The 112,821-nt window shown below is 71.2% G+C and carries 107 protein-coding genes and 1 pseudogene (2 of these 108 only partly in view); 60 read left to right on the top strand and 48 right to left on the bottom strand.

The window, feature by feature from the left end:
• The 3 genes in view from ACTWQA_RS13520 to ACTWQA_RS13510 are tightly spaced (each overlapping or abutting the next) and all read left to right on the top strand, a layout consistent with a single transcriptional unit that may run on beyond the window.
• A protein-coding gene (locus ACTWQA_RS13520) for an extracellular solute-binding protein (RefSeq protein ID WP_443159567.1) crosses the window boundary here: on the top strand, positions 1-169 show its 3' end. Its footprint begins 1,163 nt before the window's first position; 169 of the gene's 1,332 nt are visible here — the last part of the coding sequence; the start codon falls outside the window, past its left edge; it ends in the stop codon at positions 167-169.
• On the top strand, positions 169-1,092 hold the full coding sequence (locus ACTWQA_RS13515; RefSeq protein WP_443159576.1) for a carbohydrate ABC transporter permease: 924 nt from the start codon (positions 169-171) through the stop codon (positions 1,090-1,092). The genes ACTWQA_RS13520 and ACTWQA_RS13515 overlap by 1 nt, the downstream gene beginning before the upstream one ends.
• The gene (locus ACTWQA_RS13510) at positions 1,089-1,922 is read left to right on the top strand and encodes a carbohydrate ABC transporter permease (RefSeq protein ID WP_327580555.1); all 834 of its coding nucleotides are present in this window, start codon (positions 1,089-1,091) and stop codon (positions 1,920-1,922) included. Before ACTWQA_RS13515 ends, ACTWQA_RS13510 begins: the two co-directional genes overlap by 4 nt.
• An 83-nt stretch (positions 1,923-2,005) precedes the next feature.
• On the opposite strand, the gene ACTWQA_RS13505 is transcribed toward ACTWQA_RS13510, so the two are convergent.
• Entirely contained in the window at positions 2,006-2,236 is a 231-nt protein-coding gene (locus ACTWQA_RS13505; RefSeq protein WP_443159566.1) for a hypothetical protein, read from the bottom strand.
• A gap of 200 nt (positions 2,237-2,436) precedes the next feature.
• On the opposite strand from ACTWQA_RS13505, the gene ACTWQA_RS13500 reads away from it, so the two are divergent.
• The 4 genes from ACTWQA_RS13500 to ACTWQA_RS13485 all read left to right on the top strand — a co-directional run bounded on the left by ACTWQA_RS13500 (position 2,437) and on the right by ACTWQA_RS13485 (position 6,203).
• Positions 2,437-3,282: a sulfotransferase family protein gene (locus ACTWQA_RS13500; RefSeq protein WP_443159565.1), complete on the top strand. Its 846-nt coding sequence runs from the start codon at positions 2,437-2,439 to the stop codon at positions 3,280-3,282.
• Positions 3,279-4,460, top strand: coding sequence for a glycosyltransferase family 4 protein (locus ACTWQA_RS13495; RefSeq protein WP_443159564.1), 1,182 nt, complete (start codon positions 3,279-3,281; stop codon positions 4,458-4,460). The genes ACTWQA_RS13500 and ACTWQA_RS13495 overlap by 4 nt, the downstream gene beginning before the upstream one ends.
• A gap of 166 nt (positions 4,461-4,626) precedes the next feature.
• Entirely contained in the window at positions 4,627-5,475 is an 849-nt protein-coding gene (locus ACTWQA_RS13490) for a D-alanyl-D-alanine carboxypeptidase family protein (RefSeq protein WP_443159563.1), read from the top strand.
• 140 nt (positions 5,476-5,615) lie between these two features.
• Positions 5,616-6,203, top strand: a complete 588-nt coding sequence (locus tag ACTWQA_RS13485) for a WD40/YVTN/BNR-like repeat-containing protein (protein ID WP_443159562.1) — start codon at positions 5,616-5,618, stop codon at positions 6,201-6,203.
• Here the strand turns inward: ACTWQA_RS13485 and ACTWQA_RS13480 are convergent.
• Entirely contained in the window at positions 6,169-6,798 is a 630-nt protein-coding gene (locus tag ACTWQA_RS13480; protein ID WP_443159561.1) for an alpha-ketoglutarate-dependent dioxygenase AlkB, read from the bottom strand. The two genes, ACTWQA_RS13485 and ACTWQA_RS13480, sit on opposite strands and share 35 nt — an antisense overlap.
• A gap of 171 nt (positions 6,799-6,969) precedes the next feature.
• On the opposite strand from ACTWQA_RS13480, the gene ACTWQA_RS13475 reads away from it, so the two are divergent.
• Entirely contained in the window at positions 6,970-7,737 is a 768-nt protein-coding gene (locus tag ACTWQA_RS13475; protein ID WP_443159560.1) for a VOC family protein, read from the top strand.
• A 49-nt stretch (positions 7,738-7,786) separates the two neighbouring features.
• Here ACTWQA_RS13475 and ACTWQA_RS13470 read toward each other — a convergent pair whose 3' ends face one another.
• Positions 7,787-8,749: a hypothetical protein gene (locus ACTWQA_RS13470; protein ID WP_443159559.1), complete on the bottom strand. Its 963-nt coding sequence runs from the start codon at positions 8,747-8,749 to the stop codon at positions 7,787-7,789.
• A 5-nt stretch (positions 8,750-8,754) separates the two neighbouring features.
• Positions 8,755-9,759 (bottom strand): TolB family protein, encoded by a 1,005-nt coding sequence (locus tag ACTWQA_RS13465; protein ID WP_443159558.1) that lies wholly within the window; start codon positions 9,757-9,759, stop codon positions 8,755-8,757.
• 176 nt (positions 9,760-9,935) lie between these two features.
• Between ACTWQA_RS13465 and ACTWQA_RS13460 the strand changes: the two genes are divergently transcribed.
• Positions 9,936-10,637, top strand: a complete 702-nt coding sequence (locus ACTWQA_RS13460; RefSeq protein WP_443159557.1) for a hypothetical protein — start codon at positions 9,936-9,938, stop codon at positions 10,635-10,637.
• 129 nt (positions 10,638-10,766) lie between these two features.
• On the opposite strand, the gene ACTWQA_RS13455 is transcribed toward ACTWQA_RS13460, so the two are convergent.
• Together ACTWQA_RS13455 and ACTWQA_RS13450 are read right to left on the bottom strand one after the other, a co-directional pair.
• Positions 10,767-11,129 carry a DUF2203 domain-containing protein gene (locus ACTWQA_RS13455; protein WP_443159556.1) on the bottom strand — a complete coding sequence of 121 codons (363 nt, stop codon included), beginning with the start codon at positions 11,127-11,129 and terminating at the stop codon, positions 10,767-10,769.
• Positions 11,130-11,138: 9 nt separating this feature from the next.
• Positions 11,139-11,819: a GntR family transcriptional regulator gene (locus tag ACTWQA_RS13450; RefSeq protein WP_443159555.1), complete on the bottom strand. Its 681-nt coding sequence runs from the start codon at positions 11,817-11,819 to the stop codon at positions 11,139-11,141.
• A 94-nt stretch (positions 11,820-11,913) separates the two neighbouring features.
• Here ACTWQA_RS13450 and ACTWQA_RS13445 point away from each other — a divergent pair, with 94 nt between their 5' ends.
• Both ACTWQA_RS13445 and ACTWQA_RS13440 read left to right on the top strand, forming a co-directional pair.
• Complete coding sequence (locus tag ACTWQA_RS13445; protein ID WP_443159554.1) at positions 11,914-12,078, top strand: hypothetical protein; 165 nt, start codon at positions 11,914-11,916, stop codon at positions 12,076-12,078.
• Positions 12,030-13,247 (top strand): MFS transporter, encoded by a 1,218-nt coding sequence (locus tag ACTWQA_RS13440; protein WP_443159553.1) that lies wholly within the window; start codon positions 12,030-12,032, stop codon positions 13,245-13,247. The genes ACTWQA_RS13445 and ACTWQA_RS13440 overlap by 49 nt, the downstream gene beginning before the upstream one ends.
• A gap of 91 nt (positions 13,248-13,338) precedes the next feature.
• Here ACTWQA_RS13440 and ACTWQA_RS13435 read toward each other — a convergent pair whose 3' ends face one another.
• A complete protein-coding gene (locus ACTWQA_RS13435) occupies positions 13,339-14,658 on the bottom strand; it encodes an MFS transporter (RefSeq protein WP_443159552.1) in 1,320 nt (439 codons plus the stop codon).
• Between the two features lie 256 nt (positions 14,659-14,914).
• On the opposite strand from ACTWQA_RS13435, the gene ACTWQA_RS13430 reads away from it, so the two are divergent.
• From ACTWQA_RS13430 to ACTWQA_RS13415, 4 genes are all read left to right on the top strand, one after another.
• Positions 14,915-15,622 carry a sirohydrochlorin chelatase gene (locus tag ACTWQA_RS13430; RefSeq protein WP_305923551.1) on the top strand — a complete coding sequence of 236 codons (708 nt, stop codon included), beginning with the start codon at positions 14,915-14,917 and terminating at the stop codon, positions 15,620-15,622.
• Between the two features lie 43 nt (positions 15,623-15,665).
• Positions 15,666-16,214, top strand: coding sequence for a GNAT family N-acetyltransferase (locus tag ACTWQA_RS13425; RefSeq protein ID WP_443159551.1), 549 nt, complete (start codon positions 15,666-15,668; stop codon positions 16,212-16,214).
• Between the two features lie 74 nt (positions 16,215-16,288).
• On the top strand, positions 16,289-16,744 hold the full coding sequence (locus ACTWQA_RS13420) for a hypothetical protein (protein ID WP_443159550.1): 456 nt from the start codon (positions 16,289-16,291) through the stop codon (positions 16,742-16,744).
• Positions 16,745-16,848: 104 nt separating this feature from the next.
• A complete protein-coding gene (locus ACTWQA_RS13415) occupies positions 16,849-17,103 on the top strand; it encodes a hypothetical protein (protein ID WP_305923548.1) in 255 nt (84 codons plus the stop codon).
• 88 nt (positions 17,104-17,191) lie between these two features.
• Here ACTWQA_RS13415 and ACTWQA_RS13410 read toward each other — a convergent pair whose 3' ends face one another.
• The 7 genes from ACTWQA_RS13410 to ACTWQA_RS13380 are packed head-to-tail and all read right to left on the bottom strand — an operon-like array spanning position 17,192 to position 27,674.
• Positions 17,192-20,320, bottom strand: coding sequence for a tetratricopeptide repeat protein (locus ACTWQA_RS13410; protein WP_443159549.1), 3,129 nt, complete (start codon positions 20,318-20,320; stop codon positions 17,192-17,194).
• A gap of 45 nt (positions 20,321-20,365) precedes the next feature.
• The gene (locus tag ACTWQA_RS13405; protein WP_443159548.1) at positions 20,366-22,144 is read right to left on the bottom strand and encodes a GH39 family glycosyl hydrolase; all 1,779 of its coding nucleotides are present in this window, start codon (positions 22,142-22,144) and stop codon (positions 20,366-20,368) included.
• 13 nt (positions 22,145-22,157) lie between these two features.
• Positions 22,158-23,654, bottom strand: a complete 1,497-nt coding sequence (locus ACTWQA_RS13400) for a glucoamylase family protein (RefSeq protein ID WP_443159547.1) — start codon at positions 23,652-23,654, stop codon at positions 22,158-22,160.
• A gap of 12 nt (positions 23,655-23,666) precedes the next feature.
• A complete protein-coding gene (locus ACTWQA_RS13395; protein ID WP_443159546.1) occupies positions 23,667-24,488 on the bottom strand; it encodes a carbohydrate ABC transporter permease in 822 nt (273 codons plus the stop codon).
• Positions 24,485-25,408 (bottom strand): carbohydrate ABC transporter permease, encoded by a 924-nt coding sequence (locus tag ACTWQA_RS13390; protein WP_443159545.1) that lies wholly within the window; start codon positions 25,406-25,408, stop codon positions 24,485-24,487. Before ACTWQA_RS13390 ends, ACTWQA_RS13395 begins: the two co-directional genes overlap by 4 nt.
• Entirely contained in the window at positions 25,405-26,682 is a 1,278-nt protein-coding gene (locus tag ACTWQA_RS13385) for a sugar ABC transporter substrate-binding protein (protein ID WP_443159544.1), read from the bottom strand. The genes ACTWQA_RS13390 and ACTWQA_RS13385 overlap by 4 nt, the downstream gene beginning before the upstream one ends.
• Entirely contained in the window at positions 26,679-27,674 is a 996-nt protein-coding gene (locus ACTWQA_RS13380; protein ID WP_443159543.1) for a LacI family DNA-binding transcriptional regulator, read from the bottom strand. The genes ACTWQA_RS13385 and ACTWQA_RS13380 overlap by 4 nt, the downstream gene beginning before the upstream one ends.
• Before the next feature lie 142 nt (positions 27,675-27,816).
• Here ACTWQA_RS13380 and ACTWQA_RS13375 point away from each other — a divergent pair, with 142 nt between their 5' ends.
• Positions 27,817-28,221, top strand: coding sequence for a nitroreductase family deazaflavin-dependent oxidoreductase (locus ACTWQA_RS13375; protein WP_305923539.1), 405 nt, complete (start codon positions 27,817-27,819; stop codon positions 28,219-28,221).
• A 42-nt stretch (positions 28,222-28,263) separates the two neighbouring features.
• Here ACTWQA_RS13375 and ACTWQA_RS13370 read toward each other — a convergent pair whose 3' ends face one another.
• Positions 28,264-31,575, bottom strand: a complete 3,312-nt coding sequence (locus ACTWQA_RS13370) for a S8 family serine peptidase (RefSeq protein ID WP_443159542.1) — start codon at positions 31,573-31,575, stop codon at positions 28,264-28,266.
• Positions 31,576-31,666: 91 nt separating this feature from the next.
• Between ACTWQA_RS13370 and ACTWQA_RS13365 the strand changes: the two genes are divergently transcribed.
• Entirely contained in the window at positions 31,667-32,674 is a 1,008-nt protein-coding gene (locus tag ACTWQA_RS13365) for a TrmB family transcriptional regulator (protein WP_443159541.1), read from the top strand.
• A 12-nt stretch (positions 32,675-32,686) separates the two neighbouring features.
• Here the strand turns inward: ACTWQA_RS13365 and glgA are convergent, their stop codons facing one another.
• The gene (gene glgA / locus ACTWQA_RS13360; RefSeq protein WP_327580529.1) at positions 32,687-33,859 is read right to left on the bottom strand and encodes a glycogen synthase; all 1,173 of its coding nucleotides are present in this window, start codon (positions 33,857-33,859) and stop codon (positions 32,687-32,689) included.
• A 160-nt stretch (positions 33,860-34,019) separates the two neighbouring features.
• Here glgA and glgC point away from each other — a divergent pair, with 160 nt between their 5' ends.
• Complete coding sequence (gene glgC, locus ACTWQA_RS13355; protein ID WP_305923535.1) at positions 34,020-35,255, top strand: glucose-1-phosphate adenylyltransferase; 1,236 nt, start codon at positions 34,020-34,022, stop codon at positions 35,253-35,255.
• A 63-nt stretch (positions 35,256-35,318) separates the two neighbouring features.
• On the opposite strand, the gene ACTWQA_RS13350 is transcribed toward glgC, so the two are convergent.
• Positions 35,319-35,597: a hypothetical protein gene (locus ACTWQA_RS13350; RefSeq protein ID WP_443159540.1), complete on the bottom strand. Its 279-nt coding sequence runs from the start codon at positions 35,595-35,597 to the stop codon at positions 35,319-35,321.
• Between the two features lie 232 nt (positions 35,598-35,829).
• Between ACTWQA_RS13350 and ACTWQA_RS13345 the strand changes: the two genes are divergently transcribed.
• On the top strand, positions 35,830-37,308 hold the full coding sequence (locus ACTWQA_RS13345) for an Nramp family divalent metal transporter (RefSeq protein WP_443159539.1): 1,479 nt from the start codon (positions 35,830-35,832) through the stop codon (positions 37,306-37,308).
• 2 nt (positions 37,309-37,310) lie between these two features.
• Here the strand turns inward: ACTWQA_RS13345 and ACTWQA_RS13340 are convergent, their stop codons facing one another.
• Positions 37,311-39,392 (bottom strand): alpha/beta hydrolase-fold protein, encoded by a 2,082-nt coding sequence (locus tag ACTWQA_RS13340; RefSeq protein ID WP_443159538.1) that lies wholly within the window; start codon positions 39,390-39,392, stop codon positions 37,311-37,313.
• 108 nt (positions 39,393-39,500) lie between these two features.
• On the opposite strand from ACTWQA_RS13340, the gene ACTWQA_RS13335 reads away from it, so the two are divergent.
• Together ACTWQA_RS13335 and ACTWQA_RS13330 are read left to right on the top strand one after the other, a co-directional pair.
• A complete protein-coding gene (locus ACTWQA_RS13335) occupies positions 39,501-39,647 on the top strand; it encodes a hypothetical protein (RefSeq protein WP_443159537.1) in 147 nt (48 codons plus the stop codon).
• A gap of 22 nt (positions 39,648-39,669) precedes the next feature.
• Entirely contained in the window at positions 39,670-40,812 is a 1,143-nt protein-coding gene (locus ACTWQA_RS13330) for an MFS transporter (protein WP_443159536.1), read from the top strand.
• A gap of 50 nt (positions 40,813-40,862) precedes the next feature.
• Here the strand turns inward: ACTWQA_RS13330 and ACTWQA_RS13325 are convergent, their stop codons facing one another.
• Positions 40,863-41,051, bottom strand: a complete 189-nt coding sequence (locus ACTWQA_RS13325; RefSeq protein ID WP_443159535.1) for a hypothetical protein — start codon at positions 41,049-41,051, stop codon at positions 40,863-40,865.
• Positions 41,052-41,063: 12 nt separating this feature from the next.
• Positions 41,064-42,575, bottom strand: coding sequence for an IclR family transcriptional regulator domain-containing protein (locus ACTWQA_RS13320; protein ID WP_443159534.1), 1,512 nt, complete (start codon positions 42,573-42,575; stop codon positions 41,064-41,066).
• Positions 42,576-42,685: 110 nt separating this feature from the next.
• On the opposite strand from ACTWQA_RS13320, the gene ACTWQA_RS13315 reads away from it, so the two are divergent.
• From ACTWQA_RS13315 to ACTWQA_RS13280, 8 genes are all read left to right on the top strand, one after another.
• A complete protein-coding gene (locus tag ACTWQA_RS13315) occupies positions 42,686-43,465 on the top strand; it encodes a CoA transferase subunit A (RefSeq protein WP_327580520.1) in 780 nt (259 codons plus the stop codon).
• Positions 43,462-44,091, top strand: a complete 630-nt coding sequence (locus ACTWQA_RS13310; RefSeq protein ID WP_443159533.1) for a CoA transferase subunit B — start codon at positions 43,462-43,464, stop codon at positions 44,089-44,091. The genes ACTWQA_RS13315 and ACTWQA_RS13310 overlap by 4 nt, the downstream gene beginning before the upstream one ends.
• Positions 44,088-45,233, top strand: coding sequence for a thiolase family protein (locus ACTWQA_RS13305; protein WP_327580518.1), 1,146 nt, complete (start codon positions 44,088-44,090; stop codon positions 45,231-45,233). The genes ACTWQA_RS13310 and ACTWQA_RS13305 overlap by 4 nt, the downstream gene beginning before the upstream one ends.
• Before the next feature lie 5 nt (positions 45,234-45,238).
• Positions 45,239-45,991 (top strand): protocatechuate 3,4-dioxygenase subunit beta, encoded by a 753-nt coding sequence (gene pcaH, locus ACTWQA_RS13300; RefSeq protein ID WP_327580517.1) that lies wholly within the window; start codon positions 45,239-45,241, stop codon positions 45,989-45,991.
• Positions 45,988-46,512, top strand: coding sequence for a protocatechuate 3,4-dioxygenase subunit alpha (pcaG, locus tag ACTWQA_RS13295; protein WP_443159532.1), 525 nt, complete (start codon positions 45,988-45,990; stop codon positions 46,510-46,512). The genes pcaH and pcaG overlap by 4 nt, the downstream gene beginning before the upstream one ends.
• A complete protein-coding gene (locus ACTWQA_RS13290) occupies positions 46,499-47,821 on the top strand; it encodes a lyase family protein (RefSeq protein ID WP_443159531.1) in 1,323 nt (440 codons plus the stop codon). Before pcaG ends, ACTWQA_RS13290 begins: the two co-directional genes overlap by 14 nt.
• A gap of 2 nt (positions 47,822-47,823) precedes the next feature.
• Positions 47,824-48,942: a bifunctional 3-oxoadipate enol-lactonase/4-carboxymuconolactone decarboxylase PcaDC gene (gene pcaDC / locus ACTWQA_RS13285; protein WP_443159575.1), complete on the top strand. Its 1,119-nt coding sequence runs from the start codon at positions 47,824-47,826 to the stop codon at positions 48,940-48,942.
• 205 nt (positions 48,943-49,147) lie between these two features.
• Positions 49,148-51,319 carry a SpoIIE family protein phosphatase gene (locus ACTWQA_RS13280; RefSeq protein ID WP_443159530.1) on the top strand — a complete coding sequence of 724 codons (2,172 nt, stop codon included), beginning with the start codon at positions 49,148-49,150 and terminating at the stop codon, positions 51,317-51,319.
• Here ACTWQA_RS13280 and ACTWQA_RS13275 read toward each other — a convergent pair.
• The 5 genes from ACTWQA_RS13275 to ACTWQA_RS13255 all read right to left on the bottom strand — a co-directional run bounded on the left by ACTWQA_RS13275 (position 51,218) and on the right by ACTWQA_RS13255 (position 57,122).
• Positions 51,218-51,628, bottom strand: coding sequence for a hypothetical protein (locus tag ACTWQA_RS13275; protein ID WP_443159529.1), 411 nt, complete (start codon positions 51,626-51,628; stop codon positions 51,218-51,220). The two genes, ACTWQA_RS13280 and ACTWQA_RS13275, sit on opposite strands and share 102 nt — an antisense overlap.
• Before the next feature lie 94 nt (positions 51,629-51,722).
• Positions 51,723-52,904 (bottom strand): MFS transporter, encoded by a 1,182-nt coding sequence (locus tag ACTWQA_RS13270; protein WP_443159528.1) that lies wholly within the window; start codon positions 52,902-52,904, stop codon positions 51,723-51,725.
• 108 nt (positions 52,905-53,012) lie between these two features.
• Positions 53,013-53,564, bottom strand: a complete 552-nt coding sequence (locus tag ACTWQA_RS13265) for a Chromate resistance protein ChrB (protein ID WP_443159527.1) — start codon at positions 53,562-53,564, stop codon at positions 53,013-53,015.
• 20 nt (positions 53,565-53,584) lie between these two features.
• Positions 53,585-55,363 (bottom strand): 3-oxosteroid 1-dehydrogenase, encoded by a 1,779-nt coding sequence (kstD, locus tag ACTWQA_RS13260; protein WP_443159526.1) that lies wholly within the window; start codon positions 55,361-55,363, stop codon positions 53,585-53,587.
• Between the two features lie 133 nt (positions 55,364-55,496).
• Entirely contained in the window at positions 55,497-57,122 is a 1,626-nt protein-coding gene (locus tag ACTWQA_RS13255) for an FAD-binding oxidoreductase (protein WP_443159525.1), read from the bottom strand.
• A 206-nt stretch (positions 57,123-57,328) separates the two neighbouring features.
• On the opposite strand from ACTWQA_RS13255, the gene ACTWQA_RS13250 reads away from it, so the two are divergent.
• Complete coding sequence (locus ACTWQA_RS13250) at positions 57,329-57,823, top strand: isocitrate lyase/phosphoenolpyruvate mutase family protein (RefSeq protein ID WP_443159524.1); 495 nt, start codon at positions 57,329-57,331, stop codon at positions 57,821-57,823.
• Positions 57,824-57,913: 90 nt separating this feature from the next.
• Here the strand turns inward: ACTWQA_RS13250 and ACTWQA_RS13245 are convergent, their stop codons facing one another.
• From ACTWQA_RS13245 to ACTWQA_RS13235, 3 genes are all read right to left on the bottom strand, one after another.
• Complete coding sequence (locus ACTWQA_RS13245; protein ID WP_443159523.1) at positions 57,914-58,342, bottom strand: MarR family winged helix-turn-helix transcriptional regulator; 429 nt, start codon at positions 58,340-58,342, stop codon at positions 57,914-57,916.
• Between the two features lie 35 nt (positions 58,343-58,377).
• Positions 58,378-58,764 carry a VOC family protein gene (locus ACTWQA_RS13240; RefSeq protein WP_443159522.1) on the bottom strand — a complete coding sequence of 129 codons (387 nt, stop codon included), beginning with the start codon at positions 58,762-58,764 and terminating at the stop codon, positions 58,378-58,380.
• A gap of 84 nt (positions 58,765-58,848) precedes the next feature.
• Positions 58,849-60,054, bottom strand: a complete 1,206-nt coding sequence (locus ACTWQA_RS13235) for a CBM35 domain-containing protein (RefSeq protein ID WP_443159521.1) — start codon at positions 60,052-60,054, stop codon at positions 58,849-58,851.
• A 475-nt stretch (positions 60,055-60,529) separates the two neighbouring features.
• Here ACTWQA_RS13235 and ACTWQA_RS13230 point away from each other — a divergent pair, with 475 nt between their 5' ends.
• Both ACTWQA_RS13230 and ACTWQA_RS13225 read left to right on the top strand, forming a co-directional pair.
• A complete protein-coding gene (locus tag ACTWQA_RS13230; RefSeq protein WP_443159520.1) occupies positions 60,530-61,696 on the top strand; it encodes an ROK family transcriptional regulator in 1,167 nt (388 codons plus the stop codon).
• A gap of 1 nt (position 61,697) precedes the next feature.
• Positions 61,698-63,599, top strand: a complete 1,902-nt coding sequence (locus ACTWQA_RS13225) for a glycoside hydrolase family 36 protein (protein WP_443159519.1) — start codon at positions 61,698-61,700, stop codon at positions 63,597-63,599.
• Here the strand turns inward: ACTWQA_RS13225 and ACTWQA_RS13220 are convergent.
• From ACTWQA_RS13220 to ACTWQA_RS13200, 5 genes are all read right to left on the bottom strand, one after another.
• Positions 63,569-64,390 carry a hypothetical protein gene (locus ACTWQA_RS13220; RefSeq protein WP_443159518.1) on the bottom strand — a complete coding sequence of 274 codons (822 nt, stop codon included), beginning with the start codon at positions 64,388-64,390 and terminating at the stop codon, positions 63,569-63,571. The two genes, ACTWQA_RS13225 and ACTWQA_RS13220, sit on opposite strands and share 31 nt — an antisense overlap.
• Entirely contained in the window at positions 64,387-64,785 is a 399-nt protein-coding gene (locus ACTWQA_RS13215) for a hypothetical protein (protein WP_443159517.1), read from the bottom strand. Before ACTWQA_RS13215 ends, ACTWQA_RS13220 begins: the two co-directional genes overlap by 4 nt.
• The gene (locus tag ACTWQA_RS13210) at positions 64,761-64,883 is read right to left on the bottom strand and encodes a hypothetical protein (protein WP_443159516.1); all 123 of its coding nucleotides are present in this window, start codon (positions 64,881-64,883) and stop codon (positions 64,761-64,763) included. The genes ACTWQA_RS13215 and ACTWQA_RS13210 overlap by 25 nt, the downstream gene beginning before the upstream one ends.
• A gap of 9 nt (positions 64,884-64,892) precedes the next feature.
• Positions 64,893-66,113 carry a hypothetical protein gene (locus ACTWQA_RS13205; RefSeq protein WP_443159515.1) on the bottom strand — a complete coding sequence of 407 codons (1,221 nt, stop codon included), beginning with the start codon at positions 66,111-66,113 and terminating at the stop codon, positions 64,893-64,895.
• 112 nt (positions 66,114-66,225) lie between these two features.
• Positions 66,226-67,968, bottom strand: coding sequence for a glycoside hydrolase family 97 catalytic domain-containing protein (locus tag ACTWQA_RS13200; protein WP_443159514.1), 1,743 nt, complete (start codon positions 67,966-67,968; stop codon positions 66,226-66,228).
• A 178-nt stretch (positions 67,969-68,146) separates the two neighbouring features.
• Between ACTWQA_RS13200 and ACTWQA_RS13195 the strand changes: the two genes are divergently transcribed.
• The 8 genes from ACTWQA_RS13195 (at position 68,147) to ACTWQA_RS13160 (ending at position 76,287) form a co-directional block, all read left to right on the top strand.
• Positions 68,147-69,454 (top strand): alpha-L-fucosidase, encoded by a 1,308-nt coding sequence (locus ACTWQA_RS13195; RefSeq protein ID WP_443159513.1) that lies wholly within the window; start codon positions 68,147-68,149, stop codon positions 69,452-69,454.
• A gap of 24 nt (positions 69,455-69,478) precedes the next feature.
• On the top strand, positions 69,479-70,897 hold the full coding sequence (locus ACTWQA_RS13190) for an ABC transporter substrate-binding protein (protein ID WP_443159512.1): 1,419 nt from the start codon (positions 69,479-69,481) through the stop codon (positions 70,895-70,897).
• Positions 70,894-71,784, top strand: a complete 891-nt coding sequence (locus ACTWQA_RS13185) for a carbohydrate ABC transporter permease (RefSeq protein ID WP_443159511.1) — start codon at positions 70,894-70,896, stop codon at positions 71,782-71,784. The genes ACTWQA_RS13190 and ACTWQA_RS13185 overlap by 4 nt, the downstream gene beginning before the upstream one ends.
• A gap of 8 nt (positions 71,785-71,792) precedes the next feature.
• Positions 71,793-72,695: a carbohydrate ABC transporter permease gene (locus ACTWQA_RS13180; RefSeq protein ID WP_443159510.1), complete on the top strand. Its 903-nt coding sequence runs from the start codon at positions 71,793-71,795 to the stop codon at positions 72,693-72,695.
• A 5-nt stretch (positions 72,696-72,700) separates the two neighbouring features.
• Positions 72,701-72,997, top strand: coding sequence for a cupin domain-containing protein (locus ACTWQA_RS13175; RefSeq protein WP_443159509.1), 297 nt, complete (start codon positions 72,701-72,703; stop codon positions 72,995-72,997).
• The gene (locus ACTWQA_RS13170) at positions 72,994-73,878 is read left to right on the top strand and encodes an aldo/keto reductase (protein WP_443159508.1); all 885 of its coding nucleotides are present in this window, start codon (positions 72,994-72,996) and stop codon (positions 73,876-73,878) included. Before ACTWQA_RS13175 ends, ACTWQA_RS13170 begins: the two co-directional genes overlap by 4 nt.
• 80 nt (positions 73,879-73,958) lie before the next feature.
• Positions 73,959-74,441 (top strand): hypothetical protein, encoded by a 483-nt coding sequence (locus ACTWQA_RS13165; protein WP_443159507.1) that lies wholly within the window; start codon positions 73,959-73,961, stop codon positions 74,439-74,441.
• 94 nt (positions 74,442-74,535) lie between these two features.
• Positions 74,536-76,287, top strand: coding sequence for a cytochrome c oxidase assembly protein (locus ACTWQA_RS13160; protein ID WP_443159506.1), 1,752 nt, complete (start codon positions 74,536-74,538; stop codon positions 76,285-76,287).
• A 183-nt stretch (positions 76,288-76,470) separates the two neighbouring features.
• On the opposite strand, the pseudogene ACTWQA_RS13155 reads toward ACTWQA_RS13160, so the two are convergent.
• A pseudogene (locus ACTWQA_RS13155) lies at positions 76,471-76,521 on the bottom strand (hypothetical protein); the annotation flags it as partial.
• A 416-nt stretch (positions 76,522-76,937) separates the two neighbouring features.
• Here ACTWQA_RS13155 and ACTWQA_RS13150 point away from each other — a divergent pair.
• On the top strand, positions 76,938-77,759 hold the full coding sequence (locus ACTWQA_RS13150; RefSeq protein ID WP_443159505.1) for an SAM-dependent methyltransferase: 822 nt from the start codon (positions 76,938-76,940) through the stop codon (positions 77,757-77,759).
• A 127-nt stretch (positions 77,760-77,886) separates the two neighbouring features.
• Here ACTWQA_RS13150 and ACTWQA_RS13145 read toward each other — a convergent pair whose 3' ends face one another.
• Together ACTWQA_RS13145 and ACTWQA_RS13140 are read right to left on the bottom strand one after the other, a co-directional pair.
• On the bottom strand, positions 77,887-79,620 hold the full coding sequence (locus ACTWQA_RS13145) for a sigma-70 family RNA polymerase sigma factor (protein WP_443159504.1): 1,734 nt from the start codon (positions 79,618-79,620) through the stop codon (positions 77,887-77,889).
• Positions 79,621-79,787: 167 nt separating this feature from the next.
• Positions 79,788-81,239, bottom strand: coding sequence for a hypothetical protein (locus ACTWQA_RS13140; RefSeq protein WP_443159503.1), 1,452 nt, complete (start codon positions 81,237-81,239; stop codon positions 79,788-79,790).
• A gap of 223 nt (positions 81,240-81,462) precedes the next feature.
• Here ACTWQA_RS13140 and ACTWQA_RS13135 point away from each other — a divergent pair, with 223 nt between their 5' ends.
• Together ACTWQA_RS13135 and ACTWQA_RS13130 are read left to right on the top strand one after the other, a co-directional pair.
• Complete coding sequence (locus ACTWQA_RS13135) at positions 81,463-81,918, top strand: hypothetical protein (protein WP_443159502.1); 456 nt, start codon at positions 81,463-81,465, stop codon at positions 81,916-81,918.
• Entirely contained in the window at positions 81,915-83,474 is a 1,560-nt protein-coding gene (locus tag ACTWQA_RS13130) for a multicopper oxidase family protein (protein ID WP_443159501.1), read from the top strand. Before ACTWQA_RS13135 ends, ACTWQA_RS13130 begins: the two co-directional genes overlap by 4 nt.
• 14 nt (positions 83,475-83,488) lie before the next feature.
• On the opposite strand, the gene ACTWQA_RS13125 is transcribed toward ACTWQA_RS13130, so the two are convergent.
• Positions 83,489-84,427 (bottom strand): sulfite exporter TauE/SafE family protein, encoded by a 939-nt coding sequence (locus ACTWQA_RS13125; RefSeq protein WP_443159500.1) that lies wholly within the window; start codon positions 84,425-84,427, stop codon positions 83,489-83,491.
• Between the two features lie 162 nt (positions 84,428-84,589).
• Between ACTWQA_RS13125 and ACTWQA_RS13120 the strand changes: the two genes are divergently transcribed.
• Together ACTWQA_RS13120 and ACTWQA_RS13115 are read left to right on the top strand one after the other, a co-directional pair.
• Complete coding sequence (locus ACTWQA_RS13120) at positions 84,590-85,951, top strand: sensor histidine kinase (RefSeq protein ID WP_443159499.1); 1,362 nt, start codon at positions 84,590-84,592, stop codon at positions 85,949-85,951.
• Between the two features lie 197 nt (positions 85,952-86,148).
• The gene (locus ACTWQA_RS13115; protein WP_443159498.1) at positions 86,149-87,816 is read left to right on the top strand and encodes an HAL/PAL/TAL family ammonia-lyase; all 1,668 of its coding nucleotides are present in this window, start codon (positions 86,149-86,151) and stop codon (positions 87,814-87,816) included.
• Positions 87,817-87,878: 62 nt separating this feature from the next.
• On the opposite strand, the gene ACTWQA_RS13110 is transcribed toward ACTWQA_RS13115, so the two are convergent.
• Genes ACTWQA_RS13110 through ACTWQA_RS13100 form a run of 3 tightly spaced genes read right to left on the bottom strand, consistent with a single transcriptional unit; the run spans position 87,879 to position 90,947 of the window.
• Complete coding sequence (locus ACTWQA_RS13110; RefSeq protein ID WP_443159497.1) at positions 87,879-88,706, bottom strand: carbohydrate ABC transporter permease; 828 nt, start codon at positions 88,704-88,706, stop codon at positions 87,879-87,881.
• The gene (locus tag ACTWQA_RS13105) at positions 88,706-89,659 is read right to left on the bottom strand and encodes a carbohydrate ABC transporter permease (protein WP_443159496.1); all 954 of its coding nucleotides are present in this window, start codon (positions 89,657-89,659) and stop codon (positions 88,706-88,708) included. The genes ACTWQA_RS13110 and ACTWQA_RS13105 overlap by 1 nt, the downstream gene beginning before the upstream one ends.
• A 7-nt stretch (positions 89,660-89,666) precedes the next feature.
• Positions 89,667-90,947, bottom strand: a complete 1,281-nt coding sequence (locus ACTWQA_RS13100; RefSeq protein ID WP_443159495.1) for an ABC transporter substrate-binding protein — start codon at positions 90,945-90,947, stop codon at positions 89,667-89,669.
• A 145-nt stretch (positions 90,948-91,092) separates the two neighbouring features.
• Between ACTWQA_RS13100 and ACTWQA_RS13095 the strand changes: the two genes are divergently transcribed.
• Positions 91,093-92,136, top strand: coding sequence for a LacI family DNA-binding transcriptional regulator (locus tag ACTWQA_RS13095; protein WP_443159494.1), 1,044 nt, complete (start codon positions 91,093-91,095; stop codon positions 92,134-92,136).
• Positions 92,137-92,244: 108 nt separating this feature from the next.
• The gene (locus tag ACTWQA_RS13090; protein WP_305923480.1) at positions 92,245-92,859 is read left to right on the top strand and encodes a helix-turn-helix domain-containing protein; all 615 of its coding nucleotides are present in this window, start codon (positions 92,245-92,247) and stop codon (positions 92,857-92,859) included.
• A gap of 105 nt (positions 92,860-92,964) precedes the next feature.
• On the opposite strand, the gene ACTWQA_RS13085 is transcribed toward ACTWQA_RS13090, so the two are convergent.
• From ACTWQA_RS13085 to ACTWQA_RS13075, 3 genes are all read right to left on the bottom strand, one after another.
• Entirely contained in the window at positions 92,965-93,780 is an 816-nt protein-coding gene (locus tag ACTWQA_RS13085; protein WP_443159493.1) for an IclR family transcriptional regulator, read from the bottom strand.
• A 135-nt stretch (positions 93,781-93,915) separates the two neighbouring features.
• Complete coding sequence (locus tag ACTWQA_RS13080; protein ID WP_443159492.1) at positions 93,916-95,286, bottom strand: MFS transporter; 1,371 nt, start codon at positions 95,284-95,286, stop codon at positions 93,916-93,918.
• A gap of 178 nt (positions 95,287-95,464) precedes the next feature.
• Positions 95,465-96,274, bottom strand: a complete 810-nt coding sequence (locus tag ACTWQA_RS13075) for an SAM-dependent methyltransferase (protein ID WP_443159491.1) — start codon at positions 96,272-96,274, stop codon at positions 95,465-95,467.
• 184 nt (positions 96,275-96,458) lie between these two features.
• Between ACTWQA_RS13075 and ACTWQA_RS13070 the strand changes: the two genes are divergently transcribed.
• Positions 96,459-97,286: a dioxygenase family protein gene (locus tag ACTWQA_RS13070; RefSeq protein WP_443159490.1), complete on the top strand. Its 828-nt coding sequence runs from the start codon at positions 96,459-96,461 to the stop codon at positions 97,284-97,286.
• A gap of 103 nt (positions 97,287-97,389) precedes the next feature.
• Here the strand turns inward: ACTWQA_RS13070 and ACTWQA_RS13065 are convergent, their stop codons facing one another.
• Genes ACTWQA_RS13065 through ACTWQA_RS13055 form a run of 3 tightly spaced genes read right to left on the bottom strand, consistent with a single transcriptional unit; the run spans position 97,390 to position 100,090 of the window.
• A complete protein-coding gene (locus ACTWQA_RS13065) occupies positions 97,390-98,109 on the bottom strand; it encodes a maleylpyruvate isomerase family mycothiol-dependent enzyme (RefSeq protein WP_443159489.1) in 720 nt (239 codons plus the stop codon).
• Complete coding sequence (locus ACTWQA_RS13060; RefSeq protein WP_443159488.1) at positions 98,109-98,945, bottom strand: fumarylacetoacetate hydrolase family protein; 837 nt, start codon at positions 98,943-98,945, stop codon at positions 98,109-98,111. Before ACTWQA_RS13060 ends, ACTWQA_RS13065 begins: the two co-directional genes overlap by 1 nt.
• Positions 98,942-100,090 (bottom strand): cupin domain-containing protein, encoded by a 1,149-nt coding sequence (locus ACTWQA_RS13055; RefSeq protein WP_443159487.1) that lies wholly within the window; start codon positions 100,088-100,090, stop codon positions 98,942-98,944. Before ACTWQA_RS13055 ends, ACTWQA_RS13060 begins: the two co-directional genes overlap by 4 nt.
• Positions 100,091-100,196: 106 nt before the next feature.
• Between ACTWQA_RS13055 and ACTWQA_RS13050 the strand changes: the two genes are divergently transcribed.
• The gene (locus ACTWQA_RS13050; RefSeq protein WP_443159486.1) at positions 100,197-100,973 is read left to right on the top strand and encodes an IclR family transcriptional regulator; all 777 of its coding nucleotides are present in this window, start codon (positions 100,197-100,199) and stop codon (positions 100,971-100,973) included.
• A 40-nt stretch (positions 100,974-101,013) separates the two neighbouring features.
• Here the strand turns inward: ACTWQA_RS13050 and ACTWQA_RS13045 are convergent, their stop codons facing one another.
• Positions 101,014-101,865 (bottom strand): glutamate ABC transporter substrate-binding protein, encoded by an 852-nt coding sequence (locus ACTWQA_RS13045; RefSeq protein WP_443159485.1) that lies wholly within the window; start codon positions 101,863-101,865, stop codon positions 101,014-101,016.
• Positions 101,866-102,119: 254 nt separating this feature from the next.
• Between ACTWQA_RS13045 and ACTWQA_RS13040 the strand changes: the two genes are divergently transcribed.
• The 11 genes from ACTWQA_RS13040 (at position 102,120) to ACTWQA_RS12990 (ending at position 111,925) form a co-directional block, all read left to right on the top strand.
• Positions 102,120-102,467 carry an NADH-quinone oxidoreductase subunit A gene (locus tag ACTWQA_RS13040; RefSeq protein ID WP_443159484.1) on the top strand — a complete coding sequence of 116 codons (348 nt, stop codon included), beginning with the start codon at positions 102,120-102,122 and terminating at the stop codon, positions 102,465-102,467.
• Positions 102,458-103,543 carry a hypothetical protein gene (locus tag ACTWQA_RS13035; RefSeq protein WP_443159483.1) on the top strand — a complete coding sequence of 362 codons (1,086 nt, stop codon included), beginning with the start codon at positions 102,458-102,460 and terminating at the stop codon, positions 103,541-103,543. Before ACTWQA_RS13040 ends, ACTWQA_RS13035 begins: the two co-directional genes overlap by 10 nt.
• The gene (locus ACTWQA_RS13030; RefSeq protein WP_443159482.1) at positions 103,536-104,411 is read left to right on the top strand and encodes a complex I subunit 1 family protein; all 876 of its coding nucleotides are present in this window, start codon (positions 103,536-103,538) and stop codon (positions 104,409-104,411) included. The genes ACTWQA_RS13035 and ACTWQA_RS13030 overlap by 8 nt, the downstream gene beginning before the upstream one ends.
• Positions 104,411-104,920, top strand: coding sequence for an NADH-quinone oxidoreductase subunit J family protein (locus tag ACTWQA_RS13025; RefSeq protein WP_443159481.1), 510 nt, complete (start codon positions 104,411-104,413; stop codon positions 104,918-104,920). The genes ACTWQA_RS13030 and ACTWQA_RS13025 overlap by 1 nt, the downstream gene beginning before the upstream one ends.
• The gene (gene nuoK / locus ACTWQA_RS13020) at positions 104,917-105,222 is read left to right on the top strand and encodes an NADH-quinone oxidoreductase subunit NuoK (protein ID WP_305923466.1); all 306 of its coding nucleotides are present in this window, start codon (positions 104,917-104,919) and stop codon (positions 105,220-105,222) included. Before ACTWQA_RS13025 ends, nuoK begins: the two co-directional genes overlap by 4 nt.
• The gene (locus tag ACTWQA_RS13015; RefSeq protein WP_443159480.1) at positions 105,219-107,012 is read left to right on the top strand and encodes an NADH-quinone oxidoreductase subunit 5 family protein; all 1,794 of its coding nucleotides are present in this window, start codon (positions 105,219-105,221) and stop codon (positions 107,010-107,012) included. Before nuoK ends, ACTWQA_RS13015 begins: the two co-directional genes overlap by 4 nt.
• Positions 107,009-108,472, top strand: coding sequence for a complex I subunit 4 family protein (locus ACTWQA_RS13010; RefSeq protein WP_443159479.1), 1,464 nt, complete (start codon positions 107,009-107,011; stop codon positions 108,470-108,472). The genes ACTWQA_RS13015 and ACTWQA_RS13010 overlap by 4 nt, the downstream gene beginning before the upstream one ends.
• Positions 108,469-109,845, top strand: a complete 1,377-nt coding sequence (locus ACTWQA_RS13005) for an NADH-quinone oxidoreductase subunit N (RefSeq protein ID WP_443159478.1) — start codon at positions 108,469-108,471, stop codon at positions 109,843-109,845. Before ACTWQA_RS13010 ends, ACTWQA_RS13005 begins: the two co-directional genes overlap by 4 nt.
• Before the next feature lie 89 nt (positions 109,846-109,934).
• Positions 109,935-110,333, top strand: a complete 399-nt coding sequence (locus ACTWQA_RS13000) for a VOC family protein (RefSeq protein WP_305923462.1) — start codon at positions 109,935-109,937, stop codon at positions 110,331-110,333.
• 18 nt (positions 110,334-110,351) lie between these two features.
• Positions 110,352-110,690, top strand: coding sequence for a YciI family protein (locus tag ACTWQA_RS12995; protein ID WP_443159477.1), 339 nt, complete (start codon positions 110,352-110,354; stop codon positions 110,688-110,690).
• An 8-nt stretch (positions 110,691-110,698) separates the two neighbouring features.
• A complete protein-coding gene (locus ACTWQA_RS12990) occupies positions 110,699-111,925 on the top strand; it encodes an RNA polymerase sigma factor (RefSeq protein WP_443159476.1) in 1,227 nt (408 codons plus the stop codon).
• Between the two features lie 10 nt (positions 111,926-111,935).
• Here ACTWQA_RS12990 and sigJ read toward each other — a convergent pair whose 3' ends face one another.
• A protein-coding gene (gene sigJ, locus ACTWQA_RS12985; protein ID WP_443159475.1) for an RNA polymerase sigma factor SigJ crosses the window boundary here: on the bottom strand, positions 111,936-112,821 show its 3' portion. Its footprint extends 2 nt past the window's final position; only the last 886 of its 888 coding nucleotides appear in the window; only part of the start codon is in view: it crosses the right edge, with 1 base visible at position 112,821; it ends in the stop codon at positions 111,936-111,938.

Below are 112,821 nucleotides of genomic sequence, written 5' to 3'. Positions count from 1 at the left end.
CCAGGTGTGGTTCGCCGGGTCGGCGTCGCGGATGTGGATCGAGTTCGGGGAGGCGTTCTCCCCGGTGATCAGCGGTGAACGCACGCCGGAAGATGGCCTGGCCGCGGCCAAGGCCTCGCTGAACCGGCTCCTGTCGGCCCCGAACCCCTTCCCCGACCAGGAGCGATGATGACCACCACCGTCGCCGCCCCCGCCGCCGCGACCCCTGCCGCCACCGAGGCCAAGGTCCGGCGCAGCTGGACCCAGCACGGGTTGCTGTTCGTCGCGCCCTTCCTGCTCATCTACGTGGCCTTCCTGGTCTGGCCGACCGTGCAGGGCCTGCGGATGAGCATGTCGAGCGTCAACATCGCCGGCACCAACGACAACCTCGTCGGGTTCGACAACTACGCCGAGGCGTTCGCCGACCCGCGCATGTGGCGCTCGCTCTGGAACACGGTGGTCTTCACCGTGCTGAGCACGGTCCCGCTGGTGCTGCTCGGTCTCGGGTTCGCGTTGCTGGTGCACCATCTGCGGTTCGTGCAGTGGCTCTGGCGGCTGTCGTTCTTCGGGCCGTTCCTGCTGCCGTCGGCCGTGGTGTCGATCCTCTGGCTGCAGATGATCTACCCGCCCGACTACGGCCTGATCAACGGCACGCTCGGCACCGAGTTCACCTGGCTGACCGACCCGTCGACCGCCATGTTCTCGGTGGTGCTGACCACGGTCTGGTGGACGGTCGGCTTCAACTTCCTGCTCTACCTGGCCGCCCTGCAGTCCATCCCCCAGCACCTGTACGAGGCCGCCGCCATCGACGGCGCCTCCGCCTGGGACAAGATGCGCTCCATCACGCTGCCGCTGCTCGGCCGCACGACCGCGCTGATCGTGGTACTGCAGCTGCTCGCGTCGTTGAAGGTCTTCGACCAGATCTATCTCATGACCGGCGGCGGCCCCGAGGACTCCACCAGGCCGATCATCGAGTACGCCTACGACATGGGCTTCACCGGTTACCGCATCGGTTACGCCTCGGCCGTGTCGTACATCCTGTTCGCCATCATCGTCATCGTCTCCTTGGCACAGCTGCGGCTGTTCCGCAAGCGCGCGGAGGGCTCGTCATGACCAAGCGGTTCAGCATCAGCCAGCTCATCCTGCTGGTGGTGGCGCTGGCGCTGGCGATCATCTGGCTGGCGCCCATCGCCTGGGCCGTCGCCGTCTCGCTCAAGCCCGAGTCCGAGACCACGAAGATCCCGCTGGAGTGGATCGGCAGCGCGATCACCCTGGACTCCTACCAGCTGGTCCTGGGCACCGGCGGCATCGTCAAGTGGGCGATCAACTCCACCGTGACCGCGGTGATCACTACGTTCCTGACCGTGTTGTTCTCCGCGATGGCGGCCTACGGGTTCGCGCGGACGCAGTTCCGCGGCCAGCGGGCGCTGCTGGCGGTCATCCTGGCCGGGATCATGGTGCCGCCGCAGGTGCTGATCGCGCCGTTGTTCGCGGAGATGGTCGCGCTCGGGCTGGTCGACACGTGGTGGGCGATCATCCTGCCGCAGGTGGCCGCGCCGCTGATCGTGTACGTCCTGTACAAGTTCTTCCAGGACGTGCCGCCGGAGCTGGAGCAGGCCGCGTTCGTGGACGGGGCGGGGCGCTGGCGGGTGTTCTTCACGATCGTGCTGCCGCTGTCGCGGCCCGTGCTGGCCGCGGTGTCGATCTTCACGTTCATCACCACATGGAACAACTTCCTGTGGCCGTTCCTGGTCTCCACCGACCCGAACACGATGACGCTGCCGGTGGGGCTGGCCAACGTCGTACAGGGCACCTTCGGCCTGCGGTACGCGCAGATCATGGCGTCCGTCGTGCTGGCCGGGCTGCCGCTGCTCGTGGTGTTCGTGCTGTTCCAGCGGCAGATCGTCCGCGGCGTCGCGCACACCGGCCTGGCCGGCCAGTGACGTCCGTCAGCGATCTCGCCGCGGTGGGCGCACGCCGTTGAGCAGGCGAGGAACGGCGACGCCGTGATGCGGCGGCGGGCGGGTCAGGACCGCGGCAGGCGTTCGTACGCCACCGCGTTGAGCACGTCGAAGCGCTGGTCGCGGATCGTGGTGCGGCCACGCTCGGCCGCCGCCCGCAGGCCGTCCAGGTCGCGGACCACGCCGTCGGGGAACAGCGCGTTGGGCAGCTCGTGGTGCACGGCGTCCGGGTGGATGAAGAGGTCGGCGCTCTCTCCCCGGGACACCGCCTCGTGGTAGCGGACGGCGAGGTCCACGTTGGGGTGCTGCTGGAGGTGTGGAGCGCCTGGCCGACCCGCGCGACGCCCGGATCCGCCGGGTGCACCTGACCCAGCGGGGCCGAGAGGCCGTGGCGGCGGCGCGGCGGTGCGCCACCGCGAGGTAAGACCACCGCGCTGACCACGGAACTGAATTCTTGCCAGGCAATTGCCAGGAAGTGACGGTAGTCTCGCTCGGCATGAACTGGCAGCGCAAGGTGAACAAAGCGCTGGTCAGGTTCACCGGATTCCAGATCGAACGGGCCGGGAAAGAGCCGTCGGCCCCTCCCGTTCCCGACGTCCGACCGCCCGCGGATCCGCTGACCGACCGGCTGCTCGAAGCCCCCGTGTTCCTCCTGTCCCCCGTGCGGTCCGGCTCGACGCTCCTGCGGTCGATACTGAACGCCCACTCGGCGCTGCACGCTCCTCATGAGTTGCACGTACGACGCCTGAAGGTGAGTTTCGAGACGAGCCTGGCGTCGAAGGCGATGGCGGCGCTCGGCCACAACCAGGCCGATCTGGAGCATCTGCTGTGGGACCGCGTCCTGCACCGGGAGCTGGTCCGCAGCGGCAAACAGCACGTCGTGGACAAGACACCCGCGAATGCCTTCGTCTACCAGCGCATCGCGACGTGCTGGCCCGACGCCCGCTTCATCTTCCTGCTGCGCCACCCCGCCTCGATCGCCACGTCCTGGCACGAGGCCAGCCCCGACAAGCGCACGGCCGACGAGGCCGCGCTGGACGCGCTGCGGTACATGAAGGCCGTGCAGCGGGCCAGGAAGGCGCTGCCCGGCCTGACCGTCAAGTACGAGGAGCTCAGCGCCGAGCCGGAGCGCGTCACCCGGGAGATCTGCGCGTTCCTGGGCCTGGAGTGGGAGCCGGAGATGCTCTCCTACGGCAAGCAGAGCGTGATCCAGAAAGGGCTCGGCGACTGGCGCGACAAGATCCGATCCGGCACCGTCCAGCCCGCCCGCGAACTGCCCGCCGAGCACGAGATCCCGGACGCGCTCAAGCCGATTTCCCGTACCTGGGGGTACATCTCGTGAAGATCCGCTATCTCATGCTGCACGCGTACGGCATGGGCGGCACCATTCGCACGATCGTCAACCAGGCGAACGCGATGGCCGCGGCGGGACACGAGGTGGAGCTGGTCAGCGTGGTACGCCGGCGCGACAGGCCGCGGTTCGCGCTGGACCCGCGGATCACGATCACCACGCTGGTGGACCAGCGTGGTGGGCGCCGGCCCGACTCCATCGGGCGCAGGGCCTGGCGCCGGGTACGCGGCAAGGTCGTGCCACGGGGCGAGTTCGCGGCCGACTACTTCACCGAGCGGGTGGAATGGGCGGCCATGGACTACTGCGCCAAGCTGCGCGACGGCATCCTGGTCACCACCCGGCCGGCGCTGAACCTGATCTCCGCCCGCCGTACCCCCAAGAGCGTCATCAGGGTCGCCCAGGAGCACATGAACCTGTCGGCCTACCCCGACACCATCCGCAGGGAGATCGCCCGCCACTACGGGCGGTTCGACGCGATCACCGTGCTGACGGGGACGAACCGGCTCGAATACCAGCGGCTGCTCCCCGCGACGCCGATCGTGCAGATCCCGAACGCCGTGCACAGGGTCGATCAGAAACGTTCCCGCCAGGCCAATCCCGTCGTGGTCGCGGCCGGCCAGCTGGTGCCGCAGAAGGGGTTCGACCTGCTCATCGCGGCCTTCGCCCAAGTGGTGGCCGAGCATCCGGACTGGCGGCTGCGCATCTTCGGCACCGGGCCGCGCAAGAGCCAGCTGAGCGGGCTCGTCGAGCAGTACGGTCTGCGCGAGCACGTGGCGCTGCCCGGGCGTACCGACCGGCTGGAACGGGAGCTGACCGAGGCCTCCGTGTACGCGCTGAGCTCGCGGTTCGAGGGGCTGCCCATGGTGATGATCGAGGCCATGACGCACGCGCTGCCGGTGGTGGCGTTCGACTGCCCGACCGGGCCCCGGGACGTGCTGAGCGACGGCGTGGACGGGGTGCTGGTGCCACCCCGGGACGTGGACGCGCTGGCCGAGGCGCTGAAGCGAGTCCTCGCGGATCGTCAGCTGCGGGTGCGAATGGGGAAAGAGGCGGCGAAAACGTCTCGGGCGTACGCGCCGGAACTCGTGATGCCCTTGTGGGAGGATTTGTTCTCTGAGCTGATGCAGGGCGAGCGCGTGACGGACAGTTTCTGGAGCGGCAGCAGGTAGAGCGCGGTTTCTTTAGACATTCCCCGAAAGATCTACCTATCGGAATCCGCGAGGCTATCGGCCTTCTTGGGCGTTTTATCCCTTAATTTCGCTTATATCGGCAAAAGCACCTTCAAGGGCGGTGCAGTCTGGGTCAATGCGTACCCGGAATGCCATCCTGGCTGCCTTGGCAGGCATTGTCGCCCTGGTCACAGGGCTCGCCGCGCCCGCACACGCGAGCGCGTCGCCGCTCCTTCCCGTCACCGCCGTCGACGCCCCCACGGTGTACGGCCGCGCCGCCTACCTGCTCGACGCCTCCTCCGGCGAGGTGTTGTTCGAGGACAACAGCGCCGAGCGCATGCCGATCGCCAGCCTCACCAAGACGATGACGGCCTATGTCGTGCTGAAGACCGCCAAGCCGACGGACGTGGTCGAGATCGCTCCCGCCGACGTCACCTACGCCGAGGACGGCGGCGGCACCACCGCGGACCTGCGCGCCGGCGACCGCCTCACGGTGGACGAGCTCCTGTACGGCCTGATGCTGCCCTCCGGAGCCGACGCCGCGCACGCCCTGGCCCGCACCTACGGCCCCGGCGTCGGCGGCTTCGTCGCCAAGATGAACGCGACCGCCCGCGGGCTCGGCATGACCGACACCCGGTACGTCAACGCCGACGGCCTCCCCATGCCGGGCGGCGACGGCTACTCCACCGCGCGCGACCAGGCCCTGCTGGCCGCCAAGGCGCTGGAGCTCCCGCTGATCAAGGAGACGGCCGGCACCCGGTACCACTCGCTGGACGCCAACGGTGAGCACCGCTCGTACAGCTGGCGCAACACCAACCGGCTCCTGCGGACGGCGCCGGACGCGATCGGGCTGAAGACCGGGTTCACCCGGGCGGCCGGGTTCTGCCTGGCGTTCGCGAGTGAGCAGGACGGGCGGCGCCTGGTGGGCGTACTGCTCGGGGAGTCCGACTCCAGCCGCCGCTTCGCCACGGCCGAGGAGTTGCTGACCTGGGGCGCGAGCCGCCAGTCCGCCTGACGCCCGGCGAGCCGCGACGTGGTCTGGGCCTCCGGTTCGGGCGGCACGGTGCTGAGGACCGTGGACGGCGGCCGGACCTGGCAGAACGTGTCGCCGCCCTGCAGTTCCGCGACATCGAGGCGTTCGACGCGCGCCGGGCCGTGGCGCTGTCCATCGGCGAGGGCACGGACTCGCGGGTCTACCGTACGGAGGGCGGCGGACAGACCTGGACGGAGACGTTCAGGAACGACGAGCCTCGGGCGTTCTACGACTGCCTGGCGTTCTTCGATCCCCGGCACGGGCTGGCCATGAGCGACCCCGTGGACGGCAGGTTCCGGATCCTGGCCACGGAGGACGGTGGGCGGAGCTGGCGGGTGCTGCCTTCTGACGGCATGCCGGAGGCGCTGCCGGGCGAGGCCGGGTTCGCGGCGAGCGGGCAGTGCCTGGTCACGGCCCGGCGGCCGGGACGTGTGGCTGGCCGGCGGCGACTTCCGGCCGGACCAGCAGTCACCCAGCGCGGGAGCGGTGACCAGGGACGGCGGCGCCACCTGGCAGCCCGCCGCCGCGCCGCCTCCGGCGTACCGGTCGGGGTGACGTGGCTGCCGGACCCGCCGTTCGCCGCTGTCGCGGTGGGGCCGTCCGGCAGTGAGCCCGCCCCGCCGAGCAAGTGCTGCCTGCGCGGGCACGGTGCCGCGCGGGCGGCGCCCGCTGAGGTCAGCGGACGCCGCGGGGACGGAACTGGATGCTGATGCGCGGCCCCGTGGGGCGGGTCGTCTTCGGGATGGCGTGCTCCCACGTGCGTTGGCAGCTGCCGCCCATCACGATCAGATCCCCGTGGCCGAGGTCGCGCCGGATCGAGGGGCCGCCGCCGCGCGGACGGAGCAGGAGGGGCCTGGGGCAGCCGACCGAGACGATCGCCACCATCGTGTCCTCGGTGCTCCCCCGGCCGATCGTGTCCCCGTGCCAGGCCACGCTGTCACGGCCGTCCCGGTAGAAGCAGAGCCCGGCCGTGCGGAACGGCTCCCCGAGCTCCTCGCCGTAATGGGCGTTCAACGCGCGCCGGGCGTCGTCGAGCACCAGGTCCGGCAGGGTCTCGTCCTCGTCGTAGAACTTCAGCAGCCGGGGCACGTCCACCACCCGGTCGTACATCCGCCGCCGCTCGGCCCGCCACGGCACCACCTCGGCGAGCCGCTCGAACAACGTGTCGGCACCCGACAGCCAGCCCTGCCGCAGATCGATCCAGGCGCCGTGGGCGAGCTGCGTCCTGCGGACGGCGGCGCCGAGCAGCCCGACGCCGAGCTCTTCGTCCAGACCCAGCAGAGATGCTTGGAACGCGGCTGTCATAGTGCCGAGTGTAGGCCATGGTTCAAACACATATTCGACAGTATGAGAAGGTCGCTTTCGCCGGCGCGCCATGCCAGGCTGGCAGGCGCCGGACACGAGTGGCGTCGCCCTCAGACCGCGCCGTGAGGTGAGGAGGCCACCCACCGCTTCGTCACGCGAAGGACCAACGCCATGCTCACCACCCACTACCTGCCGGGCACCCCCTGCTGGATCGACGTCAACAGCCCCGACGTCGACCATTGCGCGGCCTTCTACACCGGGCTGTTCGGCTGGCAGTCGATCACGCTCGGGCCTGAGCACAGGGACTACCGCCTCTGCCAGGTCGACGGCAAGACGGTCGCCGGGATCAGCCACGCCACCGAGGACAACCCGGCCGCGGCCTGGCTGACGTACTTCCGGACCCCCGACGCCGACACCGCCGCCAAGACGATCGAGCAGGCGGGCGGCACGGTGGTCGCGCCGCCGCGCGACATCGAGGGGCAGGGCCGGATGGCGGTGTTCGCGGATCCGGCGGGGGCCAGGTTCGCCGTGTGGCAGCCGGGCGAGACCAAGGGGCTCGGGATGGTCACGGAGCCGGGTTCGCTCGCCTGGGCGGAGCTCTACGTCCCCGACCTCGCCGCCGCGCGCTCCTTCTACCAGGCCGTCTTCGGCTGGTCCATCCGTGATCTGCCGATGGGCGACCTGTCCTACCCCGTGGTCTCCCCCGCCGGGGGCGGCGAGGAGACGTCCATGGCCGGGCTCGCCCAGCTGGAGCCGGGCGACACCCCGCACTGGCTGCCTTACTTCGAGGTGCCGGACTGCGACGCCACGGTGGCCATGGCGCAGCAGCTCGGCGGCACGGTGCGGGCTCCGTCGATGAGCGTGGAGGACGTCGGGCGCATGGCGTTCCTGACCGACCCGCACGGCGCCCGTTTCGCGGTCATCACCAGCTCGGCGTGAACGCGTGGCCGCCGGCTTCAGGTGAGCGAGGAGCCGGTCGGCGCGTGGGTCAGCCGCCGCACGCCGCGAACACGAAGGTGTCCTTCAGCACCGTGTAGCGGTCCCTGATCGTGGCCGCGCCGGTCCGGGTGTCGATCTGGACGATCGTCACCTTGGTGGAGTTCGACAGGTGGCGGGTCAGGTGGAGGGTCACCTGGGTGTCCCCCGTCCAGTCGATCATGTCGAGGTCGCCGGCCGGCAGCTTGATCTTCTTGCGATCGGTGACCTGGTCGGACTCCAGGTCGTACAGCACCAGCTCCGGCTTGTCCCCCTGCACGAGGTTCGCCACGGTACGCCCGTCGGCGGCCAGCGCCTGCGGCCCGTTTGCCGCGACGACCTGCGGCGGCGTGGCGCGATGCAGCCGCTCGCCCGCGTCGCTGTAGACGATCAGGTCGGTGACGGACTCGTCGTCCTCGAAGGTGGCGAGGACCTCGTCGCCGTCGGCGCTGAAGCCCTGCAGGCCCAGGTCGGACGGCAGGGTGCCGAGCCGGTCGCCGGTGGCGGTGTCGAAGACGAGGGTGGCGCGGGGCTTGTTGCTGAAGACGGCGGCCAGCCGGCCGCCGTCGTCGGAGAGGACCAGCGTCGTCTCGTTCTGGCCGACCCGCGGCAGCGCGTCCTTGGGCAGCAGTATGACGCCGCCGCCGAGCGTCCGCACGGCGAGCCTGCCGGTCTTGGTGAGGTACGCGACCCGCTGCCCGTTCCCGCTGACCGCGATGGGCGCCGGGAAGTCGCGGGTGGGCCTGCCCTTGGCGTCGAGGGCGACCCCCTGCGCGTCGCGCAGCGTCATCTGCGCGCCGCCGTGCATGACGAGCCGCCAGCCGCCGCACGGCCGGGGCTGCTCGTCCTTGTCCGCGCAGCTCTTGATGGAGGCGTACCTGATGCTGTCGTGGTGCGGATCGGCGTGCGCCACCGCCGGGGCCGTCGCCAGGGCGGCGAACGCGACGACGAGGGTCGCGAAGATCTTGGTTCTCATGTGGATCACTCCCCCGCGGCGAAGTAGGCGTGCCTGGTCTTGCTGATCGTGTACGTGTCGGCCTGCGTGGCCTCCCGGGACTGCGGGTCGACGGTGAGCACCCGTATCACCGCCGGTTGCCCGTCCTCGCCGCTCTGCACGACCACGTTGAGCCGCCCGTCCGCGCTCCACCACGGACCGTACGGCACCGCGCCGGGACTGACGGGCAGGTCGGCGGCGGCCGAGAGATCCCCGGTCTCCAGGTCGTAGATCCGCACCCTGGGCGGCCGCTTCGTGTGCGTGTCACCCGTCGTGAACGTCGCCACGGTCTTGCCGTCAGGGGCCAGCGCGTGCGCGAGGGCGTTCGCGACGACCTGGGGAGGCGTGCTCGTGATGGGGGCGCCGCCGTCGAGGCGGTAGGCGTACATGGCCGTGGTGTTGTCGCGCTGGAGACGGGTGGCCAGCACCTCGTCGCCGTCGCCGCTGAAGCCGAGAATCGTGTCCGCGGCGGGCAGCGTGGTGATCTTGCCGGTGGCGACCGTGATGACCTTGGTGGGCAGATGGGTGGGATCGTCCAGATAGTCGATCAGCACCTTGTCCCCCGCGGGTGACAGCTCGACGCCGATCTCGTCGGTGCCGACGCCCTTGGGCACCGACGACTTGGGCAGCACCGTCGCCGGGCCGCCGGCGGCCGAGCGGACGACCAGGCGGTGGTCGCCGGCCCGTTCGTAGGCGAGCACTCGCCCGTCCCCGCTGATCGCGAACGTGCCGGACTCGCGGACGTCCTCGCCCGCAGCGTCGATCGTGGTGATGGCGGCGTCGCGGACGGTCGTCTGCTTGCCGTCGCGCCACAGCAGCCGCCAGTGGCCGCAGGGGAAGGAGTCGCCTTCCTTCTTGTCGTAGCAGGACTTGACCCAGGCGGCGCGGGCCACCGGGGGCGCGGTCCGCGCGTGGGCGGCGCCGGGTACGAGTCCCAGCCCGCCGAGGACGGCCGCCGCCAGGAGCGCGGCGGTCGCTGAGGGATGCCTCATGGCTGTGATCCTTTCGTTAACCCGTTTAGACCCGCACGTGCCGTGGCCGGTTCGTCACGGATCGGCCACAGCTGTCCGGCGAACGCGCGCTCGCGGGCCTCTTGACCGTCACCCTCATCCATGTCTAGATCAGAAGGTTGATCGTTCCCGAGCGGAGGATTCGGCATGGCGTCGGCATGGGCTCACCGATCGTGACCACCGCGGGCCTGGACGTGGCCCCGGAGACCGGGCAGTCCCAGGACGCGCCCGGTGAGCGGGGCTCGCGGCGGGCGCGTGCGGTGCGGATCTCCACAGTGCTCGCCGGGCTGCTTCATCTGGCCATGGCCGCCGTGCTGGCGGGGATTCCCGGGAGCTCGCCCACGCTGGACCGCGTGCCCGTGCCTGAGGGGTACACGACGGCGCCGCCGGCCGCGCTCAGCGCCCGCCCCGCGGCGTCGCCGGTCCTCCCCACGCCGGACACCGCCGCGCCCACCGCTCTGCCTGTCAGCGGCGCGACGCCTGCCGACGGTCGCGGGCGCACGCCGCCGGGCGGCGTTCCCACGGGCACGGTTCGACCGACGCCAGGTCGGGGGGCGCCGGTGGCGGTCGGCGCGACCGCGCGGGGGAGCAAGACCGCTGCGCGACCCGGCGAATCGGCTACGCGGCCCGGCACGACGGCCGCGCCTGCCAAGACGACACCGGCCAAGGGGCCGACGCCCGCCAAGACGACACCGGCCAAGGCCGCATCTGCCAAGACCTCGCCCGGCAAGCCCTCTGACACACCTGCCGAGGCCCGGCCCACACCTCCTGGACCGACCGGAGAGCCGCCGGGACGGGCCGGCGGCCCAGAAGGGAACCCGGCCGGGACGGACATCCCGCCCGGCCAGGCGAAGAAGTGACCCCCGCGGGCCGTCGGCGCGGATGATCGCATCGCGGGCCGGGCTCGAACCGGTCGGCGTTGAACGAGACGTCGATGCCGCCGGCTCGCGCGGCCACCACGCCGACCGCGTCCTCGTCCAGCGCGAAGGCTAGGGGAGCGGACGGCGGCCGGCGAAGCCCAGGTCCGTACGGTGGTACCAGGCGAGCTCCCGCTCCCCCTCGATCCAGCACAGGCGCACCGACACCTCATCGAGCACCGCAGGGAAGTCGACCAGCACCGGCGCGATGCCCTTGACCTCGATCCCCAAACCGGTCCACCCGCTGAGGATCTCCTCGATGCGGGCCTCGAGCGCCTTCATCTCGGGAATGCCGCCGAGCTCGGAGCCGCCTCTGGCCTGCCGGTCGACGGTGATCTCGGCGAGGTCGGCGCGGGCGGCGATCACCACGCGGGCGTCCTCGATGACACCGGGCAGCAGGGCGCGGGCCTCGTCGACGGTGAAGATCCGGTCCATGCGGAAACGTTAGCGGTTCGGCTCGTAGGCGTGGACGAGCAGCTCTTGCGCGTGGTCCAGATAGTCGTCCAGATAGGCCGCGGCCTCCTCCGGCTTGCCGGCCTCGATCAGCTCGAGCAGCGTGCGGTTGCGGTCGACGAACGGCTCGTGGAAGGCCCGCGGGTTCTCCATCACGTGGAAGATGAGGCGCAGCTCGGCCAGCAGCTGGCGCATGAGCTCGTCGATCCTGGGGCTGTCGTTGAGCGACACGAGCGCCTGGTGGAAGCGGATGTTGGCGGTGCCGACCCCCAGCCAGTCATCCTTGGCGGCGGCCCGCTCGGCGTCCCGCATGGCCTCTCTGACCACGGTCAGCGCCCGCGGCGGCGCCGGACGGCGCACCGCCGCGCCCTCCAGCACGCGGCGCACCCGGTAGAGGTCGAGCACGTCCTCGACGGACGGCAGGCGCACGAACACGCCCCTGTTGAGCTTGTGGTCGAGCAGCCGCTCGTGCCCGAGCAGCCGGAACGCCTCCCGCAGCGTGTTGCGTGACACGCCGAGCCCTTCGGAGATGGCCTCCTCCGACAACCGCTGGCCGGGGCGGAAGAAACCCTCGCTGATGCGGTCGCGCAGGATGTCGGCCACCCGCTCGGCCGTGCTGCTGCGTCCCAGCCGGGGCCGGTCCTGGGAGAGATCAGCGACGACGTCATCCACATTTAACAGGGAATCATGGAGCAAACCTCTTGTCGAATTGTTCAACGATTCTTATGTTGAAACTATCTCCCCCTCGACAACTTAGGAGCAATCGATGTCAAGCTCCGCGCAACAGACCCGGCGGGTGATCCTCGCCAGCCTGATCGGCACGTCGCTGGAGTGGTACGACTTCTTCCTCTACACCACGGCCGCGACGCTGGTCTTCCCAAGTTGTTCTTCCCCGGGCTCGACCCGTTCAACGCGACGCTGGCGTCGCTGACCACCAATGCCGTGGCGTTCGTCGCCAGGCCGCTGGGCGGCGTGGTGTTCGGCCACTTCGGCGACCGGGTGGGCCGCAAGACCGTGCTGGTGGTGACGCTGCTGGTGATGGGCGTCTCGACGTTCCTCATCGGCGTGCTGCCCGGCTACGCGAGCGTGGGCGTGATCGCGCCGATCCTGCTGGCGCTGCTGCGCTTCGTTCAGGGACTCGGGCTCGGCGGCGAGTGGGGCGGCGCGGTGATCATGTCGCTGGAGCACGGCGACGGGCGGCGGCGCGGGTTCAACGCGAGCTGGCCGCAGGTCGGCGTGCCTGCCGGGTACGTGCTGGCGACCGGACTGCTCACGCTGCTGTCGTTCGTCCAGTCGGACGCGGCGTTCCTGTCGTGGGGCTGGCGGGTGCCGTTCCTGCTGTCGGGCGCCCTGGTGTTCGTGGGCCTGTGGGTGCGGCTGAAGATCACCGAGTCGCCGTTGTTCGCCGAGGTCGAGCAGCAGGGCGCCAAGGCGAAGATGCCGCTGCTTGAGGTGCTGCGGACGCACCCGCGCGCGCTGCTGTCGGCCTTCACCGCGCGGATCGGGGTGGACGTGGCGTTCTACACCTTCACCGCGTACATCATCGTCTACATCACCGGTCAGCTGGACCTGCCGCGCTCGTACGCGTTGAACGCGGTCCTCGTCGGCTCGGCGCTGCAGCTGGCGCTGATCCCGCTGTTCGGGGCGCTGTCGGACCGGGTGGGGCGGCGGCCGGTCTACTTCGCGGGCGTCGTGGGCGCGGCGGTGTGGGTGTTCGCGTTCTTCCCACTGCTCGAAACGAAGTCGTTCCCGCTGATCGCGCTGGCCGCAGTGGTCGCGCTGATCACGCACGCCGCGATGTACGGGCCGCAGGCCGCGTTCATCGCCGAGCTGTTCAGCACCCGGCTGCGTTACAGCGGGGCCTCCATGGGCTATCAGGTGGCCGGCATCGTGGGCGGCGCGCTGGCGCCGATCATCGCGCTCCAGCTGTTCCAGACGTACCAGACCACGGTCGCGGTGTCGATCTACGTGGTCATCGCCCTGGCCGTCACCACGTTGGGCCTGGCCATCGCGCCGGAGACCCGCGACCTCGACCTCGCCGCAGAGGCGGAGCCCGCGCCGCGCCCCGGGATCCCCGGCCAGGTCGGGCCGTTCGCCTGAGACACCCCTCGATTGCCGCGAAGGCGGGCGGCGGCTGCCACCGCCGCCCGCGCGGAAGGGTGCGGTTACGTGAGGTCGCCGCCGCAGGGCATCACGGTGTGGGCCCCGGGGAATCCGCGGCCGGTTGTGCTGCCGGCACGCTGAGCGCCGTACGCCATCTGCCCTTGAAGGCCGCCATCGAGACCAGGAACACGACCTGTCCGGCGAGCGCCACGCCGAGCCAGGTCTGCCAGCCGCCAGATTCCACTACCAGCGGCGAGACCACCAGGAGCACCACGATCATGACGCGGACGACCATGCCCCAGATGCCGAGGGCCGAGCCCTGCAGCCGGGATTCGACGTCCTCGGCGTTCTCGGAGAAGTTGGCCATCCACGGCACGTACGCGACGCCCATGAACAGGTAGAGCAGTGCGTACACGACGGTCACCTGCGCCGCCGGGACGCCCGGGCCGATCAGGGTGATGAAGTACACGAGCATCGCCACGGTCAGCAGGGTGCCCACGGCGGTGAACGGCTTGCGCAGCTGGATCCGGTCCGAGACCCGGCCCACGACGACCACAGCCACGGCGTTGAGCACGATACCCAGCGCCACCACCCGGTTGGCCGCCGCCGGGTCCATGCCGAACGCGCCCGTCAGTATGGTCTGGCCGAAGATCGCGAACGTCCAGTAGAGGACCTGCCAGCCGGTATTGCCGAGGACGTGGGCCCACAGGTGCGGATGCCGGAACAGCTCACGCACCCGGCCGTGCTGGGTCCGCCCCTCGGCCTGCACGGCCATCTCGGATTCGAGCACCTCGGCCCGCAGCGCCGCCGACGGCTCGGCGATCTTCCAGATGATGACGCCGCACATGCCCAGCGACACGACACCCATGATGATCGCCTGCGACTGCCACGCGTTGCCGAACAGCGGCAGCGTGAACCCCGCGATGAACGAGGCCAGGAACGACGCCCCGACGGGACCCCACGTCCAGAACGCGAACGCCTGCGCCCGGCCCAGCCGCGGTGAGAAGTCCCGGACGAGCGAGGCGGTGATCGTGATCCCCGCGCCCTCGATGAACAACATCAGGCAGCGGATCCAGAACAGGCCGGCCACGGAGTCCACGGTGGCGAGCAGGAAGTTGCAGGCGGCCGTGACGGTCAGGGTGGGCACCAGGATCGTCACCCGCCCCCACCGGTCGGACAGGATGCCCCCGAAACCGGCCGAAAGCCCGCCCACGAGCACCGACAGCGCGGCGATCTGCCCGTAGACGGTGAGCGACATGCCCAGGTCCTCCATGAGGAGGGGCAGGATGGTGGCGATCGTGGTCTCGAAGTTGGCCACCAGACTCGCCAGGACCGCGATCGCCAGCAGGAAGATCCGGCGGCGACCGACCGGGTAAACGCCCAGCTCGCGGACATAGAACGGCTTCATGACCCATCCTCCGGGGGACGGTTGTGGGACATCGCTCTAGAACGCGTTTCTAGTTGCTCCAAGCTTTCCGTTTTGTATGGATAAGTCAACGTTCCGAGGGATCACGATGTGATCTCGAGCACAGGGTCAGGGTTGTGACGGAATCGCCATCTATTCACGGAACAACACCCATCGAATGGGCATAAACTGCCCGCCTGTGAGCCTGCCTGTACGTGAACGTTCCCCTCGGCCGGGCGGCGGTCGCCACCGCCGGCCCGTGCCCACGTCCCTGCCGCCGGACGCTCCTGTGCTCGTGCTCGCCACCCCCGGCGACACCGCCGGCGTGGCGGAAGAGATCGCGGCCGTGGTACGCGTGGACAACCCCCAGATCGAGGTCCGGCTGTCGAGCGTCGCCGACCTGGCGGACTCCCTTCCCACCGGCCGCGACGTGGTCATCGTGCCCCTGCTCACCTGGGAAGACCCCGTCGTCATGGCGGAGATCGGCAAGGCCGTGGCGGCCGGCGGCTCAGGGGCCGCGGTGTCCGACGCGCTCGGGCCGCACCCGCTGCTGGCCGAGGCGCTGCACATCCGGCTCGCCGAGCGCGGCCTGGCCCGGGCCGACCGCGTCCGCCTGCTGAACGTCTCCAGCCCCGTGGACGCCGTCATCCTCGGCACCGTCGGCGGCGAGCGCGCGGTGCGCGCCGTGCAGGCCACCGCGGTGCTGCTGGCCTCCCGGCTCACGCTCCCGGTCGTGGCCGCCGCGCTCGACAGCGAACCGGGCGTGAGCGTCGCCGCCCAGCGCCTGCGCGCGGCCGGCGCCGAGCGGCTGGCGATCGCCCCCTGCATGATCGGCCACGAGGCGCCCCCGGGGATCGTCGAGCGGGCCGCCGCGGAGATCAACGCCGGGCATGCGGAGCCGCTCGGCTCGCACAGCGCGGTCGCCGAACTTGTCGCGCGAGCTTACGGCAGTCAACTCGCGACTTGACAAGGGCTTGTAAAGATCACGGAACTCGCGTTACCGTCTGCGCATGCGCCAGGTGGTGTGGAACAGGGAACGACTCGGCCTCCGTGACGTGACCGAGGCCGACGTGCCCGCGCTGCACGCCATCTACGGCGATCCCACCGTGACGCAGCACATGCCGTTCGCGCCGCGCACCTTGGGCGAGGTCGCGGACCTGGTGGACGAGGCCATGGCGGCGGTCTGCGCGCAGCCGCGGCTGCTCTACGTGATGGCCGTGGTCGACGCCGAGCGCCGTGACCTGATCGGGGTGGCCCGCCTGAGCATCGAGTCCGAGCACCCGCACAGCGCGGAGATCGGCTTCGGGCTCCACCCCGACGTGTGGGGCCGCGGGGTCGGCACGGACCTGGTGCGGCTGCTGCTGTCGTTCGGGTTCAAGGAGCTCGGGCTGCACCGGATCTGGGGTGCCCGGTCGCCGGCCAACCTGCCCGCGCAGCTGGCGATGCTGACGGCGGGGATGGTGGAGGAGGGCCGGATCCGGCACCACGTGCACACGCCGCACGGGTGGCGCGACTCGATCGTGCACTCGGCACTCGAGGACGAGTGGATCGATCGCTGAGCGGCCGGTGTGGCGGGCGCGGGGATTGTCGGTGGGGCACCCTACGATGAGCCTCCTCATGGAGGGATGAGCCTATGGTCGACTCGCTGATCGTGCCCCTGTTCGTCACGACGGACCTGCCGCCGGAGGCGGACCTGGCCGAGTTCGGGGCGTTGCTCGCCGGGACGGCACGCGTGCTGGGCCACGAGGGCGCCGGCTACGAGGCGTTCCTCACGGGCAAGGTGTTCTGGCTGGACCGGCCCGTGCTGCCCGAGCAGCGGCCGGCGGCCGAGACGGAGCTGCGATTCGCGGGGATGCTGGGTTACCTCGCCGCTTCCGGCTCCGGCCACACGGCCAGGGACGTGGTCGGGGACGTGCGGCAGGCGATCGGCGAGGCCGTGGCGAGCCGCTACGGCGACGTGGGCGTGGCTCCGGCCGTGTTCGCCATCCGCGACCAGGACGTCCGCGAGCGCACCCCGGAAGCCGCCCTCTACGTCGACACGCCCAACGGCACGGCCGAACTCGTCAGTGCGGCCAAGTCGTACGTCTAGTCAGAAGGTCTCGCCGCGTGCCATGGTGAACGAAGATCCTTCCGGCCGGCACGGCACACGGCGCGAGGCTCGCTGGTGGCGGTCTGAACGACGAGGAGGTTCCCATGGCGGTGCTCGGCGCGATCTGCTTCGGGCTGGTGATCGGCTGGATCACATATCGGACGCTGCGCCGCAGGGAGGGCGCCGTGGGTCTGACCGACCTCGCCACGGTGCTGGCCGCGGTGGGCGGCGGGGCGGTGACGGCGTTGTTCGACGTGCCCGAGGTGTTCGGGGCCTACGCGGTGGGGCTCGCGGTCGGCTTCTTCGGCTACCTGGTCGTGGCCACGCTGATGCCGGACTCGAAGTGGATGGACCACTAGTCCAGCACGGCCTCGCGCAACGCCTGCGCCGGCCCCTCGCCGGTGCGGAGCCTCGAACGGCGCCTCCGCCGGAGGTGGCGAGGCCCCGTCACCGCCCCGCCGGACCGATCGGCCCAGACCAACCACCGCCATCCTTCAGCGGGTCGGCGACGGCCGGGCCGAGGGCTGCGTGCAGGCGCTCCCCCGCCTCCACGAACTCGCCCCGCCGCAGGTCGAGCACGGCGCGGTGCAGGGTGGCGACGAAGAGGGCGTCGAGGTCTCCTTCGCCGGCGGCCAGCTCCAGCGCCCGCTGCAGCTCCGGCACGGCGTCGTCCACCCGATCCAGGCCGGCCAGGCAGAAGGCGCGCATGGTCAGGGCGACCGCCTCCTTGACGGGCGCCCGCATCCGCGCGAACGTCTCCCCCGCCGCCCCGAACTCCTCCAGCGCCCGCTCGGCATCACCCTCCGTGTACGCGAGCACGCCCAGGTTGTAGCGGACCGAGGCGGAGCCGTCATGGTGGCTGATCGCCTCGTACTCGCGTTCCGCCAGCTCGAAGGCGGCCCTGGCGCCCACGGCGTCGCCGGTGGCGCGGCGGCGTTGCGCGATGCGGTACCACTCGTCGGCGGGATCCCGGCGCTCCCCCCTCCGCCGTACGATCTCCACCACGCGGGCCTCGCAGGCGGCGGCCTGCGGGCGGTGGCCGCGCCCGGCCAGCAGGACGGCGTGCGCGTCGAGCGCCCGGCAGGCGTCCTCCCACGCCCCGGCGGCCTCCAGCTCGATGGCGCAGGCGGTCATGCGCTCCACCGCCGCGGTGAGGTCGCCCTGGTCGACGGCGGCGCGGGCGGCGGGGATCAGCGCGGTGGCCGCCGGTTTCTGCTCGCCCAGCGTCAGGTACATCTCGCGGGCCCGGGCCGCGCACGCCACCGCCGCGGCCGGATCGCCGGCGGCCAGGCAGGCGTCGGCCGCCTCGGCCTGGAGTGACGCCTCCTCGGCGGCCAGTCCGGCGGCTGCGTACAGGGCGGCCGCGCGGAGGTGCCGGTCGACGGCGCGGGCGGGGTCGCCGGCCCGCAGGAGGACCACGCCCATGCTGGCGAGCTGCCGGGCCTCGGATCGAGTCTCGCCCAGGGCGCGGTAGACGGCCGCCGAACGTTCGTACGCCTCCAGGGCCTGGGCCGGCTCGTCCAGCTCCGCATGGTTGAAGCCGAGCCTGGAGAGCGCGTCGGCGCTCCTGGCGCGCTCGCCGGCCTCGTCGAACGCGGCCGCCGCCCTGGCCAGCACGGCGTTGGCGGCCCTGAGGCGGCCCAGCTCGGCCAGTCGGAGCGCCGCGGACAGCAGGAACCCCCCGCGATCGCCCGGCGCCTGACCGCGTTCACCGGCCGGGTCGAACTGGTGCTCGGCGAAGTGGAGGAGCTTGAGCGTCAGGTCCTCGTCCGAGGTCAGGAGCGCGAGCTCGACGGCGGCCTGCACGAGGTGCTCGTCCATCGCCGGCGGCGGGCCGTCGAGTACGGCGGACAGCCGGTTCAGCAGGCCGGCGTCGCCGTTCCTGGCCAGGGCCAGGGCTTCGCTCAGGTCGCGGGCGTCGCCCAGGGCGGAGAAGCGGGTCAGCAGGGCGTGGGACAGCAGCCGCTGGGCGGGGGCCTGGTCGCGGGAGGTCTTCACGGCCAGCTCGAGGCCTTGGCGGGCGGCCAGGACGGCGTCGTTCACGTCCTCGGCCCCCGCTCCCTCAGGCGGCGCGGGGGCCGGGTGGGCGGCGCGCCATTGGAGCACCTCCGACAGCCGGCCGTAGGCGTCGGCGCGGAGCGTCAGGTGGTCGGCGGAGGTGAGGGTCTCGCGCAGTGCGGTGACCGCCTCGTCCGCTGTCGCGGGGGTGAGGCGCAGGCTCAGGGACTGGGCGAGCAGGAGGAGTGCTTCGGGCCGGGCGGGGTCCTGTTCGGCGTGGGCGGCGAGGGCCGCGCGGGCGGCGGTGATCGGCTCCGTGGGGTCGCCTCCGGTGACCACGGCCCGCTCGAGCAGCGCGTTCGCCAGGGTGGCCAGCAGGCGCGCGCGGTCGGGGTGGCCGGGCGGGGCCGGTCCGGCTGCTTCGCGGATGGCGTCGATGGCCACGTCCAGGTCGGCCTGCTCCCCGGTGACGCCGTAGCGGCGCCACCGGCGCTCGGCCAGCAGTGCGAGGCGCACGATCGGGTCGGCGGCGAGGCGGCCCAGCGAATCGCCACCGATCTGGGCGAACGAGTCCTCCCGTCCGCGGGCCGGCTCGCCGGGGGCGACGCCCAGGGCGTCCAGCATCTCCCGGCCGGCCTCGAGCGAGCGCTCGTCCCCCGTGACCACGTACCACTCGACGAGCCCCGCCGCGTACGGCGCCAGCACCCCGGGATGCGCCCACTGCTCGTGCCAGAAGTCCAGCGCGCACTGCCCCACCCTGATGAACGCCAGCAGGTCGTCGTCCAGGACCGAGCCGGCCGCCCGCGCCCGCGTGAGCTCCACGAGCGCCAGCAGCGTCTGCGACCTGTCGCGGCTGCCCGGTGCTGATTCCGCGGCCGCGAGGTAGGCCCTGACCAGGTCCTCCTCGCCGGGCGCCGCCAACGCGAGCGCCGCGGCCAGCTCCCCCCGGTAGGCCACCTCGCCGGGCGCCCCCAAGGCCGCCCTGAACAGCACGTGCACGGCGTCGTCGATGAGCTCCCGCGCGCCCGTCTGCCCGTGCAGCCGGACCAGTCCGCCGCCGAGCAGCGCGAGCGCGCCGGGCGCCCAGGACGGGTCGGCCGAGCGCATGGCCTGCTGTACCAGCAGCTGCTGGAGCCGGTCGGCGGTGTCCACGGTCGGGTGGGCCACCGCACGGCGGACCAAGGCGTGGATGAGCAGCCCGACGTGCCGGTACGCGGCCGGGTCCACGTGCAGGAAGATCTCCTCCAGCAGCCCGGCCCACGTGCCGGCCGAGTCGCCGGGCGGCATGCCCGAGCCGCGCAGCTTCTCCGGCAGCCGCCCGGGGTCTACCACGGCCACGGCGGCGAAGAAGGCGCCCGCCACCGCGGCGTCCTGCGTGGTCCGCTGGTCGAGCCGGTAGCGGGCCAGGTGGAGCATGCCGATCAGGCGCCAGGCGGCGGCGTCGGACCGGTCGCCGGCGCACGCCCGCATCGCCTGCTCGGCCTCGTCCAGCGCCGCGGGATCCCAGATCAGCCCGGGATCCGCGGCCTGCTCGAACCGCTCGATGCGGGCGGCGAGCGCCGCGGCCGGATCGGTCATGGGCACAGGGTCCCACCGGCGGACGCGGCCGTACAGGACCGCCGCTCAGCCCGACAGCTCGATGAAGGACACCCCCGGCATGGGCAGGTCGAAGCGCAGCGTGACGCCGGTGCCGGTGACCGTGACGGGCGGGTCCAGCTCGTCGAGGGTGTTGGCGGCGCGGAGTTTGTCCCACTGCTCGTCCGCCGGCCAGTCTCCACCCCCCATAGCGTGCCAGACGGCCTCGATGTTGGAGTGATGGTGGTCGATGCGGTGGTGGGTGAGCGTGCGTGGGCGGCCGTCCAGGCCGTCGATGGTCAGGGTGATCGTGCGGGCCAGCTCGGGGGCGCCGGTCGCCTGGGCGTGGTTGAGCGTGCCGTTCCAGAGCAGCACGCCGATCCGGCCGTCGTCGTGCCGGGCCGCCCACGCCTCCACGCCGGCCACGTCCCCCTCCGACGTGGCCGGCAGCTCGGCGTCGCCGAGACGGGCGGCGAGCGCGAGCGCGTGGAAGCGGGGCTTGCGCAGGTTGCCGACGGTGAGGAGGCCGAAGCCGCCATGGAAGAGCCGGGGCGGGCGGCCCAGCTCCTCGAAGTGGTCGGAGGCCACCCAGTGCGACAGCGCGCCGATCCTGCCCGCGGCCGACTTCATGCCGTGCAGCAGGAACGCCGCCCCGAACGGCCCGTCGCCGATGCCGTGGAAGTGGGTCGGCGTGGGACCCCATTCGGTCCACCAGATGGGGATGTCCCGCCCGTGCCTGGCCAGGGCCGGGCGCCAGTCGAGCGGGGCATTGCCGTAGGTGTGCGTGGACAGGAAGTCGAGTGCCGCCCCGGACTCGGCGACGTGGGCGAGCAGTTCCTCGATCCAGCCGTTCGCGGCCGAGGCGGGGCCGCCGACGCGCAGGTCGGGGTGCACGTTCTTCACGGCGGCGGCGGTGACGTCGTAGAGCAGGAAATACTCCTCGGGCGTGCCGGACCAGAAGACGGCCAGGTTGGGCTCGTTCCACACCTCGAAGGCCCAGTGGTCGATCAGCTCGTGGATGCCGTATCGGGCGGCCAGGTGCTCGACCAGGGCCCGCACCAGATCGCCCCACGCCTCGAAGTCCTTGGGCGGCGAGATGATCGCCTCATATCCGAACACGGTCTTGGACGGGTCGGCGGCCAGGTCCCGCGGCATGAACCCGAGCTCCACGACCGGGCGCAGGCCCAGGCCGGTGACGGTGTCGTAGACCCGGTCCACGCCGCTGAAGTCGTAGACGTTTCCCTGCTTGTACACGCCCAGGTCGTCGCAGAGGATGCCGTGCGCCCGCACGGTCTCGACGCCGAGCTCGTCCCGTGTGATCCGCAGCGCCTCGGTCAACTCCTCGCCGATGGGCCGCCCGCCGCTCTCGTCGGTGTTGAGGAGGTACGACAGGTGCTCCGAGCCCACCATGAGCTTCCAGGGGCGCGGCAGGTCACCGCTCGTCCGCCGGGCGTCCACGTGGACGGAGACCTCCCGGGCGGACGCGGCGGGCCCGGCCTCGACCGCCGGGGACAACGGCCCGATCGTGTCCATCGCGGAGATGGCGGCCACCGCGTAGTCCGCCGCCCCGTGGCCCGTGTCGACGTACTGGCAGGACGGGACGGCCGGCACGTCCACGTCCGGCTGCCCGATCGGCTCCCCGTCCCTGTGCACCAGGTAGCCGATGGCGCCGGGCACGGGATCCCAGGTCAGCGTCACGACGCCGGCGCCGGGCACCGCCCGGAGGCCGGTCGGGGCCTCCAGGTCGGGCCGGGAGGCCGCGGCGATCTCGCCGGACGCCTGGCCGATGCGGTCCTGCCAGTCGCGATGGGCGGGCGTGTTAGTCAATGGCTTCCCCGTTTCATCGAACATCCCATTCTTCGAGCTGCATCACCGGGCGGAGCTTGGCCTCCACGCCGGAGCCGGCGAAGTAGCGGTGCAGGTTGCCGCCGGCGAGCACGTTGCCGAGGGCGGCCATGACCATGCCCTGATCGAGGGCCAGGTACCAGGTCGACACCACGCCGGAGCGGACGGCGATCGCGTCGTAGAAGCCGCCGGGGCCGTAGGCGTCGAAGTCGCGGCGCAGCTTGGCCAGGTTGTCCATGGCCGCGGCCTTCGCGTACGGCAGCGCCAGGAAGCTCGCGTGCGGCGTCACCACGCCGTCGCCGTAGGTGGCCGGCTCGGGCTGGGCGGGGCGGCAGCCCTCGTAGCCGGGGTCGGTGCTGGTGCGCTCGCGGTCGGAGGTGTAGCCCGGCGCGTCCATGCCGAGCGGGTCCACGCCGTACTCGCGGTAGCCGCCGTGCGGGTCGTTGGACGGAGAGAAGCCCCAGTAGCCGTACTTGGCCTCGTTGAGCCCGTGCTCGATCTGGGCCCGGACGAAGACCGGGTGGTTGCGGCCCCAGCTGCGCGGCGCCCACGCCGCCTCGGGGACGACGAGGTCGGGCATGAGGGCCTCGAACATGGAGCCGCCCCAGTTGGGGACGTACCGCATGCCGCGGTAGCCGTAGGTGCCCTCCCAGACGTTCACGCCCAGATACCGCTTCCACGAGCCGACCGGCTTCTGTTCCTGCCAGCCGAAGTCGCAGCCGTTGTCGGGGAAGGTCCGGTACGGGCCGAAGTAGCTCTCGCGCGGGATCTGGCCGAGCGCGATGCCCACGTACTGGCCGATGCGGGTCTCGGCGGGCGCGCCGTAGTGGTGGCAGGTGGAGTAGACGGTCGTGCCGGTGCCGGCGTAGTCGCTCTCGACGTAGCAGCCGTCGGGCGGCTCCGGCCAGAAGCCGCCGCGCAGCAGGCCCGTGCCGGCGTCGGGGCGGGCCGCCGGGTCGTAGTAGGACGTGAAGTTCATCGAGGTCAGCAGCCGGTTGGCGCGGGCGGCATGTTGCGGGGTCGCGTTGCGGACCATCATGAGGGCCGTGGCCAGCCAGCCGTTGTCCACGCTGGAGGCGAACAGGCGGACCGGGTCGCCGGTCTCCGGCCAGGTGCGGACGAGCTGGAGGGTTGCGGGGTCGTACCAGTTGTAGAACTGGCCGGTGGGGGCGTTGCGCTCCAGCCGCTCCAGCGCCGTGAGGACCCGGCCGATCCTGGCGGCGGCGTCCTGGCCGGTGATCAGGCGCAGGTCGCGGGCGGTGAGCGTGCTCCACAGGTACGTGCCGATGTTGGTGGGCGAGGTGACCTTCGCCCGGGTCTTGAGGTCGCCGGTCACCTTGTCGGCGGGCAGGCCGGTGGCCGGCTCGACCATGGCGGCCATCGACCGCCAGGTGTCCTTCGCGTAGCGGTGGAGCGTGCTGTCGGCGTTCGCGGGAGCGGCCGGCACCGTGAGCGCCAGCACGACTAAGCCGGACAGGACGGTCTTACGCATGAGGGGCTCCTCTTACTTGAGTCCGGAGGTGGCGATTCCCTGGATGAAGAAGCGCTGCAGGAAGACGAACAGGAACAGGATCGGCGCGATCACCACGACCGACCCCGCGACCAGCAGGTTGTAGTGGGTGCCTTCGTTGCCGTTGAGGATGTTGAGCGCGACCGGGAGGGTGTACATGTTCTCGCTCTGCGCGACCACGGCCGGCCACAGGAAGTTGTTCCACGAGCCGAGGAACGTGATCAGCCCGAGGGTGGCCAGCGGCGGCCCGCAGAGCGGCAGGATGATCGTGAAGAAGATCCGGAACTCCCGCGCGCCGTCCACCCTGGCGGCGTCGATCAGCTCGTCGGGCAGGTCGGAGATGAACTGCCGCATCATGAACACGCCGAGCGGGGTCACCACGGTCGGCAGGATGATCCCGATGAAGGTGTTGACCATGCCGAGTCTCGCGATCAGCACGAACTGCGGCATCATGAGCACGATCGCCGGGATCGCCAGCTGGACCAGGACGAGCCCGAACGCCAGGTTCTTGCCGCGGAAGTCGAGCTTGGCGAAGGCGTAGCCCACCATGGAGCAGAACAGCAGGTTGGTGGCCACCAGCACGAGCGCGATGATCATGCTGTTGGCGAACGCGGTGCCGATGTTCACCCGCTCGAACAGCTCGGCGAAGTTGTCCAGCGTCCACGTCTCGGGCCAGAACGTCGGCGGGTCGCGCCTGATCTCCCGCTCGGGCTTGACCGAGCTCAGCGCGGTCCACAGGAACGGCCCCACGACCAGCGCCAGGCCGAGGGTGAGCCCGAGGTAGACGACCGCGTGCTGGCGGCGGGTCCTCTTCACCTGTTCCTCCCCAGCCTCAGCTGCAGGACGGCCAGCGCCACGATCACGGTGAACAACACCGTCGAGGCGGCGCCGGCGTAGCCGTAATTGCCGACCCCGAATTGGTTGAAGATCGCCAGCGACGCCGACAGCGTGGCGTTCAGCGGTCCGCCGCGGGTCATCACCAGCGGCTCCTCCAGGAACTGCATGAACCCGACCGAGCTGTAGACGGTGCAGAACAGCAGCACGGGGCGGAGCGAGGGCACGGTCACCGAGCGGAAGCGGGCCCAGCGCCCGGCGCCGTCCACCTCGGCGGCCTCGTACAGCTCTCTCGGGATGGTCTGGAGCGCGGCCAGCAGCACGACCATGTTGAAGCCGAAGCTGCGCCACGCGGTCATGACGATGATCGCGGGCAGGGCGGTGCTCTGGTTCTGCAGCCAGTTCGGGCCCTGGACGCCGGCCAGCTCCAGCAGCCGGTTGACCAGGCCGGCCTCCGGCTCCAGGAGGAACTTCCAGGCCACGGCGATGCCGATGATGCTGGTGATGTTCGGCAGGTAGTAGCCGAGCCGGAAGAACGCCGCGGGCAGGCGGGCGATGCCCGAGTTGAGCAGGACAGCGGCGGCCAGCCCGAGCCCGATGGTCAGCGGCAGCGTCGTGACCACGAACACGAGCGTGTTGACGGCCGCCCGCCGCATGGCGCCGTCGTTGACCAGCCGCAGGTAGTTGTCGACGCCGACGAGGTCGACGGCGAACGGGTTCGTCACGTCGGTGCTGCGCATGTCGGTGAAGCTCATGCCGATGCCGACGAGCAGCGGCCCCAGGTAGAACACCACGAACAGCACCACGAACGGCAGGATGAACATCCAGCCGATCCAGCTCCGGCGTAACGCGATCCGGACGACGTCCGCCGCCCGTCCCGTCGTGGGGACCGCCAGGTTCACAGGCCGGTCCCGATCGTGTCGGCCTGCGACTGGATGGACTTGGCCGTCTGCTCGGGTGTCTGGGCGCCGCGGGCCAGCTTCTCCAGCTCCGCCTCGAGCACCCTGGCCACCTGCTCCCACGTCGGGAACGGCGGCGGCGTCTTGGCGTCCTTGAGCTGCTCGCCGAAGACGGCCAGCTGCTTGTCGGCGGTCAGCTCGGGCTCCTGCCAGGCCACCTGCACGGCAGGCAGCGCCTTGACCGTCGTGTACCACTTGGCCTGCACCTTCGGCTCGCTCAGCCATTGCAGGAACGTCCAGGCCGCGTCACGGTTCTTCGCCTTCTTGAACACCGCCATGGCGGAGCCGCCGATGAAGCTGGTGCCCGAGACCGGACCCTTGGGGTACGGGGCGACGTCGAACTTGTCCTTGAAGTCCGGCCCGCCGTCGTTGTTGAGCACCCCGATCATCCACGGTCCTGAGAAGAAGCCGCCGACCTCGCCCTTGATGAAGGTCTGCGGGAAGGCGCCCTCGGCCGTGTTGGTCGGGGCGAGCTTCTGCTTGAACAGCGACTCGTACTGCTTGAGCGCGGTCACCGCCTCGGGGGTGTCGAAGGTGTATCGGCCGTCCTTGACGATCTCGCCGCCGGCCTGCCAGATCAGCGGCAGCGTCTCCTGCCAGGACGCGCCGAGCGTGTAGCTCTGCTGGAAGCCGTCCTTGGCCCCGCCCTTGTCCTTGAGCGCCCTGGTGAACTCGGTGAACTCCCGCCAGGTCTCCGGCGGCTCCACTCCGGCCTTCTTCGCCTGGTCGGTGCGGTAGTAGAGGACGCGGGTCTCGACGTACCACGGCACCCCGTACGCCGTGCCGTTGAGCTCGACCGTCTGCCACGCGCCGGGGAAGAACGCCGCCTTGTCCACCAGATTGGGCGGGGTGGGGTCGAGGGCGCCGGTCTTGGCCAGCTCGCCCGACCAGGTCGAGCCGATCATGCTCACGTCGGGAGTGGCGCCGCCCGCGATGGCCGCGGTGATCTTGTCGTGCGCCACGTCCCACCCGATCGCCGTGACGTTGACCTTCACGCCGGGGTTGGCGCTCTCGAAGTCCTTGACGAACGTGCCGAGCGCCTTGCCTTCCTCCCCCATCGCCCAGACCGTGACCTCCCCCGTGACTTTGCCGGTCGTGACGTTCTGCGCCTGCTCGGGCGCCTGAGCGGCGTCGCGGCCGCAGCCCGCGGCCAGGATCGCGAGAGCGAGCAGGCCGCCGGTGGCGCGGACTCCGGCGCGCCGGGTGATGGTGTTCACGTTCTTACCTCCTGGGGGTGGGGACCGCAGCTGGCGCGCACGACCAGCTCGGTGGTCAGGATGAGGTGGCTCGGCGTGTCGCGGACGCCGGTGATCAGCTCGTCGAGCGCGCGGGCGGCGCGGGCGCCGAGCTCGCGCATCGGCTGGCGCACGGTGGTCAGCGCGGGTCTGGCGTGGCGGGCGGCCATGATGTCGTCCCAGCCGGTGACGGCCACGTCGCCGGGCACGTCGAGGCCGAGCTCCTCGGCCGCCAGCAGCGCCCCCAGCGCCACCTCGTCGTCGGAGCAGACGATGGCCTCCGGCCGCTTGTCCTTGAGCAGCGCCCTGGCGGCGTCGAAGCCGCACTCCACGGTGTACTCCCGCGTGGCCACGGCCTCGATCGCGCCGCCGAGCACCGACCGCACGCCGCGCCAGCGCTCGTCCACGTCGTCGCCGCTGGCCAGCGGCGCGCCGAGAAACGCGAAGCGCTCGTAGCCGTGGCCGGCCAGGTGCTCGGCCAGCGCCCGAGCCGAGGCGGTGTTCTCGCTGCGCAGCGTGTCCGCGCCGGGCAGCGGGTCGCGGGAGATGACCACCAGCCGCACGCCGAGCCGGACCAGCTCGGCGATCAGCGGGTCGGGGACGGCGTGGCCGAAGACCAGCAGGCCGTCCACGCGCCCGGCCAGGTCCTTGATCAGGTCGTTGACCCTGGTGCGGCCCTTGGTCGACAGGATGACCACCGAGCGGCCCAGCTCGGAGGCGACCTCCTCGTAACCGAGCAGCACCTCGGTGTAGTAAGGGCCGGCGAGGTCGGGGAAGACGACGCCGTTGGCGGCGTGCCGGCCCTCGGCCAGGCTGACGCCGAGGCGGCTGGGCGTGAAGTTGAGCTCCTCGACGGCCTTGAGCACCTTCTCGCGGGTCTTGGCCGCAACGGGTCCGGTGCCGCGCAGGGCCCTGGACACGGTCGCGATCGACACGCCGGCGCGTTGGGCCACCTCGTAGATGGTCACGTCCATGGAGCCGCTCCTTTGTGTAAGCGCTTTCATCATGAGGCGGTGTAAGCGCTTACACAAATGCAGTGTGCCAGCCTTGTTAACTTCTCGTACAGACCCCGTCGAGTAACGGTGAGGTCACGCCGGAGGTGGGTAGCTGGACGGCATGCTCTATGGCAAGGAACACGTCCGGCGCTATCAGGAGACCGACGGCGCGGAAGGACACGACTGGAACAACACCACAGTCCTCCTCCTCACCACCAAAGGCCGCAAATCGGGCAAACCATACACGACCCCGCTCATCTACCAGCGGCACGGCGACGACCACGTGGTCGTGGCCTCCAAGGGCGGGGATCCCGACCATCCCGAGTGGTACAAGAACCTGAAGGCCAACCCTGACGTCGAGGTGCAGGTCAAGGGCGACAAGTTCAAGGCCCGCGCCCACACGGCGAGCGGCGAGGACAAGCCCGTGCTCTGGCGGCTCATGACGAGCACGTGGCCGGACTACGACGAATACCAGCGCAAGACCGACCGCGACATCCCGGTCGTCGTTCTCGAGCGCATCACCTAAATGGCCGGAAGGCCCCCGCCGAAGCGGGGCCTTCCGCTTGAATCATTTGATCTGGTACGCCCTGATGACGGTCTCGGCGAAAGCGTTGCCGCCGGTGTCGGCGGCCTTGACGCGCAGCGAGGCGAACGTCCCGCGCGCCCCGGCCGGGTGCCAGGTCTCGGCGGACCAGCCGCCCTTGGCCGACGGATGCACCAGCGTGGGCAGCCAGGTGCGGCCGTCGTCGTAGGAGATCTCCACCGTGAGCGTGCGCAGCTTCAGATCGGGCGAGCCGTCCTGGCGTTGCAGGCGCAGTGGGATGCGCATGTGGCCCACGGCGGCCCGGTTGCGCTCGTCCAGCTCTGGGCTGATCTTGACGGCCAGCAGCGGCAGCACCTGCCGCTTGCCCGGCTCGGGGGTCTTCGACCGGAACCGCCACTCGGCGCTGACCCGCGTGGACACCTTGGTCTGGGCGGAAGCGCGGTCGGCGGTCATGGTGAGCCGGTAGTCGCTCTCCTTCTGCTCTGCGGGCACGTCGATCCAGCCGGGCAGGTAGTCGGCGGCGTAGATCTCCTTTCCGTCGCGGTAGAGCTTGGCCTGCGGGGAGGCGTACTCGCCGTAGGAGATGCGGTCGGGGGTGCCGTCCTCGAACAGGCCGGCCGCGAACTGCAGCATGTTGTCCTCACGCCAGTTGAGGTCCCCGCCGGGGCTGAGCCCGGCCGCGAAGACGCCGTTGTTCCAGCGGTCGGTGGTCTTCTGGCCGGCCCGGTAGACGGTGGTCTTGCCGAAGAAGAACTGGTCGAGGTCGTTCAGGCCGTCCGGGGGCGTGCGGTACTGGACGAAGGACGGGTACCAGCCGGTGTCGCCGGGCGTGTAGTACTCGGTCCTGCGGAAGGGCAGCGAGAGGCGGGAGACGTGGCTGTAGGGCATCCACGCCAGCTCCGTCCCGTACAGCACGGGCAGCGCCATGTGCTCGCCGAACTTCACGTCGTGCTGCGTGGCGTAGGTGGAGGTGACCTCGGCGAGGTCGCGGCGGCGCGGGCGGTAGCCGGGGTCGGCGGGGATGCGCGGCTCGGCCTTCATCAGGTGATAGAAGTACGGGCTGTCGTCATAGCTGCCGTCGTCCTTGGGCTTGGCCCATTGGGTCCAGCGGTAGTAGGCGAAGTTCTTGCTGGCCGTGCGGGTCGTCGGGATGGCCTTGATGCCTTCGACGCGGTCCGCGCCCCACAGGGAATTCAGGTCCACGTCCACGCCGAAGGGCTGCATGCCCTCGATGAGCTGCAGCATGCCGAACAGGCCGATGGCCAGCCGCGCGGTCGGCTCCTCCGTACGCACGTCCACCGGCTTGGCCCGGCGGGCGTCGGCGGTGACGGTGCGGTCGGCGTCGAGGGTGAACTCCGGCTCGGCGGCCATCACCAGCGTGCCGTCGTGGTCGGCCATCAAGGTGACGACCGTGTAGCGGTGACCCTTGAGCAGCCGCAGGTCCAGGGTGCCGCCGGCGATGTCGTAGTTGGTCTGTTCCTTGGCGTCGAGGTCGATCACCCCGGCGAAGGCGTTCTGGGCGGGCTGCCCGTCCGTGCCGGTGAAGGTCAGCTTGAGGCCGCGCTTCTCCGGTTCGACGCGCATGCCGATGCCGGTGCGTACGGTGACGCCGCCGCCCTCGGCCACGACCGTGCCGCTGTAGATGCCGGTGGCGCCGGGCCGGGCGGTCACGGTGACCTGGGCGGTGCCGTGCGCGGGTACCTCGACCGTGGTGGCGCCGAGCGCGAACACCGTCGCCGGCTCGCCGTGGCCGTCTTTGGCCGTCACCTCGAGCTCCAGCCGGGTGGCGGCGTCGCCGTCGTTGCGGTAGGTGAGCGTGCGCTCCTTCGGCTGGGTGTCAGGCAGCTCGAGGTCTCCCATGGAGAGCGAGACCGGCTCGGCCGTGACCTGCTGGGTGATGGCCCGGGCGACGTCCACGCGGCCGGCGCCCTGGACGTAGGCGCCCAGCTCGGCACCGGGGGCGGTGGACGCCATGAGCGCCGCCTTGATGCGGCCGGCCTTCCAGTCGGGGTGCAGGCCGGCGACGATCGCCGCGGCGCCCGCCACGTGCGGAGTGGCCATGGACGTGCCGCTCATCGCCGTGTAGGAGTCGTCGGCGGGCGCTCCGGCGGCGGTGCCGGCGGCCCTGGCGGCGACGATGCCCACGCCGGGTGCGATGAGGTCCGGCTTGACCGCGGCGTCGCCGGGGCGCGGGCCGGTGCTGCTGAAATCGGCCACCGTGTCGGCGTCGCGGTGGGAGGCGCCGACCGACAGCGCACTGTCCGCGCTGCCCGGGGAGCCGAGGTGCTGGGGCCCGTCGTTGCCCGCGGCGATCACGAACAGCGTGCCGTACTTCTCCGTGAGGGTGTCGACGGCCTGCTCCAGCGGGTCGGTGCCGGCCATGTCGGGGCCGCCGAGGCTGAGGTTGGCGACGCGGGCGCCGTTCTCCGCCGCCCATGTCATGCCCTCGATGATGCCCGAGTCGGGACAGAAGCCGCTCTGGTCGCAGACCTTGCCGATGAGCAGCCGGGCGCCGGGGGCGACGCCCTTGTGCGTGCCGCCCGAGGCGGCGCCGGAGCCGGCGATCGTGGCGGAGACGTGGGTGCCGTGGCCGTGCAGGTCGCGCGTGTCCGGCTCGGAGGTGAAGTTCTCGGCCTTGGCGACCAGGCCCTGCAGATCGGGGTGGGCGGGGTCGTAGCCGGTGTCGAGGACCGCGACGGGGACGTCCTTGCCGGTGTGGCCGGCCGCCCAGGCCGCGGGCGCGCCGATGTGCGGGACGCTGACGTCGAGCGACACCTTGGCCTTGCCGTCGAGCCAGATCTTCGCGGGCCCGGATTGTCGACCCGCCGACGTCCTGGCCTGCGCGGTCAGGGTCTTCCAGAGCGCACCGGTACGGGGCTCGTTCCTGGCCACACCGTTGATCGCGGGCAGCGGACGCCCGCCCGCGGCCTTGAGCGTGGCGGCGCCGGCCTGCTCCGGGTACGTCAGGATGAGCGGGAGCCCGGGGCTGGCGGCGTCGTCGTAGCCGAGCGCGGCCAGCTTGGTGACGTTGAACAGCCGCGGGTCCAGTGTGCCCGCCGCCAGGAGTGGCATGGCGTCCACGGGCACGATGCTGAGCCCCTCCGTGGACCGGCGGTGCACGAAGTCGATCTTCTCCCGGCCGGGGGCGGGAGCGATGTCGAGCTGGGTCTGCTTGTTGGGGAGCGCGCGGAGGGTGACCTTGTCCCCGGTGATGAGGGTGATCGTCTTGGCGGGCTCTACCTGGGCGGGGGGCGGGGTGGGTGCCGCCTGAGCCGGTACGGCGGCCGTTGTGACGGCCAGTATCACGGCGCCCAGAATGGCGATTCTCTGTTGCACACCCCGCTTTCTAACTGCCAGTGAATTTTGGGGACAAGGTGGTTCCTGTGGCCTATTGCGGCAACTGCCGGAAATGGCCAAGATCGGGGCCATGCTAGAAGACGGCCGGGCGCTGGAGATCGTCGGCATCAGCGCGTTCGATGAGCACGTCTACCGGTGCGTGCTGGCCTGCCCCGGCATCACCGTGCAGGAGCTCGTCATGAGGAGCGGCGAGAGCGCGGGGCGCATCCAGTCGTCGCTGAGCAGGCTCCGCGCCAGTGGCCTGATCAGCCGCCTATGGGGGCGCTCGCCCCGCTGGACGGCGACGAACCCGGGCACCGCGATCCGCTCGCTGGTCCGCGGCATGCAGAGCGAGCTGGACCGGCTCACCGACACGGCCGACGAACTGGAGGCGGCCTTCCGCAACGTCGGCACGGACCCCGAGGGGAGCGGGCAGTTCGAGGTCCTGGCCGGGCCCGAGGAGCAGGCCCGCTGGTACGTCCGGCTGCAGCAGGAGGCCAAGGAGGAGGTGCTGACCTTCGACCGGCCCCCGTACGTGCTGGACTACCACAACCCGCTGCAGACCGACCTGCTCCGCAGCGGCGTGCGCTACCGCACCATCTACGTGCCGGAGGCGTTCGACCACACCGGGGCGCTCGATGAGGTGGGCAGCCTGATCAGGGCGGGCGAGGAGGCGCGGATCCTGCCCTCGCTGCCGTTCAAGATGGCGCTCGTCGACCGGCGGCGGGCGGTCATGCCGCTGCACATGGACCCGCCGCTGACGCGCGGCGTGCTGATCAGGGGGTCCACCATGGTCGTGGCGCTGGTGGAGCTGTTCGAGCGCCTGTGGCGGGAGGCCCTGCCGGTGCGCCCCGAGCTCTGGTCGCATGACAGCTCGCCGGAGCCCGCCCACGAGGAGGAGCCGGCGACGGACCTCGGCCTCGACGACCGCAGGCTGCTGGCGTTGCTGGCGGCCGGGCTCAAGGACGACGCCATCGCCCGCCAGCTCGGCACCAGCCCGCGCAGCCTCCGCCGCCGCCTGCGCCACCTCCTCGACGAGCTGAACGCCGAGACCCGCTTCCAGGCCGGCGCCCAGGCCAGCCGCCGGGGCCTGGTCTGACCGCCCCCGTGCTCAGGGGCGCAGCGCCGAGTACAGCTCCATGGTGCGGTGGGCGATGCGTTCCCAGGAGAAGTGCTCGACGGCCCTGACACGGCCCGCCTTCCCCATCGCGGCGGCCCGGCCCGGGTCCGCCAGCAGGGTGTTGACACGTTCGGCCAGGTCGGCGGCGAAGCGGTCCGGGTCGTGCGGCGTGCCGTCGGCGCCCTGCTCGATCGGCACGAGCAGCCCCGTCTCGCCGTCGGCCACCACCTCGGGGATGCCGCCGGTGGCGGTCGCCACCACGGCCGTCTCGCAGGCCATGGCCTCCAGGTTCACGATCCCCATCGGCTCGTAGACCGACGGGCACACGAACACGGTCGCGTGCGTCAGCAGCTGGATCACCTCGGGCTTGGGCAACATCTCCTGGATCCAGACGACGCCGTCGCGGTCGAGGTCGCGGACCAGCTGCGTCACCTCGGCCGCGATCTCCGTCGTGTCGGGCGCGCCGGCGCACAACACGAGCTGGGCGTCGGGGTCGAAGGAGCGTGCCGCGTGCAGGAGGTGGATCAGGCCCTTCTGGCGGGTGATGCGGCCCACGAAGACGACGTAGGGCCGGCTCAGGTCCACGCCGTGCTTCCGCAGGACGTCCAGGCCAGGGTCGGGGACGTATTCGGCGGTGTCGATGCCGTTGTGGATGACGCTGACCTTGTCCGGCGAGATCTCCGGGTAGGCGGCCAGGACGTCGCGGCGCATGCCCTCCGAGACCGCGATCACCGCGTCCGCGGCGGCCAGGGCGGTGCGCTCGGCCCACGACGAGATCGTGTAGCCGCCGCCGAGCTGCTCGGCCTTCCACGGCCGCAGCGGCTCCAGGCTGTGCGTGGTGACCACGTGCGGGATGCCGTGCAACAGCTTCGCGACATGCCCGGCAAAGTTGGCGTACCAGGTGTGGGAGTGCACGACGTCGGCTCCCTGGCAGGCGGCGGCCATCTCCAGGTCGACACCGAGCACCTGCAGGGCCGCGTTGGCGTCCTGCAGCCCGCCCGGCACCCGGTAGGCGGCGACGCCGGGCTCGTCGCGGTCGGCGCCGAAGCAGCGCACCCGCACGTCGGCCAGCCGCCGCAGCTCTCTGGCCAGGTATTCCATGTGCACGCCGGCGCCGCCGTACACCTCCGGCGGGTACTCCCGGCTGAGCAGATCAACACGCATGAGACGACTTTACGGTCAACGTGAGCATAGGGAACACAATCGACGAGCCCAAGGTCGGTAACCCCGGCTCGGGCCATTGAACGGCAAATCAGGACACGAAGGAACTTCTCGGTGCCGGGATTCGTCGATAGATCGGCCATTTGAGGGTAGCGTCTCGGGCATGAGGTCCCGAAGGGTGCTTGCGGTTGTGCTGGCAGGTGGAGAGGGTAAGAGGCTCATGCCGCTCACGGCGGATCGGGCGAAACCGGCGGTGCCGTTCGGGGGGATATATCGGCTCATAGATTTCGTGTTGTCGAACCTGGCGAACGGCGGGTTCCTGAAGATCGTCGTCCTGACCCAGTACAAGAACCACAGCCTGGACCGGCACGTCTCGCGGACGTGGCGGCTGTCGGCGATGCTGGGCAACTACGTGACGCCCGTGCCGGCGCAGCAGCGGCTCGGGCCGCGGTGGTTCTCCGGGTCCGCGGACGCGCTCTTCCAGAATCTCAACCTGATCTACGACGAGATGCCCGAGCACGTGATCGTGTTCGGGGCCGACCACATCTACCGCATGGATCCGCGGCAGATGGTCGAGCAGCACGAGGACTCCGGCGCCGACGTGACGGTGGCCGCGATCAGGCAGCCGCTGTCGCTGGCCGACCAGTTCGGCGTGATCGAGACCGACCCCCAGGGGCGCAGGATCGTCGCCTTCAGGGAGAAGCCCAAGGACGCGGTGGGGCTGGCGGACTCCCCCGACGAGGTGTTCGCCTCCATGGGCAACTACGTGTTCAAGACGCAGTCGATGATCGACGCGCTGCGGGAGGACGCGCTCGACCCGACCAGCAAGCACGACCTGGGCGGAAATATCATCCCGATGCTGGTCAAGTCGGGCGGCGCCGACGTCTACGACTTCGCCAACAACATCGTGCCGGGGTCGAGCGAGCGCGATCGGGGCTACTGGCGTGACGTGGGGACGCTGGACGCCTACTACGAGGCCCACATGGATCTCATCTCGGCGCACCCGGTGTTCAACCTGTACAACGACAAGTGGCCGATCTTCACCGGGCACGACCCGCTGCCGCCCGCCAAGTTCGTGCACAACGACGGCGACCGCGTGGGACGGGCGATCGACTCGCTGGTGTCGCCCGGCGTGATCGTCTCCGGCGGTACGGCGATCCGGTCGGTCCTGTCCCCCAAGGTGGTGCTGCACTCGCACGCGCGGGTGGAGGACTCGGTGCTGATGGAGAACGTCAAGGTCGGGCGAGGCGCGATCGTGCGCAAGGCGATCATCGACAAGAACGTGGTGATCCCTGACGGGGCGCGGATCGGATTCGACCTTGAATACGATCGCACCCGGTTCGCCCTGACCCGTGGCGGGGTCGTGGTCATCGGCAAGAACGAGATCGTCGACCGGTAGGCGGCGCGCAGCGGGCAGGCGCGGACAGGCGCGAGACAGGGAGCCGTGGTGCTGCCTGGGCCACTAGTAGCCCAGGCTGTAACCTGCGGGATCGCCCGTGTCGCTGGCATTGTCGGTGCTGACGTCGTCGTAGCCACTCGTCGAGTCGTCGCTGTACTGCTCCTCGCAGGAGATGACCTCGTGCTGGGCGGCGTAAACGCCCGAGCCGCCGCTGCCGAGGGTATGGACCTGACCGCCGATGGTGAGTTCACACTCGGCCGGGCGGGCGCCGGCCGGGCTCGCCATGGCGACGACCGCGGTGGCGGCAAGAGCGCCACCGGCAGCTATGAGGTTGACTTTCATGATCTCTCCCCGCGGTCGCTTATGGCAACACATCATCACTCTAAGTAGTCATTCCCGGAACATGCTGTAACGCCACGCGCAGATCGTTGCGTCGCGGTGCGGAGGCCGTTGCGCAAGATCGCGAGATATGGGCGGTTTCAAGGCCGACCGCCAGGACGCGTGGTTCGTCCATCGCCGATTGGGTCTTGATGCGGTCGTCGTTCGGGATCACGCTGAACGACAGGAGGCAGTGATGTCGCACCCACTCGGAGTCAGCCGCCCGGATCTCGAAGTCACCGACCTGCCCACGCCGGAGGAGGTCTTCAAGGTCTCCAAGATCGGCCCCAAGGAACTCTTCAAATACGCCGTCGGCCCCAGCCTGATCGCACTTGGCATCTCGATCGGCAGTGGCGAGTGGCTGCTGGGCCCGCTGAGCGTCGGCCAATACGGATTCGTCGGCGTCGGCTGGGTCATCCTGGTCTCGGCGCTGCTGCAGACCTTCTACAACGTCGAGTGCTCCCGGTATGTCCTCGCCACGGGCGAGACCCCGGTGGTCGGCTGGGGGCGGGTGCCGCCGGGCTGGCCGCTCTGGGTGCCGCTCTCGGTCTTCATCGTGATCTTCGCGTTCATCGCGGGCGGCTGGGCCGCGTCGGCGGGGCAGGGCGTGTACGCGCTGGTCCACGGCGTGCCCCCGGCGGCCGGGGACGCGGAGCCGCGCTGGTGGGCCATCGGCCTGCTGGTGCTGGTGTTCCTCATCACCGCCGCCGCGCGCCGCATCAGCCGCGCGCTCGAGCTGGCGAACTGGGTGCTGGTCGGGACGATCCTGATCGCCCTGCTGGCCGTGGACCTGCTCGTGGTGCCGTTCAGCCAGTGGTGGGAGGGCATCCGCGGCTTCATCACCCCCGCGGCACCGCCCGCCGGGATCACCGCGACCCAGCTCGGCGCCCTGGCCGGCTTCACGGCGCTGGCGTCAGGACTCAACTGGTACGTCATGGGTCACTACCGTGACAAGGGCTACGGCATGGGCCACCGTGTCGGCTACATCTCGGGCCTGCGCGGCGAGCGGCGGCCGATCCTGGCCAGCGGCGTCACCTTCCCCGACGACGAGCGCAACCGGGGCCTCTGGCGCCGGTGGTATCGGCTGCTCATGGTGGACATGTGGGGCGTGTTCTTCGTCGGCGCCATCCTCGGCATGCTGCTGCCCACGATCCTCATGGCCCAGGCGGTGCAGCTGTCGGGCGAGCGGCCCACGCGCGCCAACGTCCCGACGTTCGTGGCCAGCGCGCTGGGCGGCGAGTACGGGCGCACGGTGTTCTACATCGCGCTGGTGGTGGGCGTGCTGGTCCTGTTCTCCACGCAGCTCGGCATCTTCGAGGCGATGGTGCGGGTGACGACGGACGCCGCCAACGCCACCAGCCCCCGCCTGCGCCGGCTGATCGAGGGCGACCCGCGCCGGTTCTACTATCCGTTCATGCTCCTGCTGCTGGTGATCATCTCGATCATCATCTTCCAGTCGCTGCCGGTGGGGCTGGTGGAGTGGTCGGCCAACATGTCCAACCTGGGCGCGCTGTTCTATCCGTTCCTGCTGATGTATCTCAACAGCAAGCTCCCACGCCCGGCGCGCCCGCGGCCGTGGCATTACATCATCCTCGTCCTGAACTTCCTGTTCTTCGGCTTCTTCTTCGTCAACTTCATCGCCGACTTCGTGGGCGACCCGCTGGTGACCTTCTGAGCTCAGCTGATCAGGAAGACGTCGCCGTTGCCCAGTGCGGCGCCTCCGGACGGGGCGCCGTACGTCAGGCCGGAGATCGCCACCTGGCCGGCGGCGGTCGTGGTGGCGTACAGGTTCGGCTCGGCGAAGGGGTCGACGGCGTCGTCCCTGGCGGTGCCGAGCTGGGCGGCGGCACGTTGCGTGCCCCGGCCGTCCAGGCGTGCGGTCAGCACGTCGGCGCCGCCTGCCGGCACCCCGATCCGGCCGCGGGTGTAGCCCACGACCTCCACCTCGCCGCCCGGCAGCGCCGCTACGGCGGCGCCCTCGTCGACGGCCGGGGTGGCGAGCGTGTGCTCCCAGCGGCGGCGGCCCTGCCCGGTGTGGGCCACCGTGTACGCATCGCCGCCCGATGCGCCCGTGGCGACGGCGAGGCCCTCCGTGGTGACGGTCACCGCATTCAGCCGGTCGTCGCCGGAACCGCCTGCCGTCGTGGCCCACGCCCTGCTGCCGTCGGCGGCGGCGAAGGCGGCCAGCCAGCCGTCGAGGCCGCCGAGCGCGGTCGTGCCGGGCGGGGCCGCGGTGGCGCTGCCGGTGACGTAGAGCGTCGTGGCGTCCGCGGCGACACCGTACGCCTTGTCCTCGCCCGTGCCACCGTACTGCCTGAGCCACGACAGCTCGCCGGCCGGGGTGAGCCTGGCGACGATGGCGTCCTTGTCGCCGTTGTTCGGCCCGTCCAGGGAGCCCTTGGTATAGCCCGCCACGTACGCGCCGCCGTCGGGCGCGGCGGCGAGCCCGTAGAGGCGGTCGGCGGCGTCCGGCGCGCCGAACTGGGTGATCCACCGGACCGTGCCGTCGGGGCCGAGCCTGGCCACGAACGCGTCGTCGGCCGCGTTGCCCGGGTGCCGTCCGTCGAGGTCGCCCTTCGTGTACCCGGCCGTGAGCACACCGCCGTCGGGCAGCGGCGCGACGCCGTACAGGCGCTCGTCCGCCGGGGTTCCGAACTGCCTGGTCCAGCCGCCGATCCGGGACACCACGGCGTCGAGCCGGCCTGAGGGAGACTGGCCCGCCGCGTACCCAATGGTCAGGGCCCCGTCCGGGTGGGCCGCAACGCCGCCCGCCCAGTCGGTGGCGGCCGTGCCGTGCAGCGGGGCGGGCAGGCCGGTCGGGGGTGTGACGCTCAGCCCGGGGCCGAGCTCGGCCATGGCCTGCTCGAAGGCCGGCGTCCAGACCGACCAGTCGTGGCCCCCGTCCATGATGCGCAGCTGCGCGGACAGGGCGGGTGAGCGCCTGGCGGCGTTGTAGAGGGCGGCGGACTCGAAGTCCAGGTCGTGGCGGGCGTCGGCGGGGTCGGGGTTGGCGTACTCGTCGTCGCCGACGGCCACGAACAGCCGCACCGGCAGATCGGGGTCCAGATCGGGCAGCGACGCCGGGTAGGTGAGCTCGCGGTAGACCTCGTCGGAGAACTTCTCCTCCCCTCGGCCGAAGGCGCCGTAGTCGCGGGTGGAGGAGTCGGACGGCGGCAGCGGCGTGTAGACGGCCGGACTGAGCACGGCGGCGGCGCTGAACACGTCCTGGTGGGCGAGCGCGAACCGCAGCGCGCCCGCGCCGCCCATCGAATAGCCGCCGACCAGGCGGGCCTCCCGGATCGGTGCCGTGCGGTACGTGGCGTCCACGTGGGCCACCAGGTCGCGGGTGAGGGCCGTCTCCACCGGACGTCCCGGCAGGTCGGCGCCGGTGTAGCGGGAGTCGACGTACCAGTTGCCGCGCTCGCTCCACGGCGCGTCCGGCATGACGGCGATGACCGGCGGGATGCGTTTGGTGCGAATCATGTCGTCGAGAACGCTCTTGACGCGGGTCCACGCCTGCATGGTGTCGCCGCGGCCGTGAAGCAGGTAGAGGACCGGGTGGCGGGCGGCGCCGCGGTCGTAGCCGTACGGGAGATAGGCGGTGTAGGCGATGCGCTCGCCGTCCAGCGCCGGGGACGGCGCGGAGCCGGTGATGAGCGTGCCGGCCGCGCGGATGTCCGTCTCACCGGGAACGGCGAGGAGGAAGAGCGCGGCGAGTGCGGCCAGTGTGGCGGCGCCGAGCCGGCGAGGTAAGGACATCGACCGCTCCTGTAAACGTTTACGGAAGGCACCTTGTGGTGTTTCGGCAGAGTTTCCAGGGAGGGGTGTTGCGATGTCAACCAAGGCGGCTCGATAGGTTGGAGCGTCATGTGTGTGCACATCGACGCCGTAGCCACAGTCCGGCGGCCGGCCGACGGCGGGGGCGGCGGCGGGCGCAGCGACCGGGGCGAGTGCAGTGACCGGGGCGGCGACGGGCGCGGCGACCGGGGCGGCGGCGGGGGCGGCGATGTCTGATGGGGGCGGTCGCGGGAGGCGGGTGACCGCCGTGTTGCTGGCTCATGCCGCCGTCACGCAGGTCATCACGTTCGTGCTGCGTCCCACCATGTCGTACCGGGCGATCGAGCTCGACGTCCCCGCGGCGCTGCTCGGCCTGCTGGGCGCGAGCTTCGCGATCGCACCGCTGCTGCTGGCGCTGCCTGCCGGGCACGCCGCCGACCGGTACGGCGAGCGGCGCTTGGCCGTGACCGGTGCGCTCCTGCTCACCGCCGCCAGCGTCGCGTTCCTGACGATCGGGCACACCGTCCCGGGGCTGCTCACGGCCGGGGTGCTGCTGGGCACCGGGCATCTGGGCTGCGTGATCGCCCAGCAGGCGCTCGTGGCCAACACCACCCGGCGGGGCGGCCACGACACCGCCTTCGGCCACTACACATTCGCCGCCTCGCTGGGCCAGGCCGCCGGCCCGGTGCTGATCGCGGCGTTCGGCGGGGAGCGGGCGATCCCGGACACCGATCGCATCTTCGCCTGGTCGTGCGGTCTGGCCGTGCTGCTCGTCGTGTTGTCGGCGCTGCTGACCCGCAGCCCGCACCCGGCCGACGGTGAACGAGAGGCGGCGGGCAGCGTGCGCTCCCTGCTGCGCCTGCCCGGCCTGCCGCACGCCCTGGTGACGAGCTGCGTGGTCATTGCCGCGCTCGACATCACGCTGGTCTACCTGCCCGCGTTCGGCACCGAGCGGGGCCTCACCTCGGGCACGATCGGGCTGCTGCTGACCATCCGCGGCGTGGCGTCGATGGCCTCCCGCTTCTTCCTGGGCCGCTTGTCGCGGGCCGTCGGCCGGCGGCGGCTGCTGGTGACGAGCACGGTGGCGGCGGCCGCCGCGATGCTGGTCACGCCCGTGCCCATGCCGCTGTGGGCGCTGGCCTTCGTGCTGCTGATCCTCGGGTTCGGGCTCGGGGTGGGGCAGCCGCTGACCATGTCATGGCTGGCCGAGTCCGCGCCTGCGGGGCTGCGCGGGCGGGCGATGTCGCTGCGCCTGGTCGGGAATCGTACCGGGCAGCTGATCCTGCCCGGCCTGGCCGGGCTGGTGGCGGCCGGCATGGGCGCCGCGGGAGTGCTCCTGGTCACCGCGTTGGGGCTCGGCTGGGCCGGCGTGGCGGCCAGGCGGCTGCCCGTCGATCCGTGACCCGCGTGCCGTCGGCTCCTTACGCCCTGTGCCGCAGGCTCCTTACGCCCTCAGAACGGTGACCTGACGCCCCGCCGGGTGCGCTCCTGATCGAACCGGACGCGGTCCTCCATCGGAGCCGCCTCCGGACGGCGATCGAAGATCACCAGGTAGCCGGTCTCGAGATCCAGCCGGTCCAGATAGCGGTCGAGCTGCGCGAGTCCCTCTTCCGCTGGATCCCGTTGGCCAGGCCGCCACACCTCAGCCGTGGTTCAGCGGCTCAGGCGGGCGGCCTCGGGCAGGGCGCCGTTCCAGGCGGGGCCGTGGACGTACGCCAGGTCGGCCTCCATGCGGGCGGCCGCGTCCTGGAGCGCGGGCAGGACGTCGCGCACCAGGTCATCGGGGGTGGCGCGGCTGGCGTGCGTGGCGACGTTCACGGCCGCGACCACCCGCCCGGCGCGGTCCCTGATGGGGACCGCCAGTGAGCGCACGCCCTCCTCCAGCTCCTGGTCGACCAGGGCGTACCCGTCGGCGGCCGCCTGCCGCACCGCCGCCTTCAGCTCGGCGGTGGTGGTGATGGTGTGCCGGGACAGCGGTCTTGGGGTGATGGCGTCCAGCCGGTCCTCCGGCTGGCCGGCCAGGAGCACCCGGCCCATCGAGGTCGCGTACGCGGGGAAACGGGTGCCAACGGTGATGTCGACGCTCATGATGCGTTGGGTCGGCACGCGGGCCAGATAGACGATGTCGTCGCCGGAGAGCACGGCGACCGAGGCGGACTCGTGGACGCGTGCCACCAGGTCGGCCAGGTGCGGCTGCACGACGGCGCGGAAGGCGCGGCCGGACAGGTGGGCGTAGCCGAGCTCCAGGACCTTGGGCAGCAGGACGAAGCGGGAGCCGTTGGCGGCCACGTAGCCGAGCCGTTCCAGTGTCTGGATGGCGCGGCGCGCGGTCGCCCGCGGCTGCCCGGTGACCCTGGCCGCGTCGGCCAGGGTCGAGCCGCCCGGCGCCGTGCCGAGCGCGACCAGCACGGCCAGGCCGCGGGCCAGCGACTGCAGGTAGCCGGCGCCCAGTTCCTGCTTGGCGGCCCGGGAGGTGTCCTCGGCGGCGATCCCCCTGCGCGGCTCGGGGGCCGGCCGGGCCAGTCTCGCCTCCATCTCCGCGACCGTCTTGAGCAGCCGAGGCAGGGCGTGCTCGCGCAGCCCGGCGACGGTGTGCCTGCTGGTGTGGCTGACCACGCTGACCGCGCACACCGGCGTGCCGTCCGGATCCCGTACGGGCACCGCGACGGCCACCAGGCCCGGCTCGACGAGCTGGTCGTCCTCGGCCCACGACGCCGCCGGGTCGAGCAGCGCGAGCCCGGCCGCGCACCGGCCGGCGGGCAGCAGGTCCCCCACCCGGAAGGCCACCGACATGGTGCGCCGCCGGGTGAACTGGCCGATGAAGCGCACGTGCTCCGGCCCGGGGTCGCCGTCCTTCACGGCCAGCGACACCGACTCGTCGAGGTCCTCGGCCAGGCGCTCGGCCAGCGGGGACAGCACGTCGCGCAGGCCGCCGCAGGCGAGGTAGGCCTCCCCCAGCTCCATCAGGCGCGGCGTCAGGTGCACCTCGCGCCCTTCCAGCCGGAGGTAGCCGAGATGGGCGAACGTGGCCAGCACGCGGTCCACCGTGGACCTGGCCAGGCCGGTCGTGCGGACCAGGTCGGTGGGCCCCAGGCGGCGGCGCGGGTCGCCGGCCAGCACGCGCAGCACGGCCAGGCCGCGGTCCAGAGTTCCCGCCGGTTCCATCGCCCACCTCCTCGAGATCCTTTGACAGGAGCGCCTCTCATTACAGATACTCGACCACACAATAGTGGACAAAAGTTCACTATGCGAACACTCCCGGTGAATGGAGCGTCGTGCGGAGAGACAAAGTGGTCGCGACCGCCGAGGAGGCGCTGGCCGGCGTGCGTGACGGCGCGTCGTTCGCGGTCGGCGGCTTCGGGCTGAGCGGCATCCCCAACGTGCTGATCCAGGCCCTCTACAACACCGGGGTGACCGGCATCGGCGTGGTGTCGAACAACTGCGGCGTCGACGGCGGCGGCCTCGGCGTGCTGCTGGCGGCCGGACGCATCGCCCGGGTGACGGCGTCGTACATCGGCGAGAACAAGGAGTTCGCCCGGCAGTACCTCGGGGGCGAGCTGGAGGTGGAGCTGACCCCGCAGGGCAGCCTGGCCGAGCGGCTGCGCGCGGGCGGCAGCGGCATCCCCGCCTTCTACACCCCGGCCGGGGTCGGCACGCCGGTGGCCGACGGCGGCCTGCCGCTGCGCCACAACCCGGACGGCTCGATCGCGGTCGCCTCGCCGCCCAAGGAGGTGCGGGAGTTCGACGGCCGCCCGTACGTGCTGGAGTACGGCATCACGACGGACTTCGCGCTGGTCCGGGCGGCGAAGGGCGACCGGCACGGCAACCTGGTCTTCAGCAAGGCCGCGAGGAACTTCAACCCGCTCGCCGCCATGGCGGGGCGGATCACGATCGCCGAGGTCGAGGAGCTGACCGAGCTGGACCCTGACGAGGTGCACCTGCCGGGCGTCTTCGTCCAGCGGGTGCTCCCGCTCACCCCCGAGCAGGCAGCGGACAAGGGCATCGAGCGGCGCACAATTTCCGCATCTTCGACACGAGGGACACTGCGCTCATGAGCTGGACGCGTGACGAGATGGTGGCCCGCGCCGCGGCCGAGCTGCGCGACGGCGACTACGTCAACCTGGGCATCGGCCTGCCCACCCGCATCCCGTCCTTCCTGCCGGCCGACGTGGACGTGATCCTGCACTCGGAGAACGGCATCCTCGGCGTCGGCCCCTACCCGGCCGAGGACGAGGTCGACCCCGACCTGATCAACGCGGGCAAGGAGACGGTGACCGTGCGGGACGGGGCGGCGTTCTTCGACTCGTCACTGTCGTTCGGCATGATCCGCGGCGGGCACATCGACGTGGCGGTGCTGGGCGCGATGCAGGTCTCGGCCGGCGGCGACCTGGCCAACTGGGTGGTTCCCGGAAAGCTGGTCAAGGGTATGGGCGGGGCGATGGACCTGGTCCACGGCGCGCGCAAGGTCATCGTGATCATGGACCACACCGCCAAGGACGGCTCACCGAAGATCGTCAAGGAGTGCTCGCTGCCGCTCACCGGCCAGGCGTGCGTCCACCGGATCATCACCGACCTCGGCGTGCTCGACGTCACGCCTGACGGGTTGCGGCTGGTGGAGTGCGCGCCGGGCGTGAGCGTGGAAGAGCTGCGGGACCGTACGGAAGCCGAGGTGCTGGCATGAACACCGTTTACATCGTGGACGCCGTCCGCACGCCCTTCGGCCGGCACGGCGGGGCGCTGGCCGGCATCCGCCCCGACGACCTGGCCGCGCACGTCGTCGCGGCGATCGCCGAACGCAACGACGTGGCGGCCCCCGACGAGGTGATCTTCGGCAACGCCAACGGCGCGGGCGAGGAGAACCGCAACGTCGCCCGCATGGCCGCACTGCTGGCGGGCCTGCCGGTGACCACACCCGGCGCGACCGTGAACCGGCTGTGCGGGTCCGGCATGGAGGCCGTGATCCAGGCGTACCGGATGATCGCGCTCGGCGACGCGTCCACGGTGATCGCCGGCGGTGTGGAGTCCATGACCCGCGCCCCCTGGGTGCTGCCCAAGCCGGACCGGGCCTTCCCGGCAGGCGGGCAGGAGCTCGTGTCCACCACGCTCGGCTGGCGGCTGGTCAACCCGAAGATGCCGGCCGAGCACACCGTGCCGCTCGGCGAGGGCGCCGAGCTGATCGCCGACAAGCACGGCATCTCGCGGGCGGAGCAGGACGCGTACGCGCTGGCCAGCCACCAGAAGGCGGCCAAGTCGTCCTTCGAGCGCGAGATCGTCCCGATCGGCGACGTGACCAGGGACGAGGGCATCCGCGAGGACACCTCGCTGGACAAGCTCGCCCGGCTCAAGCCGGTCTTCCGCAAGGACGGCACGGTCACCGCGGGCAATTCCTCCCCGCTCAACGACGGCGCGGCGGCGTTGCTGCTCACCGACGAGGCCGGGCTGCGCGGCCGCGAGCCCCTGGCGCGGATCACCGCGGGCGCGGCCAGCGCGCTCGAGCCCCGCTACTTCGGGCTCGGGCCGGTCGAAGCCGCGCAGAAGGCCCTGGCCAAGGCGGGCAAGACCTTCGGCGACCTGGACACGGTCGAGCTGAACGAGGCCTTCGCGGCTCAGGTGCTCGGCTGCCTGGCCGAGCTGCCCGATCTCGACCCCGCCCTCGTCAACCCGAACGGCGGCGCGATCGCGCTCGGCCACCCTCTCGGCGCCTCCGGCGCCCGCGTCACCGGCACCGTGGCACACCGCCTGGCGGCCGCCGGCTCCGGCACCGGCCTGGCTACTCTCTGCATCGGCGTCGGCCAGGGCCTGGCCGTCGTGCTCGAAAGGTAGGCGCAATGACCCCACCCCTCACCCAGGCGGACATCGATCAGGAGATCGCCGAGCTGCACAAGGCCGCCGACGGCCAGGAGGCGAACCATCCGCCGCGGGACTTCGCCCCCTACCGCAGCAGCGTGCTGCGCCATCCCAAGCAGCCGCTGATCGCGGTGCAAGACCCCGAGGCGGCCGAGCTGTCCGGTCCCGTCTTCGGCGTCACCGACGTCACCGCGCTGGACGCGGACCTGACCAAGCAGCACCTCGGCGAGCCGCTCGGCGAGCGGATCACCGTGCAGGGGCGGGTGCTCGACCGCTCGGGGCGGCCGGTACGCGGCCAGCTGGTGGAGGTCTGGCAGGCCAACGCCTCCGGCCGGTACCTGCACCAGCGTGACGATCATCCCGCGCCGCTGGACCCCAACTTCACCGGGGTGGGCCGGTGCCTGACCGACGACGAGGGCCGCTACGCGTTCACCACGATCAAGCCGGGCGCGTACCCGTGGCGTAACCACGTCAACGCCTGGCGTCCCGCGCACATCCATTTCTCGGTGTTCGGCGCGGCCTTCACGCAGCGGCTGGTCACGCAGATGTACTTCCCGAACGATCCGCTGTTCGCCTACGACCCGGTGCTGCAGTCGGTGACGGACGAGCGGGCCAGGCAGCGGCTCGTCGCCGCCTACGAGCATGACCTGTCCGTGCCCGAGTGGTCCCTGGGTTACCGGTGGGACATCGTGCTGGACGGCCCGGCGGCGACCTGGATGGAGGAGGGCCGATGAACCCGACGCCTTCGCAGACCGTGGGCCCGTTCTACGGCTACGCGCTGCCGTTCCCCGGCGGCGGCGACGTGGCCGCCGGGGGGATCACCGTCCAGGGGTACGTGTACGACGGGGCGGGCGAGCCGGTGCCGGACGCGCTGCTGGAGTTCTGGCAGGCCGACCCGTCGGGCGACCTGAGCGGCGCTCCCGGGACGCTGCGGCGCGACCCGGTGACCGGGGCCGTCATCGGGCGGCACGGGCTGGACTTCACCGGCTTCGGGCGGGTGCCGACCGACGCCGACGGCCGGTACGCGCTGCACACGCTGCCGCCCGGCAACGGCTACATCAGCGTGTGCGTGTTCGCCCGCGGCCTGCTCCACCACCTGTACACGCGCATCTACTTCGGCCAGGACGCCTTCCTCGACGAGCTGCCGCCGCACCGGCGGGAGACGCTGGTCGCGGTGCGGGAGCGCGAGGGCGTCTACCGGTTCGACATCCATTTGCAGGGCGAGAAGGAGACGGTCTTCCTTGACTTCGGGTGACGTGCCCGGCGCGGACCTCGGGCTGCTGTCCCCGATGCGGGGCGCGGCCGAGGAGACCGGCGACGTCGCCTTCCTGCAGGCCATGCTGGATGCCGAGGTGGCGCTTGTGCGGGCGCAGGCGGCGCTCGGGCTGGTGCCGCGGGAGGCGGCCGAGGCCGTGGCGGCCTGCGCGCGGGTCACGGCGTTCGATCTGCCGGGGCTGGTCGAACGGGCTCGTTCCGGCGGCAATCCGGTCATTCCCTTGGTGGTGGATCTCCGCGAGGCCGCGGAGCCCTTTGGCGCGTACGTCCATCGCGGCGCGACCAGCCAGGACATCGTCGACACGGCGATCATGCTGGTCGCGTACCGCACGCTGGGCTCGGTCCTGGCGGACCTCGACCGGGTCGTGGCCGCGCTCGGCCGGCTGGCGGCCGGCCACCGCGACACCCTGATGGCCGCGCGGACCCTCACCCAGCAGGCGGTCCCGACGACGTTCGGGCTCAAGGCGGCGGGCTGGCGCCTGCTGGCCGCCGACGCCCGCACCCGCCTACGTGCCGCCCGGGCCGCGCTCCCGGCCCAACTCGGCGGCGCGGCCGGCACCCTGGCCGCCTTCCACCCCGCCCCGGGAGCCGCCGGGCCGCCGCCGGACGCCGCCACCGACGCGTCGGCAGCCCGCGGCGCGGCAGACGGCAGCGCGACGAGCAGCAGCGCGGCAGACGGCGGCGCGGCTGGCGACGGCGCTGCTGGCGGCGGCAATGCTGGGTTGCTGCTCGTGGCTCGGTTCGCGGCGGAGGTCGGGCTGGCCGAGCCGCGGCTGCCGTGGCACGTGTTGCGGACGCCCGTCGCCGACCTGGCCGGCGCACTGGCGTTCACGGCGGGGGCGCTGGGCAAGATGGCGGCCGATGTGCTCGTCCTGTCACGTACCGAGATCGGCGAGGTGTCCGAGGGCGTCGGCGGCGGGTCGTCGTCCATGCCGCACAAGCACAACCCGGTCAGATCCACCATGATCGCCGCCGCCGCCCGCCAACTGCCCCCGCTCGCCGCCGTTCTGTACGGCTCGCTCGCCGCCGAGGACGAGCGCCCGTCCGGCGCCTGGCATGCGGAATGGCAACCGCTGCGCGAGGCGCTGCGCCTGGTGGCCGGAGCCGCCCGTGACGCCGCCGAACTGGTCGCGGACCTGCGGGTGCACCCGGACCGCATGCGCGCCAACCTGACCCTGTCCAACGTGCCCGAGTCCGGCACCCTGTCCGACGTGCCCGAGTCCGGCACCCTGTCCGGCTCGGCAGGCTCCGCACGGGCCCTGGTCGACCGGGCGCTCGAGGAGGAATGATGATGTTGCAGCACCGGCTGGACGGCCCGGAGAACGGCGAGCCGCTGATCCTCGGCCCGTCGGTGGGCACGTCCCTGCGGGTGTGGGAGCCGCAGATGGACGCGCTCGCGCGGACCTTCCGGGTGCTCAGATTCGACCTGCCCGGCCACGGCGGCTCCCCGGCGGCCGCCGTGAGCTCGATCGACGACCTGGCGCGCATGGTGCTGGAGGTGGCCGACGCGCGAGGCTTCGGCGGCTTCCACTATGCGGGCATCTCGATCGGCGGCGCGATCGGCGCCACCCTGGCGCTCGGCCACCCCGGCCGGGTCCGGTCGCTGGCGATGGTCTGCTCCTCCGCCAGGTTCGGCGAGCCGCAGGCGTGGCGGGACCGGGCGGGGCTGGTCCGCGCCGAGGGGACGGGGCCGCTGCTGGAGGCCACGGCCAAGCGCTGGTTCGCCGGCGCCCCCGCCGACCTCCCCGCACCGCTCGCCCAGGCGCTGCTCGGTGACCTGGCCGCCGCCGACCCTGAAGGGTACGCCGCCTGCTGCGACGCCCTGTCGGCCTATGACCTGCGCGACTCGCTGGCCGCGATCAAGGCCCCCACCCTGATCCTGGCCGGGCGGGACGACCCGGCGACGCCGCCCGAGCACGCCAGGCAGCTGGCCGACGGCATCGCCGGCGCCACGCTCGTCGAGCTGGCCGGCGCCGCGCACTTGGCCAACGTCGACCAGCCCGCACGCGTCACGGCCGCGCTCCTCGCCCACCTGCCCGCCGTCCCCGGCATGCGGGTACGCCGGGAGGTGCTCGGTGACGCGCACGTGGACCGGGCGATCGCCCGCACCACCCCGTTCACCAGGGATTTCCAGGACTTCATCACCCGCTACGCCTGGGGCGAGATCTGGACCAGGCCGGGCATGGACCGCCGTACCCGCAGCTGCGTGACGCTCACCGCGCTCGTCGCCCACGGCCACCTGGAGGAGCTGGCCATGCACGTGCGCGCGGCCCTCCGCAACGGGCTGACCCCGGACGAGATCGGCGAGGTGCTCCTGCAGAGCGCCGTCTACTGCGGCGTGCCCGCGGCCAATGCCGCCTTCGCCGTCGCCCAGCGGGTCCTGGACGAGGCCGACGCCGGAGGAGCGTAGCGCGCCCCACTCCTTAAGGACCGGCGCCCCCGGCGTACGAGACGCAGGCCAGAGCATGAACACAACGTAAGCAATTCGCTCCATACCTGCGTGTATTCTGCCCGTATGGGGGGTTTGGAGCTGCTTTTCCGTTCACGGTTCGTGAGCGTGAGGAAGGGCTGAGGCGGTGCGGGAGGAGGCCGCCTCGCACTGTGGCTCGTCTCGCTTGGACGAGCTGCTGATCAAGGCCGTCGCCGGCACAGGCGCCCACATCGGCGCCGTCTATCTTGTGGCGGAGGACGGCGACGTGCTGCTGATGGACGCACAGGTGGGCATGCCCGCGCGGGCCGCCCGCGCGTGGGCCAGGATCAGGAAGAACGACCCCGTGCCGGTCGCGGCGGCGGTGCGTGAGCGGCACATGATCTGGCTGTCCGACCGGGAGCACATGGCCCGCGCGTTCCCCGCGGCGGCGCTCGCGCTGCCCTACCACTACGCAGCGGCGATCTCCCCGATCCGCACCGGCGACACCGTCTGGGGCGGGCTCGTGCTGCTGTTGCCTTCCGGGCCTGCGACCATGCTCAGCCGGCGCCTGCGTACCATCATGGACGCGACCTGCACCCGCATCGGGGAGGTGCTCCGGGAGGCGGCCGACGAAGGCCATCCGATCACTCCCGGGCCCAGGCCCCGGGTCCTGGATCCCCGTCTCGTGCACACGGCCGAGCCGAACGGGCAACTGGTGGCCATGGAGTGCCTCAACCGGCTCCCCGAGGGATATTGCTCGCTGGACGTGGAGGGCCGCGTGACCTTCCTCACCACGTCGGCCTCGGACCTGCTCGGAATCTGCTCCTCCGAGCTGATCGGTGAGCGCCTGTGGAAGGCGCTGCCATGGAATCCGGTCTTCGAGGACCGCCACCGTGCCGCGGTCTTCAGCCGGCAGGTCACCTCGTTCACCGGCCGCAACAAGGACGGGCGGCTGCTGTCCTTCCGGCTGTTCCCCGGCCTGACCGGCATCACGGTGCGCATCACGCCCGACGAGGCGGACCACGACCTCGCCCGCCACGTGCCGGAGACCGGCGCGGACCGCCCCACCCGGGTGATCGCACTGCACGAGATGCTGCACCTCGCGACCACGCTCGCCCGGGCGGTGACCGCCCAGGAGGTGGTCGACCTCGTCGCCGACCACGTCATGCCCGTCTACAACGTGCAGGCCCTGGCCATCCTCACCTCAGGGGCCGGCAGGATGCGCGTGGCCGCCTCCCGGGGATACAGCAGGGAGGCCGTCGAGGAGTTCGACGGGCGTCCCGTGGTCCCGCCGGCTTCGGAGCGGCATCCGTACGACATCGGCAAGCCGGCCTTCTTCTCCTCCTGGGACGAGCTCCGTGCGGCCTACCCGGACGCCCTGCGCTCCGACGACATGTCCGCCTGGGCGTACCTGCCGCTGATCACGTCCGGGCGGCCCATCGGCACCTGCGTGCTGGCCTATGACCGCCCGCACCACTTCAGCACCGACGAGCGCGCCACGCTGACCGCGCTCGCCGGGCTGATCGCCCAGGCGTTCGAGCGGGCCCGGCTCTACGACGTCAAGCATCAGCTCGCCCAGTGTCTGCAGTCGAGCCTGCTGCCGCGTACGCTGCCCGAGGTGCCCGGCCTGGAGCTGGCCGCCCGCTACGTGCCCGCCAATCCCGGCATGGACATCGGCGGTGACTTCTACGACCTGATCCGGCTGAGCGACACCATGGTGGCCGCGGTCATCGGCGACGTCCAGGGGCACGACGTCACCGCCGCCGCGCTCATGGGGCAGGTGCGCACCGCCATCCGCGCCCATGCCACGTCCGGCGCCACCCCCGGCGAGGTGCTCGCGCACACCAACCGGCTGCTCATCGAGCTGGCCCCGGACCGGTTCACCAGCTGCCTGTACGTCAGCCTCGACCTGGAGCGGCACATCGCCTGCCTGGCCAGCGCGGGACACCTGCCGCCGCTGCTCGGCCGGCCGGGCAGGCCCGCCCAGGTCATCGACACGTCACCGGGACTGCTGCTCGGCATCGACCCGGAGGCCGAGTACGCCACCACGGAACTGGACCTGCCGCCCGGCTCCGTGCTGACCCTCTACACCGACGGCCTCATCGAGGAGCCGGGACTCGACCTGGGCGAATCGATAGCGGACCTGGCCGAGCGCTTCACCCCGATCCCCGGCGTGCCCCTGCACGACCTGGCGGAGTCCCTCATCGAGGAGGCCTCCGTGGACCAGCGTGCGGACGACATCGCGGTGTTGCTCCTGCGGGACGCGACGCGCGGGTCAGCGTACGGGGACGAGGTTGAGCACCACCTTGCGCGACGACAGCGACACGATGCTGAACTTGATGCCGCTGACGGTCGCGGACCCGCCCTTGCTGAATGACGCTCCCGCGCCGATGCCCGGCCCAGTGCCCTTCACGGTCACACCTTTCCCGGTGAAGCCGACGGACAGCCGGGTGATGCCGAAGCGGGAGCTGACCCGGAACGTCACACGCTTGGTGAGGGTCAGCTTGCACCTGCCGTCGTAGCAGGCACGCAGGTTCGGCTTGGCACTGACGGCGGCCACGGCGGCGGGCACGGTCGCGGGCCCGGCGGCGGACACGACGGCGGCGGTCGCGGATGCTTGGCCGGCCGGGGCGAGGCTGATGACGGATGCGGCGACGACCAGGGCGGTGGTGATCCTCGGGGGCATGATCCTCCTCATGCGTAACGACGCGGTCACCCGGTGAGTCTGCCAGGATTCGCCCGGGATCGCCCTGATTCGCGGATCTTTCCCCGATTGAGCCTCACCCGCGGGCGCGGAGGGCCCCGGCGAGCAGGGCGACCGGGGCGATGACCAGCAGGAGGGCGAGCGCGGCGTAGCCGTGGGCGAGGGTGGCGGCCGTGGCGACGGCGGCGACCAGGAGCGGGCCGCCCGCGTCGCCCAGCTCGCGGCCGAGCTCGGCGGTCCCCATGGTCTGGCCGAGCCGCTCCTGCGGGGTGGAGGCGGCCAGGGCGGCGAAACCCAGCGGGGTGATCAGTCCTGTGCCCGCCCCGATGAGCACGGCCGACGCCAGCACTCCCGCCAGACCCGGCACCACCGCCAGGGCCAGGCCGGCGGCGGCGATCGCGAGACCGGCGGCGAGGCCCGCACGGGTGGTGATCCGGCCGGCGTCCAGGGCCCGTCCGGCGGCCGGTTGCACGACGGCGGCGCAGGCGGCCAGCACGGACACCGCGGCACCGGTGGCGACGGGGCCCAGGCCCGCGGCCGCCCCGGAGACCGGCAGGAAGCCGACGCCGACCGACAGCGCGGCGGTGGCGGCGGCCAGCGCGGCCGTGGGCTGCCAGAACGTCCGCTCGGCCAGGCGGCGCGCGAGGTCCAGCACGGTCTGGCGGGTCCTGGGCAGTGGCGGCACGCGGGGCACGGCCAGCGCCGCCCACACCGCGACGGCCGCCGCGAGCACCGCCATCACCGCGAACAGCAGCCGGAGCCCGCCCGCCCACACCAGCACGCCGCCGAGCAGCGGCCCCAGCGTGTAGCCGAGGCTCTTGTAGAAGCCGTAGCCGCCGAACGCGCGGCCGTGCGTGCCGGCCGGGTTGAGCCTGGCGACCAGGGCGGAGGCCGACGGGGAGAACGCGGAGGCCGCGGCGCCCTGGCCGAGGCGGGCGGCCCACAGCGCGCCGGGGTTGTCGGCGAGCGCGTACACGGCCGAGGCGCAGGCGAAGGCGACCAGGCCGCCCAGCAGCACCGGGCGAGCGCCGATCCGGTCGGCCAGGGTGCCGAAGACCGGCTTGAGCAGCACCTCGGCGCCGTCGTACAGCGCCAGCAGGCCGCCCAGGACCAGCAGCGACGTCACCGCGTCCGGGGACTGGCCGCCGAGGCTGGCCGCGACGCCGTGCGCGCCGAACGCGGTGGTGAACCCGGCCGCGTACAGCGGCCACATCCGCCCGCGCGGCGTGGCCGGCGCCTGCGCGCCGGACGCCGTCATGCGCGCCCGCCCGGCGACGGCGTCCGCCGGTGGCGGCCCCGTGCCCGGGCGCTCATGCGGGCGCTCCCGGCGACGGCGTCCGGCGGTGGCGGCCCTGTGGCCGTGCGCTCATGCAGGCGCTCCCGGCGTCTGGTGGAGGGCGGCGAAGACACGTTCGGCGTAGTCCTCGCAGGCCGCCGTGCACGCCGCCAGCCGCTGGGCGGCCTGCTCGGCCTCCGGGGTGCCGAACACGTCGCGTGCGGTCAGGGCGCGGTGCCAGCGCCGCAACCGCTCCAGCGACTGCTCCTCCTCTTCCAACTCGGCCAGCGTGAACTTGGCCTGCCGGATCTCCTTGGCCAGCTCCTCCTCGAATTTTCCGCAGTCGGCGAGGAACTCGGCCCAGTCCTCCCGGCGGGCGGCCGTGAACATGGCCTGCAGGCGCTCGGAGTCGGCCGGCGTGCGACCGGCCGCCTCCAGCACGACCGCCTCTCCCCCGGCCGTGCCGGCGAGCTCGACGGCACGGGCCAGACCGTCGGCGAAGACCGGCACGTCGGGCACCGTCCAGGTGCCCTGCCCCAAGGACACGGCCCCGAGCCGGCGCAGCTCACGCCACACCGCGACCCGGTGCCGCGACGGACCGGCGGGCAGCCGGACAAGGAGCACCACCCATCGCGTTGTCACATGACCGAATGTAGCAGTTGTTACATCGAGTCGGCGATGTAGTTGGCGGCGACGTAGCCGAACGTCATGGCGGGACCGAGGGTCGAGCCCGAGCCGGCGTAACTGTGGCCCATGACGGCGGCGCTGGCGTTGCCGGCGGCGTACAGGCCGGGGATGACCGAGCCGTCCGCCCGCAGCACGCGTGCCCGCCCGTCCGTGACCATCCCGCCCTTCGTCCCGAGATCCCCCGGTACGATCTTGAACGCGTAGAACGGCGGCAGCCATAAGGGCGCCAGGCAGGGGTTCGGCTTGACGGACGGGTCGGTGTAGTAACGGTCGTAGGCGCTGTCTCCGCGGTGGAAGTCGAGGTCCTTCCCGGTCGCGGCGAACTCGTTGAAGCGCGTGACCGTGCCGCGCAGCGCCGCCGCGGGCACGCCGATCCGCTGGGCCAGTTGCTCGATGGTCCACGCCTTGTGCACGGCGCCGCTGTCGTACCAGGAGGCGGGCAGCGGCAGGAGCGGGGCGACGTCCTTGAACAGGTAGCGGTTGCGATATTGCTGGTCGACGATCAGCCAGGACGGGATGTGCTGGTCGGCGGGGGTATTGCGGTCGTACATGACGTGCACGACGTCGCTGTAGGGCGCGCCCTCGTTGACGAAGCGCACGCCGTCGCCGTTGACGATGATGCAGCCGGGCAGCGTGCGCTCGGCCAGGCAGAAGTACGGCTGATCGGGCAGCGGGATGGCGGGCCCCCACCAGGCGTCGTCCATCAGCCCCAGTGCCGCCCCGGCGCGCTCGCCGGCCTCGATGCCGGCTCCGGTGTTCTCCTTCGCGCCGACGGTCCAGCTCGTCCCGATGGGCTGGCGCTGGAACTCGGCCCGCATGGCCGCGCTGTGCTCGAACCCGCCCGAGCCGACGATGACGCCGCGGGCGGCCCTGATCAGGGTCTGGGTGCCGTTCCTCGACACCACCACGCCGCTCGCGCGCCCGCCCTCGAGGTGCAGGTCGGTGAGCGGGGTGTTGAGCCACACCGGCACACCGGCCGACAGCAGCCCGGCACGCAGTCCGGCGGCCAGGGCCTGGCCCATGGTCAGCGGCTTCTCGCCGCGCAGCGCGGCCTCGGTGCCCCGCAGCAGGCATTCGGCGGCGACCGCCGCGCCCTTCGCGTTGACGAGGGCGAGCGTCAGCCACTTGTAGTCGGCGCTGAAGACGACCATGCCCGCCGGACTAGGGATGTACGGGGCGTTCAGCCGGTCCAGCTCGGCGCCCAGGATGCGGCCGTCGAGCTGGGCGGGCTCGATAGAGCGCCCGTTCGGCATGCCGCCGGGGAACTCCGGATAGTAGTCGGAGTAGCCCTCCATGAACCGGAACCGCAGCGGGCTGTTGCGCATCACGAACGAGATCATGGCCGGCCCGGCCGCCAGGAACGCCTGCTGCCGTTCGACCGGCACGTCGCCGCCGACCACCCGGGCGAGGTAGGCGGCGGCCTTGGCGGGGGTGTCCGGCACCCCGGCGGCCAGGATGACCTCGTTGTTCGGGATCCAGATCCCGGCGCCGGAGCGCGCGGCCGACCCGCCGAACGTAGGCGCCTTCTCCACCACGACGGTACGCAGGCCCCGCTTGGCCGCGGCGAGGGCCGCGGTCATACCCGCGGCGCCGGCGCCGACCACGACGACGTCGTACTCGACCTCGGCGCGGGCGGGGGCGCCGCCCAGCGCCGCGCCCGTCACCAGCGCGCCGCCGGCGACGGCGGCCCCACGCAGCAGCGTGCGCCGGCTGGGACCCTCGGGGGCGGGGTTTGCGTGCGTCGCTTCGGCCATGGCGGGTCGGTCCCTTCGCTCGTGGGGCGTTCACAGGGCGTACGAAGCGGGCCACGGGGCGTTGGAGCCCCGGCCGTGATCGCCACTCGAAGGATCACACCACATCATGATCGAAGCAAGCGCTTGGGCAATGCTATCTCGCGGGCGGGCGGACGGAGAGGGCATGGCGGAAGACGTTCCGCGGATCCCAGCGGCTCTTGACCCGCTGCAGGCGGGCGTAGTTGTCCCCGTAGTAGATCGTGGACCACGGCACGCCGGAGGTGTTCCACGCGGGGTCGGCGTGGTCGATGTCCGGGTAATTGATGTAGGCGCCACCGCAGTCGCCCCCGGGCACCGGCACGCCGCCCGTGGCCGCGAACGTCCGCTGGTGCAGGCGGCGCACCCACTCCAGGTACGCGGCACCGTCCTGGCCCTCGTCCCAGGTGACCAGGTGGAGCGCCTTCAGGATGGACTGGCGTTCCACGGTGGCGGTCGCGGCGGGCGGCACCGTGTTGACCTGGCCGCCGTACGACAGGAGCCACAACACGCCCCTGGAGGAGACGTCGCCGGCCTGGTGGAGGGCGTCGAAGGCCACGTCCGCCTGTTCGTCGGCGAACGGCTTGCGCAGGTAAGCGGACTTGCCCTTGTAACGGCCCGACTCCGCCTCCGCGCTGAGCGACAGCGTCCGCACCGCCTGGAACCACGGCTGGCGCGTGAGCGGCGGAACGAACACCTGAGGGGTGACCCCGTCGGCCACGGCGGTGAAGTGGTCGCGCAGGACCCGCTCCGCATCCGGCACGGAGGCGTCGATCTGGGCGGGTAGGATCATGCCCCCGGGGTCGGCGCCCGCCTGGCGGCCGGGGATCAGCAGGGAGCCCCACAGCGAGACCTGCGGGCTTGCCGGGGCGCTGTTGCGCAGGTGCCATTCGGCGTAGTTGCGCAGCAGCCTGCGGAACGACTCCTTGGTCATGCCGTCCCACGACCAGACGGCCACGCCGGACAGCACCTCGGCGGGCGGCTTGGGCAGCAACTCGGCCGGGTCGCCGCCCTTGGCGTTCGGGTCGCGCATCCAGTAGCGGGTGACGATGCCGAAGTTGCCGCCGCCACCGCCGGTGTGCGCCCACCACAGGTCGTGGTGGGGGTTGGCCGGGTTCCTGGTGGCCACCACGGCGCGGGCCCGGCCGGTGCGGTCGACCACCACGACCTCCACGGCGTGCAGGTAGTCGACCGTGAGGCCGTGGCGGCGCGACAGCGGGCCGTACCCGCCGCCCGCGATGTGGCCCCCGGCGGCCACGCCCCCGCATTGGCCGCCGGGGATGGTGACGCCCCACCCGAGGTAGAGCTTGCGGTACGCCTGCATGAGCGTGGCGCCGGCCTCGATGGCGAACGCGCCGCGCTCGGCGTCGAAGTACACCTCGGACATCTCGCACATGTCGATCACGACCTGGGCGCCGTCGCCGACGAAGTTCTCGTAGCAGTGGCCGCCACTGCGGACGGTGACGCGGCGGCCGGCGCGAACCGCCTCGTTGACTGCCGCGACGACCTGCTCGGTGGAGCCGACCACGTGGAAGTAGTCGGGCCGCGGCCGGAAACGCTGGTTCGTCCTGCGTACCGCCAGGTCGTCGTAGCGGGGGTCGGCGGGACGAACGACGACGGGACCGAAGGGCGGGCCGCCGGCCGCCTCCGCCGGCGTCGTCAATCCCGCGAGTTCCGCCGTCATCGCCACACCGCCGAGCGCCGCGGTGCCACCGAGGAATCCCCGGCGTGTGACCTTGCCCATGACCCACTCCCCCTGCCGTTCGTCCGGAATCTGCGTATTCGACGCTAGAAGTGCGGACGTGGCCTGAGAATGCATCCAGATGTACGCGGAGGTGGAGGTAGGACCACCTCTCCGACGACGATCATGTCCGAATCCAGCCAGACAGCACGCCGGTCCACCCACGATGCTCTGGTCTCAGAACAACGCGTAACGGAAGGAAGATCAGCATGACCGACCAGGCGGCCCTGTTCCGCGCTCTGCACCACGGCGGCGCCGTGCTCGTGTTGCCCAACGCCTGGGACGCCGCCTCCGCGGCCGTGATCGAAGGCGCGGGGGCGCAGGCGATCGCGACGACCAGCGCCGGCGTCTCCTGGGCGAACGGCGCGCCCGACGCCCACGGGCTCAGCCGGGAGCGGATGGCGGCAGCGGTCGGCCGCATCGTGGCGGCCACTGTACGCGCGGTGATCGAGGCCGGGGCGGTCGGCGTCAACCTGGAGGACTCCGGCGGGGCGCCCCTGCTTTCGCCGAAGGATCAGGCACGGCGCATCGCCGAGGCCCGGGCGGCGGCCGGGGTCACGCGGGTCAGCGTCGGCTCCGCGATCGCCCAGTCCGCGTACGCGTGCGCCGCGCGGGCGGCCGCCGAGCTGCTGGGCGCCGGCACGTACGACACGCTCGCGGACGGCCTGGACTACGGCGGGCTCAACGCCGCGCTGTCTACTTGAGCCCGTAGGTGTGGACCACGATGCCGGACGTGAACCGCGTCGACGTCTCATGCGCTTAAAGTCGCGCCGCCGGTCGGCCATGAGCATGACTCAGAGCGCGAAGGCGGCCAGCACCGCCTGTCCGATCTGCCGCTGCACGGGATCGGCGTCCGGGCCGAACATGCGCTCGTCCACCTCGGCCACCGCCTCCTTCGCCGCCTCGAGGAGGCGGCCGCCCTCAGGCGTGACCTCGATCGCCGAGGCGGAGCCGGCGCGGGCGGTGTGATCGTGCACCAGCCCCGCGCCGACCAGCGCCTTCACCGCGGTGTGCACGCTCTGCACCGTGGTGCCCGACATCCGGGCCAGGTCGCTGAACGACACCCCGGGCACCACGGCGATGTGACCGAGCAGCCCGAGCCTGCTGACGGTGAGCTCCAGCGGTGCGAGAGCGGCGTTGAGCTCGGTCTCGATGCGGCGGGCCAGCGTCAGCAGGATGATAGAAGGGCTCGTCACGGGCGGGGCGGGACGGTCGTTGCTCACCTCCCCAGTCTCCCCTACCGGGCGGGTGGGGCCCGTCAGCGCGGATCGCGGCGCAGCGGGTGATCGGACGGGACCTGGACCAGGACGATGCGGTGGCCGTCCGGGTCCGCGATCCACGCCTCGACGAGCCCCCACGGTTCCAGACGGGCCTCGCGCAACACGGTGACGCCCGCCTGACGCAGGCGTTCCTGCTCGGATGCCACATCACGCACCTGCAGCCAGAGCGAGACCGCCAAGCCGGCCCCGGCGTCGCTGTGCCCGGAGAGCTCGAGGAATCCCTGGCCCAGGAAGAACACCGTCCCTGGGTGGTCGGCCGGGCCGAACTCGCGATAGACGGCCAATCCGAGCGTCTCGGCATAGAAGCGGCGGCTGCGCCCGAGATCCTTCGGACGCAGCAGCACGCGGCTGCTCAGCACTTCCATGCCGCACCTGTTCCCCGGCAGGCCGCGGAAGACGCACGGCCGCGGCGTCCCGGGAGGGAGGCGAGCGCCCGCGGCGACCGCTCGTCATTGCGCGACCTCGATGTAGTCCAGGTTCGGATTGCCGCCCGCGGTGTTCGCGGTGATCCGCACCGTGTTGGCGCCCGAGCGCAGGGTCACGGGCACTGCCGCGGTGGCCCACGTGGTCCAGGCGCCGGTGCCGTTGAAGGGCTGGTCGGCGGCGACCGTGGCGCCGTTGACGATGATCGTCGCCGGGCGCCCGGCGGTGGTGCCGTTGGCGTAGCGGATCCTGAGGGTCGCCGCTCCGGCGGCGCCGTTGACGGCCCACTCCACATACGAGCCCGCCGCGTTGTCTCCGTTGACGAAACCCGTGCCGGAAAAGCCCGCGTGGTTGGACTCGACCACACCTTGCGAGATCGTCGCGTTCTCCGCCTCGTAGCGCGTGACGCCCCCACCGCCGCCGGGGACCGCCTTGTACGACCTGAGTCTCGTCAGCAGCAGATGGCAGTCCTGCAGCGAGCCCGACGTGTCGCTCAGGGACCGGTAGATGCCCCATTTGGGCCGCACCCGGTCGCCGAGGAACGTGTCCACGCCCGTCCTCGTCGCGTCCACCACCGTGGTACCGCCGTTCCTGACGACCCACCGGACCGCGCCGGCCGAGCCGTCACCGATCTTGATCTCGTAGTCGATGTCGATCCACTGGTTGTGCAGCGGCTCCAGATCGGTCCGCCCGACCAGGATGTTCGGCTCGAAGATCTTGTGCTCGATGGTCTGCCGTCCGTCCACCCGGCGCAGCGAGGTGACCGTGATCGGCGACGTCCCCGAGCCGGGCATCTTGGTCTGGAAGATGTGGGTGAAGGTCGTGGTGGCCTTGAGCGTGCTCGGGATGTACATCGAGTACGTGACCCGCCACAACTCGCCGGTCTTCCAGGACAGGTAGCTGCTGCTGGAGGTACGGTTGCCGGTCACCTCGTGCCGCTGCCGGTCCGTGCTGGTGTCGCGGTCGACCATGTGCATGGTGAAGCGGTAGTTGTCGCCGTCGGGGCGGATGTGGGGCGCGCCCGCCGGATGGGAGTCCGCACGGTCGTCCTCGATGCTCTCCCACGCCCCCATGCCGGTGGCCGCGGCCGACGGCGACCACATCAGCTGCCACGTCATCCCGGACGGGAGCAGGGTGGGCGCCGCGAACGCGGGGCGCGCGGGCAGGAGCGGCACGGCGGCGGCCGCGCCGAGGAGGAGTCCGAAGCGGCGCCGGGACAAGGGCTGTGTCATGGGGTCACTTCCTGGGGGGTTGATCACTGGAGGGTGGAGCGGCTGGGGCGGTCCGCACCGGTGCCGTTGGCGGAGCGGAAGGCCAGGCGATGGTGCAGCCCCGGGACTTGCTGAAGCTCATCGGGCGCTCCTGGCTGAGAGTGATGCCTCGAGCAAGAGATTGGAGCTCTAGATGGTTTTCCCGCAGACCGCCGTCGCCGTCAACATCTGGAGCGGTCTTTTTTTTAGGAAAGTTTCCTAAGTCGTATTGAGTGACCGCACGTGACCTGCCCGCCGCACTTCATCGGTCGACAGGACGTCGCACGAGGCCCAATCAGGGCTCGGCGCCAGACATGGGATGTCTTCAGCCCCTCGTTCGCGCCTCCGATGAGCCCTTTTGCCCGTCTCCCTGCTGAGCCGGGGCTACACCCTCAAGAGCCTTGGTCACGGTCCAATTCAATTCTTGAGGAAGTTAATTAGTGCTACGATTGCCGTCATGCATCCTCGGCTCACCAGCACCCGCGCTGAGGCCACCGTCTTCACCATGGTGCTCACCCAGGGTCCGGTGACCCGAGTGGAGATCGCCAGGCGCAGCGGGCTGTCGTCCGCCGCCGTGACCAAGGCCGCCCGCCCGTTCATCGAGGCAGGTTACCTGGAAGAGCTGGAGGCCACGGAGCGTACGGCGCCCGGCGCGGGGCGCCCGGCCAGCCCGCTGACGATCAGGGCCAACCGGGAGTTCTTCGCCGGCGTGAAGATCACCGATGACGAACTCATCGGCGTCGTCACCGACCTGCGGGCCCAGCCCCTGGTTTCGGCGCACCGCCGCCTGGCGACAACCTCCCCCGAGGGCGTCGTCGAGGCGCTGGCCGAGCTGGTCGCCGACCTGCTGGCCGGCGATCCGGCCTACGGCGAGCGCTGTCACTGGCTGGGGCTGGCCGTGTCCGGGGACGTGGACAAGGCGCTCGGGCTGGTGCGGTACTCCCCCTTTCTGGGGTGGCGGCAGGTGCCGCTGGCGCGGCTGGCCGGCGAGGCGACGGGGCTCAACGTCACCGTCGAGAACGACGTCAGATCGCTCACCGTGGCCGAGCAGTGGTTCGGCGACGGCGTGGGGGCGTCGTCGTTCGCGCTGGTCACCGTGGGGGCCGGAATAGGGTGCGGACTGGTGGCGAACGACCGGGTGGTGGCCGGCGCGCACGGCGTGGCCGGGGAGATCGGGCACATCCCGGTGGGGGGCGAGGAGCCCGAGTGCCACTGCGGCGGGCGCGGCTGCGTCGAGGCCATCGCTGGGAGCGCGCCCATCGTGGCCGCCGTACGCGCCGTCACCGGGGACGCTTCGCTCACCATCGACGCGGCCATCGACGCCGCCCACGCGGGGAATACGGCGGCGCGGGAGGTCTTCGCCCGGGCGGGGCACGCCATCGGGCTGGGCATCGCGGCGATGGCCAATCTGTTCGGGCCCGAGCGGATCATCGTGACCGGCGATGTGCAGGGCCTGGCCGCCTATGACCTGTTCGAGGAGCAGATCAACCGGTCGTTCACCAGCCAGGCGTTCGGCGCGGCCGCCGACTCCCGTCTGCTGCTGCGGCCGCGGACCTTCGAGCAATGGGCGCGCGGCGCGGCCGCGGTCGCCATCCAGACCCTCTTCACCTCCCAGGAGCGCTGACGTGACCGCCGCCTCCGGTATCTGGCAGCCACACGACGGAACGCCCCAGCAGCCGGAGGAGGTGTGCTTCCAGGCCATGGGCCTCACCTTCACCTGCACGGCCACCCCCACCCCACCCTCACCCACCGCCGCCGCGGGCGGCTCCACCGGCGCTGCTCTCGACACGACCGCCATCGAGCCGGAGCCGGCCCAGATGGACGGGGCCGTCTTGGGACGTGGAGAAGCGGCGGGGCTGAGCTGGGTGGTGGTCGAAACCGCGCCGGGGGTGCTGGAGGTGCGCGTCACGCCCGGCCGGCCGGCCATGGTGCGCCTCGGGTGGCGGGTGCCGTGTGTGGACGCGACCGCGTTCTGGGCCGCCGACGGGGGTGAGCATCGCGGATTGCCGCCGTTCTGGCGGCGCCCCCGCACGGCGGCTCTGGAGAAGAACGCCCCTGTTGGATGCCTGGTGGGAGCCGGGGACGTGGCGCTGTGCACGTACGCCGCCGCCGAGGTCGTCAGGCCCGTGCGCACCCGCACCGGCGTGGTGGAGGAGACCGGCGAGTTCGGGTTCTGGGTGGAGCACGAGGCCGAGCCGGGGAACGGGATCGTGCTCCGGCTGGACCTGACCCGGCGGCACTTCGCGACGACGCTGGCCGAGGTCGCCGAGTGGTGGGGATCGCGGAACGGCCTGGCCCGCGACGTCCCGCGGGCCGCGCGCATGCCCGCCTACTCCACGTGGTACGCCATGCAGCAACACGTCGACGCCGCGAGCGTGGAGCGGCAGGCGGCCCCGGCGGCCGAGCTGGGCTGCGAGGCGATCATCGTGGACGACGGCTGGCACAGCGACGACCGGGGCCGCGGCTACGGCTACGTCGGCGAATGGGAGCCCTCCCGAACCTCATTTCCTGATATTTCGGGACACGTGGCGAAGGTTCGCGGCGAAGGCCTCGCCTACCTGCTCTGGTACGCCCTACCGTTCGTCGGCCGCCACACCGCGCTCTGGGACCGCGTGCGACCGTACACGCTGGCCTACAAGGAGCACATGAACGCCGCCATCGTCGACCCGCGCTACCCCGTCATCCGAGATCTGCTCGCCGACCACCTCACCCGGGCGGTCAGGGAGTGGGGCATGGACGGCCTCAAGATCGACTTCATCGACCAGTTCGCGGTCGAGGACCCGCCGCCGCCGGGCCCCGAGGCCGACTGCGCCACGGTGAACGAGGGCGTGCGCAGGCTCCTCGCCCAGTTGCCCGGCGACTGCCTGGTCGAGTTGCGCCAGCCGTACGTGAGCCCGGGCCTGTGGCCATACGCCACCATGATCCGCGCCTCCGACTGCCCGCTCAGCCCCGCCCACAACCGGCAGCGCACCGTGGACCTGCGCCTGATCGCCGGCCCGCTGGCCGTGCACGCGGACATGCTGATGTGGCATCCGGACGAGAGCCCGCAGCGGGTCGCCGGCCAGCTGATCAACGTGTTGTTCGCGGTCCCGCAGATCTCTGTGGACCTCACCGCGCTGACCCCGGCGCAGGAGGAGGTGCTGCGGTTCTGGTTGTCGTTCTTCAGGGACCACGCCGACGTGCTGCAGCGGGGGCGATTCGAGCCCGCCCGGCCGGACCTGACCTACCCGCAGGTGACGGCGAGCTCTGGGGACACGGTGATCACCGCCAGGTACGCGCCGCTGCCCGTCCGCGTCCCCGAGGCCGGCACGTTGTGGCTGGCCAACGGCGATGCCTCCGCCGACGTGCTGCTCCAGGTCGCCACGCCGGGCAGGGCCCGGGCCACCGTGGTCGACTGCCGGGGCCGCACCGAAGGCGACGAGTTGGTCGACCTCGCCCCCGGGCTGGTGGAGGTCACCGTGCCCGAGGGCGGGCTGCTGCGGTTGGAGCGGCAGGATCAGGCGGGCCGGAGCCGGTCACGCAGCTGAGCCTCGTAGAGCGAGGGCGGGAAGAGCCCGGGCCGGCCGGCGCCTTCGATGTAGCCGGCGGGCTGCTGGAAGGGCCCGTCTCCAGTGATCGTCCCGCGGCAGCCGATCGCGTAGTTCTGCGCGGTCGGCGGCTTCTGGACGATGAGACTGCTGGTGGCGACGTCGCAGTTCCAGGCCACCGAGTGAGCCGCGGACCAGCCGTGCGAGGTGCCGTAGCGGCCGCGGTTGTACAGACCCAGCGTGTAGTCGTAGTGCGGGTCCACGTCCCGGTGTCCGTCGAACAGCAGGCCCTGTGACCAGCGGCGGTGGCCCTCGCTGGAGTTGAGCGCGTATTCGGCGGTGCCGCGCAGGAACACCACGCCGGAGACCGTGCTGTGCCCGTTGGAGACGAAGGCGTGCCTGGCCTTATAGGCGTGGCAGTCGCGGAAGAGCACCTGCTGGGAGTAGATATAGGTGTTGAAGTTGTAGCGCCTGCTGCCGGTCACGATGCTGACCGGGTCGATGGCCCGGCAGTTCTCGACCGTGGCCCGCGTGGTCTCCTGGGTGGCGACGCCGGCCTGGGTGAAGTGCAGCATCGTGCAGTCGCGCACCCACGAGTCCTCGGTACGCAGCAGCACGATCGCGTTGTAGGCGTGGTCCTCGTCCCGCTCGGGGTCGCCGTGGTATTCGATGTCCACGCGCAGCCGTTCCACGCCCACCTCGGTGACGAGCCCGGCCCTGTCCCACGTGTAGAGGTAAGAGGTGGCGTGGGCGCGGTTGAGGTGATTGAAGACCGGCACGTCGATCGTCACGACATTTCCGGATACGTCGCGGACGTAACGGTTGTAGATGATCGGGTGCTCGCCGACCTTCCAGGGCGGCCCGTACGGGTGCCCGGGACCTCGCCCTTCCAGCCGCCGCCCGCGACGCCGCCGGCCACGATGACGTTGCGGTCCTTGGGGTTGTTCCCGGTCGCCTTGACGATCGTGTTCCCCGACGGGTCCTCGCCGTCGCCGACGCCGCGTAACACGGTGCCACTGGCGCGCACGTACACCGTGCCCGCCACCGGGTACACGCCGGGCAGCAGGAGCAACGCGCCACGGCGGGCCCGTGGCAGGGCGCCGATCTCATCCAGTGCCGTCTGGATGTGGACGGTGTTGTCGCCCTCGATGGGCCGGATCGTTAGTGCACGAGCCGGGACTGCCACGGCTGCGTGGCGGCGGCGGGCCGCGCGCCGGCCGCCGCGGTCAGCGCCAGCGCGCCCCCCGCGGCCAGCACGGCCCGCCTGCTGAGGTCATGTGCCATGGGGATCCCTCATTTGATGACGATCTTGTCGAGCTCGGGCGAGCGTGCGGTGTGGCTGTAGAAGCGGATCGCGTTGACCCCGGCCACCAGGTCCACCGGCACGGTCGCGGTGGTCACCGTGTCTTTGGTCCCGGTCATCGGCACCTGGATCGCATCGCCGCCGTTGACGCTGACCGCGTACGTCTGGGAGCCGTCCACCAGCGCGTGCACGGTCATCTGCCTGGTCCCGGTGGTCTCCGACAGCACGCCCTTGACCACGGCGTAGTCGTAGACGTTGCCGCCGATGAGGATCACCTTCCGCCCGCCGGAGCAGACCACGCAGTAGGCGGGCTCGGCCGCGCCCTCCCACACGTTGCCGGCCCGCTCGGCCTCGTACGTGCCAGGGCTCCGGTCCGCCGGCGGCAGCGTGACCGGGGGCGTCGCAGGCCCGAGCTGGTCCGCCTTGAGGTCCTTGACCAGCAGGTACGTCTCCTGCAGCCCGGCGCTCCTGATGCTGCGGTAGATGCCCCACTTGGGCCGGTTGTACTGCTCCGGCGTCCACCACAGGTCGATGTTCTCCACCTTCTGGTCGACGATGGTCCGCGACCCGTCCCGCAACACCCATCGCATGTAGCCGTCGTCGGCGGACTTGAGCTCGATGGTGACGCCGACCCACTTGTTCTGGATCGGCTCCAGGTCGGCGGTGGCGAAGTCGTGGGACTTGTTGTCCTCCAGCGTCCAGTAGCGCGCCACGATCTTCGGCACGCCGTTGACGACCGGCAGCGACAGCTGCGCGACCGGGGTGCCGATGTCGGACGTCTTCAACTGCCAGATGTGGGTGAAGCTGGTGGTCGCGTCGAGCGTGTCCGGAATGTACATCTGGTACGTGATCCGCCACGTCTCGTCCTTGCGCATCTCCAGCGGCCGGCCGTCGGCGGCTCGCATCCCGCGTACCTCGTTCCGCATGCGGTCGGAGCCGTCGCGGTCCTCCAGGTGCGCGTCGAACCGCCAGGCGTTGCCCGCGACGTAGACGTGCGGCTGGCCCTCGGGGTGCGAGCCGCGCCGGTCGTCCTCAAGCGCCTCGAACGCTTTCACGCCGTCCCGCCACGGGCTCGGACTCCACCGGGTCTCCCAGCGCGGCGCCCCAGCCCCAGCCTCGGCCCCCGTGCCGGCCCCGGCCTGGGCCGGTGGGGCGGCGGCCAGGAGCAGTGCGAGCGCCGACAGCGCGCCGGCCAGGCGCAGGCCCCTCATGAGGTCCTCGCCCCGCGGCGACAGGCGTGGAGGTGCGTGACGCCGGGGCGGGAGCCGGGGGCGCCGATACGCGACAGGGGGGCTAAGTCGCCACCCGATCGTCTGGTCGTCATCAGAGTGCTCTCCTCAGGTGAAGCGTGAATCCGCCGTTCTGGGCGACGGCGAGGTCGAGCTTGCCCCCGGCCGGCACCGTGACGGTCTCGACGGCGATCGTGTCGCCCGGGGCGTCCAGGTAGATGTCGGCCGTCCACTCCCCCTCGTCGAGGAAGTCGAACGGCACGGTGAGCGTGCGGGCATCACCGGACACGCCCGCGCCGACGTACCACTCGCCGCCGCTCCTCCTGGCCAGCACGATGTGGTCGGCGGGGTCGCCGGACAGCAGCCGCGTGTCGTCCCACGCAGCCGGGACGGTGGACAGCAGCCGCAGCGCCTCCGGCCGGGCCTGGTAGGCCTCGATGGAGTCGGCGAAGTGCTGGATCCCGGACTCGAAGAGCACCGACAGGGCGAGCTCGAATCCGGCCGAGATGGCCCGCACCGCGGTGAACGTGCACGGCGTGAAGTCCATCGGGCCCTGCACGTTGCGGGTGAACGCCAGCGACAGGTAGTGGGTGGCCGGGTAGAGCGGCTCTTTGCCGGGCTTCGGCTTGATCCATTCGGCGCCCTTGACCGCCTCGGCGGTCATGAACTGCGGCCAGGTGCGCTCGGTGCCGCGCGGGATCGTGCCGCCGTGGAAGACCACCATGAGCTCCAGCCGGGCGGTGGCGGCCAGGATGGCGTCGAACCAGCGCATCCGGTCCTGACCGTCCGACTCGGTGAAGTCGATCTTCACGCCGACCGCGCCCCACTCCTTCCAGAGCGCGAGCTTCTCGCGGTGCTCCAGCTCGGTGTCGACGTGCTGCCAGTGCGACCAGAGCCAGACGCCGACACCCCGGTCGCGGGCGTAGGCGATCAGCTCGGGCATCCACTCCTTGTTCCAGCCGGCGTCCGCCAGCAAGTACGGCCAGCCATTCGCGGCGGCGAAGTCCACCCAGCGCTTCTGGGCCTCCAGGTCCCGCGTAGAGAGTCCGTCGGACCACCACGACCAGGCGGCGGCTCCGGGCCGGATCCAGGAGGTGTCCTCGACCTCGGACGGCGCAGCGAGGCTGGTGACCAGGTCGCTCTCGACGATCGTGGCCAGGTCGCCGACGATCATCGTGCGCCACGGGGTGACGAGCGGGCTGGCCGTGGTCACGTACGGGTCCGGCAGGTCGAGGCGGAACGCGCGGCCGTCGAAGCGCAGGCGGGAGCCGGCGTATCCGGCGTCCAGGTTCGACTCGGTGATCAGCATCCAGGCGTCGCCGGCCTGGAAGAGCGACGGGTAGCCGTACAGGATGGGCTCGGCGCCGGCCACCGTGGTGTGCCGGTGGATCTCCTCGTAGTCGCAGCGCCCGTTCTCGTACGGCAGCAGGACCGCGCGGGCGTCACCCGGCACGACGTACTCCGAGACCTCCTCCACCACGGTCACCGGACCGGTCCAGGGAATCACGTAGCGGTAGGCCACGCCGTGATCGCCGACCCGGATCAGCAGGTCGAGCCGGTGCCCGCCCGCGGTGAACGACAACGTCCATTCGCCGGCCGCGTAGCGATGCTCGCGCCGTTTCCCGGTCACCGTCCAGTAGGACTCCTCGACCCGCCGCTCGGATATCCCGGCCGCGACCAGCCCCGTGCTCAGATCCGCGTGGGCGGTGCGGACGCCCAGCCTGGACGGCTCCAGCACGGTCCGTCCCGCGTGCCGCAGCTCCAGCGTGAGCTCGCCCGCCGCGGACAGGTCGAGCACCGCCTCCAGATCCCCGTCGCTCAGCGTCCAATTCGGCACGTGACCCTCCATGGTGAAAGAGATAGGAGGAGTAGATCGCGTCCTGCCGCCCGGCGACGGCGCTGCCGCTCCGGCCACGCAAGGCACCCGACGCTCCTCACAATGCGCAAGAGCCTAGGTTGCGACGGGTTTCAATTCAATTCTTGACGAAGTTAATTAGTCGGTCTACGGTGCGGTCATGCCTCACGGACTGTCGCCGCATGACGGCACCACCCCGGCTATACATCCGACCTCTAGTGCCCGGCTGGCGGAGTTCCGTGAGCAACGGTTCGGGTTGTTCATCCACTGGGGCCTGTACGCGCTGGCCGCCCGGCACGAGTGGGTCAAGCAGCGGGAGCGACTCACGGACGAGCAGTATCAGCCGTACTTCGACCATTTCGCCCCCGACCTGTTCGACCCGGACGCGTGGGCGGAGGCGGCGGCCGGCGCCGGCATGCGCTACATGGTGCTGACGACGAAGCACCACGACGGCTTCTGCCTGTGGGACTCGGCCTACACCGACTACTCGGTCGCGCACACGCCGCACGGCAAGGACCTCGTCGGCCCGATCGTGGAGGCCTTCCGCGCTCGCGGGCTCGGGGTGGGCTTCTACCACTCGCTGATCGATTGGCACCACCCGCACTTCCCGATCGACGGCCTGCACCCGGCGTACGTCGAGGGTGCGACTCCCGATGACCGAAATATCGGGCTGTACCAGTCCTATTTGCACAACCAGGTTGAAGAGCTGCTTACCCGCTATGGCCGAATCGACACGATGTGGTTTGACTTCTCCTACTCGAAGCGGGTCAGGAACGGCACGCGCACACCCGGCGGCAAGGGCGCCGCGGACTGGCGGTCGGAGGAGCTGGCGGCCATGGTCCGCAGGCTGCAGCCCGACATCCTGATCAACGATCGCCTGGAGATCCCCGGCGACTTCACCACGCCCGAGCAGTTCCAGCCGCCCGCCCCGCCGGCCGAGGTCTGGGAGGCCTGCCAGACGCTCAACGGCAGCTGGGGCTACGACCGCGACAACCTCGACTACAAGCCGGTGGACCTGCTCGTGCGCATGCTGGTCGACACCGTCGCCAAGAACGGCAACCTGCTGCTCAACGTGGGGCCCAACGGGCGCGGCGCGTTCGAGGCGCGGGCGCTGGAGTCGCTGCGCGGCATCGGCGCGTGGACGCGGCTGCACGGCCGCTCCATTTACGGCGCCGGTCCGAGCACGTACGAGGCGCCGCCGGACTGCCGCTACACCCAGCGCGGCGACCGGCTCTACGTGCACCTGTTCGCCTGGCCGTACAAGCATCTGCACCTGCCCGGGCTGGCGGGCAAGGTGCGCTACGCGCAGTTGCTCAACGACGCCTCGGAGATCCGCGTCCTGGCCACCGACCCGGCCGTGGACAGCGGGCACACGAAGCTGGGCGCGCTGGCGCCCGGCACCCTGACCCTGCAGCTCCCGGTGCAGCGACCCGACGTGGCCGTGCCGGTGCTCGAGCTCTTCCTGTGAAAGACCCCCCACGGAGATGACCCCATGGAGATGAACCGTCGGCAGATGCTGGCCCTGGCGGTGGCCGCCGCCGCGCTGTCCGCCTGCGGCGACAGCCGCCAGCAGAAGCAGGCCGCGGCCCCGGTCAAGTCCGGCGCCCAGGTGATCGACCCCAACCGTCCCAGCAGCGACGACTGGCCGTTCGAAGAAGCCGAGCAGCTCAACAACTCGCTGACCTGGCCGAAGACGAACGTTCCCGACCCGGCGTCCAAGGTCGTGATCACGCTGGCGTTCACCACGGACGCCGTCACCGAGGTACGCAACGCGCAGTTCGACTTCTTCTTCAAAAAGCGCCATCCGAACATCGAGATCAAGCGCGAGTCGGCGACGTTCGACCAGTTCCTCACCAAATACATGGCGCAGGCGGCCGGCGGCACGCTGCCCGACGTGCTCTACAACCACTACTCCTGGACACAGAACCTCATCGCCAACAAGGTCCTGCAGCCGCTGGACGACTACATCGCCAAGACGCCCGAGTTCGACATGGACGACATCCCGCAGCGCGGGCTGGGCTACTTCCAGCGGGACGGCGCGCTGTACGGGTTGCCCACCGACATGGCGCCCAAGCTGCTCTTCTACAACAAGGACCTGTTCGACAAGGCCGGGCTGGACTACCCGGACGAGACCTGGACGTGGGACAAGCTCTTCGAGACGGCCAAGAAGATGACCAGCGGGTCGGGCGTGGAGAAGATCTACGGCGTCTCGCCGATGCCGAAGCCGTCGCCCGACCTGAGCTCCGTTTACCTGCTGCCGTTCGGCGGGCGGTTCCTGGACGCGGCCGAGTCGAAGGTGATGATCGCCGAGCCGGCCGCCAGGGACGTCATGGCCCGCTGGCTGGACCTGCTGCTCAAGGACAAGGCGACGCCGAGCCTGGCCGAGCTGCAACTGCTGGAGAAGGTCGATCCGTTCAAGTCCGGGCACGCGGCCCTGTTCGTCAACGGCGCGTGGGTCATGCTGGAGCTGTCCAAGCAGAAGGCGTTCAAGTGGGGCGCCACGCAGGTACCCAAGGGGCCGGAGGGCCGCACCACCCCGGCCGTGGGCAGCGCGCTGGTGATGGCGGCCTCGTCGCAGAACAAGGACGCCGCCTGGATCTACATGCACGAATACCTGTCGGCCTCCGGCTACAAGTTCCGCCGGATCGCCGCGCCGGCCCGCCAGTCCGCGTGGGAGGACACCGCCAAGGCGCTCGGCATCCCGGAGGAGGAGTCGGACCTGGTCAAGAAGATCATGGCCGACTACGCCTCCGACGACGGCGTGCTGCGGCTGCCGGCCAACAAGAAGGTCGTGGACACCGCCCTGCCGATCTGGGAGCGGGCGCAGCTCGGCAAGATCAGCGTGGACGACGCGCTGAAGGAGATGGTCGACAAGGTCACGCCGGTCCTGAGCGAGAACAAGATCGCATGACCGCCGTCAGCCCGCTGGCGCGTCGTGAGGCCCGGCGTTTCCACCTGTTCGTCTCGCCGTGGCTGATCGGGTTCGTCCTGTTCAGCGCGGGCCCGATCGTCGCCGCCGTGGTCCTGAGCTTCATGAAGTGGAACCTGCTGCAGACGCCGGCGTGGGTGGGGTTCGGCAACTACGCACGCATGTTCAACGATCCCGAGTTCTGGGAGTCGATCGAGAACACGGTGCAGTACGGCCTGGGCTCGGTGGCGCTCGGCGTGACGTTCACGTTCGTGCTGGCGTTGCTGCTCAACCAGCCGCTGCGGTTCCAGGGCCTGTTCCGCACCGTGATGTACCTGCCGTCGGTGGTGTCGGGCCTGGCCACCGCGCTGCTGTGGATCAACATCCTGCACCCCGACTACGGGTTGATCAACAAGCTGCTGGCCTCGGTCGGCATCGACGGACCCGGCTGGCTGGCCTCGCAGGAGTGGGCCATCCCCGGCCTGGTGCTGATGAGCGTATGGGGCGCGGGCAACACCATCGTCATCTACCTGGCCGGCCTGCAGGGCATCCCGAAGACGTTGTACGAGGCGGCGGAGATCGACGGGGCCGGGTGGTGGCGCAGGTTCTGGAACGTCACGGTGCCGATGATGTCGCCGGTCATCTTCTTCAACGTGGTGACCGGGTTCATCGCCGCGTTGCAGAGCTACGTGCTCATCCTCGTCATGACCGAGGGCGGACCCGGCAACGCCACCATGGTGCTGGGGCTCTACATCTACCGGCAGGCGTTCGTCTACTTCGACATGGGCTATGCGGCCACGCTGTCGTGGGCCATGTTCGTGCTGGTCATCATCGTGACCGCGATCCAGTTCAGCCTGGCCAGGCGCTGGGTGCACTACGAGTTCAAGTGAGGTCCCCGATGCTCCTCGAGACCGCGGCCCGGCCCGCGCGTACGAAGCCGGGCCCGTCCCTGACGTCCGACCAGGCCGAGCGCATCAGGCGGATCCGGCGCAGCGGGGCGTACGTCCTGCTGATCATCAGCTCCGCGGTGTTCCTGCTGCCGTTCTTGTGGATGCTGACGACCTCGCTCAAGTCCGACGCCGACAACCTGGCCTTCCCGCCCCAATGGTTCCCGGACTCCTTCCACGTCGAGAACTACGTCAAGGGCTGGACGGGGTCGCTGCCGTTCACCAGGTTCCTGCTGAACACGATCCTGATCACTGCGCTGTCCATGGCCGGGAACCTCATCTCGTGCGTGTTGCCCGCCTACGCCTTCGCGCGGCTGCGGGCGCGGGCGGCCGGGGTCATGTTCACGGCGCTGCTGGCCACGATGATGATCCCGCGCGAGATCACGCTGGTGCCGAAGTTCATCATGTTCTCGAAGCTCGGCTGGGTGGACACGTATCTGCCGCTGGTCGTGCCGGAGTTCTTCGGCGTGGCGCTCTACATCTTCCTGCTGCGGCAGTTCTTCACCACGATCCCGCAGGAGCTCATCGACGCCGCCCGCATCGACGGGGCCTCGGAGCTGCGCATCCTGTGGAGCGTCATGCTGCCGCTGGCCAAGCCCGCGATCGCGGCGATCTGCCTGTTCTCCTTCGTCGGCAACTGGAACCAGTATCTGGAGAACACCCTTTACCTGCGCTCGATGGAGAAGATCACGCTCGCGCAGGGCCTGGGCATGTTCAGCGGCCAGTACGTCACCCAGTACAACCAGATGATGGCCGTCGCGCTGCTGTCGATGCTGCCCATCCTCGTCGTGTTCTTCCTGGCTCAGAAGACGTTCATCCGGGGCGTCACGCTCACGGGTATCGCAGGAAGGTAGTCGTTATGCGTAGGAGCACGCTGGCGGCCATGGGAGCCGGAGTGTCGCTGCCCGGGTACCGGGTCGAGTCCGGTGGGGTCTCGACGTTGCCGCCGGGCCGGATCAGCCACGCCAAGGGCCCGCACACCCATCCGGATCCGGAGATCTTCCTCATCCTCTCCGGCACCGGAAAAATCCACATAGACGGTGAAATTTCGGATTTCGCCAGGGGTGATGTGCTCATCGTGGAGGCCGGTGAGGACCACCATCTGGAGGCGGTCTCGGACGTGGTCACCGCCTGGCTGCACGTGGAGCCCGCGTGACGTCGCCCGTCCCGCTCCCCCGCGTCGGCCTGGGCGGGGGCCCGCTCGGCAATTACCTCCTGACCATCTCCGACGCCGAGGCCCAGGCGGTGATGGACACGGCCTGGGAGTGCGGCATCCGGTACTACGACACCGCCCCGTTCTACGGGCTCGGGCTGTCGGAGCGGCGTATGGGCCGCGCGTTGCGCGAGCGCCCACGTTCGGCGTTCATCCTGTCGACCAAGGTCGGACGGCTCGTGCGGCCGGGGCCGGGCGACAACGGCGGCTTCGCCGTGCTCGGCGACCGTCACGTCGAGTGGGACTTCAGCCGCGACGGAGTGTTGCGCAGCGTCGAGGAGTCCCTGGACCGCCTGGGCCTGGATCACGTGGACATCCTGCTCATCCACGATCCCGACCGCCACTGGCCCCAGGCGCTCGACGAGGCCTATCCCGCGCTGGTGGAGCTGCGCTCGCAGGGCGTCGTCCGCGCGATCGGCGTGGGCATGAACCAGTCGCCCATGCTGGTGGACTTCGTCAAGCTCACCGACCTGGACCTGCTGCTGGCCGCCAACCAGGCCACGCTGCTGCGCCGGACGGCATTCGGCGAGCTCCTCCCGCTCTGCCAGGACCGCGGCATCCCGGTCATCGCGGCGAGCCTCTTCCACCGCGGGCTCCTGGCCGCCGCCGAGCCGCCCGTGGACGCTCCCGCCGAGGTCCGCACCCTGGCCGCGGCATGCGCCCGGCATGACGTGCCGTTGCCGGCCGCGGCCCTGCAGTTCCCGCTGCGGCACCCGGCCGTGCGCACGGTCCTCGTCGGCGCCCACGCCCCGTCGCAGGTCATCGCCAACCTCCAGGCTCTGGACCGGCCCGTCCCCGCCGCCCTCTGGGACGAGCTGGGCTGATCTCGCGCGGGGACCCCGACCTTCAGACCGCCTGAAGCTTGAGCTAGGCTTCAGGCGAGCTGAAGGTTGGAGGAGTTCTCATGGATCATGTCCTGCTGTCGATACACGTGCTCGCCGGCATCGTGTTCGTCGGAGGCTCGGCCGTCGCCGCGAGCCTGTTTCCTCGCTACGCTCCGGTCACCCCGGCCGCGAGCCCGCCGGGGGAACCGAGTCCGGCCGCGAGCCCGCCGGGTGAGCGGAGTCCGGCCGTGGCCGCCTTGCTGCACCGCATCACCGGCGGGTACGCCGCCTTCGGCCTCATCGTTCCGGTCGCCGGGATCGCGCTGGCCCTCGTCCAGGGCCGGATGGGCGAAATCTGGATCAACGTCGCCATGGTGCTCACCATCGTGGCGGGCGGGCTGCTGGCCACGCAGATCTACCCGCGCCAGCGCGCGGCGCTCAGCACGCCCGATGACGGCCGGAGGCTCCGGACGCTGTCGATGCTCGCCGGCGTCTACAACCTCGTGTGGGCGGTCGTCGTGGTCCTCATGATCGTCCGCCCCGGCGCGGCGCCGCCCGCCTGACCCGCACGCGGCACATCTCCGGCCCCTCTCCGAACGATCCGCGCCACCGCCGTGGGCGGGTGAACCGGCGGAGCCGGCCCTGCGTACCCCTCGTATGCAGTGGAAGACGGTGTATGCCGGGTTCGCGGTCGGTGTGGGGGTCGTGGTGCTGGTCGCGGTGCTGCGGTTCGGCGGCGGCGCGGGTGCGCCGGCGATCCCCGGCCTGCCCACGGCGGGTCCGCTGACGGACTGGGGGCTGCCGCTGACGCGGTTCCTCCACGTCGTGTGCGCGGTCGCCTGCGTGGGCACGCTGCTGGCCGGCGTGCTGGCCCCCGCCGGGTCGGCCGAGCCGGCGCGGTGCCTGCGCGCGGCGGGCTGGTGGGCGCTGGGCTGGGCGTTCACCACGCTGCTGAGCTACGTCCTGACGTTGTCGAGCTTCATCCCGATGCCGGTGGCGGAACTCCTCGCCACGCCCGGCCGGCTGAACATCGGCACGCTGCTCCCCCAGACCCAGGCCCTGCTGGTCGTCCTGGGCGTGACCTTCTTGGTGGCGGCGGCCACGTACGCGCGGCGGCTGCCCCGATGGATCCCGCTGGCGATCGCCGTGTTCGGGCTGCTGCCGCCCACCTACGTGGGCCATGCCGCCTCGGCCGCCGACCACGATCTCGCGGTGTCGGCGCTGATGGCGCATCTCGTGGCGGCCTCGTTGTGGGCCGGCGGACTGGGCGCGCTGCTCGTCCACTTCCGCTGCTCGGACGACCTGCCGGTGGTGCTGCCCAGGTTCAGCACGATCGCCTTGTGCTGCTTCGCCGCGGTGGCCTTCTCCGGCCTGGCCGGCGCGTGGGTGCGGCTGGGCGCGCCGTCCGATCTGTGGCGGACCCCGTACGGCCTGCTCCTGCTGGCCAAGGTGGCCACGCTGGCGGTGCTCGGCTGGTTCGGCTGGAACCACCGCCGCCGCACCGTCCTGGGCGTCGCCGACCGCGGGGTACGCGGCACGTTCGTGCGGCTCGCGGCAGGTGAGGTCGGCGTGATGGCGGCGGCGACGGGGCTGGCCGTCGGCCTGTCACGTACTCCCCCTCCGGCAGGCGGCGAAGGATCGGGGCATGGCGCGCTGGGGTACGACCTCGCGCCGTTCTCCCCTGGCGCGCTGATCAGCGAGGTGCGCCCGGACGCGTTGATCATCTTGCTGCTGGCGTTGCCCGCGGCCGCGTACCTTGTCGGCCTGCGCAAGGTTGCGGCGTGGCCGTCCGGCCGCACGTTCGCCTGGTACGCCGGGCTGGCGCTGGCCGCGCTGGTCCTGGTCGGCGGGGTCGGCGGCTACGCGCGGGCCATGTTGTCGGTGCAGGCGCTGCAGCATGTCGTGCTCGCCGTCGTCGTTCCGCTTCTGCTGTGCGCGGGCGCGCCTGTCACGCTGGCCGGCAGGACCGTCATGGGCTTCAGCAGGCCTGCCGTTCTGACGGTCGCCTACCCGGCGCCGTTCCTGCTGCTCTACGCGACGGGGTGGCTGCCCTGGTCGCTGGACGAGTACGCCGTGCACCTGGCCACCGGTCTGCTATTCCTCGGGCTCGGGCTGGCGGTGTCGTGGGTGCTGGCCGGCGCGGACCCGTTGCCCGGATCGCTCTCCTGGGCGGCGCGGGTCCGGCTGCTGGCGGTGGTGGCCGGCACGCACCTCGTTGTCGGGACGTACCTGCTGGCCGGGCCGCCGGTCGCGGCGGACTGGCTCACCCTCGCGGCCCCGCCGGGCGCGCCGGACCTCCTCGCCGACCAGCGCCTGGCAGGGGCGGTCTACCTGCTCGTCCCGCTGCTCGCCCTCACACCGGTGGCGGTGCGGCTGGGCGCGCGGGCGTCTCAGATGGCGTCGCGTTGAATCGGGCAGGTCATGCAGTGGGTGCCGCCGCGCCCCTTGCCGAGCCGTCTGCCGTCCTGCTGGAGGTTGACGGCAGAGTTGACGTCCCGGTCGTGAAGCGTGCCGCATGCGCTGCACGTCCACGATCGGACGTACGACCACGGTGTGGCAGGCCGAGCAGCGTTTGCTGGAGGCGAAGAACCGGCCGGCCTTGACCAGCGTCCGCCCATACAGCTTGGCCTTGTACTCCAGCATGCCGACGAACTGGCCCCACCCGGCGTCGTGCACGCTCTTGGCCATCTGCCTCCACCGGGGGCAGCGGCTGGGGGGCGGCCTCGACCACGGTGGGCGGGCCCCCGCTTGCACACCCGGCCTGAAGCTGAAGGCCGGAGCACTGCGGACGATCCCGGTAGCCGAACGCTGAGAAGAAGCCGGGGAACTGGCCGAACCCGGCCTTGGCGTCGGCATACACGCCGGCGTCCAGCTGCGGCTTGCGTACGGCGAGCGTCTGGAACACCAGGGCCAGCATGAGCATGCCGACACCGGCAGCGGCATCTGGAGAGTGTCGGCAAACCGTCAAGTTCCTCTCTGCCGACGCACCTACCAGATGCACCCATGGAGTCCGCGCTATCTTGAAAGCCCGCAAACGCCGTATATGAGGTGGAGCGCTCGTGACGGAAGACTCGTCCCCTCCGGACCCGGACCTGCTCGCCAGGATCGACACCACCCGGCCGCATCAGGCCAGGGTCTGGAACTACTGGCTGGGGGGGAAGGACAACTACCCGGTCGACCGGGAAATGGCCGCCAAGCTGAAGGAGGCCTACCCCGGCATGGAGGACATCGCCCGGCACGCCCGGGCGTTCCTCGGGCGGGCGGTCCGGTTCCTCGCCGGCGAGGCCGGCATCCGGCAGTTCCTGGACATCGGCACCGGATTGCCGACCGTGGACAACACCCATGAGGTGGCGCAGGGCGTGGCCCCATCCAGCCGCGTCGTGTACGTCGACAACGACCCCCTCGTGCTGGTGCACGCCCGCGCCCTGCTCACCAGCGACCCCCAGGGCGCCTGCGACTACATCGAGGCCGACGTGCGCGACCCGGACGCCATCCTGGCGGCCGCGGGCAAGACGCTGGACTTCGCCCAGCCGACGGCGGTCATGCTCTTGGGCGTGATGGGCACCATCATGGCCGACGATCAGGCATACGCGCTGGTGAAGCAGCTGATGGACGCGCTGCCGTCCGGCAGCTACCTGGTGTTCGAGGACGGCACCAACGTCATCAAGCCGGAAGCGGCGGCCGAGGCCGAGCAGCTGCGCGAGCGCGGCGAGGGTTACCAGTACCGGCTGCGCTCCCCCGCCGAGATGGTCCGGTTCTTCGACGGGCTGGAGCTCGTGGAGCCGGGCGTCGTGTCCGTTTCCCGCTGGCGAGTGGAGTCGGACGTGTTCGGCTTGCCCGCCGAGGTGGACGCGTTCTGTGGGGTCGCCCGCAAACCGTGACGGCCGCGCAGGTCACCGCCGTGGCGTGGCCCGCTTCCTCCCCCGTCGGAAGCGGGCCACGCGGGCGGTCAGGTGTCCGCCGTCACAGGAGACGTCCGGCGGAGGTCGCGGATAACACAAAATCGGGTCATCGGCTCGTCGAGACCTGGCTGCGCTGCGGGACCAGGGCCGGATCCGCGGGTCGTTTCCTGGTGACGTACTGCGGGACGGGGGCTCGATCGTCGCCGGTGTCGCGGGTGAGGCCGTAGCGGAGGATGCTCCTGGCCCGGTCGGGCTTGGCCGAGAGGTCGGCCCAGACGTCCTCCCAGGTCTTGGGCGTGACGGTGAAGTCGACGTCCGCGTTACCGCCGCCGCCGTCGTTGTTGTGCACGGTGACGCTGCCGTCGATGTAGTAGAACTCGTTCTGCCATCTCTGCTGGTGTCCGCTGGGCAGCTGGACGTAACCGGTCTGCGGGGAGCCCATCCAGGTGACGCCCGGCGCCTGTTCGTCATCCATGCGGCGCCCGCCGCCCGAGGCCACGTGGAACAGCTTGCCCTTCAGCCCGGTCCAGGTGACGGGTGGGAAGGGGCCGACCCGGTTGTGGTAGAGGATCCCCAGGCGGACGAGGAAGTAGCCCCTTCCGGTGATCGTGAGGTAGTGGCCCCGCTTGGTCAGCCCGGGTCCGCCGAACCGGGCATGCCCGTACTCGCCGACGAAGGCGACCTGGCCGGCGCGGCGCCGGGGCAGCGGGGCCGGGGGGCGGTTCTTGGGCAGGGCCTGATCCACCGCGTCGACGGTCCTGCCGTACGCGCCGGCCGGAGGGCTCGGCGTCGGCTTCGGGCTGAGCGGGCGCGCGGAGACCGTGGGCGCCGACGGGCCGGTGGTCCGCGGGGCGGTCGCGGGCGACGACGTGGCGATCACCGGCGCGGCCCGCTCGGGAGCCTCGGGCCTGATGGTCTGGACGACCATCGCTCCCCCGGCGATCACCGTCGCGCCGGCGGCGGCGACCGCGACCGGCTTGGCCGCCAGCAGGGAGCCGGCCGCCGCTTTGCCCTTGGCCAGCAGGCCGCCCTTCAACGCCGGCACGGCGGCGGTGCGGGCGAGCTCGACGAGGCCGATCACGGTGCCCGCGGGGATGGCCACCAGGCCGATCCCGGCCAGCAGCCGGTCGGCCGGCACCAGATCGGACGCCTGGGCGCTGCACGCCGGGCATTCGCGCACGTGCCGGAACAGCCGCTTGCGCCATAGGTCGGACGGCGCCCCGTCCCAGCGCGCCGCCGCCGCGGCCAGCTCCGGGCAGGTGCCGGTGAGGGCGCGCACCACGGCGCGGGCGCTCTCCAGGCGGCGTTTGGTGCGCTGCACGCGGACGGCGGCGTGCTGCTCGTTCGCTCCCAGCCCGGCGGCCAGCTCGGCCCTGGTGAGCTCCCCCGCGACCTCCAGCCACCACAGCGCGAGCACCTCGCGGTCGTCGGCGTCGAGCCAGCGGGCGGCCTCCGCGGTCTCCCTGCGCTGCCCGGACAGGCGGAGGCGGGTGATCGTGACGGCGGCGAAGTCGGCGCCCGGGTCGGGCAGGCCCAGGGCCTCGTCGAGGGCGGACAGGGTGGCGGCCGTAGCCCGGCGCCACTCCCGTACCTGGTTCATGGTGATGGCGACCAGCCAGGAGCGGTAGCTCTCCGGGTCGCGCAGCCCGGACAGGCCGGTCACGACCCGGGCCATCGTCTCCTGGACGACGTCGTCCACGTCCGGGTGGCCGTTCATGGCCCGGCCGGCGATGTTGTACACGAGCGGCAGGTGGCTTCTGACCAGCTCGTCGACGGCGGCGCGGTCGCCCGCCCGGGCCGCGAGCACCGTTTCAACCTCGTACGTCGGCCGTGCGTACATCCATTACCTCGATCCGGAGCCTCCGTAGCTCCGGACAGGAGACGGGAGAATCACCACTCGCATAACACAAACACGAAATTGTTCCATTCGTCGCTTATGATCGGGTCCGGCCTGGATCAGCCGTCCGTGTGTTTCCGCTCACCCACCGGTCACTCACTGGGCCGGGCCTACGAGTGCGGCGGGGGCAGGTACGCCTGCCACGTGCCGGGCCGCGCCTCCGGCAGCGGCCTCCATTCCCAGTCCAGCAGGAAGGGCGCGGCGGCCTGCCGGCCCCTGTCGACGGCGACCACATGTTTGCCCGCGCTCTGGGCGGCGCGTATCGGGGCGGGCGCCGCCGACTGCTGCGGCCAGCGCAGGATCGTGTACGACTCGCAGCCCACCCGGTAGGCGATCATCGCCGCGTGCTCGCCGTACACCAGGCAGGGCGGGCGCAGCTCCAGGGCGCTCAACGCGCGCGCGACCTCGACGTCGGCCTGGCGTTTGGCCAGCCGGGGGGCGACGACCTTGTCCAGCGTGAGCCCCTGCAGGGTGAACTGGGCGAGGAAGCCCGCGGCCACGAGGCCGGCAAGGGCCCGTCGCGGCCGGTGGTCCAGCAGCCGGAGGACGCCGTACGCGATCGGCAGCGCCAGCAGCGCGTACGCGGGAAGCAGGAAGCGGGGCGCCGCGTACCCGACCAGGAAGACGTACGGCAGGCCCATCAGCAGGCCGGCGAGGGCCGGCACCGCGCAGGCGGCCAGGTGTCCGCGCCGCCGGGCCGCGTACAGGCCGAGCAGGACGAGAACGGGGATCGCGCTTGCCCACAGCAGCCAGGACGGCGGGACGGGCCCGCAGTGCGCGGGAGGGCGGCAGAGCAGCGGGCCGTTGAGGGCGCGGGCGTGTTCGAGCAGGGTGACGTGCAGGCCGGTCTCGTTCGCCGCGCCGGCGGCCTGCCAGCGGGCGGCGAGCCCGCCGAAACGTGCGTACGCCTCGACGATCCAGTCAGCCCACCCCACGACCAGCCCCGCGACCAGGGCGGCGGTGACCTTGGCCTGCCGCCATGCCGGCCGGGCGAGTGCCGCCGCGAGCGCGAGCACGAGCCACAGGCTGTCGGGCGGCCGCAGCAGGGCCACCGCGGCCACGCTCAGCGCCAGCCCGATCGCCGGGCCGCGCCCGCTGCCCGGCCGCACGCAGCGCAGGAAGGAGCCGACGGCAGCCACCGCGCCGAAGGCGACCCACAGGTTCGGCATGACCTGGCCGCCGTAGAACAACGCCAACCACAAGGACGCGAACAGCAGGGCGGCGAGCGGCGCCATCGCCCCGGCCCGCACCCGCAGCCAGATCCCGAACGACGCGTACAACGCCAGGGCGGACAGCAGGCAGAGGTAGATCCGCAACGCCTCCGTCGAGGAGGTGACCAGCACCACCGGAGCGACCAGCAAGGTGATCCCCCGGGCGCGAGGCGCGATGAACTCGGCCGCGGGCGCCCGCGGATCCACCTGGCTGACATAGATCGACTCGTCCCACCCGAGCCCCATGCCGGGGGTGACGACGATCAGTTGCGCGATCCCGTAGCAGCAGGCCACAAGGATCAGCAGCGCCCGCCACGGATCGGCGCGCCACCACGACGTGTTCGATGCCACCGGATCTTCTTAGCGCGCCCGCCCGGAGCAGGCGGGCGACCCCACGACAACTTGCCGGAAGGTATGCCCGCCCGTGAAGGTCCGCCACGGTCGCGACTCCCCGCTCGCCGACGCGACCGGGGCCCCGCGCCAAGCACGTTCCAAGTCGCCCACCATTCCTCCCCAAGTGGCGCTCCCTACCGTGGCACGCGAGACAAGCGGTCTCTTGAGAGGGGAGGGCGTGGTGAAACACGTCTACAAGGTCTTGGCCTACCTGGTGGCCATCGAGGTGGCCGTGCAGGCGGCGGTCATGGTCTGGGGTGACGCCGGGATGGGCAAGTGGGTCGGCGAGGGCGGCGTGCTCGACAAGACGCTCGGCGAGAGCGGCGAAATGCCGTTCCCCGAGTTCATCGGCCTCATCATCCACGGCATCAACGGGATGATCGCCATCCCCGTCATCGCGCTGCTCCTGCTGATCAGCTCCTTCTGGGCGAAGGTCCCGGGGGCCGTGAAGGCGGCCGGCCTGGTGGTCCTGCTCGTCGTCCTGCAGGTCACGTTCGGCATCCTCGGCCACGACATCCCCCTGATCGGCGCCGTGCACGGGATCAACGCGCTGCTGCTGTTCACCTCCGCGCTCTACGCGGCACGTCGCGGCGCGGCGGTGCGCGCTCCGGAACCGCAGCTCGCGGTTCGCGGGTGACGGCGGGTTCCATGCAGCGCAAGGGCTGGAGCGGTGGCCGCGTGCGCCTGGCCGTCGCGGGCGCCGCGACCCTGGCCGTGCTGGGGCCGCTGATCTGGCTGTGGCAGGACAGCCTGCTGCCGGAGACGTACGCGGTCACGGACATGGGGCACGTCGACTACGGCGGCGGGCCGCGCGGCGCCATGGAGCACGCGGGAGAAGGCGTCTCGGCCCACGGTGCACACGCCGGCCGGGGCGCCTCGGCCCAGGGAGCGCACGCGGGCGCGAGGCGGGACGTCACGCGGCTGGTCGCCGACCCGGGCCGCCGCGCCGACGTGGCGGTGACCATGGTCGCCCGAAAGCAGCGGTTCCTGCTGCCCTCGGGCCGCGCTTTCGAGGGGTATACGCTCAACGGCCAGTCGCCGGGGCCGGTCATCAAGGCCACCAAGGGCCAGCTGGTGCAGGTGCGGCTGATCAACGAGTCGGTGCCCGGCGGGATCACGCTGCACTGGCACGGCGTCGACGTGCCCAACGCCGCGGACGGTGTCGCCGGCGTCACCCAGGACGCGGTCGGCATCGGCAAGGAGTTCACCTACCGCTTCGTCGCCGACCAGGCAGGCACGTTCTGGTATCACTCACACCAGATGTCGCACGAGCAGGTTCGCGGGGGCCTGCTCGGGGCGCTGGTGGTCGCGCCGGTGACGCGGGAGAAGGCCACGGACGTCGTGGCGCTGGTGCACCTGTACAACGGGGTGCGCACCGTCAACGGGCGTGAGGGCGACGTCCCCGTCCAGGCGCCGCCAGGGGCGCGGGTGCGGGTCCGGGTGATCAACACCGAGTACGGCCTCATGCCGACCTGGGTCAGCGGTGCGCCGTACCGGCTGGTGGCCGTCGACGGCACGGAGATCAACGGGGCTGCCCACGTCCAGGACAAGGCCGTGGCGGTGGCCGCGGGAGGACGCGCGGACTTCGAGGTGACCATGCCCGCGGACGGCTCACCGGTCCGGATCCACCTCGGCGGCCCGACCGGCGTGGTGCTCGGCTCCACGTCGCACACCTTGCCTCCGGTCCCCCGGCCGGGGCCGACGCTGGACCTTCTCACGTACGGCGCCCCTGCGCCGCTCGCCTTCGATCCCGGCAAGCCCGATCGGCGGTTCGCGTACGACATGGGACGCCGCCCCGGCTTCCTCGACGGGGTGCCCGGGTTGTGGTGGACGATCAACGGGCACCTCTATCCCGACGTGCCGATGTTCCACGTGGCCGAGGGCGACGTGGTGCGGATGCGGATATCCAACGACAGCGGCGAGGCCCACCCCATGCACCTGCACGGCCACCACGCGGTGGTGCTCAGCCGCGACGGCGTGGCCGCCTCGGGCAGCCCCTGGTGGGTGGACTCCCTCGAGGTCGCCGCCGGCGAGTCGTACGAGATCGCCTTCGTCGCCGACAACCCCGGCATCTGGATGGACCACTGCCACAACCTGCCCCACGCCTCGGAAGGGCTCACCGCCCACCTGATGTACGAGGACGTCACCACACCGTTCACCGTGGGAGGCCCCGCCGCGAACGAGCCGGAGTGAGCCGCCGGCGGCCCTCATGCGGAGGCCTGCTCCTCCTCGGGGGTCCGGCCGCGTAGCTCGGTTTCGACCGCCTCGACCGACTCGGTGGCCTTGTCGCGGCGGTATTCGCGGACGGAGTAGGCGATGGCGGCGGCCCAGACCACGGCGATGGCGAGGTAGGCGACCGTCTGGACACCACCGGAGGCGTCGATCCAGTCACTGCGCAGCAGGGTCCGCACGTTCGTCAGGATGATCACACCGCCCACGGCCGAGCCGAGGATGCGTGGCGGGATGTGGCGGACCAGCCAGGCCGCGATCGGCGCGGCGATGACGCCGCCGAGCAGCAGGACGGCGACCCAGGCGAAGTCGATGTTCTCCGAGCCGATGCCGACGAAGAAGCCGATGCTGGCGGCGATCGCGACGAGGAACTCGCTGGCGTCGACGGACCCGATCACCTTGCGCGGCTGCAGCCGGCCGCTGGCCAGGATGGCGGGGGTGCCGACCGGCCCCCAGCCGCCGCCACCGGTGGCGTCGACGAAGCCGGCCAGCACGCCGAGCGGGGCCAGGAAGCGCTTGCGCAGCGGCTTGCCGAGGTTGCCGCGCGGCAGCCCGAAAGCGGTGAAACGGACCAGGATGTACGCGCCCAGCACCAGCAGGATGATCGACATGACCGGCGCGGCGACCTCGGTGGACAGGCTCGACAGGAACGTCGCCCCGGCGAAGGCACCGAGGGCGCCCGGGACGCCGATCTTGGCGACGACCTTCCAATCCACGTTGCCGAAGCGCCAGTGGGAGATGCCCGAGGCGAGCGTGGTGCCGATCTCGGCCAGGTGCACGGTGGCCGAGGCCGCGGCCGCGTTGGTGCCGACGGCCAGCAGCAGCGTGCTGGAAGTGACCCCGTAGGCCATGCCGAGGCTGCCGTCGACGAGCTGGGCCGCGAACCCGACCAGGCCGAGCAGGATGAGCGCTCGCACGATCTCCCCTTTCTCTACTTTTTAAGTAGGGATAATCATTTATGCCGATCCACGGTCTCGTCAAGGGGCGGACTGGCCTTCTGGTGGTATTTATTGAGGAATCTCCCTAAGTTAGCGGCGAGCGCGACAACCGTGATCTTCTGATCGCCGGGGGGAAGACGCGTGAGAGCACGGTTGCGCCGTTCACTGCGGACGCGGCTGGCACTGCTCGCCAGCATCGCCATGGTCCTGCTGAACATCGTCGTCAGCGCGTTCGTGCTGTACGGCACGCGGGACGAGGCCCGGGACATCCGGTCGCTCGAGGTGTCCGGCAAAGCCCTGCGCGTGCTCATGCTGGTCAAGAAGTACCAGTTGCCCCGGTTGCTGGAGCCGGACGGGCTCGACGGCATCCAAGTGATCGACCCGGCCGGGCATCCGGTCACCTGGACGCGGAGCCTGGCCGGCGCGCCCCGCCAGACCACCGCGATCCCCCGCCCGGACCAGGCCAACGACGACGCGGAGCTCTGCGATCTGCCGGCCTTTCCCGGCACGTGCAAGATCGTGGTCGCCTTGCGCGCGTACCAGCCGGACGGCACCTGGGTCATCTACGCCTTCGAGCCGACCGTGCCCTGGTACGTCAGCCTGCAGGTGATCCTGTTCCTGATCGGCATGGCGGCCGGGCTGTCCGCGGTGACCTGGTTGGGGGTGTCGCGGGTCGTGCACCGGACGCTCGCGCCGGTGGGCAGCATCACGACGAGGCTGGCCGAGATCACCGCGGGTGGCGGCGGGATGCGGGTTCCCGTGCCGGACACCGACGACGAGCTCAGGGCTCTGGCCGAGACCGCCAACGAGACGCTGGAGCGGCTGGAGGCGGCGATGCGGCAGCAGGAGATCGCGATAGAGCGGCAGCGCAGGTTCGCCGGCGACGCCTCGCACGACCTGCGCAGCCCGATCACCGCGATGCGTACCCAGGTCGAGGAGGCGATGCTCCACCCCGAGGACACCGACTGGCAGGCGACGGGCACGGAGGTGCTCGCCAGTCTGGACCGGCTCCAGGCCATCGTCTCGGACCTGCTCACGCTGACCAAGCTGGACGCCGACGCCCCCAGCCGCCGAGAGCACGTGGACCTCGGCGAGCTCGTTGTCGCCGAGACCACCAGGCCGCGCACCAAGCGCTTCATCACCCACACGCAGGAGAGCGTGGTCATCATGGGCGACCGCCTGCAGCTGGTCCGCCTGCTGACGAACCTGCTGGACAACGCCGAGCGGCACGCCGAGACGCGGATCGACGTGACGGTGCGGCAGGAGGGCGGGGAGGCCGTGCTCGAGGTGCTCGACGACGGCGCGGGCATCGCCCCCGCCCAGCGCGACCTCGTCTTCGAGCGCTTCACCCGCCTGGACGACGCGCGTAGCCGCGACATCGGCGGCACCGGGCTCGGCCTGCCGATCGCCCGCGAGATCGCGACGGCCCACCAGGGCACCCTGACCATCGAGGATTCCGACATCGGCGCCCGGTTCGTGCTGCGCATTCCCGTCTCGGGATGACGGAGCCCGCTCCGCTCTGGCACAGCACGGGCACAGAAAGGGCATCGCACTGCATAGGACCGGTCGAGACCAGGTCAGCACTCGTCTCTGCGGTGTCGAGCCGTCCCCGGCTCTGTCTGGCCCCACCGCTATAACGGAGCAGCATCGCTCTTGATCGCGAGGGCAGGGGGACCACCTTGATGACCACCATCGGACGAATGGCGACCGTCGTCGGCCTGCTGGCCGCCCTGTGCGCGCCGGGGCAGGCAGTCGCCGAACCCGCCCCGCCTTCTATGGCAGCGGCGCCTGCGCCGGTGCTGAGCCTGGTGCTGGACGGCGGTTCCCTCTCCCTCCAGGACGCGCTCGCCATCCTCGATGGCCGTCCGGTCTCTGCCCAGCTCGCGCCGAACGCGCGGGAGAACATGATCACCACGCGGGCGGGGGCGCTGAAGGCCCTGGAGAACCAGCGGGTGTACGGCTGGAACCAGGCGCTCGGGCCGCTGAAGGACCGTCCGCTCACGCCCGAGCAGGCCGAGCAGTTCCAGCGCAACGTCCTGCGCTCGCACGCCGCGGGCGTCGGCGAGCCGCTGCCCGACGACGTGGTCCGGCTGGTCATGATCCTCAAGGCGAACCAGATGGCCAGGGGAAAGGTCGGGGTACGACCCGAGGTGCCCCAGCGGCTGCTGGACATGGTCAACGCGGGCGTCGTGCCGCGGATGCCGCAGATCGGCTCTCTGGGCACCGGGGACCTGCAGCCGCAGGCGGCGGCCGGGCTGGCGATGATCGGCGAGAACGCGCCGGTGCGCTACCAGGGGGTCGAGGGGCCGGCCTCCGAGCTGCTGCCGAAGGCCGGGCTGCCCAGGGACTTCACCCTCCAGGCCGGGGAAGCGCTGCCGATCGTCAGCGGCAGCACGGTCCTGGCCGCCACCCTGCTGCACGCCGTGCACCGGGCCACCGTGCTCGCCGACCAGGCGGAGGGCGCCTTCGCCCTGTTCATGGAGGCGACCAGGGCCGAGCGGGGATCGCTCGACGCGCGTACGCACAAGGAACGCCACATCCCCGAGGAGGACGCGGTCGCCGCGCGGCTGCGGGAGATGGTGGCAGGCTCGGGCTGGATGACGGAGGAGGGACGCAAGCGCCTCGACCCGGCCAACTACGAGCCGCGCATCCAGGACGCGGTGTCGGTGCGGGCGGCGCCGCACATCATGGCCGGCCTGCGGCACGAGCTCGCCGACGCGCACCGGACTCTGCTGCGGGAGGCCAACTCCTCGACCTCCAACCCGCTGATCTTCAAGCGGGAGGAAGGGCCGGGCTACGAGTTCGTGATGGGCGGCAACTGGGACGGCTCCATCATGGGGCATCTGGCCGACACCCTCAACGCGGAGATCGCCGACATCGGGGTGCTGTCGCAGGAACTGTCGGGACGGCTGCTGTCGCCCCGGTGGAGCTACGGCCTTCCGGCGAACCTCGCCGGTGGCACGGTCGGGCTGAACTCCGGGATGGTACAGGTGCAGACGGTGGCCGCGGCGCTGGTCCCGGAGATGCAGGTCAGGGCCGCGCCTGCGGGGACGCTGTCCCGGCCGGTCAAGGACGGGCAGGAGGACCACAACACGATGGCGATGGCCTCGGTCCGGCACCTGCACGAGAACCTGGACCGGCTGGAAATCGTCCTGTCGGTCCAGTATCTGATGGCGGCCCAGGGAGTCGATCTCATCGCGCAGAAGATGGCGGGCCTGCCGCTCGGCGCCGTCACCCAGGGCCTGCACACGGAGATCAGGAGGTACGTCACACCCCTGGGCGACGACCGCTATCTCACCCCTGACCTGGAGAAGGCCATCTGGCTGGTGCGCAACGGGCACCTGCGTCCCTCTGTGTCCAGCGCTTGATCGCGAGGCCTCTACCGGCGCGCCCGTGCGCGATGCACAGGCGGCGCCGGCGAGGGGAATGATCAGCCTTTGAAGGCACCGTCCATGATCCCGGCCACCATCCGCCTGCCGACGAAGATGAACAACACCAGCAGCGGCAAGGTCGCCAGGAACGAGCCGGACATGGCGAGCCCGAGGTCGATGTCGAAGCTGTTCTGCAGCGCCTTGATGGCGATCTGCGCGGTGTACATCTCGGGCGACTTCAGCACGATGAACGGCCACAGGAAGTCGTTCCACGCGGTGACGAAGCCGAGCAGGCCGAGCACGAACGCGGCCGGCCGCACCAGCGGGAACGCGATCCGCCAGAAGATCTGCCAGGTCGTGGCCCCGTCGATGCGGGCGGCCTGGAGGAGCTCGTCGCTGATCGTGGCACCGATGTGCTGACGCATCCAGAAGATGCCGAACGCGCTGGCCAGGCCGGGCACGATGAGCGCCTGCAGGGTGTCCACCCAGCCCAGGTTGGATATGATCATGTACTGCGGGATGACCGCGAGCTGGGTCGGCACGGTCATGGTCAGCACCACGATCAGGAACAACGCATTGCGGCCGCGGAAGCGCAGCTTGGCGAAGGCGAAGCCGGCCAGCGAGCAGAGCACGGCGTGCCCGACCGCGATGGCCCCGGCCACGATGAGGCTGTTGACCATAGAGCTGATGAACGGCACCGTCTCGAGGACCAGCCCGGCCAGGTGGAAGAAGTTGCCGCCGGGCACGATCTCGGGCGGCAGCTGGGTGGCGGTCGCGCTGTCGGTGCTGGCGACCACGAACATCCAGTACAGCGGGAACAGGCAGGCGAAAACGGCCAGGCCGAGGAGGAGATAGGTCCACCAGCGGACACGGTTGGCCTTGTTCATCAGCGCTCCGGGCGGACGCGGGTGGACAGGAGGTAGTTGAGCGTGGCGAAGGCGATGATCAGGACGAACAGCGCCACGCCGATGGCGGCGCCGTAGCCGAACTGGAACTGGCCGAAGCCCTGCTCGTACAGGAAGAGTGTGAGCGTCTGGCACTGGCGGACCGGCCCGCAGGTCACCGCCGAGACCCGGGAGATGAGCAGCGGCTCGGTGAAGATCTGCAGTCCGCCGATCGTGGAGGTCACGATCGTGAACACGATGACCGGCCGCAGGGACGGGATGGAGATGTGGCGGAACTGCTTCCAGCTGCCCGCGCCGTCGACCGCCGCGGCCTCGTACAGCGAGCGCGGGATCGCCTGCAGCGAGGCCAGATACAGCAGGGTCGTGTAGCCGAACCAGCGCCAGGCGACCATCGCCGCGATGAGCAGGTGGCTGCCCCACACCGACTGCTTGAAGTCGATCGGCTCCACTCCCACCAGCCCGAGCAACCAGTTGAGCAGGCCGTAGTCGCGGTCGAACATCTGGGCGAAGACGATAGCGGTGGCCGCGACCGAGGTGATGTACGGCACCAGCATCGACATCCGGAAGAACACCGCGAACCGCAGCCGGGCGTGGTTGAGCAGGTGCGCCAGGGCCAGCGCCAGCAGCAGCTGCGGCACGGTCGACCACAGCCAGATGCTGATGGTGTTCCAGGCGGCGTTCCAGAACCGGGCGTCGTCGAGCAGGCGGGTGAAGTTGTCCAGGCCGATGAAGACCTGCTCGCCGATCGGGTTCCAGTCGAACAGCGCCACGTAGAACGTGAACAGCAGCGGCACCAGGCCGAACACCGCGAAGATCAGGAAGAACGGCGCGATGTAGGCGTACGGGGCGACGCGCTCGCGGATGCTCTGCCGGACCCGGGTGGGGACCGCGGGCGGCGTACCGGCCGCCCGCGACGTGCTGAGAGTCGTCGTCACGCCGGTCCTACTTACCGATGGCGGTCTTGATGTTGGCCAGCGCCGCGTCCCATGCCTTGGCGGCGTCGCCCTTGCCCTGCTCCACGTTCTCGAGCGCGTTCAGGAACTCCTGACCGATGGCGGCGCTGTCCGTGCCGACGTGGAACGGCTTGAGCCCGAGCAGCGAGTTGGTGTAGATCGTCCCGGTCGGCGCGTCGGAGAAGAACGAGTCCTTGTGCCCGGTCAGCTTCGGGTCCTTGTAGACCGACGGGGTGGTAGGCAGCGACCCCGAGTCGACGAAGTGCTCCAGCTGGCTCTGCGGCGACTGTGTCTTCGTGATGTAGTCCCAGGCGGCCTTCTGGTTCTTGGCGCCCTTGGGGATGGCCAGGTAGCTGCCGCCCCAGTTGCCCGCTCCGCCGGGAATGGCGGCGATGTCCCACTTGCCCTTGGTGTCGGGGGCGTTCCGCTCGATCTGTCCCAGCAACCACGCCGGCGCGGAGACCACCGCGAACTGGCCCTTGCCTATACCCGCGCTCCAGCCGTCGGAGAACGAGCTCTGCTTGGCCGTGATCCCGGCCTGCGCCGTCTTGATCGCCAGGTCGAACGCGGTCTTGACCTGCGGGCTGGTGCTGTAGACGACGTTGCCCGAGGGGTCGTAGTACTTCATCGGCCCCTGGTTGACCGCCTGGTAGAACACGCTGGTGGCGGCGTTGTCGACGAACGCCTTCCCGGTGGCCGCGGTGTACTTCTTGCCCGTCTCGATGAAGGCGTCCCACGTCGGCCAGAGCTTGCCCACCTCCTCCCGGTCCGTCGGCAGCCCGGCCTCCTTGAACAGGTCATGGCGGTACGCCACCGCCATGCCGCCCACGTCCGTCGGAATGCCGATGATCTCGCCGCCCTTGGCGGTGCTCTGGCTCATCACCCAGTCCAGGTAATCGCCCTTGATCTTGTCCGCGCCGAGCTGCCGCAGGTCGTGGAAGTTCTGCGGCTGCTGCACGAACTTGGGCAGGTCGTCACCCTGGATGAGGACGAGGTCCGGCACCTTGCCGCCGGCCAGCGCCGTGGTCAGGGCCTGTGCCGTCTCCGTGGAGCCCCCCACCTCGGTCAGCTTGACCTGCACACCCGGGTTGTCCTTCTGGTACTTGTCGACCGACGTCTTCTGGTCGATCCCGGTGAACGACCAGAACTCGAACGACTTGCCGTCGCCTGACGGCGGGGCCGAGATGCTGCCGCCGCCGCCTCCACAGGCGGATGCGGTCAGGGCGATGGCCGCGGCGAGCACGACCGGTGTTGCGATGCGGAGCTTCACGGGCTACCTCAAAAGTTTCGTAATTAATTCCGATCGTTAACCCCGGGACTGTAGGGGGATTCTCGGAAATCCGTCAAGAACCGGCTGGTAAGTTCCGCGAAACAGTTAAGGCAACTTGCCGAAAGCGTCCCATTAGACTGCGGCCATGACCGCGACCGAAGAGCCGTCCGCAGGCGATGGCGCCCCGCCCCAGCCACTCACCATCGCGCAACTCGCCGAGCTGGCCGGGGTGTCCACGGCAACCGTCTCCAAGGTCGTCAACGGTCGCACCGAGGTGGCGCCCGAGACCCGCGCCCTCATCGAAGGGCTCATCCGCGAGCACGGCTATCGCCCGCAGCGGCGGCGGGCCAGCCCGGCCCCGCTGGTGGAGCTGGTCTTCCACGCCCTGGAGGGCGACTACCCGGTGGAGATCGCCAAGGGCGTCGAACAGGTGGTCCGCGAGCACCAGCTGGCCGTCGTCCTGTCGGAGCTGCAACACCGCCACACCCCCGGCAAGGGCTGGATCGAGGCCGTGCTGAGCCGCCGCCCTACCGGCGTGATCGCGGTATTCGCCGACCTGACGAAGGAGCAGCGCGACCAGCTCGCCACGCGCGGCGTCCCCCTGGTCCTGCTCGATCCGTCAGGCGATCCGGGGCAGCAGGTGCCCACGGTGGGCGCAAGCAACTGGAACGGCGGGCTGGCGGCTACGCGCCACCTGCTCGACCTCGGGCACCGGCGCATCGCCATCATCACCGGCCCTGACTACGCGCTGTCCAGCCGTGCCCGGCTTGACGGCTACCGCACCGCCCTGGACATGGCCGGGGTGCCCGTCGACCCGGACCTGATCGGCCGAGGCGACTTCGTCGTCGAGGGCGGCCTGGCCCAGGCGAACCGGCTGCTGCGCCTGCCCGACCCGCCGACCGCCGTCTTCGCCTGCAACGACGGACAGGCCGTGGGCGTCTACCGTGCGGCGCACCAGCTCGGACTGCGCATCCCGCACGACCTGAGCGTGGTCGGCTTCGACGACCTGCCCTCGACGCAATGGATGACCCCGCCGCTGACCACGATCCGCCAGCCACTCGCCGAGATGGCGGCCACCGCCGCGACCATGCTGCTCAAGCTCGCCCAGGGCGAGCCGCCGGCTCAGCCCCGCATCGAGCTCGGCACCGAGCTCATCGTCCGGGAAAGCACGACGAAGCCTTCCCGGTGACCGAAACTTTCGGGCAATTTAACCGAACGTAAGGCGGCGCCGACGGCTGACGCCCGTTGAAGGAGGCCCTCGCCACCGCGCTCGGCCGGCTGCGCCTAAAGTGGTGCCGTGTCATCGGGAAATACCGTGGTCGCGCGCAATGTGCGGCTCCTCAGAGAGCAGCGGGGCATGTCACTGGCCGAGCTGGCCCGGCAGGCCGGGCTGGCCAAGCAGACGCTGTCCACGATCGAGCAGGGCACGGGCAATCCGACCGTGGACACGCTGTTCTCCGTCGCGGAAGCGCTCGGCGTGCCGGTGACGCGGCTGGTGGCCGAACGCGAGCAGGTCATGGTCGTCCAGCGCGGCGACGACGTGGCGTGGCGTCAGCACGGAGGCTACGAGTCCCGCTCGCTCGACCACGTCTACGGCTCCGGCGTGATCGAGAACTACCTGCTCCGCATCCTTCCGGCGGCCGGCGACGACGCCGGCGAGCCGTCCGCCCCCCATCCGGTCGGCACCCTGGAGCACCTGTACGTGATCAGCGGCCGGGTCCGGGTGGGACCCGTGGACTACGCGGTCGAGCTGAGCACCGGCGACTTCGTCCGCTATCCGGCCGACCGGCCGCACCTCTACGAATCGCTGGACGGAGAGAGTCTGGTCCACGTCGTGGTCAGCGTGCCCCGTGTCCAGCCGGGCACCGGGGCGATGGGCGTGGCCCGGACCCACGACGGCCAGCCGCGCTGACCGGTCGATGGGCCGGTAACCCCGCTCCCGCGCGCCGGGGTTCAGCCGCTCGCCGTCCGCCGCGTGCCGCGGTTCAGCCGCTCGCCGTCCGCCGCGTGCCGCGGTTCAGCCGCTCGCCGCCTGCCGCTGGGCCGCGATGATCGCCCGTGACGCCTCGTACGCGACCCGGCGCAGCGCCGGGGCGAAGCGTGCGGGATCGAACCGATGGTGAGCACCCGCCACCGACAACGCGGCCACCGGCCTGCCCGCCCCGTTCATGATCGGCACGGCGACGCAGACGAGACCCGGGACGGCCTCCTGCCGGTCGTAGGCGACCCCGTCCACCCTGATCCGCCCCAGCTCAGCCCGGAAATGGGCGGGGTCGGTGAGCGTGGAGCCGGTGCGCGGCGCCAGTCCCTCCGCGATGGCCGCCTCGGCGGCGTCGTGATCGAAGGCGAGCAGCGCCTTGCCGACCCCGGTGCAGTAGGCCGGCAGGCGGGCGCCGATCTGGGAGGGGCATCGCGCCGGCCGATGGCCGTGGATCTTGTTGATGTACACGATCCCGGTGTCATGGAGCACGGCCAAGTGCACCGTCTCGTGGGTCAGCTCGTACAGGTCGGCGAGATACGGCAGCAGGCGCTCCCGCAACACCAGCGAGGTCGGGCCGTAGACCCGGGCGCCCATGTCGAACAGCCGCGTGCCCAGCCGGTAGTCGCTGCCGACGCGCTCGACGAGGTCGTTGCGGTGAAGGATGCCGAGCAGGCGGAAGGCTGTGGACTTGGTCAGCCCGGTGCGCCGCGCCAGCTCGCTGACCCCGATCTCGCGGTCGTGGTCGGCGAGCGACTTCAGCAGGACGAGCGCCTTGTCGACGGCCGTGGGCTGCCGCTGGTCCGGCTCGGCGAATTCCAGGTCGGCGCCTGGATCGCGGTGGGACGTAGCCATGGAGGTCTCCTGGGGTTCCTTCAAAGCGACCACCATGATGGACGCGAGTCCACTTTAAGGGACAGTTTCGGCGATGTAAACGCCCGGGATCGGCCATATCGGCAGGTCCCGGGCGTGATGAGCAGGGAGCAGTGGTCAGGCGGCGAATTCGTGGTCGCGGGTCTCCGGCAGCGCGAGCACGCAGAGGAGGCTGAGCAGGCACAGCGCCCCCGCATAGGCGCCGAGCACCAGGGGTGACGCCCAGTGGGTGTTCAGCCAGGTGGCGACGACCGGGGCGAAGCCGCCGCCGAGCGTGTTGGCGAGGATGAAGGCCGCCGACGCGCCGGTGTACCGCAGCCGCGCGGGGAAGAGCTCGGGCAGGAAGGCGGCGATCGGCGCGAAGCTCATCGTGAACAGCACCAGCCCCAGCGTGAACGCTCCCGTGATCACCAGGCCGTTGCCGGTCTGCAGCGAGCCGAACATGGGCAGCGCCCAGAGCACGCAGCCGACGAGGCCCGCCAGCATCACAGGACGCCTGCCGACCTTGTCGGCCAGCCGCGCCACCGGAACGGTCGCCAGGGCTCCGGCCGTGGCGGCGATGCTCGCGGCGGTGAGCACCGCGCCCTGCGAGAGTCCGAGCGCCTTCGGCCCGTACTGCAGGCTGTAGACGGTAGTGAGGTAGTAGACCGACGAGCCGCCGATCGCCGCGCCGATGCCCAGCAGCAGCCGGCGGGGGTGTTCCTTGACCAGCGTGCCGAGCGGGAAGCGGGAGGCCGTACGACGGGGTGCGGAGGTGAACACCGGGGACTCGGTCACCTGGCTGCGCACCCACAGGCCGATGATGATGAGCGCCGCGCTGAACAGGAACGGAATCCGCCACGCCCCGGCGGCGAACCCGTCACGCCCGGCAATGGCCAGCGTGGGCAGGATCACCGCGCTGGACAGCAGGAAACCCAGGGGCGGCCCGGCCTGCGGGATGGAGGCGAACATCGCCCGGCGGGCCGGCGGCGCGTGCTCGGCGGCCAGCAGGACGGCGCCGCCCCACTCGCCGCCCATGCTCACGCCCTGGAGCAGGCGCAGGGCCACCAGCAGGACGGGGGCGAGCAGTCCGGCGCTCTCGTACGTCGGGAGCAGCCCGACCCCCACCGTGGCCGTTCCCATCAGCAGCAGTGACAGGACCAGGGCCCGCTTCCGCCCCAGCCGGTCGCCGATGGTCCCGAACAGCACCACCCCGAAAGGCCGCGCCAGAAACGCCCCGGCGAAGGTGAGGAAGGCGGCGAGGGTCTGGACCGTGGGACTGCCCGACGGGAAGAACGCCGGGCCCAGGACCAGGGCGGCGGCGGTGCCGTACACCGCGAAATCGTAGTACTCGACCACGGTGCCGATCAGGCTCGCGGCGACGACCCGCGACACCGTGCGCTTGTCACTCGCGGGAGCCGGCGTGGGCGGAGAGGGGGCGGCGATATCGGACATGGTGCCGGACGCGGGCACGTCGGACGTCGTGCCGGACTCGGGCACATTGGACATGGAGGGACTCCCTCGGCTGGACCCGGACCTGTCGATCCACAGACCACGGGGTGGACTGGGGGTTACAAGAGAATGGAAGGGCCGGCGGAGGAGGAGAGCACGCGTCCGTGCCACTCCGTGGCACGGCTTCGCGGCCTCAGCCCACCGAGGCCCGCCGAGGACACCGCCGAAGGGTCGGCTAGGGCTTCCGGCCGACTCCCACGACCACCCAGGCCTTCTCCGACCTCTCCGGCAGGAACGGGGTATCGGGCCGCCAGTCCCGGACGTAGACCAACCCGGGCTCGACCAGGTGGAGGCCGTCGAAGAAGGGCGCCACCTGCTCCTTGGTGCGGGCCCCGCCGTCCGCATCGCCCAGCATCTTCTTGTAGAGATCGACGAGCGGCTCAGCGATCTCCGGGCGCGCGTCGAAGACGACATGCGTGATGACGACGTGGCTGCCGGCCGGCAGCGCGTCACGCAATTCGGCCACACGCCGGAAGGGATCGCTGCCGTCCGGGATGTACTGCAGGACGGCGAACAGCAACACCGCCACCGGCTGATCGAGGTCGATCGTCTGCTGGAGAAGGGGGTCGGCGAGCAGATCGGCAGGATGCATGACGTCGCCCTCGACGACGACGATCCCGGGCTCCCGGGCGAGGATCGCCCGGCCATGGGTCAGCACCACCGGATCGTTGGCGACGTAGACGACGCGGGCGTCGGGGGCGAGCGAGCGGGCCAGTTGGTGCGTGTTGTGCTCGGTGGGCAGCCCTGAGCCGAGGTTGACGAACTGGGTGATGCCCTGCTCGGCGAGAAAGCGGACCACCCGTGCGTGGAACGCCTGATGCTCCAGCGCCATCACCCGGACCTCCGGGGCGATGGCCAGCACCGCGTCGGCCGCCTCCCGGTCGGCGGCGAAGTTGTCCTTCCCACCGATGAAGTAGTCGTGCATGCGGGCGAGGTTGGGTGTGCTGGTGTCGACTCCTGCGAACCGCCTGCCCTCGTCACCCATGCCGTGCCCCTCAACCGATCGATGGCTCTTGATTATGGCCGAAAATTAATGAGCCATGTCGGAAAGGTGGGGGCTTGTCGGACAATTGAGGTGCTGGCTGCTTAAATGAGGATCCCCCAACGCGCCGCCGCCCCCCGCTCCGAGCCGGCCTGCAGCGGCGCGTGTGCTCAGCATGGAGTGAACAGTGCACCACCACCACGACGACATCTTCGACAGAGGGCTGCAGTTCGACGTGTCGACGCTGCTGGAACGCCGGCGGATCCTGGGCCTGTTCGCCGGCGCGGGCCTGGCGACCCTGGTCGGCTGCGGCAGCGACTCGACCAGCGCCCCGTCGACGGCGGCGTCCACATCCACCGGCTCGGGGAGCGCGGCGGCGACGAGCGGGAGCTGCGCCGAGATCCCGGAAGAGACCGCCGGCCCGTACCCGGGCGACGGATCGAACGGCCCGAACATCCTCAGCCAGAGCGGCATCGTCCGCAGCGACATCCGCGCCAGCTTCGGCTCGGCGTCGGGCACCGCGCAGGGCGTTCCCCTGACCATCGAACTGACCATCCAGGACACCTCGGCCAACTGCTCGGCACTGTCAGGGGCCGCGGTCTATCTGTGGCACTGCGACCGCGACGGCAACTACTCCATGTACTCCGAGGCCGTCACCAACGAGAACTACCTGCGCGGGGTCCAGGAGACCGACAGCAGCGGAAAGGTGACCTTCACGAGCATCTTCCCGGGCTGTTACCCGGGCCGGTGGCCGCACCTCCACTTCGAGGTCTATCCGGCCCTGGCCAAGGCGACGACCGCCGACAACAAGATCGCAACGTCCCAGGTGGCGCTACCCAAGGACACGTGTGAGGCGGTGTACGGGAGCGAGGGCTACAGCGAGAGCGTGCGCACGCTGAGCGAGGTGTCCCTGGAGAGCGACAACATCTTCAGCGACGGGCACACGAGCCAGCTCGGCGCGGTGACGGGCAGCGTGTCATCGGGTCTCACCGTCGCCCTGTCCGTCCCCGTGTAGGACCGGCCGGGCCTTTGAAAAGTTTTGGGCCTCAGCTCCCCCGGCTGAGGCATGCCAAGATTATCCCTCAAAGTCCGATTTGTATAGCTTTTGCGACGTCAAGCTAGAGCCACCGCGGAAGCTCGGGCGCCGGCCCGCCCCCCGTGCCGGTGACGCCGTCCGAGCGGCGGCCGGACAGGTAGGCGGCGAGGCCGCCGAGGGTGCCGGTGACCGGCGTGGGGTCGCCGGCGCCGGAGACCGCCCACGTGCCACCGTGGCCGGTGGCGGTGAGGGCGAGCGCGGGCCCGGCGGCGCCGGACCGCTTGGCGGCGATGTCGTCGATCAAGGCGGCGAGGAAATCGTCCGGAAGATCGTCGAACTCCACCCCGGCGCCGAGGTCGACGGCGTGCACCATGACCTCGCGCGCACGCATCCAGGGCACCTCTTCGGCGGGGACGGTGCGGCCCTGGGCGGTGCGGACCTCGTGGTTCCACTGCTGCTCGTCCAGCTCGGCGAGCCGCGCGTCGAGGGTCTCGGCGGCCTGTGCGGCCCAGGCGCACAGCTCGGCGGCCGGCCGCCTCGCGCCTGCCTCGATGTCGGCGTCACGCTGCGCCGGGGAGGAGTACATCGGCCGCTCCTCGCCGATGTGGGCCCAGTTCACCAGGTTGACCAGCGCGTCGGCGTTGGCGGCGACGTGGGCCAGCAGATGCCTGCCGCTCCAGCCGTCGAGCGCCGTCGGCCGCTCCAGCAGGTCGTCCGGCAGGGCGGCCAGGGCGCCGAAGAAGATCGCGGTGCCCTGCGCCACCCAACGCAGGCTGTCGGCGCGGCTCCGGTCGGCCGCCATCACGCGACCGGCTCGGCGACGGCCTTGACCTCGGACCGGCCGAGCCCGGTGATCTCGGTGGCCAGGACACTCCCGTCGGCGAGGTAGCGGGCGGGCTTGCGTGCGTGACCCACCCCGCCTGGGGTGCCGGACGCGATGACGTCGCCGGGGCTGAGCGTGAGGATCGTGGAGATGTACCGCACCAGGGCGACGGGGTCGAACACGAGGTCGGAGGTGTCGGCCTGCTGCACCACCTCACCGTCGACGGAGCCGGTCAGGGTGAGCGAGGGACGACTGCCGCCGTCCAGCTCGTCGGGGGTGACCAGGTAGGGACCGAACGGTGTGCTGCCCTCCCAGGTCTTGCCCTGCAGCCACATCGGGGAGCGATACTGCCAGTCACGCATCGTGACGTCGTTGAGAACGGCGAACCCCGCGATGGCCGCGGCGGCGTCGGCCTCGCCGGCGCGCCGCACGGTCCTGCCGATGACGATCGCGAGCTCGGCCTCCCAGTCCACCTCCTCGGACTCCGGTGGGAGCCTGATCTCGTCGTACGCCCCGACGAGCGCCTCGGGATACTTCGCGAACAACGTCGGGTGCTGCGGGAGCTCCCGGCCCATTTCGAGGATGTGGTTGCGGTAGTTCAGCCCGACACAGATGATCTTGCCAGGGCGGGGCACGACGGGAGCGTAGCCCGCGGATTCGGCCGCCGGCCCCTCCGTCCGCGCGGCGTGTTCCGCCCAGTCCGGCCGGGCCAGCAGCTCACCGAGGTCGGCGAGGCCGAGGTCGACCAGGGTCTCCCCCTCGACGCGCACGGCCCGGGTGGCGCCCTCTGCGGTGCGGATGGTGGCGAGCTTCATGCGTTGATTCCTTCTACGTGGGCGCGGTTCAAGTGCAGCGTCTCGAAAATCGGCCCATCGCTGAACCTGAAGAGATCGAGGGCGGCGGAGTCGGAGTCGGACGCCGAGGCCTCGGACTTCGCCGAGAACGGCATCCAGGACGGGACGACGAACAGATCACCCCGGGTGACCGACCAGGACTGATCGCCGACCGTGACCCGCCCGCTGCCGTCGAAGACCTGGTACACCGAGGAGCCGGTCTCCCGGCGGGGAGCGGTCTCGGCGCCCCTGCGGATCCGGTGCATCTCGACCCGGATGGTCGGCAGCACATCGCCTCCGGTGGTGGGGTTGATGTAACGCACCGCCGCGTGACCGGGCTCGAGCGTACCGGCGTGGCCTTCGGCCTCCAGCTCGAGCTGGTCCGTCAGCGCGCGGTCGGTGTCGGCCCACCGGTAGGCCAACAGCGGGCTGCCGGGCTGCGCGCCGAGGGACGAAACCGGGCGCAGGCCGGGGTGGCCCCACAGCCGCTCGGATCGAGAGCGTTCGGGGGTGGTGCGTTCTTCGTCGCTGATCCGGTCACGGCCGAACTCGAAGAACTGCGACTCCGTGACGTACTGGAAGGGAATGTCCAGGCCGTCGATCCACGCCATCGGCCGGTCGGCCGCGTTGTGGTGGGCGTGCCAGTTCCATCCGGCCTGGGGCAGGAAGTCACCCCGGCGCATCGGCACGGGATCACGGCCGACCACGGTCCACACCCCCTCGCCCTCGACGACGAAGCGGAAGGCGTGCTGGGTGTGCCGGTGCTCCGGAGCGTCCTCGCCCGGCATCAGATACTGGATCGCCGCCCACAGCGTCGGAGTCGCGAACGGCCGGCCGCCGAGCGCCGGGTTCGCCAGGGCGATCGCCCGCCGCTCCCCGCCCCGGCCGACCGGCACGAGATGCCCGGCCCGGTCCGCCAGGGCCACCAGGCTCTCCCACCGCCACAGATGCGGGACCGCCTTGGAGCGTGGGTGCAGCGGCATCAGGTCGCCGATCTCCGTCCACAGCGGTACCAGCAGCTCCTTCTCGAAGCCGCTGTACAACTCCGCCAGCGCCGCCGACGGCGTCGGCTGATCCGGCGAGTCGACCACAGCGAGGCGAACAGGGGAGTTCGCGGTCTCGGTCATGTCTGCTCCTGCTCCTTCAACCTGCGGCGTGACAAGCGGATATCCGCCCGCCCGCCGGGTTTCCAGCTTGTATCGTGGGGACCAGAAAAGAACAGGAGATTCTGCTATGAAGAATCCCCCCAACTACTCCGTGCGGAGTGTCGACCACGCGCTCCAGCTGGCGGTCATGCTGCAGGTCGAGGGGCCGTTCGGTGTGGGCGAGGCCGCGCGGCGCCTCGGGGTGGCGCCCTCCACCGCGCACCGGCTGCTGGCCATGCTCGTTTACCGGGACTTCGCGGTCCGCCGCGAAGACCACCGATACGCGGCCGGGCCGGTCCTGTCGCTGGGCGGGAGCTCGCAGTCGCGTACGGCCCTGCTGCGCTCGGTCGCCGTGCCGCACCTGGCCGGCCTGGTCGAGCGGGTCCGGGAGAGTGCGAACCTGCAGATCCTGTCCGGTGACCACGTACGGTTCATCGCGTCGGTCGAATGCACCCAGGCGCTACGGGTCGGCAACCGCGAGGGCATGGTCTTCCCCGCGCATCTGGCCTCGGGCGGCAAAGTCATGCTCGCCGACCTGCCGCCCGAGCGGCTCGACGCGCTCTACAGCGAGGCGAAGTGGGCCGACCGCCTGGACCGGCGGCCCAATCTGGCGGCACTGCGTCGTGAGCTGCGCACCGTCCGCGAGCGAGGCTTCGCCATCAACGCCGGCAAGACCGAATCGGGCGTCACCGCCATCGGCCGGGCCGTGCGCGGTGAGGACGGCCGGGCTCAGGCAGCCGTGTCGGTGTCGATGCCCACCAGCCGCTTCTCGCGAGACGGCCTCCCGCGTCTGGTCAGCGCCCTGACCCTGGCCGCCCGCGACATCGAAGAGGAGATGCGGGGCGCCGGCGCTCCCCGCCCCTAGTCCTGAGGCCGCCGTGCGGGCGGGTCGGCGCTCGCCCGGATCAGCTGCACTTCTCGGCCGCCGGTGGCGTCGTGGGGAGGTTGAGGCCGGTGTTCCCGAACCACTTCTGCAGTAGCCGTGAGGCCGTGCCGTCCTGCCACATCTTGGCGACCGCCCGGTTGACCGCCTCGCACGTGGCCGTGTCGCCCTTCTTCAGCCCGACGGCGTACCTCTCGTCCGTGAACGGATTCTTCAGCAGCTTGTACTGGCGCGGGTTGTGGCTGGCCAGGCCGGCCAGGATCATGTCATCGGTCGTCACCGCGTCGAGCTCACCGCTGCTGAGCTTCTGCAGGCACTCCGCGTAGGAGTCCGCGCCGACCAGCGAGGCGCGCAGGCCGAGCCGGCCGTCCGGGGGCGGCTCGGTGATCCGCTTGTAGGAGTTGGAGCCCGGCACCTGGCAGATGCGCCGGTCCTCGAGGTCGGTCGCCATGACGATCTGGGCGGCGTCGGCCCGCACCAAGGTGTCCTGGTGAGCGATGACGTACGGCCCGGCGAAGGTCACGTAGTTCTTGCGCGCCGCGGTGATGGAGTACGACGCGACGACCATGTCCACCGTGCCGTTGTGGAGCAGCGCCTCACGGTTCGCCTGTCGCGACTCTCGCCAGGTGATCGTGACGTCCCGGCCGCCGGCCAGCTCTTTCACGATGTACTTGGCGACGTCGATGTCGAAGCCCGTGGGATCGCCGGGCCCCTGCTTCAGACTCAGGTTCGGCTGGTCCCACTTGGTGCCGATGGTGACGACCCCGGCCTCCCTGATCTTCTGCTCGACGCTGGAGTACGCCTTCGCGTCACCACATGCGGCCAGGCCGATCGCCATGGCCGCGGCGGCGAGCACCGCTCCTGTTCGACGCATCAGCATGGTGGTGGCCCTATCCGATCTACGAGGGGAGTCGCCAAAACGCAAGGCTGAATCAGTCGAGCCTGCCACACGCGACGTAAAGAGAAACCTGGGTATTTGTATGCCTATGTCCATTTGTCGCGATGTGTTGCGGAGCTGCTCCACCTCGGCCTGCCGCACGCGCAAGGACCTGGCGGAATCTCCCCCACCGGTTGATGGTGGTGCATAGGGGAACTACGGATCGTAGTAGCTATGTCAGGAGAACGATCATGGCGCCATGGGCGGCGGTGATGGGTCTGCTGAGCCTGGTGCTCGCCGGCGTGCTCAGCGTCTATCTACTGGCCCGGCTCATCGCCCCCTCCGGCATCGCCGAGGTCGGGCCGTTCCTGTCGGGCGCACGCCCTCACGAGCACGCGCTGTCGCGCTTCCACGTGCGCTGGTACGCGGTGACGCTGGTGTTCCTCGCCTTCGATATGGAGATGGTCTTCATGTATCCGTGGGCGCTCGTCGTCGCCGAGGTGGGGGCGGTCGCGGTGGTGGAGATGTTCATCTTCCTCGGCCTGCTCATGGTCGGCGTGATCTACGCGTGGCGGGAGGGCGCGTTCCGGTGGGTTTGACCGAGTGGCTCATGCGCGAAGCCGCCCAGGCCGCCCGCCCGCTGGTCGTGGCCGTTCCGTACGGCACCCGAACACGGCTCCACGTCGAGGCCGAGCTCGCCAGGCGTGGCTGGGTGACTGCCCGGACGGCGGCCGAGGCCGACACGCTCGTGGTCTGCGGTGACCCGGGGCCCGATCTGAACCGGGCCGTACAGCGGATATGGGCTGACCTGCCCAGTCCGCGGGCACTCGTCGAGCTGCCGTCGGTGTCGGATCCCGCACGCGTGGCCCAGGCCTTGGACGAGGCGACGGCCAGGCTGGCCGATGCGCAGGCGCAGCGGCGGGACGCAGCCGGACGACTCACTCAGCCCTGGCGGCCGGAGCCGGCCCATGACGGGCTCACGATGGCCGAGCGGGCCGAGGACCGGGACGGCCTGAAGCTCGACCGGCTTCACCTGCCGCTCGGGCCCGTTCTCACCGATTGGCCCTGCGGGCTCATCGTGGAGACCACGGTGCAGGGCGACGTGATCCAGCAGGCCATGGTCAAGGTCGCCGACGGGAGGCCCCAGGGCGGCGAGGGATCGTTCTGGGACGGGCCGTGGCTGGCGGCCATGCGGGGCGAGCGGATCGTCCGGGGCGAGGCGGACAGACGCATGGCCGCCTCCCACCTCGACAGCCTGGGCCGGCTGCTGGCCGTGGCGGGATGGCCGGCCGAAGCGGCACGGGCGAGACGGCTACGCGACCGCGCCCTGGCGGGAGCCTCCCCAGCTGAGCTGGGGCCCGGGTTCAACCGGTTCGCCGGCCGCGTCGGCGGGTCGTGGGTCCTCCGGTGGATGCTCCGCGACGTGGGCGGCCCCAGCTCCGACGTGTGGCAGCGCGTCCAAGGATGGCTGACCCGGACCCGGATGGCGCTCGACGCCCTGGAGGACGGCTCGCCCGTCACTGACGATCAAGGCCCGCGCGGGCCGGTGAGCGAGCGGCCATCGGCGGGCCTTCTGGGCGCGCTGCCCGATCTGCTGGCCGGTGCGGAGCTCGCCGCGGCCCGGCTGCTCGTCGCGAGCCTGGATCCCGACGTCGAGCAGGTGCTCCATGCCTGAGCTCACGCCCGTCTGGACACTGGTCGCCTACCCCGTCGCCCTGGGCGCGTTCACCGTCGCCGCCGCGGCCTTCGACACCGGGCGCCCGCTCAGCCGAGTCGCGCGGCTGCTCGTGCAGCAGCGACGGCGCACCCTGCTGCCGGACACCCTGCTCATGCGGATCGGCGTGGTCAGTCTGCTCGCCGCCGCCGTCCTGGCGGGGATCGTGCTGCCGCTGGGCGACGTCCCGCTGCTCGACCTGGACGTCGGCGTCGTGTGGTTCAACGCGATGGAGGTGTGCGTCTGGGGCTCGCTCTGGCTCACCGGCTGGGGCGTCAACGCGATCCACCCGCTGGTCGGCGGCTACCGGTTCATCGCCCAGGGCCTGGCGTACGAGTTGCCGCACATGTTCGCGCTCATCACCGTCGCGCTGGGTGCGGGCTCGCTGCGGATGACCGACGTGGTGGCGGCCCAGCAGGGTCTGTGGTTCGCCGTCTGGATGCCCGCGGCCTTCGGCGTCTACCTGATCTCCGCGCTGGCGATCGCGTTCTGGGGGCCGATGAGCCAGCCGCTGGGCCAGGACCTCGCCGGAGGGGTGACGGCCGAGCTGGCAGGCGCCGATCGGCTGCTGTTCGAGACCGGCCGCTACGCCCTGCTCACCGTCGTCGCGGCGGCGGCCGTACCCCTTTTTCTCGGCGGGGGCGCCGGGCCTTGGCTACCCGACTGGCTGTGGACGGCGCTCAAGACCGCGGCAGTGCTGGCCGTGCTGATAGGGGCGCGGCACCGGTTCCCCGCGGTCAGGATGGACCGCTTCATGACGGCGTCCTGGGTCGTCCTGATCCCCGTCATGCTCGTGCAACTGCTGATCGTCGGAATCGTGGTGTTGTGATGGCCGTCGCCTTCTGGATTCTCGCCGTCATCGCCGTGGCCGCCGGGGTCACGGTGTTCGTCGTCGACTCGATGGCACGGGCGACGTTCGCCCTGCTGGCGTCGCTGCTGGCCGTCGGGATGACGTTCCTGCTGATCGACCTGCGCTATCTCGGTGCGCTGATCATCCTCATGATGGTCATGGAGATGCTGGTCATGGTCGTCTTCATGATCATGTACATGATGAACCCGGCTGGGCTCATGCCGATGAAGATGGTGCACAACACCACGGGCGCCGCCGTCATCGCCGGGACCGTTTTCGTGCTGCTGGCGGCCGGGGCGCTCCTCACCCGGTGGCCGGAGCGCCGGGGGACAGCGCCGGCGGACCCGACGCAGCAGCTCGGGATGGCCATCATGGGCCCGAAGATGCTGGTGATGATGGTCATCGGGGCCGCGATCCTGGCCACGATGATCGCCGGTGTGGTGCTGGCCACGCACCGGGGACGGTACAGCAGCGAGGAGGGGTCGTGACGCTCGAGGCGTTCCTGCTCCTGGCCGCGGCGCTCTTCGCCGTGGGCCTGTACGGCGTGCTGTCCCAGCAATCGATCGTCATGCTGATGATGGGCCTGGAGCTCATGATCAACGGCTTGATCGCGGCGGGCGGCGCCTTCTGGTACTTCCTGGCGCCCGGCTCCGCGGACGGCCAGGTGCTGGTGCTGGTCGCGGTGACCGTGATGGCGCTGGAAATGGCGATGGGCTTCGCCGTGGTCACCGCGCTCTTCCGCGCTCGCGACGTCGACATGACCGATGAGGCCGGGGACCTGAAGGGATGAGCGCGCTCCTGTGGTCGCTGCCCGGGCTGCCGATCGTCTCCGGCGGGCTGCTCCTGCTGGTGCGGTGGCGCCCCGCGGTGGTGGCCACGGTGGTGGCGGCCGTGACGCTCGTCCTCGCGGTGTCCGCCGCCACGACGCGGCCCTCGGCTCGCACCGTGCTGTTCGCCGGGATCGAGTCGGGGGCGGCGGTCGACGGCCTGTCGGCCGTCATGGTGGTCACGGTGGCGGCGGTGTCGCTGGCCGTGCTGGTGTTCGCCGCGGGCGAGATGCGCGAGGCCCGCTTCTTCGGCCTCATGCTGATCTTCGTCGGCGCCATGCTGCTGACCGTCATCGCGACGGACCTCGTCCTGCTGCTCATGGCGTGGGAGGTCATGGGCGCGATGTCGTACGCGCTGATCGGCTTCTGGTGGCAGGACCCGGACCGGGTCCGCTCGGCGAGCATCGCGTTCATCACCACCCGCGCCGGCGACCTGGGGCTCTACCTGGCGGCCGGCAGCGCCATGCTCGGCGGCCAGGGACTGGCCCTGAGCGGCCTGGCCGCGTCCTCGTGGCGTGATCTGATCGCCGCCGGGCTCGTCGCGGCCGCGCTCGGGAAGTCGGCCCAGCTGCCCTTCTCCTTCTGGCTCTCCCGCGCCATGGCCGGCCCCAGTCCGGTCTCGGCGTTGCTGCACTCGGCGACCATGGTCGCGGCCGGGGCGTACCTGCTGCTGCGGGCGCAGCCGTTGCTGGCCGCGACCGGCTGGGCGGCCACCCTGGTGGCCTGGGCGGGCGCGCTGACCGCGCTCCTGCTGGGCGGCGTGGCGGTGGCGCAGCGGGACCTCAAGCAACTGCTCGCCGCGTCGACCTGCGCCCAGATCGGATTCATGGTGCTGGGGGCGGGGGTGGCGGCCGTGGCGGGCGGGACGGCGCACCTGGTCGCGCACGCCGCGGTCAAGAGCCTGCTGTTCCTCGGGGCGGGCGCCTGGTTGACGGCTCTGGGCACCAAGGACCTGACCGAGCTCCGCGGCGCCGCCCGCCGCTACCGCCTGGTCGGGATCACCTTCGGGGTCGGCGGCCTGGCGCTGGCCGGGGTGCCGCCCCTGTCCCTGTGGGTCACCAAGGACGCCGTGCTCGCCGCGGTGCACTCACCCGCGCTGTACGTCGTCTCGCTCGGCGGCGCGTTGCTGGCCGCGGCGTACGCGGCGAAGGCCGTGGTCGCCGTCTGGCGGCCGGGTGAGGTCGAACGGCGCCGCGTGCGTCTTCCCGAGTTGATCCCGTTGCCGGTGCTCGCCGCCGTCGCCGCCGCGTTCGGGGTCGTCGGGCTGCCCGGGGTGTTCGATGGCTGGTCCCGGCTGGTGGGCGAGCCGGCCGCACCGGCCCCCGGCGCCGGTGAGCTGGCGTCGTCGGGCGGCCTGGCCGCCGCCGTGGTGCTGACCATGGTGGCGGTACGGCCCCGCCACGCGAAAGTCCCAGGCCGGGACGCATGGGCGGGTTGGCTGCGCCTGGAACAGGCGGCGGTCACCTTGGTGTGGCGGCCGCTGGAATCGGCCGCCAAGGCCGCGGCGTGGTTCGACGACCGGGTCATCGACGGCGCCGCACGTGCCGTGCCCCGCCTGGGGATGGCCGCGGCCCGCGTGACCAGGAGGCCCTTCGAGACCGGAGTGGACGGCGTGGTGGCCGGCATCGTCGCGGGCGCGGCCAGGCTCGGCACGCTGGCCCGTCGCCCCCAGACCGGGCAGGTCCACACCTACTTCGCCCAGGCGGCGGTGGTGTTCGTCCTGCTCGCCCTGGTCATCGTGCTGGTGAGGTGAGCGTGCTCTCCGTCGTGATCTTCCTCCCCCTTCTGGCGGCGACCCTGCTGGCCCTGCCGCGGCTCGGCACGCGGGCGGTCCCGTGGATCTGGATCGGCGCCGCCGCCCTGGACCTGGCGCTCGTCGTGGTCATGTGGCTCGGCTACGACGGCGGCATCGCCTATGAGACGCGCCTGCGGTGGATCCCGTCCATGGGCGCGGGTTACCACGTCGGCGTGGACGGCCTGTCGCTGCCGCTCATCGCGATGACCGCGCTGCTGTTCCTGGTCTGTGCGATCTACTCGATGCGCGCGAGCGAGCGGGTCCGGTCCTACGCCGCGCTCTTCCTGTTCCTGCAGACGGTCTCGATCGGCGTGTTCGCCGCGCTCGACCTGCTGCTGTTCTTCGTCTTCTTCGACCTGTCGATCGTCGGCATGTACTTCGTGATCGTCGGCTGGGGGCACGGTGACCGCGCCCGGTCGGCGCTGAAGTTCTTCCTCTACACCTTCCTCGGCTCGCTGGTGCTGTTGCTCGGCTTCATCGGCCTGTTCCTGGCCGGCGGGACGTTCGACATGGTCGAGCTGACCCGCACTCCCCCGGCGGCGAGCGCGCTGGTGCTGCTGGCGATCGGCGCCGGGCTGGCAGTCAAGACGCCGGCGGTGCCCGTGCACACCTGGTTGCCGCCCGCCCACACCGACGCGCCCGCCGCCGGCTCGGCGATCCTGGCGGGCGTGCTGCTGAAGATGGGCACGTACGGCTTCGCGAGGATCGCGATGCCGATGCTGCCGGACGCGTGGCGCACGTACGCCTGGGTGATCATCGTCGTCGGCGTGGTCAGTGTGCTCTACGGCGCCCTGGTCGCGCTCGCCCAGGAGAATCTCAAGCGGCTGATCGCCTACACCTCGGTCAACCACATGGGCTACATCATCCTCGCCCTCGGCGCCGCGGGCCTGGCGGCGGGCGACCCGCGGGCCAGGGAGCTCGCCGTGAGCGGCGCGGTCACCCAGATGGTCAGCCACGGCCTGATCACCGGCGCGCTGTTCCTGCTGACCGGCGTGCTGTGGGACCGGGCACGCAGCTACGACCTCGGCCGCTTCGGCGGGATCGCCGCCAGCGCGCCGATCTTCACGGCACTGACCGCGGTCGCCGCCTTCGCCTCGCTCGGGCTGCCGGGACTGTCCGGCTTCATCGCGGAGTTCCAGATCTTCACCGGGGTGATCGGGGCGGGCGCGGTCCTGGCGGGCGCGCTCAGCATCGCCGGCATCCTCATCACCGCCGCCCTGTTCCTGAGGGTCCTCCATCGGGCCTTCCTGGGCCCGCCCGGCGAGCTCACCGGCCGCATGATCGACGTACGGCCGGGCGAGCTCGCCGCCATGGCGCCCTTGCTGCTGCTGTCCCTGATCATCGGCATCGCCCCCCGATGGTTGCTCGGCCTCATCGAGCCGGCGTCGGCCCTGCTGGTGTCGCTGGTGAGCCGATGACCGGGATGGCGGAGAACCCGCTCGACCTGCTGCCCGAGCTGCTGATCCTGGCGGGGGCGGTGGCCGGGCTGCTCGTGGGGCTGTTCGTGCCGCGGGGGCGACAGCGGGTCGTCGCGTGGATGTGCGGGGTGGCGCTGGCGGGCGCGATGGTGGCCGGCGCCGTCGCGACGACCCGGCAGGACGTGATGGCGTTCGAGGCCTTCGCGGTGGACCTGCCGACGAACGTGACCCGGCTGACGGTGGCGGGCGCGGCCCTGCTCATCGTCGTGCTCGCCGCCGGCTGGGCCCGCGCCGACAGCCGGGAAACCGAGGTCTACGTCCTGCTGCTGCTCGCGGCGCTGGGCGCGATCGTGCTGGCCGGGGCGAGCGATCTGCTCGTCTTCGTCGCCGCGTATCTGCTGGCGAGCATCCCCGCGTACGCGCTGGCCGGGTTCGCCAAGGACGCCCACGGCACCGAGGCCGCGCTCAAGTACTACCTGATGGGCGCCTTCCTGGGCGTGCTCATGCTCGCCGGCGTCACGCTGGCGTACGGCCTTTCGGGTACGACCGCGTATCGATCGCTGTCCGACGCGCCTCCGGCCGCCGCCGGCTGCGCGGTGCTGCTCCTGCTGGCCGGCGTGCTGTTCAAGGTCGGCGCGGTCCCCGCCCACTTCTGGGTGCCGGACGCCACCGAGGGATCGCCGGCGGTCGTGGCCACGTTCATCACGACCGTGCCCAAGATCGGGGCGTTCGTCGGCCTGTACCGGCTGGCCACCGAGGTGTTCGGCGGGACGTGGCGGCCGGTCGTCGCGCTGATCGCGGTCGCCACCATGACGCTGGGCAACCTGGCCGCCTTCTACCAGGACAACGTCCGCAGGCTGCTCGCGTACTCGACGATCAGCCAGGCGGGATACCTGCTGCTGCCCGCCGTCGTCGCGGGGCAGAGCGACCTGGCCCGGCCCGCCCTGCTCTTCTACGTCGCCGCCTACGCGATCACCAACATCGGCGCCTTCGCGGTCGTGGTGGCCGTCGGACGCGACCGCCTGGCGGACTACACCGGCCTGAGCCGCCGCTCGCCCCCGCTGGCGCTCGCCCTGGTGGTCTGCCTGCTCGGCCTCGTCGGCACCCCGCCGACGGCGGTCTTCGTGGCCAAGCTCCTCGTCTTCGCCGCGGCGTGGGACGGGGGGTACGCATGGCTGGCCGCAGTCGCCGTGGTCAACACGGTGGCCAGCGTCTTCTATTACCTCCGGTGGATCCTTCCGCTCTTCCGGCCGGGTGACGGGCCCGCCGAGATCCGGCCCGGCGCGGCACGGATCGCCGTGGCGGCCGCTGCCCTGTCACTCCTGCTCGGCCTGGCCAGCGGGACAGTCCTGGCCATTTCTTCGCCATTTTGACGGACTGCCTGGCGGGTGTCGTATCGGCCTGGTCGCCGATCGTCTTACTGGTGTAGGGCCGACGCCGGCCCGGGAAAGGGAGCGACATCATGAAGCCGACACTCAACACCATCGACATCGTGGTCTCCGACATGGACGCCTCGATCGCCTTCTACGCACGTCTCGGGCTGGAGTTCAAGCTCGACCCGCACACGTCCGAGCATGCCGGCTGCGATCTGCCCGGCGGGCTGCACGTCATGCTCGACACCGAGCCGTTCCGCACCCCGTTCCTGCCCGGCTGGACCGCGCCGCAAGGTGGGCCGCGCACGCTGCTGTGCTTCGAGTTCGACTCCCCCGCCGGGGTGGACGCCACGTACGCTGAGCTGGTCGAGGCGGGGTACCGGGGCATCAAGGAGCCGTTCGACGCGTTCTGGGGCATGCGGTACGCCACGGTGGCCGATCCGGACGGCAACGGCGTGGACCTGTACGCCGCGCTCCCGGCAAGCTGACGGCAGGGAGGTCGCTCAGTGAAATACGTGCTGATGTTCGTCGAGACCGAGACGTTCGCCAAGGAGCTCGAGGCGATGGGCGAGCTGGAGCGGGAGGCGGCGTATGAGGCGGTGGGCCGCTGGTTCGCCGAGAACGCCGACAAGATCACGCATCATACGCACCTGCATCCGATCCACACCGCGACCACGGTGCGGCTGGGCGAGGGTGAGCCGGTCGTCACCGACGGGCCGTTCGTGGAGGGCAAGGAGGTGGTCAGCGGGTTCGCCGAGGTCGAGGTGGCCGACCTGGACGAGGCGCTGAAGCTGGCCCGCTCGTGGCCCGCCTGCCCCATCGTGGAGATCCGTCCGGCCCAGTGAGTGAGCACGTGAATGAGCACGTGAACGACCAGGTGAACGAGCAGGCGAGCGCGGACGTGCTGGCCCGCGTGGTGCGTGAGCACGCGGGCCGGCTGGCCGCGTCCTTGGTGTCGCTGCTGGGCGATTTCTCCGCCGCCGAGGACCTGGTGCAGGACGCGGTCGAGACGGCGCTGCGGCGCTGGCCGGTCGAGGGCGTGCCGGAGCGGCCGGACGCCTGGCTGTTCACCGTGGCCCGGCGGCGCGGCCTGGACGTGCTGCGCCGCGAGACGAACTACCGGGCCAAGCTCACCCAGGTCACCTGGCCGGAGCCCGCCGTCCCTGACGACCGGCTGCGGCTGGTCTTCACCTGCTGCCACCCCGCGCTGTCCCGCACCGCGCAGATCGCGCTGACGTTGCGAGTGGTGTGCGGGCTGAGCACCGCCCAGATCGCGGCGGCGTTCGTGATTCCCGAGACCACGGTGGCGCAGCGCATCACGCGGGCCAAGCGGAAGATCGGCGAGGCCGGGATCCCGTACCGGGTGCCGGCCGAGGAGGATCTGCCGGAACGGCTGAGCGAGGTGCTGGCCGTCATCTACCTGCTGTTCAACGAGGGCTACCTGTCCAGCACCGGCGAGCGGGCGCATGCTCGCAACCTGGTCGAGGACGCCGAATGGCTGGCCGCGCTGCTGGCGAACCTGATGCCGAAGGAGCCTGAGGCGGCCGGGCTGCTGGCGTTGATCCGGCTGCACCGGGCGCGCGGGGCGGCCCGCTTCGACGCCGCGGGCCGCCTGGTGCTGCTGGCCGACCAGGATCGCTCGTTGTGGGATCGCCAGGCCATCGAGGAGGCGACCGCGCTGCTGACCAGGACCGCGCGCACGTACCACCGGCCGGGGCCTTACCAGGTGCAGGCGGCGATCGTGGCCTGTCATGCCGAGGCCGGCAGCTTCGCCGACACCGACTGGCCGCAAATCGTGATGTTGTACGACATGCTGCTGTATCTCGCCCCGTCGCCTGTCGCCCGGTTGCACCGGGCGATCGCGCTGCGCTACGCCAAGGGAGCGGAGGCGGCCCTGGCCGAGCTGCAGGAGCTCGGCCGGGCACTGGCGCACTACCCGCTGTTCCACGCCACGCTGGCCGAGCTGCTGCGGGATCTGGGACGGCGGCAGGAGGCGCGGCAGGCCGACGCGCGGGCGCTGGAGCTGACCGCCAACCCGGCCCAGCAGGCGCTGCTGGAGGAGCGCATCAGCTGGGGGTGAGCCGGCGCCGTCAGTCATCAAGGACGGCCAGGTCGAGCCGGAGGAGGCGCTCGGGGTCGGCGACCGCGTCGATTCCCACGATCTTGCCGCGCGAGACGGTGAACCCGATGACCGCGAACGGCTGCCCGCCCATGGTCAGGACCACCCCCACGGCCCCGTTCACCAGTGCCGGCCGCGCCACTGCGGAGGGCTGGTGGAACCTGAGCACTTGACGGGCGACGCCCGCCGCGCCGTGGACCACCACGGAAGCATCCGGACGCGCCGTCCCCCCGTCGGACCTCAGCACGACATCCGGGTCGAGGACCGCGACGAGCGCGTCGAGGTCGCCGCCGCGCGCCGCGGCGTAGAAGGCGTCGACCACTTCCCGCTGACGGGCGACATCGGGGTCGGGAGTGTGGAGGTCGGCTCCTCGCACCCGGCGCCGGGCCCTGCTGGCGAGCTGCCTCGCCGTGGCCGGAGAACGGCCCACCATGGGGGCGATCTCGTCGAAGGGCAGGTCGAACATGTCGTGCAGGACGAACGCCAGCCGCTCGGCGGGGGTCAGTGTTTCGAGCACCACGAGCAGCGCGAGCCCGACCGAGTCGGCCAGCAGCGCCTCCTCCTCGGGGTTCGTCCCGTCCAGACGGCTGATGACCGGGTCGGGCACGTGCACGCCCATGGGCTCCTCACGCCGCGTTCTGCGCGAGCGCAGCACGTTCAGGCACACTCGGGCGACGATGGTGGTCAGCCAGGCGGCGACGTTGTCGGCGGCGCCGGTGTCTGACCGGCTGGCGCGCAGCCAGGCTTCCTGGACGGCGTCGTCGGCCTCGGCGAACGAGCCGAGCATCCGGTAGGCCACCGCCCTCAGGCGGGTCCGGTTCTTCTCGAAGCCCTCCGTCAGCCAGTCGGACTCGGTC

It is taken from the genome of Nonomuraea sp. 10N515B, assembly GCF_052245915.1.
GTDB lineage: Bacteria > Actinomycetota > Actinomycetes > Streptosporangiales > Streptosporangiaceae > Nonomuraea.
This window is presented reverse-complemented; position numbering and strand designations above follow the sequence as displayed.

Bases quoted from the DNA above. Each gene is read 5' to 3' on its own strand.
- ACTWQA_RS13145 (WP_443159504.1), bottom strand. From the start codon at position 79,620: ATGTACGCACGGCCGACGTACGAGGTTGAAACGGTGCTCGCGGCCCGG.
- ACTWQA_RS13415 (WP_305923548.1), top strand. From the start codon at position 16,849: ATGGCGGTGCTCGGCGCGATCTGCTTCGGGCTGGTGATCGGCTGGATC.
- ACTWQA_RS13400 (WP_443159547.1), bottom strand. From the start codon at position 23,654: ATGCGTAAGACCGTCCTGTCCGGCTTAGTCGTGCTGGCGCTCACGGTG.
- ACTWQA_RS13420 (WP_443159550.1), top strand. From the start codon at position 16,289: ATGGTCGACTCGCTGATCGTGCCCCTGTTCGTCACGACGGACCTGCCG.
- ACTWQA_RS13470 (WP_443159559.1), bottom strand. From the start codon at position 8,749: ATGAGAACCAAGATCTTCGCGACCCTCGTCGTCGCGTTCGCCGCCCTG.
- ACTWQA_RS13160 (WP_443159506.1), top strand. From the start codon at position 74,536: ATGCAGTGGAAGACGGTGTATGCCGGGTTCGCGGTCGGTGTGGGGGTC.
- ACTWQA_RS13270 (WP_443159528.1), bottom strand. From the start codon at position 52,904: ATGACGGCGTCCGGCGCGCAGGCGCCGGCCACGCCGCGCGGGCGGATG.
- ACTWQA_RS13045 (WP_443159485.1), bottom strand. From the start codon at position 101,865: ATGCGTCGAACAGGAGCGGTGCTCGCCGCCGCGGCCATGGCGATCGGC.
- ACTWQA_RS13350 (WP_443159540.1), bottom strand. From the start codon at position 35,597: ATGAAAGTCAACCTCATAGCTGCCGGTGGCGCTCTTGCCGCCACCGCG.
- ACTWQA_RS13240 (WP_443159522.1), bottom strand. From the start codon at position 58,764: ATGGAAGTGCTGAGCAGCCGCGTGCTGCTGCGTCCGAAGGATCTCGGG.
- ACTWQA_RS13055 (WP_443159487.1), bottom strand. From the start codon at position 100,090: ATGACCGAGACCGCGAACTCCCCTGTTCGCCTCGCTGTGGTCGACTCG.
- ACTWQA_RS13005 (WP_443159478.1), top strand. From the start codon at position 108,469: ATGACCGGGATGGCGGAGAACCCGCTCGACCTGCTGCCCGAGCTGCTG.
- ACTWQA_RS13075 (WP_443159491.1), bottom strand. From the start codon at position 96,274: ATGGGTGACGAGGGCAGGCGGTTCGCAGGAGTCGACACCAGCACACCC.
- ACTWQA_RS13435 (WP_443159552.1), bottom strand. From the start codon at position 14,658: ATGAAGCCGTTCTATGTCCGCGAGCTGGGCGTTTACCCGGTCGGTCGC.
- ACTWQA_RS13480 (WP_443159561.1), bottom strand. From the start codon at position 6,798: ATGACAGCCGCGTTCCAAGCATCTCTGCTGGGTCTGGACGAAGAGCTC.
- ACTWQA_RS13235 (WP_443159521.1), bottom strand. From the start codon at position 60,054: ATGACACAGCCCTTGTCCCGGCGCCGCTTCGGACTCCTCCTCGGCGCG.
- ACTWQA_RS13345 (WP_443159539.1), top strand. From the start codon at position 35,830: ATGTCGCACCCACTCGGAGTCAGCCGCCCGGATCTCGAAGTCACCGAC.
- ACTWQA_RS13320 (WP_443159534.1), bottom strand. From the start codon at position 42,575: ATGGAACCGGCGGGAACTCTGGACCGCGGCCTGGCCGTGCTGCGCGTG.
- ACTWQA_RS13510 (WP_327580555.1), top strand. From the start codon at position 1,089: ATGACCAAGCGGTTCAGCATCAGCCAGCTCATCCTGCTGGTGGTGGCG.
- ACTWQA_RS13250 (WP_443159524.1), top strand. From the start codon at position 57,329: ATGACCGACCAGGCGGCCCTGTTCCGCGCTCTGCACCACGGCGGCGCC.
- pcaH (WP_327580517.1), top strand. From the start codon at position 45,239: ATGACCCCACCCCTCACCCAGGCGGACATCGATCAGGAGATCGCCGAG.
- ACTWQA_RS13095 (WP_443159494.1), top strand. From the start codon at position 91,093: ATGACCGCGACCGAAGAGCCGTCCGCAGGCGATGGCGCCCCGCCCCAG.
- ACTWQA_RS13465 (WP_443159558.1), bottom strand. From the start codon at position 9,759: ATGAGGCATCCCTCAGCGACCGCCGCGCTCCTGGCGGCGGCCGTCCTC.
- ACTWQA_RS13410 (WP_443159549.1), bottom strand. From the start codon at position 20,320: ATGACCGATCCGGCCGCGGCGCTCGCCGCCCGCATCGAGCGGTTCGAG.
- ACTWQA_RS13380 (WP_443159543.1), bottom strand. From the start codon at position 27,674: ATGGACGTGACCATCTACGAGGTGGCCCAACGCGCCGGCGTGTCGATC.
- ACTWQA_RS13165 (WP_443159507.1), top strand. From the start codon at position 73,959: ATGGATCATGTCCTGCTGTCGATACACGTGCTCGCCGGCATCGTGTTC.
- ACTWQA_RS13175 (WP_443159509.1), top strand. From the start codon at position 72,701: ATGCGTAGGAGCACGCTGGCGGCCATGGGAGCCGGAGTGTCGCTGCCC.
- ACTWQA_RS13110 (WP_443159497.1), bottom strand. From the start codon at position 88,706: ATGAACAAGGCCAACCGTGTCCGCTGGTGGACCTATCTCCTCCTCGGC.
- glgC (WP_305923535.1), top strand. From the start codon at position 34,020: ATGAGGTCCCGAAGGGTGCTTGCGGTTGTGCTGGCAGGTGGAGAGGGT.
- ACTWQA_RS13305 (WP_327580518.1), top strand. From the start codon at position 44,088: ATGAACACCGTTTACATCGTGGACGCCGTCCGCACGCCCTTCGGCCGG.
- ACTWQA_RS13460 (WP_443159557.1), top strand. From the start codon at position 9,936: ATGGGCTCACCGATCGTGACCACCGCGGGCCTGGACGTGGCCCCGGAG.
- ACTWQA_RS13335 (WP_443159537.1), top strand. From the start codon at position 39,501: ATGTGTGTGCACATCGACGCCGTAGCCACAGTCCGGCGGCCGGCCGAC.
- ACTWQA_RS13365 (WP_443159541.1), top strand. From the start codon at position 31,667: ATGCTAGAAGACGGCCGGGCGCTGGAGATCGTCGGCATCAGCGCGTTC.
- ACTWQA_RS13115 (WP_443159498.1), top strand. From the start codon at position 86,149: ATGGCGACCGTCGTCGGCCTGCTGGCCGCCCTGTGCGCGCCGGGGCAG.
- ACTWQA_RS13500 (WP_443159565.1), top strand. From the start codon at position 2,437: ATGAACTGGCAGCGCAAGGTGAACAAAGCGCTGGTCAGGTTCACCGGA.
- ACTWQA_RS13515 (WP_443159576.1), top strand. From the start codon at position 169: ATGACCACCACCGTCGCCGCCCCCGCCGCCGCGACCCCTGCCGCCACC.
- ACTWQA_RS13000 (WP_305923462.1), top strand. From the start codon at position 109,935: ATGAAGCCGACACTCAACACCATCGACATCGTGGTCTCCGACATGGAC.
- ACTWQA_RS13255 (WP_443159525.1), bottom strand. From the start codon at position 57,122: ATGGGCAAGGTCACACGCCGGGGATTCCTCGGTGGCACCGCGGCGCTC.
- ACTWQA_RS13275 (WP_443159529.1), bottom strand. From the start codon at position 51,628: ATGCCCCCGAGGATCACCACCGCCCTGGTCGTCGCCGCATCCGTCATC.
- ACTWQA_RS13185 (WP_443159511.1), top strand. From the start codon at position 70,894: ATGACCGCCGTCAGCCCGCTGGCGCGTCGTGAGGCCCGGCGTTTCCAC.
- ACTWQA_RS13445 (WP_443159554.1), top strand. From the start codon at position 11,914: ATGTCAAGCTCCGCGCAACAGACCCGGCGGGTGATCCTCGCCAGCCTG.
- ACTWQA_RS13080 (WP_443159492.1), bottom strand. From the start codon at position 95,286: ATGTCCAATGTGCCCGAGTCCGGCACGACGTCCGACGTGCCCGCGTCC.
- ACTWQA_RS13340 (WP_443159538.1), bottom strand. From the start codon at position 39,392: ATGTCCTTACCTCGCCGGCTCGGCGCCGCCACACTGGCCGCACTCGCC.
- pcaG (WP_443159532.1), top strand. From the start codon at position 45,988: ATGAACCCGACGCCTTCGCAGACCGTGGGCCCGTTCTACGGCTACGCG.
- ACTWQA_RS13015 (WP_443159480.1), top strand. From the start codon at position 105,219: ATGAGCGCGCTCCTGTGGTCGCTGCCCGGGCTGCCGATCGTCTCCGGC.
- glgA (WP_327580529.1), bottom strand. From the start codon at position 33,859: ATGCGTGTTGATCTGCTCAGCCGGGAGTACCCGCCGGAGGTGTACGGC.
- ACTWQA_RS13205 (WP_443159515.1), bottom strand. From the start codon at position 66,113: ATGAGGGGCCTGCGCCTGGCCGGCGCGCTGTCGGCGCTCGCACTGCTC.
- ACTWQA_RS13030 (WP_443159482.1), top strand. From the start codon at position 103,536: ATGCCTGAGCTCACGCCCGTCTGGACACTGGTCGCCTACCCCGTCGCC.
- ACTWQA_RS13180 (WP_443159510.1), top strand. From the start codon at position 71,793: ATGCTCCTCGAGACCGCGGCCCGGCCCGCGCGTACGAAGCCGGGCCCG.
- ACTWQA_RS13310 (WP_443159533.1), top strand. From the start codon at position 43,462: ATGAGCTGGACGCGTGACGAGATGGTGGCCCGCGCCGCGGCCGAGCTG.
- ACTWQA_RS13085 (WP_443159493.1), bottom strand. From the start codon at position 93,780: ATGGCTACGTCCCACCGCGATCCAGGCGCCGACCTGGAATTCGCCGAG.
- ACTWQA_RS13050 (WP_443159486.1), top strand. From the start codon at position 100,197: ATGAAGAATCCCCCCAACTACTCCGTGCGGAGTGTCGACCACGCGCTC.
- ACTWQA_RS13190 (WP_443159512.1), top strand. From the start codon at position 69,479: ATGGAGATGAACCGTCGGCAGATGCTGGCCCTGGCGGTGGCCGCCGCC.
- pcaDC (WP_443159575.1), top strand. From the start codon at position 47,824: ATGTTGCAGCACCGGCTGGACGGCCCGGAGAACGGCGAGCCGCTGATC.
- ACTWQA_RS13455 (WP_443159556.1), bottom strand. From the start codon at position 11,129: ATGGACCGGATCTTCACCGTCGACGAGGCCCGCGCCCTGCTGCCCGGT.
- ACTWQA_RS13025 (WP_443159481.1), top strand. From the start codon at position 104,411: ATGGCCGTCGCCTTCTGGATTCTCGCCGTCATCGCCGTGGCCGCCGGG.
- ACTWQA_RS13195 (WP_443159513.1), top strand. From the start codon at position 68,147: ATGCCTCACGGACTGTCGCCGCATGACGGCACCACCCCGGCTATACAT.
- ACTWQA_RS13375 (WP_305923539.1), top strand. From the start codon at position 27,817: ATGCTCTATGGCAAGGAACACGTCCGGCGCTATCAGGAGACCGACGGC.
- ACTWQA_RS13230 (WP_443159520.1), top strand. From the start codon at position 60,530: ATGCATCCTCGGCTCACCAGCACCCGCGCTGAGGCCACCGTCTTCACC.
- kstD (WP_443159526.1), bottom strand. From the start codon at position 55,363: ATGGCCGAAGCGACGCACGCAAACCCCGCCCCCGAGGGTCCCAGCCGG.
- ACTWQA_RS13475 (WP_443159560.1), top strand. From the start codon at position 6,970: ATGCTCACCACCCACTACCTGCCGGGCACCCCCTGCTGGATCGACGTC.
- ACTWQA_RS13040 (WP_443159484.1), top strand. From the start codon at position 102,120: ATGGCGCCATGGGCGGCGGTGATGGGTCTGCTGAGCCTGGTGCTCGCC.
- ACTWQA_RS13060 (WP_443159488.1), bottom strand. From the start codon at position 98,945: ATGAAGCTCGCCACCATCCGCACCGCAGAGGGCGCCACCCGGGCCGTG.
- ACTWQA_RS13210 (WP_443159516.1), bottom strand. From the start codon at position 64,883: ATGGCACATGACCTCAGCAGGCGGGCCGTGCTGGCCGCGGGGGGCGCG.
- ACTWQA_RS13065 (WP_443159489.1), bottom strand. From the start codon at position 98,109: ATGGCGGCCGACCGGAGCCGCGCCGACAGCCTGCGTTGGGTGGCGCAG.
- ACTWQA_RS13425 (WP_443159551.1), top strand. From the start codon at position 15,666: ATGCGCCAGGTGGTGTGGAACAGGGAACGACTCGGCCTCCGTGACGTG.